Source organism: Rosenbergiella sp. YN46, assembly GCF_036620675.1.
Lineage (GTDB): Bacteria > Pseudomonadota > Gammaproteobacteria > Enterobacterales > Enterobacteriaceae > Jejubacter.
Genome location: NZ_JAZHEE010000001.1, coordinates 113781 through 229123, shown reverse-complemented (window position 1 = coordinate 229123; position 115343 = coordinate 113781). Strand labels below are relative to the sequence as shown.

Sequence of the window (115343 nt, the reverse complement as noted above, 5' to 3'; positions counted from 1 at the left end):
ATCCCTTCTGTTTATTTGATAAGCGGCGCAGACGATACACAAATCAATGGGATGAGTAAAGGAGCGGATGGATTCAGATAAAGACAAGCCCGGCGATAAGCCGGGCTTCAGGGGCGAGGTGAATTAGTCGCGTTTTTCCAGCAGGGTGCGGTAAATCAGACCGCCCAGGATACCGCCGATAATCGGCATTACCCAGAACAGCCACAGCTGCTGCAGCGCCCAGCCGCCCTGGAAGATAGCGACGGCGGTGCTACGCGCCGGGTTTACAGAAGTATTGGTGACCGGAATGCTGATCAGGTGGATCAGGGTCAGCGCCAGGCCGATAGCGATAGGCGCAAAACCCGCCGGAGCGTGTTTATCCGTTGCGCCATGAATGACGATCAGGAAACCGCAGGTCAGCACGATTTCAATAACGATTGCCGCCAGCATGGAGTAGTGATCGGGAGAATGTTCACCGAAGCCGTTAGACGCAAAGCCGCTGGCTGCCGCATCGAAGCCTGCTTTTCCGCTGGCAATAATCCAGAGAATTGCCGCAGCGGCGATACCGCCGATAACCTGAGCGACAATATAACCAATCACCTCTTTCGCCGGGAAACGGCCACCGGCCCACAGGCCCAGAGTCACCGCCGGGTTAAAATGACCACCGGAAATATGGCCGACTGCGTAAGCCATCGTTAATACCGTCAGACCAAACGCCAGCGCCACACCGACAAAACCAATCCCTAATTGCGGATAGGCTGCCGCCAGAACCGCACTACCACAGCCACCGAAAACCAACCAAAATGTTCCGAAGAACTCGGCTGCTAATTTTCTGAACATATTTACCTCTATGTAATTATTTAAAGACGATTGCCGCCGGGCTAGAAATAACGAGCGGCGCTCGCCACTGATCATCGTCATCAGGAAGGTGACGTAGAATCGAGTCGCATAATTTTAAAAACATCATCCCTCCTGAACCAGCGTAATATATCAATGTTATTTGATTTAAAACAATGTGATTCATTCCTTCAGCCAGGAATCGATAGAGTAAGTATAGAATAGGAATTAATTCCGCGACATTTCCTGGGTCAAATTCTTATATTTGCTGAAATATCTTAAAAAAATAATGTCGATCGTCGACTTAATATCAGGTTTATTCCTGGGGGATCCTTCTGCGTTATCGCTATTTCCGGGATACCTTCGCTTTCGGCTTATCGCTATACTCGATGCTAATAGCAATAAAAACAGGCACAAGGGTCATCGGGAGGAAGTATGTTTCTTGAGCGCGTGGAGATTGTTGGATTCCGTGGCATTAACCGCCTGTCGCTACTGCTGGAACAGGACAACGTTCTGATTGGTGAGAACGCATGGGGGAAGTCCAGCCTGCTGGATGCCCTGACGCTGCTGCTTTCGCCGCGCGATGAGCTCTATCATTTCGTTCCCGGCGACTTCCACTTCCCGCCGGGAGAGATGCAGGAGCGCGAACGCCATCTGCATATTATCCTGACCTTTCGTTCTGCCGTTCCGGGGCGAATTCCCGGTCGGCGCTATCGGGCGCTGGCGCCGGTGTGGGTAACCAGCGAGGATGACTACCGCCGTATTTTTTATCGTCTGGAAGGGGAACTGGCGGAAGATGGCACGGTGATGACGTTGCGCAGCTTCCTGAACGCCAGCGGAGAGCCGATGGCGTTAAGCGATATCGATCGGATGGCGCATCAGGTAATACGGCTGAATCCGGTACTGCGCCTGCGTGACGCACGCTTTAGCCGCAGGCTGCGCGAGAGCAATGTCTCACGGGAGCCGGAACTGCAGGTTTCAGCCCGTCAGTTTGCCGATCTGGCTCGGGAACTGGCGTCCCGTCCCCAGGTATTGACCGACGATCAATTGCGCCAGGGACTGTCTGCCATGGCGCAGTTGCTGGAGCATTATTTTAGTGAACAGGGGACAACCCAGGCTCGGGAGCGCCTGATGCGCCGCCACTCTCATGATGAACGCCGTAGCTGGCGCTATCTCGATCTGATTAACCGCATGCTTGATAAACCCCACAGCCGTAACCAGCGCATCATTCTGCTAGGAATGTTCTCTACGCTGTTGCAATCCCGGGGAACCGTGCGCCTCGATCGCGATGCGCGCCCGCTGGTGGTGGTTGAGGATCCGGAAACCCGACTGCACCCTATTATGCTGTCGGTCGCCTGGCATTTGTTGAATCTGCTACCGCTACAAAAGATTGCGACCACCAATTCCGGCGAACTGCTTTCTTTGACTCCGGTGCAGCAGGTCTGCCGGCTGGTGCGTGATTCCGGGCGCGTGGCGGCATGGCGTCTGGGGCCGGATGGCATGAACGCTGAAGATAGCCGCCGGATCGCTTTTCATATCCGGCTTAATCGTCCCTCTTCGCTGTTTGCCCGCTGCTGGCTGCTGGTGGAAGGGGAAACGGAAGTCTGGGTGATGAATGAACTGGCGCGCCAGTGCGGCCATCACTTCGACGCCGAAGGGGTAAAGGTTATTGAATTCGCCCAGTGCGGTCTGCGACCGCTGATTAAATTTGCCCGGCGCATGGGGATTGAGTGGCACGTACTGGCGGACGGCGATGAAGCGGGTAAGAAGTATGCCGCTACGGTGCGTAGCCTGCTGGATAACAATCGCAGCCGCGAGCGTGAACATCTGACGCAGCTACCGGCCCGCGATCTGGAACATTTTATGTATCGTGAAGGCTTCAGCGAGATCTACCACCGGGTGGCGCAGGTGCCCGATGGTGTAGCGATGAATATGCGGCGGGTTATCACCCGGGCTATCCATCGTTCCTCGAAGCCTGATTTAGCGATTGAGGTGGCGATGGAGGCCGGGAGGCGCGGCACCGATTCGGTGCCGTCTTTGCTGCGAGGTATGTTTTCGCGGGTGATGTGGCTGGCGCGCGGTCGGGCCGATTAAGTATCGGCGGCTTTATTGACGGTGAAGCTCTGATCCAGCGCCGTATGCATGGCGTCGAGCAGAGCGTAACGGCGGCGATATTCAGACCGTTTCTTACTGGCTATCTCCGTCAGCGGGCGACGCAGCGTGGTGAGCGGCAGCAGAAAGTGGCCCTCCTGCCCGGGCTCGCCCCCCATCTCGCGCCAGAAGGCGTCATAGTCGGCCAGAAAAACGCTGCGTTTGCTCAGGCGATAGCGCCAGCTGCGATAAATATGGGTGTGGTTGCTGACCGCCAGAATCTGGCGGACGCCCAGACGTAACGCCAGCAGACGAGCAGCTTCAAGCACCAGCCGTTTGGGAAATAGCCCATGGCACTGACGGGTCGCTTTTTGAATATGGCTGTGGCCGAGCCGCGCTTTCGCCCCCTGTAGCCCGCCAATAAACAGTGTGGTAATGCCATTCCAGCGACACAGGGTAAAGGTGAGCTGCGCCAGTACAATATCCTGGTCATCACAAAGTGATAGCGTGGCCTCGCCCTCTTTATCCAAATCGCTGTCGGCGCTAAGCGCCAGGCGATAAGGTATGCCGTCTTTACCTTCCAGCCAGGCCAGAGTCCATCCCAGAGGGGAAAGATAATCCTGCATCGCCTGCCGGGGAAGGCTCTGAGCCATTTGATGATAATGAAAAAAAATCGCCTCCAGCGCCTGCGAACGGCGCATACCCGATGCCATCAGCCACGGTCGGTGCAGACGACAGGGAAGACAGGGCTGGGCCTGTAACAGCGTCTCTGCCTGGGGCAGGCGGGTCAGCCCGTTCAACAGGCGCGCAGTCGCCAGCGGCATCGCCAGCGAGCGCAGAATAAATTTACGGCGCCAGCCGGCTCTTCGCCAGGTCGGCCCTGGCTGATAGCGACCCTGGCTCAGAGCCAGGAAGAGTTGCCAGCTGTGTAGCGGCGTCGCGACGCTCCGGGAAGAAACTGCAATCTGTGACATAATCGTTCGGAAGTCATAGTCAGGGAATGACGCTATTAAGGCATCGCATTCCTCAACTTTTATGCAACAGCGGCCAGGCTTTATCATGTAGTGCACTGATGTTGATAAACGGTTTATATTACCGGAATTACTGAGTGCTCAGGCTCGTTATCAGGACGTGAATATGTTTAAGGGAAAAGTGAAAAAACGCCATATAGCGCTGGTACTGCTGTTGGTATCTGGGGGGCTGTGGGCGTGGAAAACACTCAATGCGCCAGGACCCCAGTATCAAACGATGATCGTACGTAAAGGCGAACTGCAGCAGAGCGTGCTGGCGACCGGTAAGCTCGATGCGCTCAGTAAGGTGGATGTTGGCGCCCAGGTCAGTGGCCAGCTCAAGACGCTAAAGGTGGACGTGGGCTCCCGGGTTAAAAAGGATCAGCTACTGGGGATCATCGATCCTGAACAAGCGGAAAACCAGATCAAAGAGGTGGAAGCGACCCTGAAAGAGCTGCGGGCCCAGCGCGGCCAGGCCGAAGCCGAGATGCGGCTTTCCCGGGTGACGCTGGCGCGCCAGCGCGAACTGGCTCGCCGTCAGCTGGTTTCCCGCCAGGATCTGGACAGCGCGCAAACCGATCTGGCCGTGAAGCTGGCGCAGATCGGCACCATCGACGCCCAGATCCAGCGCAACCAGGCATCGCTGGATACGGCGCGCACCAACCTGGAATACACCCGCATTCTGGCACCGATGGCGGGCGAGGTCACGAAGGTGACCACTCAGCAGGGCCAAACGGTTATCGCCGCCCAGCAGGCGCCGAATATCCTTACCCTGGCGGATATGAGCACTATGCTGGTGAATGCCCAGGTTTCCGAGGCGGATGTGATTCATCTGCGTCCAGGTCTGAAAGCCTGGTTTACCGTGTTGGGCGATCCCCAGACCCGCTATGAGGGCAAACTGAAGGATATTTTGCCAACGCCGGAAAAAGTAAACGACGCGATTTTCTATAACGCCCGCTTTGAAGTGCCCAACCCGCAGGGCGTGCTGCGTCTGGAGATGACCGCCCAGGTGCATATCCAGTTGAGTGGCAAAAGGGACGTCATTGCCATTCCCCAGAGCGCCCTCGGTGAGCCTGTCGGCAATAATCGCTTTCGGGTAACTCTGCTACGCAACGGTGAGCCTCATCCACGGGAGATTACCATCGGCCAGCGTAACGACACTCAGGTGGAAGTCGTCGATGGCCTGAAAGAAGGGGATGAAGTGGTGACCGGCCGCCGCGAGGGAGGCGCCCGATGAGCGCGCTGCTTGAGCTGGAGGATATCCGCCGTAGCTATCCTTCTGGTGAGGGCCAGGTTGAAGTCCTGAAAGGCATCACGCTCAGTATTGAAGCCGGCGAAATGGTGGCGATTATTGGGGCGTCCGGCTCCGGTAAGTCGACGCTGATGAATATCCTGGGCTGTCTGGATACGCCCAGCGCCGGACGCTATCGGGTGGCGGGTGTGGATGTGGCACAGCTCGACGGCGATCAGCTGGCCCGGCTGCGTCGCGAACATTTTGGTTTTATCTTCCAGCGCTATCATCTGCTGTCGCATCTGAGCGCCAGTCAGAATGTGGAAGTACCCGCCATCTATGCCGGAACGCCGGTGGCCCGGCGTCAGAAGCGGGCGCGAGAATTGCTGGCGCGGCTGGGACTTGAGCAGCGGGTGGACTACCAGCCCACCCAGCTTTCCGGTGGCCAGCAGCAGCGCGTCAGTATCGCCCGGGCATTGATGAATGGCGGTCAGGTGATTCTGGCGGATGAACCCACCGGGGCGCTGGACAGCCACTCCAGCGCTGAGGTGATGGCGACGCTGCGTCAGCTGCGCGATCGTGGCCATACGGTGATTATCGTGACCCACGATCCGGAGGTGGCGGCCCAGGCGGAACGCATTATCGAGATCCGCGACGGCGAGATCGTCAGTAATCCGCCGCCGCTGCCGCGTCGGGAATCCTCCCGCCCCGAGCCGCAGATTCCTTCCGGCACCTGGCGGCTGCTACCCGCCTTTCAGGAGTCCCTGCGTATGGCCTGGCTTGCTATGGCGGCCAACAAGATGCGTACGCTGCTGACCATGCTGGGCATTATTATCGGCATCGCGTCAGTGGTCTCTATCGTGGTGGTGGGGGATGCGGCTCAACAGCGGGTGCTGGCCGATATTCGCTCCATCGGTACCAATACCATCGATGTCTATCCGGGTCGGGACTTCGGCGATGACGACCCCCAGTACCAGCAGTCCCTTAGCTATGACGATATGGTGGCCATCAGCCGCCAGCCGTGGGTCAGTTCCGCCACGCCGTCGGTCTCAAAAAACCTGCGGGTGCGCTATGGCAATAAAGACGCCGCTGCCAGCGTCAATGGCGTAAGCAGCCAGTATTTTGATGTTTATGGTATGGGCTTTAGCGAAGGAGGCACCTTTAACCAGCTCCAGCTGGACTCCCGTGCTCAGGTGGTGGTGGTGGACAGCAATACCCGCCGCCAGCTGTTCCCCGATCGCGTCAGCGTGCTGGGAGAAGTGATTCTGGTCGGCAATATGCCAGCCACTGTTATCGGGGTGGCCGAAGAGAAGCAGTCGATGTTCGGCAGCAGTAAGGTGCTGCGGGTCTGGCTTCCCTGGAACACCATGACCGGACGGGTGACCGGGCAGAGCTGGCTGAATAATATCACCGTGCGAGTGAAAGAGGGCTATCCCAGCGATGAAGCGGAGCGCCAGATCTCCAGCCTGCTGGAGTTGCGTCACGGTAAGCGAGATTTTTTCACTTATAATATGGACGAACTCTTGAAAACGGCGGAAAGAACCACAGCTACATTACAGCTGTTTCTCACGCTGGTGGCAGTGATTTCGCTGCTGGTAGGCGGTATCGGCGTCATGAATATTATGCTGGTTTCGGTAACCGAGCGCACCCGGGAGATTGGCATCCGGATGGCGGTAGGCGCCAGGGCTGGCGATGTGCTGCGGCAATTCCTGATTGAATCGGTGCTGGTCTGTCTGGTGGGGGGCGCTCTGGGCGTGGCGCTGTCGCTAATTATTGCGCTGCTGCTTCAGGTGGCGTTGCCGGACTGGGCGCCGGGTTTTTCGCCACTGGCGCTGATGATGGCGTTCCTGTGTTCGACGCTGACCGGCGTGTTGTTTGGCTGGTTGCCGGCGCGGCGAGCGGCGAGGCTGAATCCGGTGGATGCGCTGGCGCGAGAGTAAATCGTCGCCTTATGTAAGGATATAAAAATGCCAGCCGCCCGGGCTGGCATTTTGTTTCGGGGATGTACACAATAAAAGTCTGGAGCGTTACGCGACCGCTTCAGCTTCGACAGGCACGATGACGCTGGCATGATTGCCTTTAGGGCCCTGATGTACATCAAACCGGACGACCTGCCCGGCTTTGAGCGTCCTGTAACCATCCATCTGGATGGTGGAATAGTGAGCGAAAATATCTTCGCCGCCGCCTTCAGGGCAGATGAACCCAAACCCTTTGGCATTATTGAACCATTTAACAGTACCCGTTTCCATGCTTCGACATCCTTCATAGCTTTTATATTAAGTAAGATGGAATCAACCGGTGGGTGAGCCCGGGGTGTTCAAAACCTCGCCAACTCACGATTAGACAATGTAGATAAATTCAACACAGGGTCAAGCGTCCAGGCGAAGGGGGGATGCAAAAATGTGTCAAAATTTGAAGCAGTTAACGCTATTGGCATTAATGTGACGCGAGTCGCGGCCTGGCTGCAAAGCGCGGACAAAACCCGGTGGCGTCTGTGCGTCAGGGCACTACACTCCGGCGAAGGGGTAGCAGATTTTCTGCCTGAATTTTAACCGAATGATGATGACTGGCGATGGGTAAGACAAACGACGGGTTGGAATTTGACCATCTGGTGGATGAAAAAGCGCTTGATGCGATAAAGCCGCCATCTATGTATAAAGTTATATTAGTGAACGATGACTACACGCCAATGGAATTTGTTATTGACGTGCTACAAAAGTTCTTTTCTTATGATGTAGAACGTGCAACGCAACTGATGCTTGCAGTTCACTATCAGGGTAAGGCTATCTGCGGCGTCTTCACAGCCGAGGTGGCGGAAACCAAGGTCGCGATGGTGAACAAATATGCGAGGGATAACGAGCATCCGTTGCTGTGTACGCTGGAACAAGCCTGAAAAGGCAGACAATTTGAGGGGGGTGCCCTATGCTCAATCAAGAACTGGAACTCAGTTTAAATATGGCTTTCGCCAGAGCGCGCGAGCACCGACATGAGTTTATGACCGTCGAGCATCTGTTGCTGGCGTTACTCAGCAACCCATCGGCCCGGGAGGCGCTGGAAGCCTGTTCCGTGGATCTGGTGGCGCTACGGCAGGAACTTGAAGCCTTCATCGAACAAACAACCCCGGTACTGCCGGAAAATGTAGAAGAGCGTGACACCCAGCCGACACTCAGCTTTCAGCGAGTGCTGCAACGGGCGGTGTTCCACGTTCAGTCTTCCGGCCGCAGCGAGGTTACTGGCGCCAATGTGCTGGTCGCCATCTTTAGCGAGCAGGAGTCCCAGGCGGCCTATCTGTTGCGCAAACACGAAGTCAGCCGCCTCGACGTGGTAAATTTTATTTCGCACGGCACACGTAAAGACGAACCGAATCAAAACGGTAACTCCGCAGAGAATCCGGTCAACGATGAGCAGGCAGGCGGGGAGGAGCGCATGGAGAACTTCACCACCAATCTCAATCAGCTTGCCCGGGTCGGGGGGATCGACCCGCTGATCGGCCGTGATAAGGAGCTGGAGCGCACCATTCAGGTGCTGTGCCGCCGTCGTAAGAACAACCCGCTGCTGGTAGGGGAGTCGGGCGTGGGCAAGACCGCTATCGCCGAAGGGCTGGCATGGCGCATTGTTCAGGGCGATGTACCGGAAGTGATGGCCGACTGCACCCTCTATTCGCTGGATATCGGTTCGTTACTGGCCGGCACCAAATACCGCGGCGACTTCGAAAAACGCTTTAAGGCGCTGCTTAAGCAACTGGAGCAGGACAGCAACAGCATTCTGTTTATCGATGAGATTCACACCATCATCGGCGCAGGCGCTGCTTCCGGCGGCCAGGTGGATGCCGCTAACCTGATCAAACCGCTGCTTTCCAGTGGCAGAATTCGGGTGATTGGCTCTACCACCTATCAGGAGTTCAGCAATATCTTTGAAAAGGATCGCGCGCTGGCGCGTCGCTTCCAGAAAATTGATATTACCGAACCGTCTATTGACGAGACGGTGCAGATCCTGACTGGCCTGAAGCCGAAGTATGAAGCTCACCATGATGTGCGCTACACCGCGCGCGCGGTGCGCGCTGCTGTAGAGCTGTCGGTGAAATACATCAATGACCGCCATCTGCCGGATAAGGCCATCGATGTGATTGACGAAGCTGGCGCGCGCAGCCGCCTGCTTCCGGTCAGCAAGCGCCGTAAAACGGTGAACGTGGGGGATATCGAGTCGGTGGTGGCTCGTATCGCCAGAGTGCCGGAGAAAAGCATATCTAAAAACGATCGCGATACCCTGAAAAATTTGGGCGATCGTCTGAAGATGCTGGTGTTTGGCCAGGACAACGCTATCGAAGCGCTGACCGAGGCTATCAAAATGAGTCGCGCCGGTCTGGGCCATGAGCATAAGCCGGTGGGGTCTTTCCTGTTCGCGGGGCCGACCGGAGTCGGTAAAACCGAGGTCACGGTGCAGCTTGCCAAATCCTTAGGGATTGAGCTGCTGCGCTTCGATATGTCGGAATATATGGAGCGCCACACCGTCAGCCGTCTGATTGGCGCACCTCCGGGATATGTGGGGTACGATCAGGGCGGGTTACTGACCGATGCGGTGATTAAACATCCCCATGCGGTGCTGCTGCTTGATGAGATAGAAAAAGCGCATCCGGACGTCTTTAATCTGCTGCTGCAGGTTATGGACAACGGAACGCTGACTGACAACAACGGTCGCAAGGCGGATTTTCGTAACGTGGTGCTGGTGATGACCACCAACGCCGGGGTGCGGGAAACCGAGCGTAAGTCCATTGGCCTGATTCAGCAGGACAACAGCACCGATGCGATGGAGGAGATCAAAAAGATCTTCACGCCAGAGTTTCGCAATCGCCTGGATAACATTATCTGGTTCGCAAGTCTGACGAGCGAGGTGATCCACCAGGTGGTCGACAAGTTTATTGTCGAGCTTCAGGCTCAGCTGGATGCGAAGGGCGTTTCACTGGAAGTGGCGCAGGAGGCTCGCGACTGGCTGGCGGAGAAAGGCTATGACCGCGCCATGGGCGCGCGTCCGATGGCCCGAGTGATTCAGGACAACCTGAAGAAACCGCTGGCTAACGAGTTGCTGTTCGGCTCACTGGTGAACGGCGGCCAGGTGACGGTAACGCTGAATAAACCTGAAGACCGCCTGGAATATGATTTCCAGAGCGCGCAGAAGCATAAGGCGGAAGCGGCACACTGAGCGGGTGTCAGGGGATAAAAAAGGCCGGGCGATGCGCCCGGCCTTTTGTTTTTATTGATAACCTGTCGCGTAACCGTTGTCGCAACAGAGAAGAATTCTGTTAGCGACTACGGAAGACAATGCGGCCTTTGCTCAGATCGTACGGAGTCAGTTCCACGGTCACTTTGTCACCCGTCAGGATACGGATATAGTTCTTACGCATTTTACCGGAGATATGCGCGGTAACGACGTGACCGTTTTCCAGCTCTACGCGAAACATGGTGTTAGGCAGCGTTTCCAGAACGGTGCCCTGCATTTCAATATTGTCTTCTTTGGCCATCTAATCCTCGGGATATCACTACCATAGTTTGAACCGGCAAGATAATGCCGAAGTTCACCTGTCATGTAAAGAAATTGCATCAGGCAAAGTCTGTTCTGCCAATGACCCACGCCCAATAGCGCGTTTTTTAACGCAAACCAAAATAAAGGGGCGGAGTGATAAACGGCGGGCGTTACCAGGCCTCTCCCAAAGAGGTGCGGGCAATGGGCAGATCTTACTCTGCATTCTGCGGGCACAATTATAACATGGTGTGAGGGCAGATGGGCAGAATATTAGGTATGCTTCTTAACCACAGGGCAAAAGAGTTTGAGGCAGCCAGCAGCGTATGTCGAGCGGCTGCGAATAAAGATTTTCCAGCAGGCGGAGATAGAGACCGCGGGGAATCTCTTTGGCGCCCAGAGAAGCGGTATGGGCGTTCAGTACCTGACAGTCGATAAGGCGTCCGCCGCGCGCTAAAAAATAGCGGCAGAAATGGAGCAAGGCGGTTTTGGAGGCGTTTTCCCGACGGCTGAACATCGATTCGCCGCAAAATAACGCGCCCAGCGCCACGCCGTATAGCCCGCCGACCAACTGTTCATCCTGCCACACCTCTACGGAATGGGCATGTCCCAGCTGATGTAACTGCTGCCAGGCGACGCTGACCTCTGGCGTTATCCAGGTGCCTTCGGTTCGCTGACTGGCGCAGCCGGCGATCGTTCCGGCAAAGTCATGATTGAGAGTCACGCGGAAATTCGCCTGTTTCAGAAAGCGTCGAAAGCTGCGGCTGATATGAAACTCCTGCGGATCCAGCACGGCTCGTGGGTCAGGGGACCACCAAAGAATAGGGTCTCCTGGTGAATACCAGGGGAAAATGCCGCGTCGGTAGGCCAGCATCAGACGTTCCGGGCTGAGATCTCCCCCCAGCGCCAGCAGGCCGTTAGGCTCGCGCAGCGCCGCTTCCGGCGACGGAAAGTCGAGAATATGGCGGGAAAGCTGAACCAGACGCATGGTGAATACCCTCCGGACCCCTAAGAATAGTTAAATCATAGCCTGGAGACGACGATGAAACTGCGCATAGCGCCCGCCGTTGTTCAGTAGCGTTTCGTGAGCGCCCTGTTCGACGATACGCCCGTCGTCCATCACCACAATACGGTCGAAGGCCGCCAGGCCGTGCAGGCGATGGGTGACCATCAGCAGCGTTTTGTCGGTACAAAGATCGTGCAGCAGAGTGAGGATCTGACGCTCGGTGGCGGCATCCAGCCCTTCCGTCGGCTCGTCCATTAATACCAGCGGCGCATCGTGCAGCAGGGCGCGGGCGATGCCAAGACGCCGCAGTTCACCGCCGGAGAGCTGGCGTCCCCCTTCGCCAAGCCAGGCATTCAGGCCTTCATCCTGCAGCAGCCCCTTTAGCCCGACGCGGGTCAGCATCGCTGCCAGGGTTGCGTCATCGGCCTGAGGGCTGGCGAGCAGCAGGTTGTCGCGCAGGGTGGCGCTGAACAACCAGGGGCGCTGGGGCACGACGCTGATGGCCGCCCGCAGGCTGGATTCGTCGTAATCGCGAAGCGGACGATCCCCCAGAAAAATCTCCCCGCTGTTGGGATCGCTGGCGCGGGTAATCAGGTTCAGTAGCGTGGATTTCCCACAGCCGGTGCGGCCCAGAATGGCGATATGCTCGCCGGGAGCAACCTGCAATGAAACCGACTCCAGCGCGTTGCGATGCTGTTCTGGCCAGGCGAAGCTGACGTTCGCAAGGCTCAGGGAAGCCTGAGTTAACCGCGTTGCCGGGCTATCCGGGAAGGTGACATCCGGCGTTTGTTCTATTACCTGGGAAAGGCGCAGGGCGGAGGCGATGGTTTGCCCCAGGTGCTGGAAGGCGCCGGTAATGGGGGCCAGCGCTTCAAAGGCCGCCAGCGCGCAGAAGACAAACAGGGCGATCAGCGCGCCGGGAGGCTGCTGGCTGCCGATGCCCGCCCCGGCAAGCCACAGAATCAGCAGCATGGTCAGACCGCCGATTAGCAGCATCAGGCTCTGGGAGAGCGCCGTGAGGCCGGCCTGGCGACGCTGGGCATTGAGCCAGCGCTGTTCAGTTGTGGTCATCTCATCGCGCCAGCGCTGGCTGGCGCCGAACAGCGATAGCTCTGCCTGGCCATGCAACCAGGCGATAAGCTGCTGGCGGTATTCACCGCGCAGGCGGGTCAGGGATTCGCCAATCGGGCGACCGGCGCGCCAGAACAGCGGTGGCAACAGCAGTAGCGTTAACAGCATAATGCCCCCGAGGGTCAGCGCCAGGGTCAGGTTTATCCAGCTCAGCCCGAAGGTAACGATAATGATGACCGCCAGTGCGCCGACCAGCGGTGAAATGACGCGCAGATAGAGGTGATCCAGGGCGTCGACGTCCGCCACCAGGCGATTCAGAAGTTCCCCCTGGCGGAAGCGACGCAGGCCGCCGGGAGAGAGTGGCAGCAGACGGCTGAACAGGGTGACTCTCAGGTGTTGCAAAATGCGGAAGGTCGCATCATGACTGACCAGGCGCTCAAAGTAACGCCCGGCGGTACGGATAATGGCCGCGCCGCGTACGCCCGCCGCAGGTAGCATATAGTTAAAGGTCTGGAGTCCGGCAAGACCCGCCAGCGCCGACGCGGAAAGAAACCAGCCTGAAAGGGTCAGCAGACCGATACTGGCCAGCAGCGTCACCACGGCCAGCACAATACCCAGAGTCAGGCGCCATTTATGGCGGCGAAACAGACTAAGCCAGGGCAGTAGCGCGCGCATGTTAAATTTCCTCCTGTCGATGGGCCAGAAGCCGGGCGAAGGGGCCGCTTTCCTGAGCAAGGCGTTGCCAGCTTCCCTGTTGCACGATGTAACCCTCCTGCATCACCCAAATTTCATCCCAGGACTGCAGGATATCGAGCTGGTGAGTGACCATCAGCGTGCTCTGGTGCCGTGCGGCCCGCTCCAGCGCCGTCATGACCCGTTCTTCGCTGTGGGCGTCCAGGCTGGCGACCGGTTCGTCGAGCAGCAGCAGGCCGCAGGGGACGAGCAGCGCTCGCGCCAGCGCCACGCGCTGGGCCTGGCCTACCGACAGGCTGGCGGCGTTTTCCCCCAGTTCGCTGTCCAGCCCCCGAGGCAACTGAGTCAGAAACTCACTGACCCAGGCATCGTCAATCACCTGTTTAAGGCGCGTCTGGTTACCGGGGGCCGCCAGCAGAATATTGTCGCGCAGGGTACGGCCAGGCAAGCGCGGGTTCTGTCCCAGCCAGCTTAGCCTGGCGCGCAGGCTATCGGGATCCAGCTCGCGCAGCTCTGCGCCATTTACCGTCAGGGAGCCTTCATAGGGCAGGAAGCCCGACAGCACATTCAGCAGCGAGCTTTTTCCGGCGCCGCTTTGCCCCACCAGCGCCACTCTGGAGCCGGCGTTAAGGGTAAAGTTTAGCGGCCCGGCCAGCCGTGTACCGGTGGGGGACAGCACTACCAGATCGCGGGCTTCCAGACTTAAAGGGCCGTCGCTGTCCAGGGGACGGGTTCCACGCTCGGGGGACTGGAGCGGTGAATCCATAAATTGTTGCAGACTATCCGCCGCGCCAATCGCCTGGGCTTTTGCGTGATAGAAGGCGCCCAGATCGCGCAGCGGCTGGAAAAATTCCGGCGCCAGAATCAGCGTCAGAAAGCCGGAAAACAGTGTGACCCCAACACCATAATGGCCGAAATTGAGCTCCCCCAGGTAAGAAAAGCCGAAGTAGACCGCCACCAGGGCGATAGAGAGCGAGGCGAAAAATTCCAGCACGCCGGATGAAAGGAACGCCAGGCGCAGCACCTCCATGGTGCGGCTGCGAAAATCTTCAGAGGCGCGGCGAATACTGTCGGTTTCGGCTGCGCCGCGGTTAAACAAACGCAGGGTTTCCATGCCGCGCAGGCGATCGAGAAAGTGGCCGCTCAGGCGCGAAAGCGCCAGAAAATTACGGCGGTTGGCGTCGGCGGCACCCATGCCGACCATCGCCATAAACAGCGGAATCAGCGGCGCCGTGCCCAGCAGAATCAGGGCAGCCGCCCAGTTAGAGGGCAGAATCGCCAGTACAATCAACAATGGAATCGTGGCCGCCAGCGCCATCTGTGGCAGGTAGCGGGCGTAGTAATCATGCATATCCTCGATCTGTTCGAGGATAAGGGTGGCCCAGCTTCCGGCCGGTTTGCCCTGTATCCAGGCCGGCCCCGCCTGCTGCAACCGATCCAGCACCAGACTGCGAATCTGGTGACGAATATGCAGCCCGGCCTGGAAACCGACTTTCTCGCGCAGCCAGACCACCCAGGCGCGCAGGATCAGAACCAACAGTAAAAGTGCGAAGGGCAGAAGGAGCGCTTCCGAGGGAATGGCGCCAACGATCATATTGTCCAGCAGGCGAGCCAGCAGCCAGGCCTGCGCCACAATTAACAGGCCGCTGATAGCGCCAAGCAGGCGCGAAAGATTAAGCCAGCGCCGGGAGGTCACGCTCTGTTGCTTCAGCCAGCGGCTAAGTTCTTGTTGACGGGTTTTTTTCATTGCAAGCCAGGGGGGTCAATTAAGTTCCATTCGCCGTTCCGGCGACTGTTTCCTGCAATGTTACATCGCGGCAAAAAGAAAGGCGACCTTATGAGGTCGCCTTAAATGCCGAAGAGGAAAAATCAGGCCTTATCGGCCAGTCCGTCCAGATAGCGTTCCGCGTCCAGGGCGGCCATACAACCAGTGCCGGCAGAAGTAATAGCCTGGCGGTAGATATGATCCATAACGTCGCCTGCGGCGAATACGCCGGGGATGCTGGTCTGGGTCGCATTGCCCTGACTACCGGACTGCACCTTGATATAACCGTTTTCCAGCGCTAACTGGCCGTCGAAAATCGCGGTGTTAGGGCTATGGCCAATGGCCACGAACAGGCCCATCACTTCGAGCTCTTCGCTGTGCTGCGGATCTTTGGTATCCCGCAGACGCAGACCCGTGACGCCCATCTCATCGCCGGTGACTTCATCAAGCGTGCGATCGGTGTGAAGGATGATATTGCCGTTCTCCACTTTATCCATCAGGCGTTTAACCAGGATCTTTTCGGCGCGGAAGCTGTCGCGGCGGTGGATCAGGTGCACTTCAGAAGCGATATTAGACAGATAGAGTGCTTCTTCCACGGCGGTATTGCCGCCACCGATGACCGCGACTTTCTGATTGCGGTAGAAGAAACCGTCGCAGGTGGCGCAGGCGGAAACGCCGCGGCCCTTATAAGCCTCTTCAGAAGGCAGACCCAGATAGCGGGCCGAAGCGCCGGTAGCGATAATCAGTGCGTCGCAGGTGTATTCGCCGCTGTCGCCAGTCAGGCGGAACGGACGATTCTGCAGATCCACTTTATTGATGTGATCGAAGAGAATTTCGGTTTCGAATTTCTCTGCGTGTTCGTGCATACGCTCCATCAATAAAGGGCCGGTCAGACCGCTGGGATCGCCGGGCCAGTTTTCCACCTCGGTGGTGGTGGTAAGCTGACCGCCTTTTTCCATACCAGTGATCAGTACCGGATTCAGATTGGCTCGGGCGGCATAGACGGCGGCGGTGTAACCCGCCGGGCCAGAGCCCAGAATCAGCAGCCGGGAATGTTTCGCAGTGGCCATGAGATCCTCATTTTCGTTGGCTGACAATGGACTGGATTGTAGGGAATTTGTCGCAGCAAAAAAAGAGCATTACCGTTTTGTTAACGATATGTGTAATAGGCGGTGCCGATAGGTAGGGCTATAAACAGTAAAAAATACAGAAAAACTCGGGATAAGGGGGTGAAAAAATGAGGGATAATCGCAAGGGGTCATGAATATCTGGCATGTTTCACTAAAAAACGATGTTTTACTTTGACAATCACCTGCGCATTTGCGAAAACATTTGGGGGAGCATAGCGCGTAAGTTCAGGCCACGTCTACCGTGGCGAGGGAGGTTGTGCGCTTTTACCGGGTTATCGCCAGCACCCATGGCGTGGACAGACGCCATGGGTAATGCCGATGGCTGCCGTCGTTTTGGCAACGGTCTTCTCACGTAACCCGAAACAGTGGCTGTTTACGGGTATGGCAGGTGAAGGAAGGAATACAGAGAGACAATAATAATGGTAGATAGCAAGAAGCGCCCTGGCAAAGATCTCGACCGCATAGACCGTAACATTCTTAATGAGCTGCAGAAGGATGGGCGAATTTCCAATGTCGAGCTTTCAAAGAGAGTGGGACTGTCGCCGACGCCGTGCCTTGAGCGCGTTCGTCGCCTGGAGCGGCAGGGTTTTATTCAGGGCTATACCGCGCTGCTAAATCCGCACTATCTGGATGCATCATTACTGGTATTTGTTGAGATTACTCTGAATCGCGGGGCGCCGGACGTATTTGAGCAGTTTAATGCCGCCGTTCAGAAACTCGAGGAAATTCAGGAATGTCATCTGGTTTCCGGTGATTTCGACTATCTGTTGAAGACCCGGGTGCCGGATATGTCAGCCTATCGTAAGTTACTGGGGGAAACTCTGTTACGTCTTCCGGGCGTTAATGACACCCGCACCTACGTGGTAATGGAAGAGGTTAAGCAGAGTAATCGTCTGGTAATTAAGACCCGCTAATACGGAGCAGGTGCAAAATCGGCGCAGTTTGATTACACTCCTGTTAATCCATACAGCAGCAGTGCCGGGGCAGCCCGGCGCTGCTGTCCGTTTTAGCTACGGGCTGTTCCTGCAACTGCTCAATGCGTTGACGCGGGGCCGAAAACGCGTCCTCTACGTTGTCGGGCAGCCTAAAACCTGGAGAGCTTTTCTTGAGCCAGGAATATACAGAAGATAAAGAAGTCACACTGACAAGACTGAGCAGCGGACGCCGTCTGTATGAGGCGCTGCTGGTGCTTATCGCACTGTTTGCCGTTTACCTGATCGTGGCTTTACTCAGCTTTAACCCTTCCGATCCCAGCTGGTCCCAGACCGCCTGGCACGAGCCTATCCATAACTGGGGCGGCGCGCCTGGCGCCTGGCTCGCGGACACGCTGTTTTTCATTTTCGGCGTGATGGCCTGGGCCATCCCGATCATTATTCTCGGCGCCTGTGCCTTCGCCTGGCGTCGTCGCGACAATGATGACTACATCGATTATTTCGCCGTGTCGCTGCGCCTTATCGGGGCGCTGGCGCTGATTGTGACCTCCTGCGGCCTGGCGGCGATTAATGCCGACGATATCTGGTATTTTGCCTCAGGGGGCGTCATTGGCAGCCTGCTCAGCAGCGCGATGATGCCGCTGTTAAACAGCAGTGGCGGTACCATCGCGCTGCTTTGCGTCTGGGCCGCTGGTCTGACGCTGTTTACCGGCTGGTCCTGGGTCAACATCGCCGAGAAGCTTGGCAGCCTGGTGCTGACGCTGCTGACCTTTGCCAGCAACCGAACCCGCCGGGACAATACCTGGCAGGACGATGATTACGAGTACGACGATGAAGAGTATGACGACGAGGAGAGCCAGCAACCGGCGCCCGAGTCAAATAAATCGCGCCGTGCCAGGATTCTGCAGGGCGCTCTGGCTCGCCGCCGACGTCTGGCAGAGAAATTTTCCAACCCGATAGGGCACAAGAGCGATGCTGCGCTCTTTTCCGGTAAGCGGATGGATGAAGACGATCCGCTGTTTTCCGGCCAGGCGGCGGATGCCGCGCCTTATCGCGGGCAGGAAAGCTATAGCGACGATCCGCTACTGAACGGACAAAATATTGCCGATTTTGCGGACGATCCGCTGATGAACGGCCAGTCGATTACCCGGAATAGCGTGGATCAGCCCGCCAGTGAGTGGAACGAGACACAAATGGCAGCGCCTTCGACTCAGCAGGTCGCGATCCCCGCGCCGGAAACCGACGCCGCGCCATCCATCAACTGGGAGCCGGCGCCGACCACCGTCACGCCGGAGCCGGTTATTGCGCCGTCGCCGGAAAATATTCCGGTGGAGCAACCGTATCAGCAAACCGCGCAGCAACTGCCGAATGAAGTGACCAGCCATTGGTCGCCTCAGGCGCCTGAGCAGGCGGCGCAGCCGTGGCAAGAGCAGCAGTATCAACAGGCGGAACAGCCTCAGCCGTACCAACAGCCAGAGCCGAATCCGCAATCTCAGGCGCCGGACTCGTATCATCAGGCGCAGCAGTATGACGGGTATCAGCAGCACGAACCTGGCGCGCCGGAAAGCGCTTCGCAGACGGAGCCGCACGCAGCGCAGCCCCATGCCGGACAGGAAGAAGGAAAACCTTCACGTCCGCCGCTCTATTATTTTGAAGAGGTTGAAGCGCGCCGCGCTCGCGAGCGCGAGCAGCTTGAAGCCTGGTATCAGCCGATTCCTGAACAGGCGCGCGAACCCGGGGGGCTGAACCCAGGCGCGGGTTCGCAGACGCCGGGCGCTACCTTAATGCCAGACGACGCTTCCCTGCCGGATGGCGAGGCCGTATCGGATCCTCAGCATGCCGCACATGCGGCGAAGGGAGCCGCAGGTGCCGCGGCTGTGGCCGCGACGGCAGCGGGTGCCGCTTCCTGGACGCCGCGTCCCCAGGTGAAAGAGGGGATAGGCCCGCAACTGCCGCGCCCGAATCGGGTGCGGGTGCCGACGCGTCGCGAACTGGCCTCTTATGGGATTAAGCTGCCTTCCCAGCGCCAGGCTGAAGAGCGTGCCCGGGCCGGGCTTGCGAACAACGATCTTAGCGATGATGAGATTGAAGCCATGCAGCAGGATGAGCTGGCCCGCCAGTTTGCCGCCAGCCAGCAGCAGCGTTACGGTGAAGAGTATCATCACGACGAAGCCACGGTTGATGAGAGCGACGATGAAGACGCCGCGCTTCAGGCCGAACTGGCTCGTCAGTTCGCCGAAAGCCAGCGCCAGCGCTATAGCAGCGAGCAGGAGGAGCTCCCGTCTACGCCTGCCGCTCCGCAGCCGTCTCAGCGTCCGGCATCCATGTTTGAACCGGTTGAACCGCAGCAGCCTTCGGCCCAGCCACAGGGCTACGGTACCCAATCGCAGCAGCCGGTACCGCCCCAGCAGGTGCCGGTGCAACAGCCGGGCTATGGCGCTCAGCCTCAGCAGCCTTCGGCCCAGCCGCAGGGCTACGGTGCCCAATCGCAGCAGCCGGTACCGCCCCAGCAGGCGCCGGTGCAACAGCCGGGCTATGGCGCTCAGCCTCAGCAGCCTTCGGCCCAGCCGCAGGGCTACGGTGCTCAACCGCAGCAGCCGGTACCGCCCCAGCAGGCACCGGTGCAACAGCCGGGCTATGGCGCTCAGCCGCAGCAGTCTCCTGCCCAGCCACAGGGCTACGGTGCCCAATCGCAGCAGCCGGTACAGCCTCAGCAGCCGCCTCAGGACAGCCTGATTCACCCGTTCCTGGTGCGCAACGGCGACGATCGACCTTTGCATAAGCCAACGACGCCGCTGCCGACCCTGGATCTACTGACGGCGCCGCCGACGGAAGTTGAACCGGTGGATACCTTTGCGCTCCAGCAGATGGCGCGTCTGGTTGAAGCTCGTCTGGCCGATTTCCGTATTAAGGCTGATGTGGTGAACTATTCGCCGGGGCCGGTTATTACCCGCTTTGAATTGAATCTGGCGCCTGGGGTGAAGGCTGCGCGTATTTCTAACCTGTCGCGCGACCTGGCCCGTTCGCTCTCTACCGTGGCGGTGCGTGTCGTGGAGGTGATTCCGGGGAAACCTTATGTCGGCCTGGAACTGCCGAACAAGAAGCGTCAGACCGTCTATTTACGTGAGGTGCTGGACTGCGACAAGTTCCGTGAAAGCAAATCGCCGCTCTCGGTGGTGCTGGGTAAGGATATTGCGGGCGATCCCGTGGTGGCCGATCTGCAGAAGATGCCTCACCTGCTGGTGGCCGGTACTACTGGTTCCGGTAAGTCGGTGGGCGTCAACGCCATGATTATCAGCATGCTCTATAAGGCGACGCCGGAAGAGGTGCGCTTTATCATGATCGACCCGAAAATGCTGGAACTGTCGGTCTATGAAGGCATTCCGCATCTGCTGACCGAAGTGGTCACCGATATGAAGGACGCCGCCAACGCGCTACGCTGGAGCGTTAACGAGATGGAGCGCCGCTATAAGCTGATGTCGGCGCTGGGCGTGCGTAACCTGGCCGGGTACAACGAGCGCGTGGAAGAGGCGGAACGTATGGGCCGTCCTATCCCCGATCCGTTCTGGAAGCCGGGCGACAGCATGGATACCACCCATCCGGTGCTGAAAAAAGAGCCTTATATTGTGGTGCTGGTGGATGAGTTCGCCGACCTGATGATGACCGTGGGCAAGAAGGTGGAAGAGCTGATCGCGCGTCTGGCCCAGAAAGCCCGTGCCGCGGGTATCCATCTGGTGCTGGCAACCCAGCGTCCGTCGGTGGATGTCATCACCGGTCTTATCAAGGCTAACATTCCGACCCGTATCGCCTTTACCGTTTCCAGTAAGATTGACTCCCGCACCATTCTCGATCAGGGCGGTGCCGAATCGCTGCTGGGGATGGGGGATATGCTCTATGCAGCTCCGAACTCCACCATGCCGATGCGCGTCCATGGCGCCTTTGTTCGCGACCAGGAGGTGCATGCCGTGGTTCAGGACTGGAAAGCGCGCGGTCGTCCTCAGTACGTTGAGGGTATTACCTCCGACGGCGGCGGGGAAGGCGGCAGCGGCGGTTTTGACGGCGAAGAAGAGCTGGATGCGCTGTTCGATCAGGCGGTCGCCTTTGTGGTTGAGAAGCGTAAAGCCTCAATTTCCGGGGTACAGCGTCAGTTCCGTATCGGTTATAACCGCGCGGCGCGTATTATCGAGCAGATGGAAGCTCAGGGGATAGTCAGCCCGCAGGGCCATAACGGCAACCGCGAAGTGCTGGCGCCGCCGCCGTTCGAATAACGGCGGCGTGCCCGGTCGGTGCCATGCAAAGTTGCGTAAAGAAATGGAAAATCAGCCATTTCTGCTGGCAGGCTTCGACCTGAACGGCAACATAGATAGCCAGAACGGCCCCGCAGGGGTTGAAACGTTGAGGGAACATTATGAAAAAAGTCGCAATTGCCTGTGCCCTGGCCTCGGGGTTTGTCATGAGTCACGCCTGGGCCGATGCTGCCAGCGACCTGAAAAGCCGTCTGGATAAAGTCAGCAGCTTTGAAGCCAGTTTTACCCAGAAAGTGACGGATGCGGGCGGCGCGGCGGTGCAGGAGGGCGAAGGCCAGCTATGGGTTAAACGCCCCAATCTCTTCAACTGGCATATGACTCAGCCGGATGAAAGCGTGCTGATCTCCGACGGTAAAACGCTGTGGTTCTATAATCCGTTTGTCGAGCAGGCCAGCGCGACCTGGCTGAAAGACGCCGCCAGCAATACGCCTTTTATGCTGATAGCCCGCAACCAGTCCAGTGACTGGCAGCAGTACAATATTAAGCAGAATGGCGACAGCTTTGTGCTGACGCCGAAGCGCGGCGGCGGGAATTTGAAAGAGTTCACTATTAACGTCAGCCATAACGGAACCATCAACCAGTTCGGCGCCGTGGAGCAGGACGGGCAGCAAAGCCGCTACCAGCTCAAATCCCAGCGCAATGGTGCGGTGGATATGAGCAAGTTTAAGTTTACCCCGCCCCAGGGCGTGACGGTGGACGACCAACGCAAATAGAGGCCTGAGTGAGCAACCTGTCGCTCGATTTTTCCGATAACAGCTTCCAGCCTCTGGCCGCGCGGATGCGGCCAGAGAACCTGGCGCAGTACATCGGCCAGCAGCATCTGCTGGCTCCCGGCAAACCGCTACCGAAGGCGATCGAGGCCGGTCAACTCCATTCGATGATACTCTGGGGCCCGCCTGGCACCGGTAAAACTACCCTTGCTGAAGTGATTGCCTATTACGCCAGCGCTGACGTAGAGCGTATCTCTGCGGTCACATCCGGGGTTAAAGATATCCGTGAGGCCATTGAGCGGGCTCGCCAGAATCGTAATGCCGGCCGGCGCACTATTCTGTTCGTCGATGAGGTGCATCGCTTTAACAAAAGCCAGCAGGACGCTTTTCTGCCCCATATCGAAGACGGCACTATCACCTTTATTGGCGCCACTACCGAAAATCCCTCGTTTGAGCTCAACTCGGCGCTGCTGTCACGGGCCAGGGTTTATCTGCTGAAATCCCTGACGACAGCGGATATCGAGAAAGTGTTGAGTCAGGCTATGGAGGATAAAGCGCGTGGCTATGGCGGTCAGAATATTGTGCTGCCGGACGACACGCGGCTGGCCATTGCCGAGCTGGTTAACGGCGACGCCCGACGAGCGCTGAATACGCTTGAAATGATGGTCGATATGGCGGATAGCGACGATGCCGGAAAACGGGTGTTGACCCCGGCTTTGCTGACTGAAATCGCCGGCGAGCGCAGCGCGCGTTTCGATAATAAGGGCGATCGTTTCTACGATCTGATTTCGGCGCTGCATAAGTCGGTGCGCGGTTCGGCGCCGGATGCGGCATTGTACTGGTATGCCCGTATTATCACGGCCGGGGGGGATCCGCTCTATGTTGCGCGTCGCTGCCTGGCTATCGCATCTGAAGATGTGGGCAATGCCGATCCCCGCGCCATGCAGGTGGCTATTTCCGCCTGGGATTGCTTCACCCGGGTGGGGCCAGCGGAAGGAGAACGCGCCATCGCCCAGGCGATTGTCTATCTGGCGTGCGCGCCCAAGAGCAATGCGGTCTATACCGCTTTCAAAGCCGCGATGGCCGATGCGCGCGAGCGTCCCGACTACGATGTGCCGCCGCATCTGCGCAATGCCCCCACCAAACTGATGAAAGAGATGGGGTACGGGCAGGAGTATCGTTATGCCCACGATGAGCCAGGCGCCTATGCCGCCGGCGAAGTCTATTTTCCGGAAGATATGGCACAAACCCGTTATTACCATCCCACTTCCCGGGGGCTTGAAGGCAAGATTGGCGAAAAGCTCGCCTGGCTCGCTGAACAGGATCAAAATAGCCCGACAAAACGCTACCGCTAGTGCGGGCGTTGCGGTAAGGTTATCGTTAATTCAGGCAGGCCGCAGGCTGCGGCCTTTTTGTTCGTTCTCAATTCGATAAGCACAGGATAAGCATGCTCGATCCCAATCTGCTGCGTAACGAGCCAGACGCAGTCGCTGAAAAACTGGCACGCCGGGGCTTTAAGCTGGATGTAGATAAATTGCGCGCGCTTGAAGAGCGCCGCAAAGTGCTGCAGGTCAAAACGGAAAATCTGCAGGCTGAGCGCAATTCACGATCGAAATCCATCGGCCAGGCGAAAGCGCGCGGTGAAGATATCGAGCCGCTGCGTCAGCAGGTCAATCAGCTGGGCGAAGAGCTGGATGCGGCGAAAGCCGAACTGGATACCCTGCTGAATGAAATTCGCGATTATGCGCTGACCATCCCCAACCTGCCGGATGACAGCGTACCGCAGGGTAAAGACGAGAATGACAACGTTGAAGTCAGCCGCTGGGGCACTCCACGCGAGTTCGACTTCGACGTGCGCGATCACGTGACGCTGGGAGAAATGCACAGCGGGCTGGATTTTGCCGCGGCGGTTAAACTGACGGGGTCGCGCTTTGTGGTCATGAAAGGGCAGATTGCTCGCATGCATCGCGCGCTGGCGCAGTTCATGCTGGATCTGCATACCGAACAGCACGGTTACAGCGAAAACTATGTTCCCTATCTGGTCAACCATGAGACGCTGTACGGTACCGGCCAGTTGCCGAAATTCGCGGGCGACCTGTTCCATACTCGTCCGCTGGAAGAAGAAGCGGATAGCAGTAATTATGCGCTAATTCCTACCGCAGAGGTGCCGCTGACTAACCTGGTGCGGGGGGAAATTCTGGAAGAAGAGTCGCTGCCGATTAAGATGACCGCTCATACCCCTTGTTTCCGCTCTGAAGCCGGTTCTTACGGGCGCGATACTCGCGGTTTGATCCGTATGCACCAGTTCGACAAGGTGGAGATGGTGCAGGTAGTTAATCCGGACCATTCTATGGACGCGCTGGAAGAGATGACCGGCCACGCTGAAAAAGTGCTGCAGCTGTTGGACCTGCCGTATCGTAAGGTTGCGCTGTGCACCGGCGATATGGGCTTTTCGGCTTGTAAGACCTACGATCTTGAAGTCTGGGTACCGGCCCAGAACACTTACCGCGAAATCTCCTCCTGTTCTAACGTAGGGGATTTTCAGGCTCGCCGCATGCAGGCGCGCTGTCGCAGCAAGACCGAGAAAAAACCGCGTCTGGTGCATACGCTGAACGGCTCCGGTCTGGCGGTAGGTCGTACCCTGGTGGCGGTGCTGGAAAACTACCAGCAGGCCGATGGTCGCATTGAGATCCCAGAGGTTTTGCGTCCTTATATGAATGGCCTGACGCACATCGGTTAAGCCATATCTGTATGAAAAAACGCCCTCGCGGCGTTTTTTTTTAGGTTCATCGCGGATTGTCGTGAAGCTGAAGTGACCGGCGGCAGTCCTTATCTTCTGGGTTAGCATGTAGCGCAGGAGAAGGTTCCGTTCTACCTGCTGTGGATTAACAGAGAAGCAGTGACGCAAAGTGAACGGAACAGCCCAGCGCATCGTTATATGCTGCCGGTTTTTTGTTTCCGCTTTCGACCACTCCACGCTAATTCGCGCTGAACCTTTTTTATGCCTGCCTTTTGATGCCTGACAAAGTCTTCTACCACTAAAGCAGTACCATTCCACACACGGGGGAGCCCGTATTCAAAAAAACAGCAGTGCCTTCGGTGACTGTTAACCGCTCCCCATACCGTTTCACTGGTGCAGGTTTCTGGCCGTACCGTTTTTATGAGCAATGTGTGGGGTAACATGGAATATAAATCCTCCGGGGCAATTCTGGCGGCGGAGCTTAGCCGTCGTACGCTGGTTAAAGGGGGCGCCATTTGTGGACTGGCGGCCGCCAGCGGTGCATTGGCGCTGCCCTTTTCCCGAACGGCTATCGCAGGTGCGGCTGCGGGTGAAGCGGCTGGTGAAAAGCTGGTCTGGAGCGCCTGTACCGTTAACTGCGGCAGTCGCTGTCCGCTGCGGATGCATGTGGTGAATGATGAGATCCGCTATGTCGAAACGGATAATACCGGCGACGACAACTACGAAGGGCTGCATCAGGTGCGCGCCTGTTTGCGCGGGCGTTCAATGCGGCGCCGGGTCTATAACGCCGACCGCCTGAAATATCCCATGAAGCGATCCGGTAAGCGGGGGGAAGGCAAGTTTGAACGTATCACCTGGGAAGAGGCGTTCGATACTATCGCTGCCAATATGCAGCGCCTGATTAAAGATTACGGCAACGAATCTATCTACCTGAATTACGGCACCGGCACGCTGGGCGGCACTATGACCCGCTCATGGCCGCCGGGTAACACCCTGGTGGCCCGCCTGATGAACTGCTGCGGCGGTTATCTCAACCATTACGGCGATTACTCCACGGCGCAGATTGCTGAAGGTCTGAACTATACCTACGGCGGCTGGGCTGACGGTAACAGCCCCTCTGATATCGAAAACAGCCAGCTGGTGGTGCTGTTCGGCAATAACCCTGGTGAAACCCGCATGAGCGGTGGCGGGGTGACTTACTATGTGGAACAGGCCCGTGAGCGCTTTAACGCCCGCATGATTATCATCGATCCGCGCTATACCGACACCGGCGCCGGCCGTGAAGATGAGTGGATCCCGATCCGGCCAGGAACCGACGCGGCGCTTGTGGCGGGGCTTGCCTGGGTGATGATCAGTGAAAATCGGGTTGATCAGGCGTTCCTCGATAAGTACTGCGTGGGATACGATGAAAAAACGCTGCCCGCCGGCGCGCCGGCTAACGGTCACTATAAGGCGTATATCCTGGGGCAGGGCAGCGACGGTGTCGCTAAAACGCCCGCCTGGGCTTCGGCTATTACCGGTATTCCCGAAGCGCGCATCATTAAGCTGGCCCGGGAGATAGCCGCAGCCAGGCCGGCTTTTATCTCTCAGGGCTGGGGCCCGCAGCGCCACGCTAACGGCGAACTGGTCTCCAGAGCTATTGCTATGCTGCCGATCCTGACCGGCAATGTGGGAATTCACGGCGGTAACAGCGGGGCACGCGAAGGCTCTTACAGCCTGCCGTTCGTGCGGATGCCAACCCTGGAAAACCCGGTGAAAACCAGTATTTCGATGTTCCTGTGGACGGATGCTATCGAGCGCGGCCCGGAAATGACGGCGCTGAAAGACGGCGTACGCGGCAAAGATAAACTGGATGTGCCGATCAAAATGATCTGGAACTATGCTGGCAACTGCCTGGTGAATCAGCATTCGGAAATCAACCGCACCCACGAGATCCTGCAGGACGATAAAAAGTGCGAGCTGATCGTGGTGATTGATAACCATATGACCGCGTCGGCGAAATATGCCGATATTCTGTTGCCGGACTGCACCGCCTCTGAGCAGATGGATTTTGCGCTTGATGCCTCCTGCGGCAATATGGCCTACGTCATTTTTGCCGACCAGGCGATTAAACCGCGTTTCGAATGCAAAACCATCTATGAGATGACCAGCGAAATCGCGCGCCGGATGGGGGTAGAGCAGAAATTTACCGAAGGGCGTACCCAGGAAGAATGGTTGCGTCATCTCTATGCCCAGTCCCGGGAAGCGATTCCTGAACTGCCGGACTTTGACAGCTTCCGTCGCCAGGGCATCTTTAAAAAGCGCGATCCAGAAGGCCATCACGTGGCCTACAAGGCATTCCGCGCCGATCCCCTGGCCAATCCGCTGACCACGCAGTCGGGAAAAATCGAGATCTACTCGGAGCAGCTTGCGCAGATCGCCAGTCGCTGGCAGTTGCAAGAGGGTGATGTGATCGACCCGCTGCCGATCTACAGCCCCGGGTTTGAAAACTACGACGATCCGCTCAGTGATAAATATCCGCTACAGCTGACCGGTTTCCACTACAAGGCCCGCACCCACTCAACCTACGGCAACGTCGATGTGCTGAAGGCCGCCTGCCGTCAGGAGATGTGGATCAATCCGTTGGATGCCCGGGCGCGCGGTATCCGCAATGGCGAGAAGGTACGCATTTTTAACGGCCGCGGCGAAGTGCATATTCACGCTAAAGTCACGCCGCGTATTTTGCCGGGTGTCGTTGCGATGGGGGAAGGTGCCTGGTACAACCCGGACGCCAACCGTATCGATCGCGCAGGCTGCATTAACGTTTTAACCACCCAGCGCCCCTCTCCGCTGGCGAAAGGTAATCCATCCCATACCAACCTGGTTCAGGTGGCGAAGGTTTAAGGAGTAGAGAATGACGACCCAGTATGGCTTTTATATCGACTCCAGCCGCTGCACCGGTTGCAAAACCTGCGAGCTGGCATGTAAGGACTACAAAGATCTGACGCCGGAGGTCAGCTTTCGCCGCATCTATGAGTATGCCGGGGGCGACTGGCAAGAGGACAACGGCGTCTGGCATCAGAACGTGTTTGCCTATTACCTTTCGATCTCCTGTAACCACTGCGCGGATCCGGCCTGTACCAAAGTGTGCCCGAGCGGCGCTATGCACAAGCGGGAAGATGGCTTCGTGGTGGTGAATGAAGATGTCTGCATCGGCTGCCGCTATTGCCATATGGCCTGCCCCTACGGCGCGCCGCAGTACAACGCGGAAAAAGGGCATATGACTAAGTGTGATGGCTGCTATGAGCGGGTTGCTGAAGGTCATAAACCGATTTGCGTGGAGTCTTGCCCGCTGCGGGCGCTGGATTTCGGCCCGATAGAAGAACTGCGTCGCACTCATGGTGAGCTGGCGGAAGTGGCGCCGCTGCCTGCGGCGCGCTTTACCAGCCCCAATATTGTGATTAAACCTAACGCCAGCAGCCGTCCTTGTGGGGATACCACCGGCTACCTGGCCAACCCGAAGGAGGTGTGAGATGGGAAGTGGATGGCATGAGTGGCCGCTGATGGTCTTCACCGTTCTGGGGCAGTGTGTGGCTGGCGGGGCGATTGTGATAGCGCTGGCGCTACTGGGGGGCAACCTGCCGGCGGAACAGCGGCGCCGCGCTGAACTGGCGATGGTGGTGCTATGGGTGCTGATGGGGATCGCCTTTATCGCCTCTGTGTTGCACCTGGGATCGCCGCTGCGTGCCTTTAATTCGCTCAACCGTATCGGTCAGTCGGCGCTCAGTAATGAGATTGCCGGAGGTTCGCTGTTCTTTGCCGTGGGCGGCATCGGCTGGCTGCTGACGGCGGTAAATAAGCTGCCGCCGCTGCTGTCGCGTTTGTGGCTGGTGGCGATGATGGTGCTGGCGGTGGTATTCGTCTGGCTGACCAGCCGGGTATACAGCACCATTGATACGGTGCCGACCTGGTATGGTTTCTGGACTCCGCTGAGTTTCTTCCTGACGATGTTTATCGGTGGCCCGCTGCTGGGCTACCTGCTGCTGCGGGTTGCCGGTGTGGAAGGCTGGGCGCTTCGCCTGCTGCCCGCCATTACGCTTCTGGGGCTGCTGGCAAGCCTGGTGGTGCTTGCTTTGCTGGGGGCGCAACTTCCGGAAATTCATAGTTCTGTGCAGCAGGCGACGGCGCTGGTGCCGGATTTCGGCGCGCTGCTTTCCTGGCGTCTGGCGCTGGTGGCGCTGGCCCTGGCGCTGTGGATTGTGCCGCAATTGCGCGGCGCGCTGCCGGGAACCGGTCTGCTGGTTATCGCTTTTGTGCTGGTGCTGACCGGCGAGCTGATTGGCCGCGGCATCTTTTACGGGCTGCATATGACGGTCGGTATGGCGGTCGCCGGATAAGGAGCGGCAGGGCGTTCATAAGCCGGCCTGCGGGTCGGCTTTTTTATGGTTCATCGCGGATTAGCGAGGAGTGTTCGAAAGCGGAAACAAAAAACCGGCAGAATATAATGATGCGGTGGGCTGGGGGCCCCTTCTCCCTTCCAGGGAGAAGGCCGGGTGAGGGTGACAGGCAGCTCTGGCGCCCGGTTTCAGAACAAAAGCAGCAGAATATGATGATGCAGCGGGCTGTTCCGTTCATTGCCGGGAAACTCACTCTCCCTTCCAGGGTGTACGTTCCGGGTGAGGATTACAGGCGCTTCGGTGTCCGCTTTCAGAACAGAAGCGGCGGAATATGATGATGCGGCGGGCTGTTCCGCTCATTGCCGGGAAACTCACTCTCCCTTCCAGGGTGTACGTTCCGGGTGAGGATGACAGGCGCTTCGGCGCCCGCTTTCAGAACAGAAGCGGCGGAATATGGTGATGCGGTGGGCTGTTCCGTTCATTGTCGGGAAACTCCCTCTCCCGTTTCGGGAGAGGGCCGGGGTGAGGGTGACAGGGGGCTCAGTCGCCGCTCCCCTGGCGACCCGTGCTCCCCGGCGGTAAAAAACGCCGCTGACGCGGGCCCCTACGCTAATTCCCGACGGGTTTAACCGGGACGGGCGTGAGCCGGCGTCCCTGCCGGCCACGCCCTGGGCCGACATCCCTGTCGGCCCCCCTGACCCGTCGTGAACGCTACGGCGTTTTTTAAGCCGGGACGTAACCCCCTCATCGCTTCAGACGGGGTGCTCAAAAGCGACCAGCATCATTCTTTGCTGTCTCAGGGCAGAAGATGACAGGCGATGACACTCCGGCCTGAAAATCGCCGGAGTATTTTCGGCGGCCAGGGTCAGCCCGACAGGACGTCGGGCTGAGGGTGTGCGGTACAGGGATGCCGTTATGCCCGACCCGTTCACCGGTTCCGCAACCGGCATAAGAGAAATCACCTTAAGGTGAACGGAACCTTCGCCAACGCGACATACTCACCCGGAATCCGGGGCAGCCACCGGTCACTTCAGCTTCACGACAATCCGCGATGAACCTTTTTTATGGGTAAGCGTGATAAAAAATATTCTGCTTTTTCGATGAAATTTTTAGTGTGATCTGTTTCGCATCTCTCCTTTTTAATTTCTTACATAACAATGAGATATAAAATAATGGCGCTGTGCGATCTCGCATAAGGATTAGTATTTCAAATCGTCGCTTCGCTGCGGCGAAAATCCGGTACTGAGGGTGGATTGACAATGTTTTTGCCGGTGGCATGATGCGCTCATTCACATCCTTCCATACGGTTTAAAACTCATGTCTGTCTGGACCCGGCCAGTGCTTTTTCTGCTCTGTGGCCTGCTTTTGCTGACCCTGGCGATAGCGGTGATGAACACGCTGGTGCCGCTGTGGCTTGCCCATGACCAACTGCCGACCTGGCAGGTGGGGATGGTCAGTTCTTCCTATTTCACCGGTAATCTGCTGGGTACCCTAATTACTGGCATGCTGGTGAAAAAGCTGGGTTTTAACCGTAGTTACTGGCTGGCTTCGCTGATTTTCGCCGTAGCTTGCGCAGGCCTGGGGCTGGCGGTTGGGTTCTGGAGTTGGCTGATGTGGCGCTTTGCTGCCGGTATCGGCTGCGCCATGATCTGGGTAGTAGTGGAAAGCGCGCTGATGTGCAGCGGTACTTCCCGTAACCGTGGGCGTCTGCTGGCTGCTTATATGATGGTCTATTATCTGGGCACTGTCGCAGGTCAGTTGCTGATTAGCAAGGTGTCGACGGCGCTGATGAGCGTTCTGCCCTGGGTCACCGCGCTGGTGCTGGCAGGGATGCTGCCGCTGCTGTTTGCCCGCATCCTGAGCGGCCACGGTGAACACCAGGCCGCCACGCCGATGTGGAGCATGCTGCGTCTGAGCCAGGCGCGTCTGGGCGTTAACGGCTGCATTATTTCCGGGATCGTGCTCGGTTCATTGTATGGGCTGATGCCGCTGTGGCTGAATCATCAGGGGATCAGTGATTCCCATATCGGCTTCTGGATGGCGGTGATGGTCAGTGCCGGGATTGTCGGTCAGTGGCCTGTTGGTCGCCTTTCGGAGCGCTACGGGCGCTTGCTGGTGCTGCGGGTTCAGGTTTTTGTGGTTATCCTGGGGGCGCTGGCGATGCTGAGTAATGCGGCGATGGGGCCGTCGCTGTTTATTCTGGGCGCTGCGGGCTTTACCCTTTATCCGGTCGCTATGGCATGGGCCTGTGAGAAGGTGGAGCACCATCAACTGGTGGCGATGAATCAGGCGCTGCTGTTGAGCTATACCCTGGGCAGCCTGGCGGGGCCGTCGCTAACCTCGATGCTGATGGAGCGTTATTCCGATAACCTGCTGTTTATCACTATTGCCAGCGTGGCTTTCGTCTACCTGATGATGCTGCTGCGCAAAGCGGGCCACCACCCGACCCCGGTGGCGCACGCCTGATTTTCCCTGACCCTCAATGTACCCCAGGGGCGTTGAGGGCGATGCTGTCTTAGCCCTCCATTCTTACAATGCTGTAGTGTGGGCGTAGCGACGCAAACTTTTATGATGCTTACGGCTCTGTGACCGCCAGGCCTGGAGTCCGGCCACGCGATCTGAGGATCTACGGCGACGCTCTTCGGTTTATGGACGGTTTTTCTGCTGGTAGGTATGGCGGGCGGATAGAGAAGGGGAGAGCCGGCCTGGCCGGCTCTGGTGATTGATTAGTACATCACCTTATGACCATACTGTTCAAGGATGCCCTTAACCCGTTCCATGGTCTCTTTCGGCGGTGGTTTCACGCCGTCCAGCTTGTACTCTTCGCCCATGGCGACCCATTTATGTTTGCCCAGCTCGTGGTAGGGCAGCAGCTCTATCTTCTCGACGTTGCCCATATCTCGGGTAAATTCGCCAAGTCGATGCGCGGAATCGTCATCGTCTGACCAGCCGGGTACCACCACGTAACGAATCCAGGTGTTTACGCCTTTGTCCGCCAGGTAGCGGGCAAACTCCAGGGTACGATGATTAGAGACGCCGACCAGCAGCTGGTGCACCTCATCGTTCATCTGCTTAAGATCCAGCATCACCAGATCGGTTACTTCCAGCAGTTCGTCGATTACCGGATCGTAGCGTCGTACAAAGCCGTTGGTGTCCAGACAGGTATGAATGCCCTCTTTTTTACAGGCGCGGAACCAGTCGCGTACGAACTCCGCCTGCAAAATCGCCTCACCGCCGGAAGCGGTAACGCCACCGCCGGAGGCGTTCATAAAGTGGCGGTAAGTGACGACGTCCTTCATCAGTTCTTCGACGGTAATCTCTTTACCGCCGTGGGTGTCCCAGGTATCGCGGTTGTGGCAATAGAGGCAGCGCATCAGGCAGCCCTGGAAGAAGGTGATAAAGCGAATGCCGGGACCGTCCACGGTTCCGCAGGATTCGAAGGAGTGAATGCGACCAATAACTGACATTGCGATGTTATCTCCAGTTGGGCGTCCGCCGGAGCGGGGTGCGCGGTCTGAGTGCCGCGTCGAGTCAATTTTGCGAGAGGCCCGGAAGGGCGTCTGACAAAACAGGCTCTATGAAGAAGGCTCCACACCTGGTGGAGCCTTTTTATTTTACACCTTTTCAGTCAATCCCATTACATGGACTGAGTGAAAGTACGGGTAATAACGTCCTGCTGCTGTTCTTTAGTCAGCGAGTTAAAGCGAACAGCGTAGCCGGAAACGCGGATGGTCAGCTGCGGATATTTCTCCGGGTTTTCCATCGCGTCGAGCAGCATTTCGCGGTTCATGACGTTAACGTTCAGGTGCTGACCGCCTTCAATGCTGGCTTCATGGTGGAAGTAACCATCCATCAGGCCTGCCAGGTTGGTCTTACGCACTTCGTCGTCTTTACCCAGCGCGTTCGGTACGATAGAGAAGGTATAGGAGATACCATCTTTCGCGTAGGCGAACGGCAGTTTAGCAACAGAAGTCAGAGAGGCAACGGCGCCTTTCTGGTCACGACCGTGCATCGGGTTAGCGCCCGGGCCGAACGGTGCGCCAGCGCGACGGCCATCCGGAGTATTACCGGTTTTCTTACCATAAACCACGTTAGAGGTAATGGTCAGAACCGACTGAGTCGGGATAGCGTTGCGGTAGGTGTGCAGCTTCTGAATTTTCTTCATGAAGCGTTCAACCAGATCAACGGCCAGGTCGTCAACGCGCGGGTCGTTGTTACCGAATTGCGGATATTCGCCTTCGATTTCAAAGTCGATAGCCAGGCCATCTTCGTCGCGAATCGGTTTAACTTTGGCGTATTTGATAGCAGACAGGGAGTCAGCCGCAACAGACAGACCGGCGATACCGCAAGCCATGGTGCGGATAACATCACGGTCATGCAGTGCCATCAGAGAGGCTTCATAGCTGTACTTGTCGTGCATGTAGTGGATGATGTTCAGGGCGGTGACATACTGTTTAGCCAGCCAGTCCATGAAGTGATCCATACGATCCATAACGGTATCGAAGTTCAGCACTTCGTCTTTGATCGGTGCTTCTTTCGGGCCGACCTGCATTTTCAGCTTCTCGTCCACGCCGCCGTTGATGGCATACAGCATGGTTTTCGCCAGGTTAGCGCGAGCGCCGAAGAACTGCATCTGCTTACCAACGATCATCGGGCTTACACAGCAGGCGATAGCGTAGTCATCGTTGTTGAAGTCCGGACGCATCAGGTCGTCGTTCTCATACTGTACGGATGAGGTGTCGATAGAGACTTTAGCGGCAAACTTCTTGAAGTTCAGCGGCAGTTTTTCAGACCACAGGATGGTCATGTTCGGTTCCGGAGACGGCCCCATGGTGTACAGGGTGTTCAGGAAACGGAAGCTGTTTTTAGTGACCAGAGTACGACCGTCGAGTCCCATACCTGCGATAGATTCAGTTGCCCAGATCGGGTCGCCGGAGAACAGTTCATCATATTCCGGAGTACGCAGGAAGCGAACCATACGCAGTTTCATCACCAGGTGGTCGATCAGTTCCTGAGCGTCCTGTTCAGTGATTTTGCCTGCTTTCAGGTCACGTTCGATGTAGATATCCAGGAAGCTGGATACGCGACCGAAGGACATGGCAGCGCCGTTCTGGGACTTAACTGCGGCCAGGTAGCCGAAGTAGGTCCACTGTACCGCTTCCTGCGCGTTGGTCGCCGGAGCGGAGATATCGCAACCGTATTTAGCCGCCATCTCTTTGATCTGACCCAGCGCGCGATGCTGTTCAGCGATCTCTTCACGCAGACGGATGGTCGCTTCCAGATCTTCGCCGTTTTCCAGTTTCGCCTGCAGTGAGGTGAACTGAGCGAACTTATCTTTCATCAGGTAGTCGATACCGTACAGCGCTACGCGACGGTAATCACCAATGATACGACCACGACCGTAGGCATCCGGCAGACCGGTCAGTACGCCGGATTTACGGCAGCGCAGGATATCCGGAGTATAAACATCGAATACGCCCTGGTTGTGGGTTTTACGGTATTCGGTGAAGATCTTCAGGGTTTCCGGATCGATTTCACGATCGTACGCCTTGCAGGAGTTGACGATCATCTTGATGCCGCCAAACGGAATCAGACCGCGCTTCAGCGGTTTTTCAGTCTGCAGACCAACGATCTTTTCCAGATCCTTGATGATGTAACCGGCATCGTGAGAAGTGATGGTAGAAGGTACGGCAGTATCGAAATCAACCGGTGCGTGGGTGCGGTTTTCGATTTTAACGCCTTCCATAACGTTATCCCACAGACGGGTTGTCGCGTCGGTAGCGCCCGCCAGGAAGGATTCGTCGCCTTCGTATGGGGTGTAGTTTTTCTGGATGAAGTCGCGTACGTCAACTTCATTCTGCCAGTTGCCTTTAGCAAAACCTTCCCAGGCTGCGGTTAACTTTTCATTAAACTCGGACATGTAACACCTACCTTCTAATGTGGAATTCTTATTTACCGCCAGGCGAGACTTAGTGCTTGTCGCCGCCGCGCAGATAAATCACCCAATACGTCAATCCGACCAGTAAACCACCACCGATGATGTTGCCGATTGTCACCGGAATCAGGTTATCGGTGATGAAATGGGTTATGGTCAGATGTGAGAAACTTTCCGGCGTGGCGCCTGTCGCCTGCCAGAACTCTGGTGAGCCGAAGTAGCGAATCGTGATGCCCATTGGGATCATAAACATATTCGCGATGCTGTGCTCAAAGCCGCTGGCGACGAACATGCCGACGGGGAGCACCATAATCATAGCCTTATCCATCAGGCTGCGGCCCGAGTAGCTCATCCAGACCGCCAGGCAAACCATCAGGTTAGCCAAAATACCGAGGCATACGGCTTCGATAAACGTGTGATGCATTTTGTGGTCGGCCGTTTGCAGGACATTCAGTCCCCAGCCGCCATTTGCCGTCATATACTCACCGGAAAGCCAGATGAGCAGAACAAAAAGTAGCGCGCCTATCAGGTTGCCAAGATAGACGTTAATCCAGTTTCTTGCCAGCTGTCCCCAGCTGATTCGACCGCTGGCTTTAGCGACGACAATGAGCACCGTAGAGGTAAACAGGTCGGCGCCGCAAATTACGCAGAGAATAAGGCCGAGAGAGAAACAGATACCGCCAATCAGCTTAGCGATGCCGTACGGCATGTCGGCAGTGCCGGTTGTGGCAGTAATATAAAAGACGAAAGCGATAGAGATGAAGACGCCCGCGGTAATGGCCAGGTAAAACGTGGTCAGCGGATGTTTTGTTGCCTTATAGACGCCCGCTTCTTCGGCAACTTTTGCCATAGCAGGTGGAAGTAACAGATCAAAAGGGTTGTCAGCTTTCACACTAACTCTCTCTTAACTAAGTCGGCGAGGAGATACTAACAAAGCATTATAGATGAGAATTTGATGCAGATCATATCTCGCCTGGCTAATGGGCCTGAGAAATGTGTGTTTAATGCACATTTTCAGTATAACTTTTTGAATTAAATGATAAAAATAAAGTTTAAATTTTATTGGTTGAGTTGAATTATTTTCGGTGCCCCCCTCCTTGTAGTTAATTTATTTGAATTGTTGATGAAATTAAGTAACTAAAAAGCGGGCCAGGTAAATTATTTATTTACTCATATTTAACCGCTAATTCACATTTAAAAGGCGCCGCGTAAAATAAAAAACGGGGCGCCAAAAACGCCCCGTAATATAACAAAAGAGTGCCTACCCCAAGAGGGGTAGAATCAATTTTATTGCGCTTTTTCCTGGAATTGCGCTTTGGCGCGCTGAAGTTTTTCCCAGGCTTCCAGCAGGGCGCGGTGCGCCGGGAAGGCATGCAGGTCGTTATCCACCGTCTGCAGTCCATAGAACGGCGCTTCGCCGCTCATGGCCTGACTGGCGGCTTCCACGGTTTCGGCGCCGTACATACGCACGAAGGCGTTCAGGTACTGCAGCGGCTCGCGCTCTTCTTCCATAGAGAGCAGCAGCAGCGTTTGCAGGCAGCGATAGTAGCGGGCACGCGCCGGGCTAAAGATCGACGCATTAAACTCCATGGTCCATTCGGTCCAGATCAGCGCCTGCTCCAGATCGCCGCCGGCCAGCGCCAGCATGGCCTTAAGTTCGCCGATGCGCAGAGTATGCCAGCCGTTGTCTTTCCCGGTGGCCAGGCCCAGCAGTTCGCGAACCCGGGTAAAATCATCCAGTCCTTCGTCATCCAGACGCTCGATCAACTGCAGATATTGCTCTTTTTGCCAGCGGCTGTCCGGCAGGTTCAGGATAGTGTCGCGCAGGTGGCTGCCCATATTATTGTTGGCAAGCCACAGGTCTTCCGCCGGATAGATATCGGACATACCGGGAACCAGAATACGGCAGGCGTAAACGCCCAGATGCTCGTAATCGGCGATATACACTTCTTTATCTTCGGCCTGGAAGATGGCCATCAGGGCGGTAAATTCTTCGGCCGTAGTGCCGGAAAAACTCCAGTCCACGAACGGGTAGTCGGCATCCTGTTTGAACATATCCCAGGAGATCAGACCGCTGGAGTCGATAAAGTGGGTCTCCAGGTTCGCGTGTTCGGCAACTTCTTCATCGTCGAAGGTTGGCGGCGTAAAGACATCCAGATCCTTCAGGCTGCGTCCCTGGAGCAGTTCGGTTACGGTACGCTCCAGCGCCACGCCAAAGTCGGGGTGTGCGCCGAACGACGCAAAACAGGTGCCGTTTTCCGGGTTAAAAAGCACCACGCAGATAACCGGATATTTACCGCCCAGCGAACCGTCGAAAGTGAAAATGGGGAAGCCTTCCGCTTCCAGTTTTTCAATGGCGGCCACCACGCCGGGATAGCGAGCCAGAACTTCAGACGGAATCTCCGGCAGGCTGATGCTTTCAGCGATAATCCGGTTCTTAATATGGCGTTCGAACACTTCAGACAGCCCCTGAACCCGCGCTTCGTTGGCGGTGTTACCTGCCGACATCCCGTTGGAGACGTACAGATTGCCGACGATGTTCATCGGAATATAGACGGTCTGATTATCTGACTGACGGACGAAGGGCAGGGCGCATACGCCGCGTCGGGCGTTGCCGGTTTGCAGATCGACCAGTTGGCTGCCGGTCAGCGCCCGATCCGGATCGTAGAAAGCGCGCAGTCGTGCATCCAGGATCCCTTCAGGAAGGGCATCATCTTCGGGGATTGGGAACCACTTCTCGTTGGGGTAGTGCACAAAGGGGGCGTTAGCCTGGGTTTCTCCCAGCCAGAAGTCGGCAAAGAAGTAGTTAGTGGACAGGCGCTCAAAATATTCGCCCAGCGCTGATGCCAGCGCCGCCTTTTTGGTCGCGCCCTTGCCGTTACTGAAACACAGCGGGCAATCCTTATCGCGAATATGTACGGACCAGACGTTGGGAACCGGGTTAAGCCAGGAGGCTTCTTCAATATTAAAGCCCAGGTCGGCGAGCTTCTTCTGGAAGCCGGCGATGGAGTCTTCCAGCGCGGCGTCTTTACCGGGAATAAAGGTTTGAGTCATAGCTGTTCACTTTCGTCGTACGCAAAGCGCGCAATGATACGGGTTTTGGCGACGGCGTGCCATCTTCCCGGCGCCGGGGAAATAAAGAAAAATGGCGTGCTGAAGCGGGGGATGTATCGGAGTGGTAGACATATCTGCCAGAACGATGAATTTTTCTGGTGGAATCTGTTGTTCGCTTCGAACGGCAAACGCTTAACCTCAGGGATTATCCGTTGCAGGCGGCACCTCTGAGTGATAAAACCGATAGCCACAGAATAAACAGATTGCTTAATTCATTCGGTGAGGGAAATGACGCAGGTCTATAACTTTAGTTCCGGCCCGGCTATGTTGCCGGTAGATGTTCTTAAACAGGCCCAGGAAGAGTTACGCGACTGGCAGGGGCTGGGGACTTCCGTGATGGAGATCAGCCACCGCGGTAAGGCGTTTATCGGAGTAGCCGAACAGGCGGAAAAAGATTTACGCGATCTGCTGCGGATACCGGATAACTACCGGGTATTGTTCTGCCATGGCGGAGGCCGGGGCCAGTTTGCGGCCCTGCCGTTAAACCTGCTGGGGGATAAAACCACCGCCGATTATGTGGATGGCGGTTACTGGGCAGCCAGCGCCGTTAAGGAGGCGAAGAAGTATCTGACGCCTAACGTTATTGATGCCAAAATTACCGTTGACGGCAAGCGGGCCCTGAAGCCGATGCGCGAATGGCAGCTGACGCCGGGTGCCGCATGGCTTCACTACTGCCCGAATGAAACCATCGACGGCATCGCCATCGACGAAATGCCGGATTTCGGTGACGAGGTGGTCGTTGCGGCGGATTTCTCCTCTACCATTTTGTCCAGCGCTATCGACGTTAGCCGCTTTGGCGTGATCTATGCGGGCGCTCAGAAGAATATCGGCCCGGCGGGACTGACACTGGTTATCGTGCGCGAAGATCTGCTGGGCAAAGCCAGTAAAGCCTGTCCGTCTATCCTGGATTACACCGTACTTAACGAAAACGACTCCATGTTCAATACGCCGCCGACTTTCGCCTGGTATCTGGCGGGGCTGGTCTTTAAGTGGCTGAAAGGCAAAGGCGGCGTACCTGCCATGGAGGCTATCAACCAGCAAAAAGCGGCGCTGCTGTATGGTACTATCGATCGCAGTGGCTTCTACCGCAACGATGTGGCCGCAGCTAACCGCTCCCGGATGAATGTGCCGTTCCAGCTGGCGGACAGCAAGCTGGACGCGCTGTTCCTGGAAGAGTCCTTCGCCGCTGGGCTGCATGCGCTCAAAGGCCACCGCGTTGTGGGAGGCATGCGCGCCTCTATCTATAATGCGATGCCGCTGGAAGGCGTAAAAGCGCTGACCGACTTTATGGTCGATTTTGAACGACGCCACGGGTAATCCGTATCGCGTCTTTGCCCCGCAAGCCTTGCGGGGCGGGTTATTTTGATTGAGAGTTTTTGACTTTATGCAGGAATCCCTGACCCTGAAGCCCGTTGCTCGCGTGGACGGCGCTATTCATCTTCCCGGCTCCAAGAGCGTTTCTAATCGCGCGCTGCTGCTGGCGGCCCAGGCTCATGGCACCACGCGCCTGACTAATCTGCTGGACAGCGATGACGTGCGCCATATGCTTAATGCCCTTAAGGCGCTTGGCGTGAGCTATCGGCTTGCCGACGACCGCACCACCTGCGAAGTGACCGGTGTGGGTGGCCCGCTGCACGCATCCGGCGCGCTGGAACTGTTTCTGGGTAACGCCGGTACCGCTATGCGTCCGCTGGCGGCGGCGCTAAGCCTTGCGGACAACGATATCGTGCTGACCGGTGAACCGCGCATGAAGGAACGCCCCATCGGCCATCTGGTGGATGCGCTGCGTCAGGGGGGCGCGCAGATCGATTATCTGGAGCAGCAGGATTATCCGCCATTGCGCCTGCGCGGCGGGTTCTGCGGCGGAAATGTGTCAGTTGACGGCAGCGTTTCCAGCCAGTTTCTGACCGCGCTGCTGATGGCCGCGCCGCTGGCGCCGGAAGACACTCTGATTACCATTAAGGGCGAACTGGTTTCAAAACCCTATATCGACATCACGCTGCACCTGATGAAGAGCTTCGGCGTTGTCGTGGAAAACGATAACTATCAGCGCTTTACTATCCGAGCCGGCCAGCAGTATCAGGCTCCAGGCGACTATCTGGTCGAAGGTGACGCTTCCTCGGCCTCATACTTCCTGGCTGCTGCGGCTATCCGGGGCGGTACCGTTACCGTGAGCGGTATCGGTCGTAACAGCGTTCAGGGCGATATTCGTTTTGCTGACGTGCTGGAAAAAATGGGGGCGAAGATCGTCTGGGGCGATGACTACATCGCCTGTACTCGTGGTGAGCTGAACGGTATCGATATGGATATGAACCATATTCCCGATGCGGCCATGACTATCGCCACTACGGCGCTGTTCGCTCGCGGCACCACCTGCCTGCGCAACATCTACAACTGGCGGGTGAAAGAAACCGACAGGCTTTACGCAATGGCGACCGAACTGCGCAAAGTCGGCGCTGAAGTGGAAGAGGGTGAAGATTACATTCGCATCACGCCGCCGCAGCAGCTTAAATTTGCTGAAATCGGCACCTACAACGATCACCGTATGGCGATGTGCTTCTCGCTGGTGGCGCTGTCGGATACGCCGGTCACCATTCAGGATCCCGGTTGTACTGCCAAAACCTTCCCGGATTATTTCGACAAACTTGCTGGTATCAGCACGCTCGCCTGACAGATAAAGAGGCCTGAATCCTGGGCCTCTTCCTGACGCTTTATTACACTCCCTATCGCTGAATTCTTCTACACTCTGCCTGATAGTTCCGGATATGACGTATTTAGGATAACAGTCGGGCGAGTTGCAGCGTATAATGCGCCGCGTTTACGTATGGCCGCCTGTGCCCGACGTATCCCGCAAGCATCCGGTGGCGTATTGCCGCCATCATCGCTGGTCGGGAGTGGGGGGCAGGCTATAAAAGGAGAACAAGATGACGGCACCCGTAATTACGGTCGATGGCCCCGGCGGCGCTGGCAAAGGCACACTCTGTAAAGCGCTGGCAGGCGCTCTGGGCTGGCATCTGCTGGATTCGGGCGCGATCTATCGGGTACTGGCGCTGGCAGCGCTGCACCACCAGGTAGATCTGGAATCCGAAGAGGCGCTGGCGCCCCTGGCTGCCCACCTTGATGTGCGCTTTGTCGCGGACAAAGGCGATTTGCAGGTCATTCTGGAAGGCGAAGATGTCAGCGGCGAAATACGCACCCAGGAGGTGGCTAATGCGGCATCGAAGGCCGCGGCGTTTCCCCGGGTTCGTGAGGCGCTGCTGCGTCGTCAGCGCGCCTTCCGGGAAGCCCCCGGACTCATTGCCGACGGGCGCGATATGGGCACCGTCGTTTTCCCCGACGCGCCGGTGAAAATCTTCCTTGACGCCTCTGCTGAAGAGCGTGCGCGCCGCCGTATGCTACAGTTGCAGGAGAAGGGCTTTAGTGTTAACTTTGAGCGCCTTTTGGCCGAGATACAGGAACGTGATTCCCGCGATCGTAACCGGCCGGTAGCGCCTCTGGTGCCGGCAGAAGAGGCTCTGGTGCTGGACTCAACGCGTTTGAGCATTGAGCAAGTGATTGAAAAAGCGCTACAATACGCCCGCGAAAAGCTGGCGCTCGCATAAGCGACAGAATTTGCAGTACCCGCGGCAAGGGAGTGTTTGCGGGCATGTTAAACAACCCCATCCGGCATGAAGCCAGGTGGACGTTAAAAAAGTGATCCTGAAGATTAAACATGACTGAATCTTTTGCTCAACTCTTTGAAGAGTCCCTGAAAGAAATCGAAACCCGTCCGGGTTCCATTGTTCGCGGTGTTGTCGTTGCTATCGACAAAGACGTAGTTCTGGTTGACGCCGGTCTGAAGTCTGAGTCTGCCATTCCGGCTGAGCAGTTCAAAAACGCCCAGGGCGAACTTGAAATCCAGGTGGGTGACGAAGTTGACGTTGCTCTGGATGCAGTAGAAGACGGTTTCGGTGAAACCCTGCTGTCTCGTGAGAAAGCCAAGCGTCACGAAGCATGGCTGATGCTGGAAAAAGCCTACGAAGAAGCAGAAACCGTTACTGGTGTTATCAACGGCAAAGTCAAGGGCGGCTTCACTGTTGAGCTGAACGGTATTCGTGCGTTCCTGCCGGGTTCCCTGGTAGACGTGCGTCCGGTACGCGACACTGTGCATCTGGAAGGCAAAGAGCTGGAATTCAAAGTAATCAAGCTTGACCAGAAGCGTAACAACGTTGTTGTTTCCCGTCGTGCGGTAATCGAGTCTGAAAACAGCGCCGAGCGCGATCAGCTGCTGGAAAACCTGCAGGAAGGCATGGAAGTTAAAGGTATCGTTAAGAACCTCACTGACTACGGTGCATTCGTTGATCTGGGCGGCGTTGACGGCCTGCTGCACATCACTGACATGGCCTGGAAGCGCGTTAAGCATCCGAGCGAAATCGTCAACGTGGGCGACGAAATCACTGTTAAAGTGCTGAAGTTCGACCGCGAGCGTACTCGTGTATCCCTGGGCCTGAAGCAGCTGGGCGAGGATCCGTGGGTTGCTATCGCTAAGCGTTACCCGGAAGGCACCAGGCTGACTGGTCGCGTGACCAACCTGACTGACTACGGCTGCTTCGTTGAAATCGAAGAAGGCGTTGAAGGTCTGGTTCACGTTTCCGAGATGGACTGGACCAACAAAAACATCCACCCGTCCAAAGTTGTTAACGTTGGTGACGTTGTGGAAGTTATGGTTCTGGACATCGACGAAGAGCGTCGTCGTATCTCCCTGGGCCTGAAGCAGTGCAAAGCCAACCCGTGGCAGCAGTTCGCTGAGACCCACAACAAGGGCGATCGCGTTGAAGGTAAGATCAAGTCTATCACTGACTTCGGTATCTTCATCGGCCTGGACGGCGGCATTGACGGTCTGGTTCACCTGTCTGACATCTCCTGGAACGTGGCTGGCGAAGAAGCCGTTCGCGAATACAAGAAAGGCGATGAAATCGCAGCCGTGGTTCTGCAGGTTGACGCAGAGCGTGAGCGTATCTCCCTGGGCGTTAAGCAGCTGGCAGAAGATCCGTTCAACAACTACGTTGCGCTGAACAAGAAAGGTGCGATCGTTAACGGTAAAGTGACCGCTGTGGACGCAAAAGGTGCTACAGTAGAATTAGCTGACGGCGTAGAGGGTTACCTGCGCGCTTCTGAAGCTTCTCGCGACCGTATCGAAGACGCCACTCAGGTGCTGAGCGTGGGCGACGACGTTGAAGCTAAATTCACCGGCGTTGATCGTAAAAACCGCGTGATCAGCCTGTCTGTTCGTGCGAAAGACGAAGCTGACGAGAAAGACGCTATCGCTTCCGTTAACAGCAAGCAGGAAGAAGGCAACTTCACCAACGCTATGGCTGAAGCTTTCAAAGCGGCGAAAGGCGAGTAATCCCGTAAGGGCGCTAAATAGAAAGGCGGCTACGGCCGCCTTTATTCGATGAGAGCTGTAAAATCTATTCCTGAAGGAAACCGGAGGAAACATGACCAAGTCAGAATTGATTGAAAGACTTGCCAGCCAGCAGACCCATATCCCGGCCAGAGCCGTGGAAGATGCGGTGAAGGAGATGCTGGAACATATGGCCTCTACTCTTGCCCAGGGCGAGCGTATTGAAATCCGGGGGTTTGGCAGTTTCTCCTTGCACTATCGCGCGCCACGCGTTGGCCGTAACCCGAAAACGGGCGATAAAGTGGAGCTGGAAGGTAAATACGTTCCCCACTTTAAGCCGGGTAAAGAGTTACGCGATCGCGCTAATATCTACGGTTAAGCACAGCCTGACTGATGCGAAAAGGCGCTCTGAGTGGCGCCTTTTTCTTTTTCGACTTCCGCGCTTTGTTGTTCCTTCCTCTGCTGATTTCTGAATCCTGCTTCCGGTTCAACTGCTGCCGTTACAGCGGCGCATGTTTTTATCGGATAACGCCATGCAAATCTGATATTACCCGGATGACGCCGTCCCTTTTGGTCACCAGACTGGGCAAAAAAGGAGGTGACGGTGTCGGTTACGGGAGTATCTCTGTGCGTGTTGATCGGTCTGATGCCTCTGCTGTGGCTACCAACGCTGCCTGGAATGGGCTGGATATATGGCCTGATGGCGCTGGCGACCTGCGCCGCCGGCTGTCGGGCCAGGCGCGTAGCACGAATAAGCCGCTATCTTGCACTGCTTCTGTGTCTTGCCTGCTGGGGGCTGCTGGCGGCGCATGCCGCGCTGTGGCCCACACAGGCGCTGACAGGACGTCCGCTTGAGGCCGATGTGAGGGTAACCCGGACAGAAGATGGGCAGATACGCCAGATACAACTGCTGCGCCGCGGCCAGCGCTGGCTGATTTCGGGGCCGCGGGTACGGATTCACGGCTTTATGAGCGACGAAAAAACGTGCCCCGGGCAACGCTGGAAAATGGTATTGCGGCTATCGCCTGTCCACGGTCAGTTAAATCAGGGAGGCTTTGATGCGCAACGCTATGGCTTAGCTCGCGCTGAGGTTCTTCGGGGTCAGGTCGTCTCTGCCAGCCTGACTCATGGTGATTGTGGTCTGCGGGGAGCACTGGTGGCGCGAACGCGAATGCTGATTCAGGGGCTTGAGTGGCGGGAGACCCTGATGGCTCTGGCTTTTGGCGAGCGAGGGCAGGTTGCTGTCGGAACGAAAAGGCTGCTGCGTGATACCGGAACGGCACACCTGATGGCGATATCCGGACTGCATATCGGGCTGGCTGCGGGCACTGGCTGGCTGCTGGCGCGTCTGGCACAGCCGTTAGCGGGAATTGCGCGCCTCAGCTGGCGTTTCCCGCTACTCATCAGCCTGCTGTTTGCTGCGCTTTATACCTGGCTGTCTGGCGCAGAGCCGCCAGCGTTACGCAGTTTGTGCGCGCTGAGCATCTGGGCGCTACTGCGTCTGAACGGGCGGGACTGGCCCGGCTGGCGAGTCTGGTTGTGCTGCGTGGCAGGCATTCTGATTGCCGATCCCATGGCGCTGCTTTCCGACAGTTTCCGGCTTTCTGCGGGAGCCGTGGCCGGGTTGCTGTTCTGGTATCAGTGGGTGCCTTTTACCGGGCAACGCCTTGCGCTACTGCTGCGTTACCCTCTGGGGCTGTGTCATCTACAGCTGGGGATTGGGTTGTTGCTGTTACCGCTCCAGGCGGCCATTTTTCATGGCATCAGTCTGACCACCTGGTTCGCTAATCTGCTGGCGGTACCGCTGGTGTCATTTATAACCGTACCGCTAATTCTGGCCGCATTGCTGACGCTGGCTATGCCGACGCTGGCTTACGGATTTCTGTGGGCGGCGGATCGCTCACTGGCGGCGCTATTTTACAGCCTGAACGCTCTGCCTGTCGGGTGGCTGGAACTGGATGCCCGTATTGCCGCCTTGATGCTGCTTCCCTGGTTCGGCGTGGTACTGTATCGCCTGCGGGGGTGGCGCTATTTTCCCGGGGTAACGCTGAGCATTCTGGCCTTGCTGACTATGCCGCTGTGGCGCCAGGAACAGATAACCGGCTGGCAGGTGCATATGCTGGATATTGGCCACGGGCTGGCGCTAGTGGTGGAGCGCAACGGACGTGTGCTGCTTTATGACAGCGGAAATCGCTGGCCGGGGGGCGATGCCGGACAGCGTACTATCGCCCCCTGGCTGCGCTGGCGCCATCTTACCCCGCAGTGGTTGATTCTGAGCCATGAACATCTGGATCACGCCGGCGGGCTGGAAAGCCTGAGGGCTATCTGGCCGATGATGCGGGTGCGAAGCCCGCTGGGAGAAAAAGATCATCTTCCCTGCTGGCAGGGGATGCGCTGGCGCTGGCAGGGGCTGGATTTTTCAGTGCACTGGCCCCCTCGCGACTGGCGCGGCGTGGGTAATAATCGCTCATGCGTAGTAAAGATTAGCGACGGACGTCACAGTATCCTGTTGACTGGCGATATCGAAAAAGCTGCCGAGCAGGCGATGGTGCGCAGCCAGGGCGATGCGCTACGCGCCGATGTATTGCAGGTTCCTCATCATGGCAGCCGAACCTCCTCCACGGCGATGTTATTGCGTCAGGTCAACCCGCAGCTGGCGATCGCCTCGCTGGCGCGTTACAGCGCCTGGCGACTGCCTTCTGTCGTGGTGGTCAGGCGCTACCGGCAACGCCATATCGCGTGGTACGACACAGCGCGACACGGCCAGCTTACGCTACGCTTTGGGAAGGAAAAACCGCAGCTGATGAGCCTCAGAGCGCAAATTTTGCCCCGTTGGTATCATCAGTGGTTTGGCGTGGCCCCGGTTAACAGGTAGAATATGCGGCTATTTCATCAATGCTAACAGCTGGTTCGACTTAATGCACAACGATAAAGATCTCTCCACATGGCAGACCTTCCGCCGACTGTGGCCGGTAATTGCGCCTTTTAAAATGGGTCTGATCGTGGCAGGGATAGCCTTAATCCTCAATGCAGCCAGCGATACCTATATGCTATCGCTGCTCAAACCGTTACTGGATGACGGCTTTGGTAAAACCGACCGTTCCGTGCTGCTCTGGATGCCGCTGGTAGTCATTGGGCTGATGGTTCTGCGCGGCGTGACCAGCTATGTGTCCAGCTACTGTATCTCCTGGGTTTCCGGAAAGGTGGTTATGACCATCCGACGTCGCCTGTTTAACCACATGATGGGGATGCCGGTCGCATTTTTCGATAAGCAGTCCACCGGTACGCTGCTGTCGCGCATTACTTATGACTCTGAGCAGGTGGCCTCTTCTTCATCCAGCGCACTGATTACCGTGGTGCGCGAAGGGGCATCGATCATCGGCCTGTTTATCATGATGTTCTACTACAGCTGGCAGCTGTCGATGATTTTGATCGTGCTGGCGCCTATCGTTTCCTTCGCTATTCGCGTGGTGTCTAAGCGCTTTCGTAGCATCAGCAAGAACATGCAGAACACCATGGGGCTGGTGACCACCAGCGCAGAGCAGATGCTGAAAGGCCATAAAGAAGTTCTTATCTTCGGTGGCCAGCAGGTGGAAGCCGAGCGTTTCAACAAGGTGAGTAACAAGATGCGTCAGCAGGGGATGCGTATGGTTTCCGCTACCTCTATTTCCGATCCGCTGATCCAGCTTATTGCCTCTCTGGCTCTGGCGTTCGTGCTCTATGCCGCCAGCTTCCCCAGCGTGATGGAGAACCTGACGGCCGGGACCATTACCGTCGTCTTTTCGTCCATGATCGCGCTGATGCGTCCGCTCAAATCGCTGACTAACGTGAACGCTCAGTTCCAGCGCGGTATGGCAGCCTGCCAGACGCTGTTCAGCATCCTCGACACCGAGCAGGAAAAAGATACCGGTACGAAGGTTATCGAACGCTCTCAGGGGGATATTGAGTTCCGTGATGTGACTTTTACCTACCCGGGACGTGAAATTCCTGCGCTGCGCGATATCAGTCTGACCATTCCTGCAGGGAAGACCGTGGCGCTGGTGGGGCGCTCTGGCTCGGGTAAGTCGACGATTGCCAGCCTGATTACCCGCTTCTACGATATCGATAAGGGTGCCATTCATATCGATGACAACGATATCCGCGAATATACCCTGGCGTCGTTGCGTAACCAGGTGGCGCTGGTTTCTCAGAACGTACACCTGTTTAACGATACCATCGCTAACAATATCGCCTACGCGCGTACTGAACAGTACAGTCGCGAAGATATCGAAAAGGCAGCGCGCATGGCATATGCCATGGACTTTATCGAGAAAATGGACGATGGCCTGGATACGGTGATTGGCGAAAACGGGGTACTGCTTTCCGGCGGCCAGCGTCAGCGCATTGCTATTGCGCGCGCGCTGCTGCGTGACAGCCCGATCCTGATCCTCGACGAAGCCACCTCGGCGCTGGATACCGAATCCGAACGCGCCATTCAGGCGGCGCTGGATGAACTCCAGAAAAACCGAACTTCTCTGGTCATTGCTCACCGGCTCTCTACTATCGAACAGGCCGATCAGATAGTGGTAGTGGAAGACGGTCGTATTGTGGAGCGCGGCTCGCACACCGAGCTACTGGAGCATAAAGGCGTTTACGCGCAGCTTCACCGGATGCAGTTTGGCCAATGATAGAGAGAATCTGGTCCGGACGTTCGCCGCTCTGGTTGCTGCTGCTGCCGTTTTCCCTGCTGTATGGGCTAATCAGCGGCGTGCGTCGGCTGGGGTACCGGCTGGGCTGGAGTAAGGTCTGGAAGGCGCCGGTGCCGGTCGTGGTGGTGGGCAACCTGACCGCGGGCGGTAACGGCAAAACGCCGGTGGTAGTGTGGCTGGTGGAACAGCTACAGCGGCGCGGGGTACGCCCCGGCGTGGTTTCCCGCGGCTATGGCGGTAAAGCCGCCAGCTACCCGTTACTGCTTACACCGCAGACATCCACCGCTGAGGCGGGGGACGAGCCGGTACTGATTTACCAGCGTACCGCCACGCCGGTGGCGGTGGCGCCAGTACGCAGTCAGGCGGTTCAGGCGTTGCTGGCGCTGGAAACGCCGCCGCAGATTATTATCACGGATGATGGCCTGCAGCATTATGCGCTGGCGCGTGATAAAGAGGTGGTGGTGGTGGATGGCGTACGTCGGTTCGGCAACGGCTGGTGGCTGCCGGCAGGCCCGATGCGCGAACGTGCCGGGCGGCTGAAATCGGTAGATGCGGTGATTGCTAACGGTGGTCAGCCGCATCCTGGCGAAATCGCGATGCGCCTGGTGCCTGGCGAGGCCGTAAATTTGCTGAGCGGCGAGCGCCGTCCTGTTTGTGAGCTCAATGATGTTGTGGCAATAGCGGGTATTGGTCATCCCCCGCGCTTTTTCGCCACCCTTGAAGAGTGCGGCGTTCGGCCTGTAAAGACGCAGGCGTTGGCGGATCACCAGGCCCTGAGCGAAGCCCAGGTCAATGGATTCTGTGAGCCAGGCCAGACCCTGTTAATGACCGAAAAGGATGCGGTTAAGTGTCGTTCTTTCGCCCGTGAAAACTGGTGGTACCTACCAGTAGAGGCGCAATTAACTGGCGATCGGGCTGAATGTCTGATAACCGAACTGCTTAACCTGGTGCGTTAAGGCCGCTCTGCGGTAGAGATGCGGCCCTGGCGCCCAAAGGCGTAGAGGCATCTCGTGACCAGAACTCCCCTTTCTCAGCAAGCCGCCCGGCGGCTCCATCTTGCCGCTCAGGGACTGCTGCTGAAACCGCGGCGTGCCGCCGGCCCTCAGGCGATGCTGTCCGCCATCTCCCGGATGTCCTTGTTACAAATAGACACGATCCACGTCGTCGCCCGTAGCCCGTATCTGGTGCTGTTCAGCAGACTGGGAGCCTGGCCGATGAGTTGGCTGGACGAGGCGCTGGCACGTGGCGATCTGATTGAATACTGGGCCCATGAGGCCTGTTTTTTGCCCCGGGACGATTTTGCGCTGGTGCGCCACCGTATGCTGGAACCGGAAAAAATGGGCTGGAAGTATCGGGCTCAGTGGATGCGTGAACATCGACAAGAGATTGATGCATTATTAAGCCATATCGAAAGCCATGGACCGGTGCGCGCCGCCGATTTTGAACATCCGCGCAAGGGAGGTAGCGGTTGGTGGGACTGGAAACCGCATAAGCGTCATCTGGAGGGGCTGTTTACCGACGGTCGTCTGATGGTACGTGAGCGCCGCAACTTCCAGCGCGTTTACGATCTGACTCAGCGGGTGATGCCAGACTGGTGCGACGAGCGTGATCTGCTTCCCCGGCAGCAAGCCGAACGACGAATGCTGGAAAACAGCGCCCGCAGCCTGGGGATTTTTCGCGCCGCCTGGCTGGCCGACTATTATCGCCTGCGCCACGTGGCGCTAAAGCCTCTGCTGGCAGAGTGGCAGACGAGCCGGCAAATAATACCGGTTGAGGTCGAAGGCCTGGGAGAGATGTGGCTGCACCACTCGCTGGCGCCGCTGCTGGATCGCGCGCGCAGTGGGCGGCTGCGCGCCACCCATGGCACAGTGTTGTCGCCCTTTGATCCCGTGGTGTGGGATCGTAAACGCGCCGAACAGCTGTTCGGCTTCCGCTACCGCCTGGAATGCTATACCCCCGCGGATAAACGGCAGTATGGTTACTTTGTGCTGCCCCTGCTGTGGCGCGGCGAGCTGGTGGGGCGCATGGATGCCAGAATGGCGCGGCGCGACGGCATTCTGGAAATTATCGGCCTGTGGCTGGAACCACAGGCGCGCGTTGGGCAGGGCATGATTGACGGGATACAGGCGATGATAAGCGATTTCGCACGCTGGCAGGGGGCCGCGCGTGTCGTTTGCCGCCAGCTTCCTTCCGTGCTGGCAGCGCCATGGGGCAAAGGCTGGGAAATTCCCGGCGCGGCTGTGATATGCTGAATGCCTTATGCTACCCGATCCATTCTGGAGGATTTATGGATCATCGCCTACTTGAAATCGTGGCCTGCCCGGTCTGTAACGGCAAACTCTGGTTCAATAAAGAAACCCAGGAGCTTATCTGCAAACCGGATGGTCTGGCCTTTCCACTGCGCGACGGCATTCCCGTGTTACTGGAAACCGAAGCCCGTTCACTTAGTGCGGAAGAGACTACCTCATGAGTTTCGTTGCCATTATTCCTGCCCGCTATGCGTCGTCCCGACTGCCGGGCAAACCGCTGATGGATATTCACGGTAAACCGATGGTTGTTCACGTGCTGGAGCGCGCCCGGGAGTCGGGCGCGGCGCGTATTATCGTGGCGACCGACCACGCTGACGTGGCGAAAGCCGTAGAGGCTGCGGGAGGCGAGGTTTGCATGACCCGAGCCGACCATGAGTCCGGTACCGAGCGTCTGGCGGAAGTCGTGGAAAAATGCGGCTTTGCCGATGATACGCCGATTGTGAACCTGCAAGGTGATGAGCCGATGATCCCGCCGGAAAACCTGCGTCAGGTGGCGGAAAACCTGATTGCCAGCGGGGTGGGGATGTCCACGCTGGCGGTGCCGATTGAGGATGCGCAAGAGGCCTTTAACCCAAATGCGGTGAAGGTCGTGTGCGACAAAAACGGCTTCGCGCTCTATTTCTCCCGCGCCACCATTCCCTGGGATCGCGACCGCTTTGCCCATTCCCGCGATGCGATTGGCGATTCGCTGCTGCGTCATATTGGCATCTATGGCTATCGCGCCGGTTTTATTCGTCGCTACGTTAGTTGGGCGCCCAGCCCGCTTGAGCAGCTCGAAAAGCTGGAGCAGTTGCGGGTGCTGTGGTACGGCGAAAAAATCCACGTGGCGGTAGCACGACAGGTGCCCGGCACCGGCGTGGATACCCCGGAAGATCTTGAACGGGTTCGCGCTGCGATGGGCTAAACCAGAAAAAACCTCCGGTACGGAGGTTTTTTTATGCTCACAGGCAAGGATTTGATCTGGCGGGAAGCATTTCACTGCCATCGGTACCATTATAAAAAGTGGGTTTTTCCGGAGGTATTGAGGTCATGGAACGTTTGCGCAGGGAATTGAGTCATCTGTTGGGAGAAAAGTTAAGCCGTCTGGAGTGTGTCAGCGAAGCGCCTGATTCGGTGCTGTGGGCGCTCTATGACAGCCAGGGGCATCCGCTGCCGCTACTGGCAAAATGCTTTAGCTCGCCGGGGGTGGCCGCCCGCTGTGGTCTGAAAATGTCTCAGCTGGCGCGCCATGGCAGCGTGCGGCTGCCGGTGGTTTACGGCGTCATCACCCATGACGATCGCGTTGGTCAGGAACTGTTGCTGATGGAGCGTCTGCGGGGTGTGCCGGTAGAGGCGCCTGCCCGCACCCCGGAGCGCTGGACGCATCTGAAGGATCAGATTGTCGAAGCGCTTCTGAGCTGGCATAGGGTGGATAGCGGCGGCTATGTCGGAGATATCGACAGCATTCAGCATAACCGCTGGTCTGACTGGTACCGGCAGCGGGTCGAGGTGCTGTGGAGCACCCTGGGCCAGTTCACCAGTACCGGGCTGTCGATGCAGGATATGCGCACCCTGTGGCGCGCCAGAGCGGCGCTGGCGACGCTGCTCAGCGATGCGGATGACGTGGCGGTGATGGTACACGGCAATCTGACGCTGCGTAGTCTGCTTAAGGATGCCCGCAGCGATCAGCTGATTGCCGCCATTAACCCCGGCGTGACGCTGTGGGCGCCCAGGGAATATGAGCTGTTTCGCCTGTGGGAAGAGGGCATGCCGGAAAGCCTGCTATGGCATTACCTGAAACGGGCGCCGGTGGCGGAATCCTTCCTGTGGCGGCGCTGGCTCTACCTGCTGTGGAGCGAAGTAGCGCGTCTGGTGACCTGCGGCCATATCAATCGCCCTGCTTTTGACCGCGCCGCCAGAGAGCTACTTCCCTGGCTGAGCTAATTCGCCTTTTACCCACTGCCAGAGTCGACCCAGGGTTTCATAACCCGCCCGATCGCTGTGCATCAGCCACAAAGGGGAGGGCATAATTTTTTCCCAGGTCTGGAGCGGCGAGGTAATCGCCAGTTGATTCGCCGGCGCGGCAATGGGGTGCAGCCCCTGGCGGTGGAAGAAGATCATCGCTCTGGGCAGATGTGAGGCGGAACTGACCAGCAGGAAGGGGTGATCCCCTAACAGGCGAGCTACAGCGGCGGCCTCCTCTTCGGTGTCCCTGGGGCTGTTGAGCGTGACAATTGCACTGCGCGGCACGCCCAGGCTTTCCGCCACCCGGGCGCCGGCCTCGGCGGTGGTGACCGGATTAGTCGGTGACGAATAACCGGTGAAGATCATCCGCGATCCCGGATTCGCCAGCCACAGCCGCACGCCTTCCGCTACCCGCGGCAGACTGTTATTTATCAGATTAGAGCTCGGCGCCCATTCCGGATTCCAGGTGTAGCCGCCGCCCAGTACCACAATATCCCTGACCGGCTGCCCGCCGCGCCAGGTTGGATAGCGTGATTCAAGCGGCGCCAGTAGTCTGTCGGCCACCGGCTGCAGGCTTAGCAACAGCAGCGTCAGCCAGCTCAGGGTCAGTAGCGTACGCCCGGTTTTCTGCCAGCGGCTGAACCACAGCAGCGCGATGGCGACTCCCATCATCAGCAGCAGAAAAGGGAGCGGCAGAAGCAGGCCGCCGATATATTTTTTGAGTTCAAAAAGCAGCAAATCCGGTTCCTTTTTTGACCATATAACGGTTAAAACCCGGTGATCATACATCATAAGGGTTCATTATCCGCCCGGGTATGACAAAATAGCGCCTTTGCCCGATGGGGGCATGAGATCGGGGATCTGTTGCGATGAGCGATCGCAATTTTGATGACATTGCTGAAAAGTTTGCCCGCAATATTTATGGCACTACCAAAGGTAAGCTGCGTCAGGCGATTTTGTGGCAGGATCTGGAGCCGCTTCTGACCCGGCTGCCTGCCCGGCCGCTGCGCGTTCTTGACGCCGGCGGCGGCGAAGGGCAGATGGCCTGCCGTCTGGCGGCGCTGGGGCATCAGGTGACCCTGTGCGATCTTTCGGCGCAAATGGTGGCCCGCGCCCGACAGGCGGCGGAGCAGAAAGGTGTGAGCGGGAACATGCATTTTATACATTGTGCCGCCCAGGAAGTTGCTCATTATTTGGAAAGCCCCGTCGATCTGATATTGTTTCACGCGGTGCTGGAGTGGGTTTCCGATCCCCGGTCGATGCTGGACACTCTGTGGTCTTGTCTGAAACCTGGCGGCGCTCTGTCGCTGATGTTTTATAATGCGAACGGTCTGCTGTTGCACAATATGGTGGCCGGTAATTTCACTTACGTGCAGCAGGGTATGCCCAAACGTAAAAAGCGCACCCTGTCGCCGGACAATCCGCTACGGCCGGAACAGGTTTATGACTGGCTGGAGCAGATTGGCTGGCTTATTACCGGTAAGACCGGCGTGCGAGTATTTCATGACTATCTGCGGGAAAAGCAGCAGCAACGCGAATGTTTTGAGCAACTCCTGGCGCTGGAGACCGCATACTGCCGTCAGGAGCCCTGGATAAGTCTGGGGCGTTACATCCATGTAACAGCGCAAAAGCCGGAAAATCAGGGATAAACTATGAGTGATTTTTCCCAGACAGTACCAGAACTGGTTGCCTGGGCCAGAAAAAACGACTTCTCCATCTCGCTGCCCGGCGACAGGCTGGCTTTTTTGCTGGCGATAGCCACGCTGAACGGCGAACGGTTGGATGGAGAACTGAGCGAAGGGGAGCTGGTAGACGCCTTCCGCCATGTCAGCGATGCGTATGGACAAAGCGGCGAAACTATCGCCCAGCGCGCCAATAACGCAATCAACGATATGGTGCGCCAGCGTCTGCTTAACCGTTTTACCAGCGAGCTGACGGAAGGCAATGCCATTTACCGTCTTACGCCGCTGGGCATCGGTATTACCGATTATTATATCCGCCAGCGCGAATTTTCGACCCTGCGCCTTTCGATGCAGCTTTCCGTGGTCGCGGGCGAGCTTAAGGGAGCGGCGGACGCCTCCGTGGAAGGAGGCGACGAGTTTCACTGGCATCGCAACGTCTTCGCGCCGCTGAAGTATTCGGTGGCGGAGATTTTCGACAGTATCGATCTGACCCAGCGGGTGATGGACGAACAGCAGCAGCAGGTGAAAGACGATATCGCCCAGCTGCTGAATAAGGACTGGCGCGCGGCCATTAGCAGCTGCGAACTTCTGCTGTCGGAAACTTCTGGCACGCTGCGTGAACTGCAGGACACCCTGGAAGCGGCCGGTGACAAACTGCAGGCTAACCTGCTGCAGATTCAGGAGGCCATTATCGGTCGCGAGGATCTGCACTTTGTCAGCCGCCTGGTCTATGAACTGCAGAGCAAGCTCGATCGCATCGTCAGTTGGGGGCAGCAGGCGATGGATTTGTGGATCGGCTATGACCGCCACGTACACAAATTTATCCGTACCGCCATCGATATGGACAAGAACCGGGTGTTCGCCCAGCGTCTGCGTCAGTCGGTACAGAACTATTTCGACGCCCCCTGGGCGTTGACCTATGCTTCTGCTGACCGCTTGTTTGATATGCGCGATGAAGAGATGGCGCTGCGCGACGAAGAGGTGACCGGCGAGCTGCCGGTGGATCTGGAGTTTGAAGAGTTTAACGAGATTCGCGAACAGCTGGCCGGTATGATCGAAGAGGCCTTGAAGGTCTACAAAGAGAAAAACGTGCCGCTGGATCTTAGCGTTGTAATGCGTGAGTATCTGGCGCAATATCCGCGCGCTCGCCACTTTGACGTGGCGCGTATTGTCGTCGACCAGGCCGTGCGCCTGGGCGTGGCAGAGGCAGATTTCCTCGGTATGCCAGCTCCGTGGCAGCCGATTAACGATTACGGAGCCAGGGTACAGGCGCATGTCATCGATAAATATTGAACAATTAATGCCAGTGAAGCTGGCGCAGGCGCTGGCGAATCCACTGTTTCCGGCTCTCGACAGCCAGTTACGCTCTGGTCGTCATATTGGGCTGGATGAGCTGGATAACCATGCTTTTTTAATGGATTTTCAGGAGCAGCTGGAAGAGTTTTACGCCCGCTATAACGTGGAGCTTATCCGTGCGCCGGAGGGCTTTTTCTATCTGCGTCCGCGTTCCACCACGCTGATTCCGCGTTCGGTGCTTTCCGAGCTGGACATGCTGGTGGGCAAGATCCTTTGCTACCTCTATCTCAGCCCGGAACGCCTGGCTAACGAAGGGATCTTTACCCAGCAGGAGCTCTACGATGAGCTGCTGGCACTGGCCGACGAGAGCAAACTGCTGAAGCTGGTGAACAACCGCTCCACGGGCTCAGATCTCGACCGTCAGAAGCTGCAGGAAAAGGTGCGCGCGTCACTGAACCGACTGCGTCGTCTCGGCATGGTCTGGTTTACCGGCCATGACAGCAGCAAATTCCGCATTATGGAGTCGGTCTTCCGATTCGGCGCCGATGTCCGCACCGGGGATGACCCGCGCGAGGCGCAGCTGCGCATTATCCGGGACGGCGAGGCGATGCCCGTTGAATCCCATCTGCAGCTGAATGACGACGACAGTGATGAAACTTCCCAGGATAACGTCGAGGATGACAATGATTGAACGCGGTAAATTTCGTTCGCTGACGCTGATTAACTGGAACGGTTTCTTCGCGCGTACCTTCGATCTGGATGCGCTGGTTACCACGCTGTCCGGGGGCAACGGTGCCGGTAAATCCACGACCATGGCGGCCTTCGTGACGGCGCTGATTCCCGATCTGACGCTGCTGCACTTTCGTAACACCACCGAGGCCGGAGCGACGTCCGGTTCGCGCGATAAGGGCCTGCACGGCAAGCTGCGCGCCGGTGTCTGCTATTCGGTGCTGGATGTGGTGAACTCACGCCATCAGCGCGTGGTGGTGGGGGTGCGTCTGCAGCAGATTGCCGGTCGCGATCGCAAGGTGGATATCAAGCCTTTCGCCATTCAGGGACTGCCGATGGCGATTCAGCCGACCCAACTGCTGACCGAAACGCTCAACGATCGTCAGGCGCGCGTGCTGACGCTTCAGGAGCTGCGGGACAAGATGGAAGCGATGGAGGGGGTGCAGTTCAAGCAGTTCAACTCCATTACCGATTACCACTCGCTGATGTTCGATCTTGGGGTGGTGGCGCGTCGTTTGCGCTCCGCGTCCGATCGCAGCAAGTACTACAAGCTGATCGAAGCCTCGCTCTACGGCGGGATCTCCAGCGCCATTACCCGCTCCCTGCGCGACTACCTGCTGCCGGAAAACGGCGGAGTGCGTAAAGCGTTTCAGGATATGGAAGCGGCGCTGCGCGAAAACCGCATGACCCTGGAGGCGATTCGCGTCACCCAGTCGGATCGCGATCTGTTTAAACACCTGATCTCCGAAGCTACCAATTACGTGGCGGCGGACTACATGCGTCATGCCAATGAGCGACGCATCCATCTGGATCAGGCGCTGGATCTGCGGCGTGAGCTCTATACCGGCCGCCAGCAGCTTGCTACCGAACAGTACAAACATGTCGAGATGGCCCGTGAGCTGGCGGAGCACGCCGGCGCCGAAGGGGATCTGGAAACCGACTATCAGGCGGCCAGCGATCACCTGAACCTGGTGCAGACGGCGCTGCGCCAGCAGGAAAAAATTGAACGCTATGAGGCGGATCTGGAAGAGTTGCAGATTCGTCTGGAAGAGCAGAGCGAGATTGTCGCTGAATCTCAGGAGATGCAGGAAGAGAACGAGGCCCGCACTGAGGCGGCGGAGCTGGAGGTAGACGAGCTGAAGAGCCAGCTTGCCGACTATCAGCAGGCCCTCGACGTACAGCAGACTCGCGCTATTCAGTATCAGCAGGCGCTCCAGGCGCTGGAGCGCGCCAGGGAGCTGTGTCATCTGCCGGATCTCGATCCTGACAGCGCCGCCGAATGGCAGGAAACTTTCCAGGCTCGCGAGCAGGAAGCCACGGAAAAGCTGCTGAATCTTGAGCAGAAGATGAGCGTCTCTCAGACCGCTCACAGCCAGTTCGAGGAGGCCTTCAGGCTGGTTGAATCCATTCATGGCCCGGTGAGCCGCGGCGAGGCCTGGTCTGTGGCGCGCGATCTGCTGCGCGATGCGTCCGAACAGCGTCACCAGGCGGAGCAGGCTCAGGGGCTGCGTATGCGCCTGAGCGAACTGGAACAGCGCCTGCGTGAACAGCAGGAGGCGGAACGCCTGCTGGCGGAATTCTGTAAACGCCAGGGGCGTGAGTATCAGCCCGATGAGCTGGAAGCGCTGCAGCAGGAGCTGGAAGCGCGTATTGCCGATCTGCAGGACAGCGTCAGCGAAGCCAGCGAACAGCGCATGAATCTGCGTCAGGAGCTGGAACAGCTGCAGGGGCGGATTCGTCTGCTGACCCAGCGTGCGCCAGTCTGGCTGGCGGCCCGTAACAGCCTGAACCAGATTAGCGAACAGAGTGGGGAAGAGTTCGCCAGCGGCGCGGAAGTGACCGGGTACCTTCAGCAACTGCTGGAACGCGAGCGCGAAGCGACGGTGGAGCGCGACGAAGTCGGCGCCCGCAAGCGCGCCGTGGATGAAGAGATCGAACGGCTGAGTCAGCCTGGCGGTGCCGATGACGGTCGGCTGAGCGTGCTGGCGGAGCGTTTCGGCGGGGTTCTGCTGTCGGAAATCTACGATGACGTCAGTCTGGAAGATGCACCGTACTTTTCGGCGCTCTACGGCCCGTCGCGCCACGCTATCGTCGTTCCGGATCTTTCGCAGATTCGCGAACAGCTCGACGCGCTGGAAGACTGTCCGGAAGATCTCTACCTGATAGAAGGGGATCCGCAGTCCTTCGACGATAGCGTCTTCGGCGCCGAAGAGCTGGAAGGGGCGGTGGTCGTGAAGGTGGCGGATCGCCAGTGGCGTTATTCCCGCTTTCCGGAAGTGCCGCTGTTTGGCCGTGCCGCGCGTGAAAACCGTATTGAATCACTGCACGCAGAGCGCGAAACGCTGGCGGAGCGCTACGCCACTCTGGCGTTCGACGTTCAGAAGACCCAGCGTCTGCATCAGGCCTTCAGTCGCTTTATCGGCCAGCACCTGTCGGTGGCTTTCGAGGACGATCCCGAAGCGGAAATTCGTCAGCTCAATAGCCGTAAAACTGAGATTGAGCGTGCGTTAAGCACCCATGAAAGTGACAACCAACAGCAGCAGGCGCAGTTTTCACTGGCGAAAGAGGGGGTGGCGCAGCTTAACCGTCTGTTGCCGCGTCTGAGTTTGCTGGAAGACGAAACTCTGGCCGACCGCTGCGATGAAATTCAGGAGCGTCTGGATGAAGCGCAGGAGGCCGTACGCTTTATTCAGCAGCATGGCAACCAACTGACGCGCCTGGAGCAGGTGGCGTCGGTATTGCAAAACGACCCCGAGCAGTTCGATCAGCTCAAGCAGGATTACCAGTACGCGCAGCAGGTGCAGCGCGAAGCGCGCCAGCAGGCCTTTGCGTTGACCGAAGTGGTGCAGCGTCGCGCCCACTTTAGCTACAGCGATTCGGCAGAGATGCTGAGCGGCAACAGCGATCTCAATGAGAAGCTGCGCCGTCGGCTGGAGCAGGCGGAGTCCGAGCGTACCCGAGCCCGTGAAGCGCTGCGCAGCCATGCCGCCCAGCTCAGCCAGTATCATCAGCTGCTGGCCTCGCTGAAGAGTTCGTTCGACACCAAACGCGAACTGCTGGCCGACCTCTATCGCGAACTGAAAGACATTGGCGTGCGTGCCGATGCCGGTTCGGAAGAGCGCGCCCGGATGCGTCGCGATGAGCTGCATACCGCGCTCAGCAACAACCGTGCCCGTCGCAATCAGCTGGAAAAACAGCTGACGTACTGCGAAGCGGAAATGGAAAACCTGACCCGCCGCCTGAAGCGTCAGGAGCGGGATTACCGCGAGAAGCGTGAGCAGGTGGTGAGCGCCAAAGCGGGCTGGTGCGCGGTGATGCGCATGGTCAAAGAGAACGGCGTCGAGAAGCGTTTGCACCGTCGCGAGCTGGCTTATCAGTCTGGCGACGATCTGCGTTCGATGTCGGATAAGGCGCTCGGCGCCCTGCGTCAGGCCGTGGCGGATAATGAGCATCTGCGTGACGTACTGCGGATGTCAGAAGATCCGAAACGGCCGGAGCGCAAGATTCAGTTCTTTGTCGCGGTTTACCAGCATCTGCGCGAGCGTATCCGCCAGGATATCATACGCACTGACGATCCGGTCGAGGCCATTGAACAGATGGAGATCGAACTGGGCCGCCTGACGGAAGAGCTGACCGCCCGTGAGCAGAAGCTGGCTATCAGCTCGCGCAGCGTGGCGAATATTATTCGTAAAACCATCCAGCGCGAACAGAACCGTATTCGGATGCTGAACCAGGGGCTGCAGAGCGTCTCCTTTGGCCAGGTGAATAGCGTGCGGCTCAACGTGAACGTGCGAGAGGCCCACGCCACGCTGCTGGAGGTGCTGTCCGCCGAGCATGAACAGCATCAGGATCTGTTTAACAGCAGTCGCCTGAGTTTTTCTGAAGCCCTGGCGAAGCTGTACCAGCGCCTGAACCCGCAGATCGATATGGGCAACCGTACGGCGCAAACCATCGGTGAAGAGCTGCTGGACTACCGTAACTATCTGGAGATGGAAGTAGAAGTCAACAGAGGCTCAGACGGCTGGCTGCGCGCCGAGAGCGGCGCGCTCTCTACCGGCGAAGCCATCGGTACCGGTATGTCGATCCTGGTGATGGTGGTGCAGTCCTGGGAAGAAGAGTCCCGCCGTCTACGCGGTAAAGATATCTCGCCGTGTCGTCTGCTGTTCCTTGATGAAGCGGCGCGTCTTGACGCCCGGTCCATCAACACCCTGTTCGAACTGTGCGAGCGTCTGGAGATGCAGCTGGTTATCGCGGCGCCGGAAAACATCAGTCCGGAGAAAGGTACTACCTATAAGCTGGTGCGTAAGGTGGTTCAGAACACCGAACACGTACACGTGGTGGGGCTACGCGGATTTGCCGCTACGCTGCCGGAGACGCTACCGCGCAGCGAGCCGATGGTAGCGGAGCCGGACGAGGACGACGAACCGGACGCTGACGCTTCCTGATCGCGGCTGAACAGAGGCCCTTCTCGCGAGGGGCCTCAGGTTGATGACAAAGAGGGAAAAAACGTGGTTTTTCCCTCTTTGTGGTTATCAGCCGAAAATCAATGAATTGATTTTCCGTGTTTATTTTTCTGGTAATTCTGGCCGAACGCGTTCGGCCCAGGTTTGTCATCAGTTTCAGGCCCTTCCGGTGAGGGGCCTCTTCTTTTCTTCCATTGACTTTGTGGTTTCGGGTCTTTAAATTTCTTTACATTTGGCGCTGCAAAGCCATTTTTCTCTTTATATACTGAGAGTAAGAGCCTGTCACTTTTGACGCAGAGGCAATTAATTAGGGGGCAAGGGATGTTGCTTATGAACTTTTTGGGGCGCCGACAGCTGGCTGCGGCCGTGGCGCTGGCTCTGGGGCTGATGCCGCTAACCGGCGCTCTGGCCGATGAACCCGCTGTGGTACCGGCCGATGGTAGTGAAACGACCCTGGAACATCCCGGTCTAATGCAGACCGCGCCGGCATCGCCGGCTATGGCTGCGCTGTACGGCAGCCAGCCAGCTCAGGCCGACACCTCGGCGGCCGATAATCGCGCCCGCCTGCAGTCCGTGCTGTCGTCCGGCTATACGCCGCTCTATTCCGACGCCCTGGCACAGCTTTACGTGGCGCGTGATATGAAACCCATGTGGGATAACGCTCAGGCGGTTCGTTCCTTTGAACAACAGCTGGCGGAAGTAGCGATGGCGGGCGTTCATCCGCGATTCAGCGCCTGGGTCGAAAAACTGACCGATCCTGAGGTTCAGGGAATGGATCGTGATGTGGTGCTTTCCGACGCGCTGCTGGGATATCTGTATTTTATCGCTTCTATGCCAGATCAGGGCAATCGTTGGTTATACAGCGAGAGCGCCTGGAAGATGTCGCTGCCGCCGCTGTCGGTGATTAACCAGTGGCAGCTGGCGGTCGATAGCGATCGCGTCGCGCCATTTGTGGAATCGCTGACGCCCCAGCATCCCTGGTACAGCGAGATGCATCAATCACTGCGTCGGCTGCTGGAAGATAAGCGCCCGTGGCCACAGTTAAGCGATAGCAGAACGCTGCGCCCCGGCGAATTGAGCCGCGATGTTCCGGCGCTGCGCCAGATTCTGCGTAACTCAGGGATGCTGGACGAGGGCGGGGCGGTGAGCTCTTCCCGACCTTCTGACGCCAGTCAGTCCTACGACAGGCAACTGGTGGCGGCGGTGAAGCGATTCCAGGTATGGCAGGGGCTGGGTGCGGATGGCGTCATCGGGCCGTCGACGCGTTACTGGCTTAACGTTACGCCGCGCCAGCGCGCCAGCCTGCTGGCATTGAATATTCAGCGGCTGCGCCTGCTGCCTGCGGAAACCCGTACCGGCATTCTGGTCAATATTCCCGATTACTCGCTGGTTTATTATCTGGACGGTAATCTGGCGCTGGCATCAAAGGTGATTGTCGGGCGTCCCGACCGCAGGACGCCGATGATGAGCAGCGCGCTGAATAACGTGGTGGTAAATCCGCCGTGGAACGTGCCGATGAGCATGGCGCGCAAAGATATCCTGCCAAAGGTCTGGCGCGATCCCGGCTATCTCGATCGCCATAACTACAAGGTGCTGAGGGGCTGGAACAGTAACGCTGCGATTAACCCCTGGCAGGTGGACTGGGCGACGATTACCCCATCGAATCTGCCATTCCGCTTCCAGCAGGCGCCGGGGCCGCGTAATGCATTAGGCCGCTATAAGTTCAATATGCCAAGCTCGGATGCCATCTATTTGCATGATACGCCGAATCACTCGCTGTTTAACAAGAGCGAGCGGGCGCTGAGTTCAGGATGCGTCAGGGTCAATAAGGCTTCTGAGCTGGCTGGAATGCTATTGCAGGACGCCGGCTGGAATCAGGCGCGCGTCTCTTCTGCGCTGCAGGAAGGGAATACTCGTTACGTGAATATCCGTCAGCGCATTCCGGTAAATCTTTACTATCTGACCGCTTTTGTCGATAACGATGGACGGACCGCGTTTCGAACAGATATTTACAATTACGATCTCACTGCGCGATCGGGCGCACAAATCCTGGCAAAAGCGCAAAAGCTCATCCAGTAAATGCAGTAATTCTAATAAATTAACTGTCGTAAACTTATGTCATTCGCGGGCTCGAATCGCTACAGAGCCCGCAGGACATGGGCTGGCGCTATCTTGACGTCTTAAGTTTTGGCGGTTAAGGTGCGTCTGAATGCGCTAGAAGTGCATATTTATTGTTCCATTTTTATTTTTACCTGTAGACCCGGATATCATGGATAAATTCGACGCTAACCGCCGCAAATTGCTGGCGTTGGGGGGGGCTGCCCTGGGTGTAGCCATCTTGCCGACCTCTGCATTTGCCACACTCTCTACGCCGCGTCCGCGCATCCTGACCATGAACAATCTCCACACCGGAGAAACGATCAAAGCCGAATTTTTCGACGGCAGACACTACATTCAGGATGAGCTGAGTCGCTTAAACCATTTCTTCCGCGATTTTCGCGCCAACAAAGTCAAAATGATTGACCCCGGACTGTTTGACCAGCTCTATCGCCTTCAGGGGATGCTGGGCACCAGTAAACCGGTGCAGTTAATTTCCGGTTATCGTTCACCTGTGACCAATAACCGTTTGCGTGCCCGCAGTTCGGGCGTGGCGAAGCACAGTTACCACACCAAAGGCCAGGCGATGGATTTCCACATCGAAGGCATTTCGTTAAGCAATATCCGCAAAGCCGCGTTATCTATGCGCGCCGGTGGTGTAGGATACTACCCACGTAGCAACTTTGTGCATATTGATACCGGGCCGGTAAGGCACTGGTAATTAACGAAAGGCCCGGTAACGGGCACAATGGGAGCGGTATGAACTATCACATTATTCCGGTTACGGCGTTCTCTCAGAACTGTTCGCTGATATGGTGTCCTGAAACCCGACTGGCGGCGCTGGTGGACCCAGGCGGCGATGCCGGGCGCATCAAGGAAGAGGTGGTCGCGAAGGGCGTTTCGGTCACTCAGATCCTGCTGACACACGGTCATCTTGACCATGTGGGCGCTGCGGCGGAGCTGGCGGCGCACTATGGGGTGCCGGTCATCGGCCCTCAGAAAGAGGACGAGTTCTGGCTTCAGGGGCTGCCGCAGCAGAGTCGCATGTTCGGGCTTGATGAGTGTCAACCGCTGACGCCCGATCGCTGGCTGGAAGAAGGAGATACCGTTGCCGTGGGTAAGGTTACGCTTCAGGTTCTGCACTGCCCGGGGCATACCCCAGGCCATATCGTCTTTTTCGATGCGGCTTCGCGCAGGCTTATCTCCGGCGATGTGATCTTTAAAGGGGGCGTTGGGCGCAGTGACTTCCCGCGTGGCGACCACAGCCAGTTGATCGCTTCTATTTGTAATAAGCTGCTGCCGCTGGGGGATGATGTTACTTTTATTCCCGGCCATGGCCCGCTCTCGACGCTCGGAGAAGAGCGACTGCACAATCCGTTTTTGCAGGGGCTCTGATCCCGGGGAACGCTGCCCACGACGGCAGGTTATCTCGCTGAATAAAAAACGCCCCGGCAGCAAAGCGGCCGGGGCGTTTTTTTATGACGGGCGATTACAGCACGGCTACGATGGCCTCGCACAGCGGCGCCATATTGTCGGGAGTCATACCAGCAACGTTAACGCGCCCGGAGGCGACGGCATAGATGGCGAACTCTTCGCGCAGGCGCAGTACCTGATCTTTGGTCAGACCGCTAAACGAAAACATGCCGTTCTGACGGGTGATAAAGCTGAAGTCGCGATTGGCTCCTTTTTCCTGCAGGGTGTTAACGAACAGCTGCCGCATACGCTGGATACGCTGACGCATATCGGTTAGCTCCTGCTCCCAGATAGCGCGCAGCGCGTCGTTGCTGAGGATGGTTGCCACAACGGATGCGCCATGAGCCGGCGGGTTGGAATAGTTGGCGCGAATGCAGGACTTCATCTGGCTGAACGCGCGATCGGCCTGATCGCTGTCTGCCGCGACCAGCGTACAGGCGCCGACGCGCTCATTATAGAGACCGAAGTTTTTAGAGTAAGAACTGGCGACGATCAGCTCCTGATGAAGGGCAGCAAAGGCGCGCAGGCCTTCTGCATCCTCTTCCAGACCGCGGGCAAAGCCCTGGTAGGCGAAGTCGAACAGCGGCAGCCAGCCTTTTTCCTGTGACAGCTTCGCCAGCTCTTCCCACTGTGATAGCGTCGGATCGATACCGGTGGGGTTGTGGCAGCAGCCGTGGAACAGTACGACATCACCTTTTTCTGCGTTCTGCAGGCTGGCCAGCAGGCCGTTGAAATCAAGGGTATGGTTTTGCGCGTCGTAGTATGCGTATTCGCACACTTCAAGACCGGCGGAGCTGAAAACGCCTTTATGGTTAGGCCAACTGGGATTGCTGACCCAAATGCGCTTGACGCTGGTGTTTTTCGCCAGGAAATCGGCGGCCACGCGCAGGGCACCGGTTCCACCCGGCGTCTGGGCCGTGCGGCCGCGTTTAGCGTCGATAATCGCGCTTCCCTTACCAAACAGCAGCTCCTGGGTGCAGCGTCCAAATTCCGGGATGCCGTCAATCCCCAGGTAGTTTTTGGTGGTTTCATTCTCCAGCAGATACTGTTCTGCTTTCTTCACGCTGGTCAGAATGGGCGTTTTACCTGTTTCGTCCTTATATACCCCAATACCGAGGTTGATTTTGTTCGGGCGATCGTCGGTACGAAAAAGTTCGGCCAGTCCAAGAATGGGATCGGCTGGGGCTGCGGTTATGTTTTCAAACATGACGAGGTTCCATTGGTATCAGAAGGGAATTCGTTATCAGGTTAACGGCTGATCAACAAAATGCCAACCGTTAGCAGGAAAAAGAGCGGCGGACATCAAACTCTGTGACAAATGGTTCCAGCCCATAAAAAAACAGGGCCGAGGCCCTGTTCAAAATGAGGTGGTTACGTCTGTTGTTGGTTTTATATCCGAACTGCTTTTAGAACTGGTAAGCAACGCCCAGCATGTACTGGTTGTCGGTACCGACGAAGCTGCCGTAAGTACGGGTGAAGTCGTTTTCATCCAGCAGGTTGATACGATAGTCACCGTATACGCTGAAGTTCTTGTTGAAGTAGTAGGAGGCGCCTACGGTTACGTATTCAGCCAGATCGGCATCGGTGTAGCCGTTGGCACCAACCGGCAGATCCTTACCCTTGCTCTTCACGTAAGAAACGGACGGACGCAGACCAAAGTCGAACTGGTACTGAGCAATCAGCTCATAGTTCTGAGTCTTGTTGATGAACGTGCTGTTAGCACCTTTGGACAGGTAGTTCATATTACGGGTTTCGGAATAGACGGCCGCCAGGTAGATATTGTTGGCGTCATACTTCAGACCGGTTGCCCAGGATTCTGCGTTGTCGCCCAGACCGTCGGCAGACTGTTTGGTAGAACGATCGGACTTGCTGTAGGCACCGATAATGCCGAAACCTTCGTAGTCATAACCCAGGGAGAAGCCGAAACCGTCGCCATTCTGGTTCTTGATGTTATCGTGCTCGTTCTTGCCCTGGTACTGAATGCCGAAGTGCAGGCCGTCAACCAGACCGAAGAAGTTATTGTTACGGTAGGTCAGTACGCCTGCGGTACGGTTGGTCATATAGGTGTCGGTGCTGCCTGCCCAGGTTTCGCCGGAGTAGGACGGAGACATATCGGTCCAGGCTTCTACGTCGTAGACGATACCGTAGTTACGACCATAGTCCAGAGAGCCGTAGTCACCAACACGCAGACCGGCATAGGCCAGACGCGTTTTATTGGTCTGCTCGCCTTCCGGCTCATTGGCGTACATACGGTATTCCCACTGGCCGTAACCGGTCAGCATATCATTGATCTGCGTTTCCCCTTTGAAACCCAGCTGAGCATAGGTGCCGTCATTGCTGTCGTTGCTGGAATTATTCGTCCACTTATGCTCGGCGGCGACTTTACCGTACAGATCCAGTTTGTTGCCGTCTTTATTATAGATTTCTGCTGCGTTAGCCGCACCTGCTGCTAACAGGGCAGGGATAACCACTGCAAGGAGATTACGCTTCATCATTATTTATTACCCTCATTGGTGTTTTTTATGGACACCTGCCACTGCCGTCAACAATTCCGTACAGAATTATTGATGAGAGATTTGGTGTCTTTCTGTGTCTGGAAAGCATATTTCCATCGGGGGTACCGTTTCGCTAGTTTGAATGTGCTACCAATATCAATAAAGAGTATCTAGTAGATACTGTGTGTAACAAAATGTGTATTTTTGGGAACTTTGTGAAGCGATTCAAAATTCTGGCATAACACTGGTGTACAACAGGATTTTTGTTTTTATATTTTTGATTATATTGCTTTTTTATGGGTTTTTGGGTGATGGATTTCTGTTTTTCTCAGACGATTGTTTGTCAGTATGAGTCACTTCCTGAGCCTGTCGCGCTGTTGCATTTTAAGCTATGTGTGCTACCTGATTGTTGCCGTTGAGGGACGCTATATTAACCAAATGTGGTAAATATGTTTTCATTGATGAAATATTTAGTAACTGATGGCGATGGTAAGGGGCTTGAAAATTGTGTGATGTTGTGAGCAATTAGACCGGTTGGTTAGTGCTTAGGATTGACTCTGGTCAATAAAAAGGCCGGCATAAGCCGGCCTGAGATTATCAGTAGTGGTGACAATCAGAAGTTAGCGTTACGCGGCGTACGGGGGAAGGGGATCACGTCACGTACGTTCTGAACGCCGGTGACATAGGCGATCAGACGCTCAAAGCCCAGGCCAAAACCGGCATGTGGCACGGTACCGTAGCGACGCAGGTCGCGATACCACCAGTAGTCCTCTTTATTGAGGCCCATCTCCTCCATGCGGGCATCCAGCACATCAAGGCGCTCTTCTCGCTGGGAACCGCCGATGATTTCGCCAATACCCGGCGCCAGCACGTCCATTGCGGCAACGGTCTTACCGTCGTCGTTCATACGCATATAAAATGCTTTGATGTCTTTCGGGTAGTTTTTTACCACCACCGGCGCCCTGAAGTGTTTTTCGGCCAGATAGCGTTCGTGTTCAGAGGCCAGATCCACGCCCCAGTACACCGGATTTTCGAATTTTTCGCCGCATTTTTCCAGAATGGCGACGGCATCGGTGTAGTCAACCTGCGCAAAGTCGGCAGCGACGAAGCGTTCCAGACGCTCGATCGCTTCTTTATCCACACGCTGAGCGAAGAATTCCATATCGTCACGGCGCTCTTCCAGTACCGCCTTAAAGACGTACTTCAGCATGGCCTCTGCGAGCGATGCCGCATCGTCCAGACTGGCGAAAGCCACTTCCGGTTCCAGCATCCAGAATTCAGCAAGGTGGCGGCTGGTGTTCGAGTTTTCGGCGCGGAAAGTCGGGCCGAAGGTGTAGATTTTCGACAGCGCGCAGGCGTAGGTTTCACCGTTTAGCTGCCCGGAAACTGTCAGGAAGGCCTCTTTGCCGAAGAAGTCCTTGTCGTAGTCGATCTTGCCCCGATCGTTGCGCGGCAGGTTTTCCATATCCAGCGTGGAAACCCGGAACATCTCGCCGGCGCCTTCGGTATCAGAAGCGGTAATGAGCGGAGTCGAAACCCAAAAGAAGCCCTGCTCATCAAAAAAGCGGTGCAGCGCCTGTGCCAGAGTATGGCGAACGCGGGCCACAGCGCCAATCAGGTTGGTGCGCGGACGCAGGTGTGCCACTTCACGCAGATATTCGATGCTGTGACGCTTGGCGGCCATGGGGTAGCTGTCGGGATCCTCAACCCAGCCTACGACGTCGACGCGGCTTGCCTGTAGCTCGAAGCTCTGCCCCTGGCCCGGCGAGGCCACCACGGTGCCGGTTACGATAACGGAGCAACCGGTAGTCAGACGCAGTACTTCGCTTTCGTAATTCGGCAGAGAATGATTTATGACGGCCTGTACAGGATCAAAGCAGGAGCCGTCATAAACGGCGAGGAAGGAGATACCAGCTTTTGAATCTCGACGTGTCCGTACCCATCCGCGCACGGTGACTTCACTGTCAACGGCGACGCGGCCCTGGAGTACGTCGGCTACAGGCACAACGCTCATAGTTTTCTCTCTAATTTGGTGGTCAATAACAATAAGTTTGCCCCTGATACAGGGGGGTTATCTATGTTACCTGTTGGAGCTTGCCAGACAAGCAGAAATCACGAGGGCGGCGATAAAATCGCGTAAAAGCAGGGGCGGGGGCCCCTGCTTTTACAGAACTAACTGGCTTTGCGTACCCGGGGAAGGTCGAAAGCTTTACGCAACGCGCGAACGAAGGCTTTATCTTCGCAGATGGTTTTTCCGGGGCTGTCGGAAAGCTTGGCAACCGGTTTACCGTTGCATTCCACCAGTTTAATCACGATATTCAGCGGCTTCACGTCGGGAATATCGCAGGTCAGCCGGGTGCCGATGCCAAACCCTAACTGAACCCGGGAGGCGAAGTGGCGATACAGTCCGACGGCCTTCTCAAGATCGAGGTTGTCGGAAAAGATCAGCGTTTTGCTCATGGGATCGATACCCAGTTTTTCATAGTGGGCGATAGCCTTTTCGCCCCACTGAACCGGATCGCCGGAGTCGTGACGCAGCCCCTGGTATTGGGTGGCGAACTCATGGCCAAAATCACGCAGGAAGGCATCCATGGTGATGCAGTCAGTCAGAGCAATCCCCAGACGATCGGGATATTCGTCCAGCCAGGCCTGCAATGCCGCGCGCTGGCTGTTGGCCAGATCGGGGCTGATTTGCTGATGCGCCTGGAACCATTCGTGAGCCTGAGTGCCCATTGGCGTTAGCCGCAGACGGCGGGCCAGATCGTAGTTGCTGGTGCCGATAAACCACGGCTCCTGCTGCAGGCGTTCGACAATGGCCTGCTGCACTTCGCGGGAAAAGCGGCGCCGGGTGCCAAAATCCATCAGCCGGAACTGGCTCATGTCCAGGGATTCGGTCAGTTGCGAAAAGTCGCGCAGCTTATTTTCCAGGTGGTCGAGCGCCATAGAAACGGTGATTTCCGGTGAACGGAAGCGGTGCACCACCTCGCTTATCACCGCCAGCAGCGGCACTTCCCACATGATGACTTCGCGCCAGGGGCCCTGCAGGCGAATATCCAGTTTGCCGTTCTGATTGTGGATTTCCACCTGTTCCGGGTCGTAGCGAAAATCGCGCAGCCACGCCAGGTAGTCGCTTTTAAAAAAGGGCAGCCCGGAAAGCCAGTTAAACTCGTCATCCGTCAGGGCGAGATGCTGCATGGCGTCGACCTGCTCGCGAATGGCATCAGCGTAGATGCCCAGCAGATCGTCACCCCGGCAGCGAAACTCCGCAGCGACATCGACATCATAGTAGTGGTGAAAGACCGCCTGCTGCATATGAAGCTTGTAGGCATCAGTATCCAGCAGCGTTTGCAATATCGGGGAAGCGTATCGTGTCATGGCGCGTAGCGGCATCCTCTCACAGGAAGCGTTTCCATCTATGGCTTGGTCAGATAAAGACGCAGGAGTATACCCTGATTATCGTTTTATTGAACCAGAATCACAACACAACCACCGCATCGGGTCGAGGGCAATTTGTGCCGCGTGTTGCGTAAATGTATAAACCTGGTGCGGGCGATGCGCAACTGAGCGATTCGCCATGGCAACATCCGCGCAACAGGAATAGACTGAGGCGGGATAACTTACGGACGATGCAAAAGGTTTTTTATGACTCAACAGCTACAAGCCAAATATCGCCATGATTACCAGGCGCCGGAATTTTCGATTACAGATATCGACCTGACCTTTGAACTGGATGCCGAAAAAACCCGGGTGACCGCCGTAAGTCAGGTTCAGCGCCAGGGCAGCCATCGCTCGCCGCTGCGTCTGGATGGCGAAGATCTGACCCTGATTGAGCTGCAGGTAGATGGCAACGCCTGGCAGGATTATGCGCTGGAGTCAGGGGCGCTGGTTATCAACAATTTGCCGGATCGCTTTACGCTGACGGTGGTTAACGAAATTAGCCCGGCGGCCAATACCGCTCTGGAAGGGCTCTATCAGTCCGGCGAGGCGCTCTGTACCCAGTGCGAAGCTGAAGGCTTCCGCCATATTACCTGGTATCTGGACAGGCCGGATGTTCTGGCGCGATTTACCACTAAAATTATCGCCGATAAAGCCAGCTATCCCTTCCTGCTGTCTAATGGCAACCGCGTGGATCAGGGGGAACTGGATGGCGGGCGCCATTGGGTTCAGTGGCAGGACCCTTTCCCGAAACCCTGCTATCTGTTCGCGCTGGTCGCTGGCGACTTCGACGTGCTGCGCGATAGCTTTACCACCCGCTCTGGCCGTGAAGTGGCGCTGGAACTCTATGTCGATCGCGGCAACCTCGATCGCGCCGACTGGGCGATGACCTCGCTGAAAAACTCCATGAAGTGGGACGAAACCCGTTTCGGCCTGGAGTACGACCTCGACATCTATATGATCGTGGCGGTGGACTTCTTTAATATGGGCGCGATGGAAAATAAAGGTCTGAACGTCTTTAACTCCAAGTACGTGCTGGCCCGGGCGGAAACCGCTACCGATAAGGATTACCTGAACATCGAGCGGGTGATCGGCCATGAATACTTCCATAACTGGACCGGTAACCGCGTGACCTGCCGCGACTGGTTCCAGCTCAGCCTGAAAGAGGGACTGACGGTGTTCCGCGACCAGGAATTCAGTTCCGATCTGGGCTCGCGGGCCGTTAATCGTATCAGCAACGTGCGTACCATGCGCGGTATGCAGTTCGCTGAAGATGCCAGCCCGATGGCGCATCCGATCCGTCCGGAAAAAGTGGTGGAGATGAATAACTTCTATACCCTGACCGTCTACGAGAAAGGGGCAGAGGTGATTCGTATGCTGCACACCCTGCTGGGGGAAGCAAACTTCCAGAAAGGAATGCAGCTCTATTTCGAACGCCATGACGGCAGCGCCGCGACCTGCGACGATTTTGTGCAGGCGATGGAGGATGCTTCCAATATCGATCTCTCTCATTTCCGCCGCTGGTATAGCCAGTCCGGTACGCCGGTCGTCACCGTGCACGATGACTATAATCCGGAAACCGAAGAGTACCGGCTGACTATTAAGCAGCATACGCCGCCCACTGCGGATCAGCAGGATAAGCAGCCGCTGCATATTCCGTTCGATATCGAACTGTACGATGGCGAAGGCAAGGTGATTGCGCTGCAGCATAATGGCCATCCGGTACACCACGTACTGAATGTGACTCAGGCGGAGCAGACCTTCGTCTTCGATAATGTTTATTTCCAGCCGGTTCCGTCGCTGCTGCGTGAATTTTCCGCGCCGGTGAAGCTGGAATATAAATGGAGCGATAGCCAGCTTACCTTCCTGATGCGCCATGCCCGCAACGATTTTTCACGCTGGGATGCGGCTCAGAGCCTGCTGGCCAATGTGATTAAGCTTAACGTGGCGCGCCACCAGCAGGGGCAGCCGCTTTCGGTACCGCAGCATATCGCCGATGCCTTCCGCGCCGTGCTGCTGGATGAGAAGATCGACCCGGCGCTGGCGGCGGAGATTATGACGTTGCCGTCCCAGAACGAGATGGCGGAGCTGTTTACCACCATCGATCCGGGCGCGATTGCCGCAGTGCATGAGTCTTTGACCCGGGTACTGGCCAACGAACTGGCGGACGAGCTGCTGGCAATATATAACGCCATGGCGCTGAAGCAGTATCGCGTCGATCACGATGATATCGGCAAGCGGGCGCTGCGTAACGTCTGCCTGCACTATCTGGCTTTTGGCGAACCGGAACTGGCGGAAAAACGGGTAATTGCCCAGTACCATGCCGACAATATGACCGACTCGCTGGCGGCGTTGTCCGCGGCGGTAGCGGCACAGTTGCCGTGCCGTGAGCGTCTGCTGGCGGAGTACGACGACAAGTGGCATAACGACGGTCTGGTGATGGATAAGTGGTTTATTCTACAGGCCACCAGCCCTGCGGACGATGTGCTGAAGCAGGTACGCGCGCTGCTGAACCACCGCAGCTTCTCAATGGGCAACCCCAACCGGATCCGCTCCCTGATTGGCGCTTTCGTCAGCGGCAATCCGGCGGCGTTTCACGCGCAGGATGGCAGCGGATACCGGTTCCTGGTCGAGATGCTGACCGAGCTCAACAGCCGTAATCCACAGGTGGCGTCGCGCCTGATTGAGCCGCTGATCCGCTTTAAGCGTTATGACAGCGGCCGTCAGGGGCTGATGCGCAGCGCGCTGGAACAGCTGCAGGGGCTGGAGAATCTGTCCCGGGATCTCGGCGAGAAGATCGACAAGGCGCTGGCCTGATCGTCAGACAGAGGGAGGGAACCGATGGCTCCCTCCCTCTCTTTTACTGCCCGGCGCGGCGGCGCGTCGGTTTTTCTTCTTCCTTATGCCCCCGGGCCATCACCCGATCCAGTACCCGGGTTTCCAGCTCCGCCAGGGGCGGCGAACCGTGGCGGCGTGGGCGCGGCACGTCGATAGTCAGATCCATCCCGATCCTGCCATGCTCGATCAGCAGTACCCTGTCGGCCATAGCGACCGCTTCGCTGACGTCGTGGGTCACCAGCAGAACGGTAAAACCGTGTTCCAGCCACAGCGTTTCGATGAGTCCCTGCATTTCGATACGGGTCAGGGCGTCCAGCGCACCCAACGGCTCGTCCAGCAACAGCAGCGCCGGACGATGGATCAGCGCCCGGGCCAGCGCCACTCGCTGTTTCTGGCCGCCGGACAGGGCGGCAGGCCATTCGGTGGCGCGGCTCTCCAGCCCTACCGCCGCCAGCGCCTCCCGGGCGGCTGGCCGCCAGTCTCCCTTCAACCCCAGCCCGACGTTATCAATAACCGATTTCCAGGGCAGCAGCCTGGCATCCTGAAACATCAGGCGGGTCTCTTCCCGCGCTGCGCTAAGCGGGCCGTTGCCTGCCAGCAGCTCGCCGGCGCTGGCGGATTCCAGCCCGGCCAGCAGGCGCAGCAGGGTGCTTTTACCACCGCCGCTACGGCCCACCACGGCCACGAACTGGCCAGCGGGAATGTGAAGATCCAGATCGTTAAGTACCGGGTTATCGGCATAGCGTTTAGCGACGCCGTTCAACAGCAGCGGTAGTCCCTGATTCAGGCGAGCGGTATTCATGGTGCCTCCTGTCTGGTGATATATGCTGGATTCCAGCGCAGCCAGATGCGCTCCAGCAGTCGGGCGCTGACATCCGCCAGTTTGCCGAGCAGCGCGTACAGAATGATGGCAACCACCACCACATCCGTTTGCAGAAACTCCCGGGCGTTCATGGCCAGATAACCGATACCGGCGCTGGCGGAGATAGTTTCCGCCACAATCAACGTCAGCCACATCAGCCCCAGCGCAAAGCGCACGCCCACCATAATTGAAGGCAGGGCGCCCGGCAGAATCACCTGACTGAACAGGCTGAAACCGGAAAGGCCGTAGCTGCGCGCCATCTCCAGCAGGCCGCGGTCGATATTGCGGATGCCGTGCCAGGTATTGATATAGATGGGAAACATTGTGCCCAGCGCCACCAGGAATATCCTGGCGGTTTCGTCGATGCCGAACCACAGGATCACCAGCGGAATCAGGGCCAGATGCGGCACATTGCGTAGCATCTGAATGGAACTGTCCAGCAGGCGTTCGCCGGTGCGGGACAGGCCGCTTATCAGACCCAGCGCCAGACCCAACCCGCCGCCAATGGTAAAGCCGAGCAGCGCCCGCCAGCAGCTGATGGCCAGGCTATTCCACAATTCGCCGCTGACGCACAGTTGCCAGAAGGCGTTCACCACGCCTTCCGGTGAAGGAAAGACGCGAGTGCTTAGCCAGCCGCTGGCGGAGGCTATCTGCCAGGCGAGCAGTAACATCAGTGGCAGTATCCAGGGCAGTATCCCGTTGAGTCGGCTTTTTTTGTCCATCTATGGCCTCCTTAGCTTTCCGCGGCACGAGCCGGAACGAAATCGTTAGCGACGGTCTCGCCAAAAGCCTGGATTTTCGGCGTTTCGTCTGCGTGAGGGCGCGCGATGTCCAGGTGCGGGAACAGCAGTTCGCCAGCGCGGTATGCTTCTTCCAGATGGGGATAACCGGAGAGAATAAAACTGTCGATGCCGAGGTCGGCATACTCACGGATCCGCGCCGCTACGGTGGGGCCGTCGCCCACCAGCGCCGTACCGGCGCCGCCACGCACCAGGCCGACACCGGCCCACAGGTTAGGGGAGATCTCCAGCCGGTCGCGCTGCCCGCCGTGCAGCGCTGCCATACGCTGCTGCCCAACAGAGTCGCTGCGGGCAAAAGCGGCCTGGGCCCGGGCGATGGTGTCGTCATCCAGCCGGGAAATCAGGCGCTCCGCGGCCTGCCAGGCCTCGTCGTTGGTTTCACGCACGATCACATGCAGACGAATACCGAAGCGCACATGGCGCCCGTGAGCGGCTGCCTGCTCCCGAACCTGAGCGATTTTTTCCCGTACCTGCTCCGGCGGCTCGCCCCAGGTGAGATAGCAGTCAACCTGTTCTGCCGCCAGCGCCTGCGCCGGAGCCGAAGAGCCGCCAAACCACAGCGGCGGGCGTGGTTGCTGAAGCGGGGGAAACAGCAGTCGGGCGCCTTTGACCTGCAAATGGCGTCCGTCGTAATCGACGCTTTCGCCTTCCAGCACCCGGCGCCAGATATGGGTAAATTCATCCGCAGCCTGATAGCGGGCGCTATGATCCAGCCAGATGCCGTCCCCCGCCAGCTCTTCGGGGTCGCCGCCGGTCACCAGATTAAACAGTGCCCGGCCGCCGGAAAGCCGGTCCAGGGTAGCCGCCTGGCGCGCCGCTACCGTAGGAGAGACCACGCCAGGGCGCAACGCTACCAGAAACTTCAGATGACGGGTGACCGGAATCAGCGACGCGGCCACCAGCCAGGCGTCTTCGCAGGAGCGCCCGGTGGGGATCAGCACGCCGCTAAATCCCTGACGCTCGGCGGCCTGGGCCACCTGTTGCAGATAGCCGTGATCCACAGGCCTGGCGTTTTCATCGCTGCCGAGATAGCGGCCATCACCGTGAGTGGGCAGAAACCAGAACATATTCAGACTCATCGTTTTTCTCCTTGCGGTGCGGTGGGGTGCCAGATTCGATCGCGAATATCGACCGGTTTCGGAATCAGGCGGTTGGCATAAAACAGATCTGCGGTCTTTTGCTGACGGGCAGCGGTCGCGGCGTCAACGGGGCGGATGGTCATGACCGGGCGATTTTCCAGGTAGCGGACGATCACCGCCGGTGGTAATCCAATGGTGGCGGAGAGCAGGTCGATACTCTGCTGGCGCTGGCTACGTACCAGTTCATCCGCCTGGCTAAAGGTATCGAGCACCTGGCGCAGGAAGGGGCCGTTGGCGTTGGCCCATTCCCGGGAAGCCAGATAGAAAGATCCGGTCAGATCCAGCCCTTCACCGTCGGTCAGTACCCGGGCGCCGCCGTGCAGTACGGTTGCCGAATAGTAGGGATCCCAGATAGCCCAGGCGTCGACGCTACCCTGCTGAAAGGCCGCCCGGGCATCGGCCGGAGTCAGCCAGACGGGATGAATGTCGGAGAAACGCAGCCCGGCTCTCTGCAAGGCCCGTAGTACCAGATTATGGGCGCTGGAGCCTTTCTGTAGCGCGACCCGGCGCCCTTTGAGTTCGGCGACGCTTTTGATTGGACTGTTTTGCGCCACCAGGATGACTTCCGCGCGCGGTTTAGCGGGCTCGGCTCCGACATAGAGCAGATCGGCCCCGGCCGCCTGGGCGAAGATCGGCGGAATATCGCCGGTACCGCCCAGATCGATACTGCCGACATTCAGTGCTTCCAGTAGTTGCGGCCCGGCGGGAAACTCCACCCAGCGGATTTGGGTGCCAGGATAGCGCTGTTCCAGCAGGCGATGGCTCTTTGCCAGCACCATGCCAACGGCGCCTTTCTGATAACCAATCCGCAACTGGTCGGGCGCATTCGGCGCGGCAACGGCGCTGGCCGTTACTCCCAGCATCAGCAGCAGGGAGAGCGTCCTGCGTAACAGCTTACGCATGTGCCACCTCCCGGGACTGGCTGATTCGTAGTCGAAAGGTTTCCAGTGCATCATTCAGCCGCTGGCGCAGCGTTGGCTCGAAGACAGCCCGGTGCTGATAGTCGCTAATTTGCGTATCCAGGGCGAAAACGCCATGCAGGATCTCCTGAGCCTTCAGGGCGTTAAGCACCGGTTTCAGGGTGTAGTCCAGCGCCAGCATATGAGCCAGGGTGCCGCCGCTTGCGAGTGGAAGCACCACCTTGTGCTCCAGCGCCCGTTCGGGTAGCAGATCGAGCAGCGTTTTCAGCGCGCCGGAAAAAGAGGCTTTATAGACCGGTGTCGCCACAATTAATCCGTCCGCTTCCCGGAGTTGCTGAATAAAGGTCTGTAACGCCGGACTGTCGAAGCGGGCGTACAGGAGATCTTCCGGCGCGAAGTTATGCAGATGCCAGTGGCATACTTCGATATCCGCCGGGTTAAGCGTCTCCCGGGCGTACTCCAGCATGGCGCCGGAACGGGAAGGATAACGGGGACTGCCGGACAGGGTTATCACTCGCATGGGCTCTCCTTATAACCATTAGTTTGGTTTAGCTGTTAATTGATTACGAAATGATATTCTCAGAGCCTGGCGTCGGGATTAAATGCTTTTTTCGCAGTTGGTTTGCCGGTTTATGCATAACCAAAACGGAAGGGGATGGCTTTTTTGCCACAGGTCAATTCACATTAGAGCGCGGATGCATAATAATACGGCCCCGGTCTGCCTGACGGGAATCCTGGAGAATTCATGTACTACCCCTTCGTTCGTAAAGCGTTATTTCAGCTCGATCCTGAGCGTGCCCATGAATTGACTTTTCAACAGCTGCGTCGCGTGACGGGAACGCCGCTGGAGTGTCTGGTGCGCCAGAAGGTACCGGCAAAACCGGTCTCCTGTATGGGGCTGACCTTTAAAAACCCGCTGGGGCTGGCCGCCGGGCTGGACAAAAACGGTGAGTGCATCGATGCCCTGGGCGCGATGGGATTTGGTTCGATCGAGATCGGTACCGTAACGCCGCGCCCGCAACCGGGAAACGACAAGCCGCGTCTGTTCCGTCTGGTGGCTGCGGAGGGATTGATCAACCGTATGGGTTTTAATAACCACGGGGTCGATCATCTGGTGGAGAATGTGAAACGCGCCCATTACGATGGCGTACTCGGCATTAATATCGGCAAAAATAAAGATACGCCGGTAGAGCAGGGTAAAGATGACTATCTGATTTGTATGGAAAAAGTCTATCCTTACGCCGGTTATATCGCGATCAACATTTCTTCACCGAATACGCCAGGGCTGCGTACCCTTCAGTATGGTGAAGCGCTGGACGATCTGCTTAGCGCTATTAAAAATAAACAGCAGCAACTGGCGGAACAGCACCATAAATATGTTCCGGTGGCGGTAAAGATCGCCCCGGATCTTTCTCATGAAGAATTGATCCAGGTTGCTGATAGCCTCCTGCGCCATAATATTGATGGGGTTATTGCCACCAATACCACATTAGATCGTAGCCTGGTTTCCGGGATGAAATATTGCGAAGAAGCCGGTGGATTAAGTGGCCGTCCATTACAGTTAAAAAGTACCGAAATTATCCGCCTGCTGGCAGCCGAATTAAACGATCGTTTGCCGATCGTCGGCGTTGGCGGTATCGATAGCGTAGTGGCAGCGCGCGAGAAGATAGCCGCTGGCGCGACGCTGATTCAGATTTATTCTGGTTTTATCTTCAAAGGCCCGCCACTAATTAAAGAAATTGTTACTCATATCTAACCTTTTCACACCTCATGATAACGCCAGGGCTTTATTTTTAGCCCTGGCTGTTTTATATTTCTGTCAGTTGTTGCTTATTTAGACATTCTGGTCTTTGCTTAAATGAACAATAAATTGGAATGCGACATTAATATTAGCTATTAGCTGGTGGGATAGAACAGGGTTAAAATTATGCGGATTAAACCGGACGATAACTGGCGTTGGTATTACGACGAAGAGCACGATCGGATGATGCTCGACCTGGCCAATGGCATGGTCTTTCGTTCGCGTTATTCTCGTCGAATGTTGACGCCGGATGCTTTCGACGCACCGGATTTTTGCGTTGACGATGCCGCGCTGTGGTTCTCTTTTGAGGAGCGCTGCCGCGAACTGACGATTTCCCGGGAGCAGCGCGCGGAGCTGGTGCTGAATGCGCTGGTGGCGATTCGTTTTCTGAAGCCGCAGATGCCGAAAAGCTGGCATTTCGTCACCCACCATGAGGTGTGGCAGCCCGTGGCGGCGGATGTCGCCTGCGTCTGGATAAGCGAGGATAATCGACAGGTCAATCTGCTGGTGGCGGAAGCCGGCAGCAGCGCGTCGCTGTGCCTGCTGGCTCAGCCAGGGCTGCATCTGGCGGGGCGCACCATGCAACTGGGCGACGCCATCAAGATTATGAACGATCGCCTGCGCCCCCTGCAGCAACAGGAGACGCCGCTATCCCGGGCGGCGGTTTAACCGTCGCTCAGTTTGAGTGAGCTTTGCGGTATACAACTGCAGCACAGAATAGTGCCGTCATCGGCTACCGCCTTTCCGTTTAGCGGCCTGACATCGCCATCCAACAGGCGAATACGGCAGCTGCCGCATACCCCGGCCCGACACGACCAGGGCACCCGAATTCCCTGATTTTCCAGCTGATCGAGTAGCGGTTGCTGATTGTTTCCACGCAGCTGGCGGCCATTCCATTCCAGGGCGATTTCGACAGGCGCGGTTGAGGGAGCGGCGACGGCTGTCGGCTCATCGCCTGCGCCGTAGCGTCGGGCCGGGCCGCTTTCCAGCACTTCCACTTCATCGCCGACCCGGATAATACCGCTATCAAGCGCTATCAGGTTTAGCCCAAAATCGACGTCGCCATTGTCGGCAGTGCGAAAGCCTTTAAGCGTGGCCAGCGGCTCGCCGTTGGGATGGCGTACGCCCTGAGAGGGACTGACGGTGGTGAAGATGCAGCGGCTACAGGGTTTGGCGACCTGAAAACGTATACCGCCAATGCGCAGCAGGCGCCAGCTATCTTCCTGCCAGGGGGCGGCGCCGCGCACCACCAGGTTCGGGCGGAACTGACTCATTTCCACGCCTGCCGGGCAGCGGCGGCGCAGATCGTCGAGTGAGCTTTCACTGGTTAACAGACAGGGATAACCGTCGGCAAAGGCCAGCGGCACTTCCGGATGGCGCGCCACCCGGCGATCCGGCTGAGGGCCAATCCAGCGTAGCTGAACTTCCCGCTGGAGAAGGGCGCTCAGCCAGCGGTTGACCGGCTCCGGGGCTATCAGGGCGCTAAAATGATTCCCCCAGACTTCGGTGGGAGAAGGCTGGGGCAGAAAATCCTCGAAGCGTACCTGGCACTGGCTGCCATCCGGCCCGTTCAGCCATAGCCCTTCCGGCAGCAGCGTTGGGGTAAACAGCACCAGATGCGGCAACTGGCGGGCGGTAATAAAGGTACCATCCGGCTCCGTCAGCATAAAAATACGGTCAAATGCCGGCCCGCCTGGCCCGACATGGGTGTGCGACAGTTGCAACCCGCGCATCGATTTTACCGGATGAATAGCCAGACGGGAGAGAGTGAGCACGACGCCTCCGGGGAAAGAGAATCAGGGAATAACTTAGCAGGCAACTTTATGACATGTGTCTCAGATTAGCTATAATGCGCGGCAATTTTCTATAAAGATAAGTGACGATATGAATTCTCTGTTTGCCAGCACGGCGCGTGGGCTCGAAGAGCTGTTAAAAAGCGAACTGGAAGCTCTGGGCGCCCGGGAGTGCCGGGTGGTCCAGGGCGGGGTACATTATCAGGGCGACAGCCGCCTGATGTACCAGAGCCTGCTGTGGAGCCGCCTGGCATCGCGCATTCTGCTGCCGTTGGGCGAATGCGGCGTATACAGCGATCTCGATCTCTATCTGGGCGCGCAGTCTGTCGATTGGACAGCGCTGCTGGCGCCGGGCAGCACTTTTGCGGTGCACTTCAGTGGCCTGAATGACAGCATCCGCAACAGCCAGTATGGCGCGATGAAGGTAAAAGACGCCATCGTCGACGCCTTTACCCGCAAAAATCTGCCGCGCCCGACGGTGGATCGCGAATCGCCGGACTTTCGGGTTCAGGTGCGGCTTTCTCGCGATACGGCCAGCATTTCCCTGGATCTCAGCGGTGAAGGCCTGCACCAGCGCGGCTATCGCGATCGTACCGGCCAGGCGCCGATTAAAGAGAACCTGGCAGCGGCCATCGTACTGCGTTCCGGCTGGCAGCCGGGTACGCCGCTGCTCGATCCGATGTGCGGCACCGGTACGTTGCTGATCGAAGCGGCGATGATCGCTACCGATCGGGCGCCGGGGCTGCGTCGTCAGCACTGGGGATTCCAGGGCTGGCGCGGTCACGACGAGGAGCTGTGGAAATCGGTGGTGGCCGAGGCTCAGGTTCGGGCCCAGCGTGGCCTGAACGGCTATGAGGCCCGTTTATTGGGTTCCGACCGCGATAGTCGGGTGGTGGAGATGGCGCGCTCTGCAGTACGGCGCGCCGGGTTCGCTTCGCTTATTCAGATTGATGTGCGTGACGTGGCGCAGTTGACCAACCCGCTACCGGAAGGGCCGTGCGGTACGATTATCAGCAACCCACCATATGGAGAGCGTCTGGAAAGCGAGCCTGCGCTGATTGCGCTGCACAGCCAGTTAGGGCGCCTGGTGAAGGCCCGCTTCGGCGGCTGGCAGCTGTCGCTGTTTAGCGCCTCGCCGGATCTGCTGAACTGCCTGCAACTGCGGGCCGATCGCCAGTTTCACGCGAAGAATGGCCCGCTGGAGTGCGTACAGAAAAACTATCGGCTGGCCGAAATGCCGGCCGGAACCGAGCCGCAAACTATTGCGGCGGATTACGCTAATCGCCTGCGCAAAAACCTGAAGAAGCTGGAAAAGTGGGCGAAGCAACAGGGCATTGAGTGCTATCGCATCTATGACGCCGATCTGCCGGAATATAACCTGGCTGTCGATCGCTATGCCGATCGCGTGGTGATCCAGGAGTATGCGCCGCCGAAGAATATCGATCCGGCCAGGGCCCGTCAGCGCCTGTTCGATGCCATCAGCGCCACCATGGAAGTGCTGCAACTGGCGCCGGGCCAACTGGTGCTGAAGACCCGCGAGCGTCAGAAGGGGAAGCGCCAGTATCAGAAACTGGCCGAGAAGGGCGATTTTATGGAGATTCAGGAGTACAATGCCCGGCTGTGGGTGAACCTGACCGACTATCTGGACACCGGTCTGTTCCTCGATCATCGTATTGCCCGTCGCATGCTTGGCGAGATGAGCCGGGGCAAAGATTTCCTGAACCTTTTTTGCTACACCGGCAGCGCCAGCGTTCATGCCGGGCTGGGTGGCGCTCGTTCCACCACCAGCGTGGATATGTCGCGCACCTATCTGGAATGGGCGGAGCGCAATTTGCGACTCAACGGTCTGACCGGACGCGCCCACAGGCTGATGCAGGCGGATTGCCTGGACTGGCTGCGCCATGCGGATGAGCAGTTCGATCTTATCTTTATCGATCCGCCGACCTTTTCTAACTCCAAACGTATGGCGGGCGCCTTTGACGTTCAGCGCGACCATATTTCACTGATGCGGGATCTGAAGCGCCTGCTGAGGCCGGACGGCACTATTATGTTTTCGAACAACAAACGCGGTTTCAGTATGGATATTGACGGGCTGGCGGCGCTGGGACTCAGCGCCCGGGAGATCACCCGCGATACGCTGTCGCAGGATTTCGCCCGCAATCGTCAGATACATAACTGCTGGCTGATCCGCCATGCGGTAAAGGATTGAGTCTATGTCATTAATTAGTATGCACGGTGCCTGGCTGTCGTTTAGCGATGCGCCGCTTCTGGATAACGCAGAGCTCCATATCGAAGATAACGAGCGGGTCTGTCTGGTAGGGCGTAACGGGGCCGGTAAATCGACCCTGCTGAAGGTGCTGAATCAGGAAATCCCGCTGGATGACGGACGGATCGTGTACGAGCAGGATCTGGTGGTGGCACGTCTGCAGCAGGATCCGCCGCGGGATATCGTTGGCAGCGTTTATGATTTTGTCGCTGAAGGGGTGGAGGAGCAGGCCGAACATCTGAAGGCCTATCATGATATCTCCCAGAAGGTGATGCAGGATCCCAGCGATAAGAATCTGAACCAGATGGCGCGTATTCAGGAGATCCTGGAGCACCACGGGCTGTGGCAGCTGGAAAACCGCATTAGTGAAGTGCTGGCCCAACTGGGGCTGGAAGCCGATGCGCCGCTCTCTTCGCTTTCCGGCGGCTGGCTGCGCAAAGCGGCGCTGGGACGGGCGCTGGTCAGTTCCCCCCGCGTGCTGCTGCTTGATGAGCCGACTAACCACCTGGACATTGAAGCTATCGACTGGCTGGAGGGATTCCTGAAGTCCTTCCCTGGCACTATCGTTTTTATTTCCCACGATCGTTCGTTTATTCGCAATATGGCGACCCGCATCGTCGATCTCGATCGCGGTCAGCCGGTCTCCTACCCCGGCGATTACGATAAATATCTGCTGGCCAAAGAAGAGGCGCTGCGGGTTGAAGAGCAGCAGAATGCTGAATTCGATCGCCGGCTTGCCCAGGAAGAGGTCTGGATCCGTCAGGGCATTAAGGCGCGCCGAACCCGTAACGAGGGACGGGTACGGGCACTGAAAGCCATGCGTCGCGAACGTTCAGATCGCCGGGAAGTGCTGGGCAGTGCGAAAATGCAGGTCGAGGAGGCGGTACGCTCCGGCAAGATTGTCTTTGAACTGGAAGACGTAAATTACGCCATTGACGGACGGCCGCTGGTGACAGGCTTTACCGCTCAGGTTCAGCGCGGCGATAAGATTGCGCTGGTGGGGCCCAACGGCTGCGGCAAAACTACGCTGCTCAAACTGATGCTGGGCGATCTCAAGGCGGACAGTGGGCGGGTGCATGTCGGCACTAAGCTGGAAGTCGCCTATTTCGATCAGCACCGGGCGGCGCTCGATCCGGATCGCACGGTGATGGATAACCTGGCGGATGGCAAGCAGGAGGTGATGGTTAACGGTAAACCGCGCCACGTGTTGGGCTATTTGCAGGAGTTCCTGTTCCCGCCCAGGCGAGCCATGACGCCGGTGCGAGCGCTTTCCGGCGGCGAACGCAATCGTCTGCTGCTGGCGCGCCTGTTTCTGAAACCCAGCAATCTACTGATTCTTGATGAACCGACCAACGATCTCGACGTAGAAACGCTGGAACTGCTGGAAGAGCTGATCGACAGCTATACCGGCACCGTGCTGCTGGTCAGCCACGACCGTCAGTTCGTCGATAATACCGTAACTGAATGCTGGATCTTCGAAGGAGAAGGGCGCATTGGGCAGTATGTCGGCGGCTATCATGACGCTCGCGAGCAGCAGGCCCAGGCCCAACCGCTGCGCCAGTCGGTAGCCCAGAAAGCGAGCCCGAAAGCGCCGGAGCAGGAAAAAACGCAGCCGGAACGACGCGCCGGCACCAGCGGCGGCAAGCTTAGCTATAATTTGCAGCGTGAGCTGGAACAGCTGCCGCACAAGCTCGAACAGCTTGAGGCGGAGCTGGAAGCGCTGCAGAGTCAGGTCAGCGACCCTGAATTCTTTAATCAGCCCCATGAAAATACGCAAAAGGTGCTGTCGGCAATGGCGGAAGCAGAGCAGGCGCTTGAAACCGCGTTTGAACGCTGGGAACATCTTGAATCGTTAAAAAACGGCGGATAAGGGAGAGAGGGCCATGTGCCAGCAACACCAGGACGGGCAGCATATTTTGTGTCCGCAGTGCGATCTACTGGTGGCCTTACCCCGGCTGGCGACCGGAGAGAAGGCCTGCTGCCCGCGCTGTCATACCACATTAACGACCCGCTGGAGCTCGCCGCGTCAGCGTCCGACTGCCTACGCGCTGGCGGCACTGTTTATGCTGGTGCTGGCCAACCTGTTCCCCTTTATCAGCATGAATGTGAAAGGGGTCAGCAGCGAGATCGCGCTACTGGAGATCCCGGAAGTGATGTTTTCCCAGGATTACGCCAGCCTGGGATTCTTCTTTATTCTGTTCGTCCAACTGGTGCCTGCATTTTGCCTGGTCAGCATCCTGTTGTTGATTAACCAGGTGCGGATGGATCTTCGCCTGGCCCGGATTCTGGCCCGGGTGCTGTTTCTGCTTAAAGGCTGGGGGATGGCGGAAATATTTCTCGCCGGGGTTTTGGTCAGCTTCGTTAAGCTTATCGCATATGGTGATATCGGCGTGGGGGCGAGCTTCATACCCTGGTGCCTGTTCTGCGTGCTGCAACTGAGGGCTTTCCAGTGCGTGGATCGACGCTGGCTGTGGGATGATATCGAACCGATGCCGGAGGTGCGCCAGCCGCTAAAGATTGGCGCCACCGGACTGCGCCAGGGGCTGCGATCCTGCGCCTGCTGTACCGCCATTTTGCCGGCGGAACAACTGGTGTGCCCCCGCTGTCATTCAAAAGGGTACGCGCGGCGGCGTAACAGCCTGCAGTGGACGCTGGCGCTGCTGTTCACCTCTATCATTCTCTATCTGCCCGCCAATATTCTGCCCATTATGATTACCGACCTGCTGGGCGATAAGATGCCGTCAACCATTATCGCCGGCGTGATCCTGCTGTGGAATGAGGGATCGTATCCGGTGGCGATGGTGATTTTTATCGCCAGTATTATGGTGCCGACCTTAAAGATGCTGGCTATCGGCTGGCTGTGCTGGGACGCCAACGGCCACGGCCGGGCGGACTGCGAACGGATGCATAAAATTTACGAGGTGGTGGAGTTTGTCGGCCGCTGGTCGATGATCGACGTTTTTGTTATCGCCGTTTTGTCGGCGTTGGTGCGCATGGGGGCCCTGATGAGCATTTACCCTGCGATGGGGGCCTTAATGTTTGCGTTAGTGGTTATCATAACCATGGTGGCGGCGATGAGTTTTGACCCGCGATTGTCGTGGGATCGTACGCCGGAGCCGGCTCATGAGGAGTTAACTGAGCATGGAAAATAATAACGGAGAAGCCCAGGTGCGCAAGGTGAGACGCTGGTCGCCGGTGTGGATCTTCCCCATTGTGACGGCGCTGATCGGCGCCTGGATTCTGTTTTATCATTACAGCCATCTGGGGCCGGAAGTGACGCTAATCACCACCTCTGCCGAAGGGATCGAAGGAGGAAAGACAGCGATTAAGAGTCGTAGCGTTGATGTCGGCGTGGTGGAAAGTGCGGTATTGAGCGACGATCTGCACCACGTGGAGATTAAGGCGCGGCTGAATGCCGGCATGGAAAAGCTGCTGCATAAAGATTCGGTCTTCTGGGTGGTTAAGCCCCAGATTGGCCGTGAAGGAGTTACCGGACTGGGAACGCTGCTGTCCGGCGCTTATATCGAATTACAGCCGGGTAGCAAAGGTGAAGCTCCGGAACAGTATGAGCTGCTGGATTCGCCGCCGCTGGCGCCGCCGGATGCCAAAGGGATCCGGGTGGTGCTGGAAAGCAGTCGCGCCGGACAGTTGAATCCTGGCGACCCGGTACTGTTCCGCGGTTATCCGGTGGGGAATGTGGAAACCAGCCAGTTTGACCCGAAAACCCGCAGCATCCATTACCAGCTGTTTGTGAAGGCGCCCTACGATCGCCTGGTTACCACTAACGTCCGTTTCTGGAAAGACAGCGGCATTGCGGTGGATATGTCCTCTTCGGGAATGCGGGTCGAGATGGGATCGCTCACTACGCTGTTTAGCGGCGGCGTCAGCTTCGACGTGCCGGAAGGCTGGCCTCAGGGCGAGCCGGTAGCCAACCAGACTGAGTTTTCACTGTTTGACGATCGCAAGAGCATTCAGGATTCACTCTATACCCAGCATGTGGATTTCCTGATGTTCTTCCAGGATTCGATTCGCGGCCTGCAGCCTGGCGCGCCGGTGGAATTCCGCGGTATTCGCCTTGGCACGGTTTCTGAAGTCCCCTTCTCGGTGCCCGGGCTTCAGCAGAAGCTGAATACGGATTACCGTATCCCGGTACTGATTCGTATTGAACCGGAACGGGTGGAAAATCAGCTGGGCGAAAATCCGGACGTACAGGCGCATCTGGAGGAACTGCTGAAGCGCGGTCTGCGTGCCTCGCTGAAAACCGGCAACCTGGTGACCGGACAGCTGTATATCGATCTGGACTTCTATCCGAAAGAGGAGCCGGTGAAAAGGATGCGCAGCTTCTCGGGATACCCGATCATTCCAACGGTGAGCGGCGGTCTGGCGCAGATTCAGCAGCGCCTGATGGACGTGCTGGATAAGATCAACAATCTGCCGCTGAATCCAATGATCGCGCAGGCGACCAATACGCTGTCTGAAAGCCAGCGCACCATGCAGCATCTGCAAAAAACGGTCGACAGCCTGAATCAGATTATGAACAGCCAGTCGATGCAGCAGTTGCCGCAGGATATGCAGAAGACGCTACAGGAGCTGAATCGCAGTATGAAAGGCTTCCAGCCTGGTTCCGCCGCTTATAACAAGATGGTGGGTGATATGCAGCGCCTGGATCAGGTTCTGCGTGAACTGCAGCCGGTACTGCGCACGCTCAATGATAAGAGCAACGCGCTGGTGTTTGAGGCGAAACAGAAAAAAGATCCCCAGCCGAAGAGGGCTAAAGAATGAAAAAGTGGCTTGCGCTGATAATGGCGGCGGCGCTGAGCGCCTGTAGCAGCAGTGGCGATGATAAGACCTATTACCAGCTTCCGGTTGCGGTGCAGCCGGTAACCCAGAGCATGACGCAAAGCAGTCAGCGCCAGCTGTGGGTGGAGCAGGTCACTATTCCGGACTACCTGGCCGGTAACGGGCTGGCCTATCAAACCACTGATGTGCAGTACACCATCGCCAACAGCAATCTGTGGGCCAGTCCTCTTGACCAGCAGTTGCGTAACACGCTGGTGGCCAACCTGAGCGCCCGGCTTCCGGGGTGGGTGGTTTCCTCCCAGCCGCTGGGCAGCGATCAGGATGTTCTGAGCGTTAACGTTACCGGCTTCCACGGCCGCTATGACGGGCATGTGATTGTCAGCGGTGAATGGCTGCTTAATCACCAGGGGCGGATGATTAAGCGTCCGTTCTTTGTGGAGCTAAAGCAGCAGGAAGACGGTTATGACGCCATGGTAAAAAGCCTGGCCCAGGGGTGGCAGCAGGCTACCCAGGGGATTGTCGGCGAGCTAACGCGTCTGCCGTAATTTAAAAATTTTTACGTAAGGCGATGCCGCGCGCTTTGTGGAAAGCGCGCGGCATTTTTTTTGATGCGAGTCAGCAAGATGCGCCATCCCGTGACCAGAAGCAGGGAATAATAGCGTATCAATATGACACTGGCGTGAATTTTGCGCATTGACGCCGACGCTGAATAGGGGTATTCGTTATCTGTGGTTGCACGTTTTGTAATCACTGTTTTCTTTTCCACAGCTAAGACAATGAGGGAAATGAGGCATGAAGAGACAAAAACGAGATCGCATGACACGGGCTCAGAAGCGTGGTTACCAGGCGGGTATCGCCGGTCGTTCAAAGGAGATGTGCCCCTATCAGGCCCTGGATCAGAGGTCGCACTGGCTGGGAGGTTGGCGAGAAGCCATGGCTGACAAAGCGGTACTGGCCTGAGGCATGCCACTGTCTCTTTAGAAAACAGAAACCTCCGCAGTGCGGAGGTTTCGCCGTTTACAGGACGCTGTTTACGGAATCAGAAAGTAGAAGTATCTTTGAACAGGCCGACTTTCAGGTCTTTGGCGTCATAAATCTTGTGATCGTCGACAAAGACTTCGCCATCGGCAACGCCCATGATCAGCTTGCGGTTGATGATGCGCTTGAAGTGGATTCGGTAGGTTACTTTCTTCGCACTCGGCAGTACCTGGCCGGTAAACTTCACCTCGCCAACGCCCAGCGCGCGGCCTTTGCCTTCGCCGCCCAGCCAGCCCAGATAGAAACCAACCAGCTGCCACATGGCATCCAGGCCCAGACAACCGGGCATAACCGGATCGCCGATGAAGTGGCAACCGAAGAACCAGAGATCCGGATTAATATCCAGCTCGGCTTCCACGTAGCCTTTATCATAGTTTCCGCCGGCTTCGGTCATTTTGACCACGCGGTCCATCATCAGCATATTGGGGGCGGGGAGCTGCGGGCCTTCAGCGCCAAATAGCTCTCCGCGTCCGGAGGCAAGAAGATCTTCTTTCGTATAGGATTCGCGTTTATCAACCATGTCTGAATTAAGCCTTATTTTAATGAAGGTCGCAGGTTAGCTAACAGCTGTACGCTCAACAACTCCGATCAGTTGTGGTTAAACCAGTTTAGCCAACGCAGCGGCCAGGGATAACGGTGTCGGGCTTCCTGTTGCGTCGCCTGAGCGATACGGCCCTGAATTATCTGTAACAGCCCCGGGCGTTGCTCGTCGTCCCAGGGAAGACCACTGAGCAGCGTCAGCGCCTCGCGGGCATCATCTACCGCCCACAGGGAAAACTGCCCCGCCTCAACGGCGTCCAGCAGATCCTGGTGCAGCGCCAGATGGCGTACGTTGGCGTTGGGAATAATCACGCCCTGGTGCCCGGTCAGTTCGCGCTGCTGGCAAATACGGAAGAAGCCTTCGATCTTCTCGTTAAGACCGCCCACCGGCTGAGAGCGGCCAAACTGATCCACCGAACCGGTTATCGCGATGCCCTGGCGCAGGGGAACGCCTGACAGGGCACTGACCAGCGCGCACAGTTCCGCCATGGAGGCGCTGTCGCCATCTACCTCGCTGTATGACTGTTCAAAGGTCAGCGAAGCAGAGAAGGGGAGCTGCTGCTCCAGTTCGAGTTCGGCCATTAAAAACGCCTGCATGATCATCATGCCCTTGGCGTGAATATTACCACCCAATTCGGCCTTGCGTTCGATATCGGTAAATTCGCCGTCGCCGATATGCGCCACGCAGGTGATACGCGAAGGTTCGCCAAAGGGGCGCGGATGCCCCGGAAACTCAATGACCGACAGGGCATTGACCTGGCCTGTGCGGACGCCTTCGGTTTCAATCAGAATTTGCTCCAGCAGGATCTCATCCTGCATACGTTCGCTCAGGAAGCCTTCCCGCCATTCGCGCTGGGCCAGCATCTGGCTGAACAGCTCGCCGCTGAAACTCTCCTGGCAGAACGGGGCCACTTCCCTCAGTTGGCGAAGAACCCATTCCGGCTCCAGTGGTAGCGTTAGCTGATCGCCGGTATAGCGAACACCTTCCCGTACCAGCGGAACCCAGGCATCCTCCTGCGGCCGTGGTAACCGGTACTGGCCAGCGAGATGATGAACCCAGGCGCGCCACAGCGCGAACGATTGAGGTTCGACGATCTGCAGGTTATCTTCAAATTCACTATAGATGGCCAGTTCGGCGATTTCCGGCTCCATCTCCTGGAATTCGGCCAGCGCATCGCGCTCGCCGCACAGAATAAGCTTCACCCGCAGCGGCAGGGGGGGAATCTCTATCGGGAACGGGCGCCGCTCGTCTGGCGAGAGCCACTCGAACTGGCCGTTAGTCATCATCTGCTTCAGACGCAGCCACAGTAGCGGCTGCGCCAGCAGGCTGCGTAAAGAGAGCACTAGTACGCCGCCGTTGGCCTGATGCAGCAGGCCGGGTTGCAGCTGCGGTGTGGCGCCGCGCCAGCGTACGCAACCAAACAGCTGCTCGCTTTCAACCCAGTCGCCGGCGACCACCGCACCCGCAGCGGAGAAGTCATCGTCAGGCGAGTGGGGGGGATGCAGCGTGATGGACTCTGCATCTATCTGATAACGGCCGCCGCACAGGGGAAGATCGCCGGATATCATTTCGCGCGCCGCCGCACCGATCCGCGCCGGGTACCCGGGAGCCTCGGGACTTTTAACCAGCATGATATCTGCGGGAGCGCTGGGGTGAAGCAACTGCGTCAGGCCGTAACAGAGCCGGGCCTGAAGCTGGCTAAAAATATGAGCGTCGGGAGAGGTTGGCTGTGTCGGCTGCTGTAGATACGCCTGGGTATCCGGAACAAGCTCGCGCCATGATAGTTGGTTTATTGTCAAAATTATGTGCGTTTGTTGAGATATCAAAGGCGCGATTATACAGTAAGCGGACGTGCTTCACACGGGTAGCGTGTGCGGGGGAGTAGTGAAAAGCGTTATGGCTTCACATCAATGATTTTCCGCTAAGCTAAAGCCCGGAAAAGCTGATATCCTGAACATAGTTACGCGGTCACCCTGAGATCAGAATGAAATACCAACAACTGGAAAATCTCGAAAGCGGCTGGAAGTGGAAATACCTGGTGAAGAAGCACCGGGAGGGAGAGTTGATCACCCGTTATATTGAAACCAGCGCGGCCCGGGAGGCAGTGGAGCTTCTGCTCAATATGGAAAATGAACCGGTGCTGGTGCAGTCCTGGATTGAACAACATATGAATCCGGCGCTGATGAACCGGATGAAGCAGACCATTCGCGCTCGCCGCAAACGTCACTTCAATGCTGAACATCAGCACACCCGTAAGAAGTCTATCGATCTTGAGTTTCTGGTCTGGCAGCGTCTGGCGGGGCTGGCCCAGCGTAGGGGCTGTACGCTTTCAGAAACTATTGTGCAGTTAATCGAGGATGCGGAGCGTAAAGAGAAATACGCGAATCAGATGTCGAGCCTTAAGCAGGACCTCCAGGCGCTACTGGGAAAAGAGTCGTAATTCTCGCCGTTATCAACCCAGGCCTGGCGTTTTTTGGTTTATCAAACGGCGGGCAATAAAAAACCCCGCCAGAGCGGGGTTTTTTCGAAGCAATGTAACTTAAGCCTGCGGCTGAGTTACAACGTCTTTAACGCCTTTCACTTCGATTTCTACGCGACGATCCGGAGCCAGGCAGTCGATCAGAGCTGCGCGACGCTTAACGTTGTCGCAGGTATTGCCGGTAACCGGGTTAGACTCGCCCATGCCCTGTGCAGAGATCTTGTTGGACGGGATACCTTTAGAGATCAGGTAGTCAACAACAGACTGTGCACGACGCTCGGACAGCTTCTGGTTGTAAGCGTCAGAACCGATGCGGTCGGTGAAGCCCAGAACCACGACGTTGCCGTCTTTCGGATCCAGGTTAGCCAGCTGGGTGTACAGCTGATCCAGCGCCTGCTGACCTTCCGGCTTCAGAGAAGCCTTGTTGAAGTTGAACAGAACGTCAGACTTCAGGGTGAAGCGCTTGGTCTGAACCTGCGGAGCCGGAGCCGGAGCTACAACCGGAGCAGCTTCTTCCTGCTGACCGAAGCGATAGGAAACGCCCAGGCTCAGCATACCGTTGTCCGGACGAGTACCCACGGTGTGTGCGTCGCCGATGTTGTTGATCCACTGGTATTCCAGACGGGTAGCGATATCGCGGGTAACCGCCCACTCGAAACCAGCTGCGTATACCGGAGAAACGCCGGTGTCGTGGTCTTTCAGACGCTCACCAGCGGCGTTTTTCGCAGTAGAGTCTGCACGCCATACCATACCACCCAGACGGGTATAGATATCCAGATCGTCCAGAATCGGGTAGCTCAGTTTAGCGGTCAGCTGGATACCCTGGGCCTTGAAGGCGCCGCTTTCCGGCTTGCCAGTGTATTCCATACGACCCAGCCAGTCATAACCCATTTCGAAACCAACGTACGGGTTAACCTGGTAGCCGCCGAACGCGCCTGCGCCCAGCTGGCTGTCGTGGGTAGAACCACTACCGATGCCAGAGTCATAACCATTACCGTAGAAACCGGTATCGTGGTACTGAGACCAGCCCAGTTTCGCACCAGCATACCAGGTGTTATCTTTCGGTGCGGCCTGCGCTACGGTAGCGAAGCCAGCCAGTGCCACTGCAATCGCGATAGCTGTCTTTTTCATTTTTTGCGCCTCGTTATCATCCAAAAAGGCCATAGGCTTCAATATTTTTACAGAGCCTACGGTTAAATCCTTCGCCCGGGTCGCTACTCAAATTGTTGCTCTACCGCTCAAGACGGTTATTGCTGAGTAACCCCGGCGTTGTAAAGTCTACAACGTAGTTAAAAAGTTACAAGTACGCAGCAGGTTTCGGGAATAAAAAAAAACGTTTCTTTGACACTGTTTGTTACATTTGCGATTAAAGTTTGTGCCTGAGATTTTTCGTTAAACCCCTGTCAAGGCCTTGCCACAAGCGGTTTTCTTTATAATCACAATGACCTGAGAGGCATCTCAAAAAAATTTCTAAGAGTCATCCTAAATTTACTTAATGATACAAACTGGAGTGAATCTTTAGCCCTGCCCGTGGTCTGGCGCTGGGGTAAAGGGAGGGGACAGGGCGTAAAATCAGGCCGGTGGTCTGTCCTTCACAGGCCGCGAGATTGAGCAAGTTGTGTTGATCGTCGCTCAATTCGTGCGGCAACCAACCGATCACTGCACTGTAGTTTCCCGTGCGCATCGCTTTCGCCATGGTTTCGACAGTCGTCTGCGGTGTGACCTGATTAACCTGCATCATTTTACTTAGCGGTAAGCCTGCAGACTGCAGCCACTGGCGACTCAGTTTCTGACATGGCGTTAGCCAAAGCTGCCAGCGTGACTGTTGCCCAAGCTGCTGTAATAGTGGCAAAAGCATTAGTTCCGTCAAACCGGCACGATCTTCACTATAGACTACTTCACTGATAACGCCCGCAAAATGTCCATCGTTGTGATGAAAAGCCGCGTGGGGGCGAACGGTGCGCGCTAAGTTTTGCGTACGATCGTGAGATGCAGGTAAAGACATATTGTATCCAGCCTTATCGGTTACTGTATGAATATACAGTAATACCTGTACGCGCAAAGATCAACCTCAATTTATGAAAGCGTCTCGCAATTTTGAGCTTCGATGGCCGGTCTGGAGAAAATCATATTGCCCGGGGCGTGGAAGTTGCCTATGGTCGATTGTTGTAAATGGAATCGCTAATGTGATGGATGTACATTAGTCTTTGATTTTAAGGAAAATAAAATGAAAGATTCGTGCTATTTACAGATCGACAGAACACGGAGGTATCTGTCGCCTCTGGGGGATATTCAGTGTCGCGCGCTCTTTGGCGGCTACAGCCTCTATATTGATGATACCGTATTTGCGATGGTTGCGAATGGACAGCTTTACCTTCGGGCCTGTGAGCAAAACGAAGGCTATTTCCTGCAAAAACAGCTTCCCACGCTCTCGTTTTCCCGCCGCGGTCGCCAAATCGCGCTCAAATACTATCTGGTAGGCGAAGCGCTGTGGCGCGAACCTGTCCAGCTTCTGGCGCTGTCCTGGCAGGCGTTGAACGGCGCCAGGCAAGAAAAAATAGCGCGTAGCGTTATTACTCGTCTCAAGGATCTACCCAATCTCACTTCCGGGCTGGAGAGCATGCTATGGGTGGTGGGTATCCGAAACGTCGAGGCGTTACAGGTTATGGGGGCGAAAGCGAGCTGGCTGAAACTACGGAGTATTAATAAAGAGATTGGCGTTAAGGTTTTGCTGGCGCTGGCGGGAGCGATTTATGGTCTGCATGAAGCAGCGCTCCCGTTGCAGATGCGACAGGAGCTTATGGAGTGGGCTTCGGAGCAGATCGTTAATGATACGCTCTATTCAGGTAGCTGATGTAACTGCTGCTGTAGGGCCGACAGCTCCGGCAGTAAGGCGACCAGCAATCCTATCTGCTGGATGACCAACGGCTCTTTGGTTCCGGCGGTAGGATGGCTTTTTTCCAGGCGAATGCTCAATTGCTCCAGAGCCTGCCGAATCCGCTCCGCGTCTGCGCCATTTGTGTACAAGGGGAGCAATGCCGCATCGACATAGCAGACCGCATCATCCAGCAGGGCCAGAATCTCTGGATTTTCGAGCCGTTCTCTGTGCGCCCCCAGCGTTGAAACGTAGCTGGTCAACGTATGGTTGAGGCACAGCAGGCGAAAAGCCATTTCACGAATCTCCGGAGTGGCACGCGGTTCGACCGACAGGTTAGAGACAACCGAAGCCAGCTCGGCATCGCGGTTATGGGCGTCGCGTCGGGCGATGCGATAATCCAGGTGATTATCACGCCCCTGATGGTACTGGGCCATAATCGCATCGAGATAGCGGCAGTTGGCACTGAATGCGCGCTCCACCACCAGCGGCAGGCGTCGGAAGCGCCAGTCCGGCCAGATAAAGCTCACCGCCGCCCAGGCGATTGCGCAGCCTATAAGGGTATCGACAATGCGCGGCAGCGCCACCACAAAACCTTCGCCCAGCAGGTTAAAACACAGCAACACCAGCATGGTGATGAAGACCGTTGCGTGAGCATACTGGACGTTGCGAAAGGCGAAGAACAGCACGCCGGTAATCACGATAAGCGCGAGCTGTCCTTCCTGCGAAGGCACCAGCCATAGTACCGGCAGGCCGATCGCGACCCCTAACAGCGTTCCGATAATACGCAGCGCCAGACGCCTGCGGGTGGCGTTGTAGTTGGGCTGGCACACAAACAGACTGGTCAGCAGTATCCAGTAGCCGCGTTGCAGGCCAGTTATCTGAATAAAGGCATAACCTACGCACAGGACGATCGACATCCGAACCGCGTGGCGGAACAGGGCCGATTCCGGCGTCAGGTGGCGGCTCAGGCGGAGCCAGATATCGCTAAATCCGCTAAGTCCGTCATCGGACAGGCGGTTTTCGGCAGAGTCGGCCGGCATGGCCAGCGCCTGCTCCGATTCAATCGTCGCCAGTTGGGCGTCGATGGCGCGCAGATTGGCTATCAGAAAACCAATCGCTTCGCGCTCGCTAGCGGTAATGGCATTGGCCGGTAGCTGTCCAATCGCCGACTCCAGATGGGTAAACGCGCGTTCGAAACGCGGATCGTGTTGATAAGGCGTGCGTAGCAGTATTGAATGGGAGAGTTGTTGGCAGGCCAGTGCCTGCATGGAGAGCAGACGCTGAAAGCGGAACATCAGATCGCTGTGGCGAAACTTCACGCGCAGCGCCTGATATTGCACGTGCGAAGAGCTGGCGCGTTCGTGAATGTCCTGCGCCACAAAATAGTAGTGCAGGGTGCGCCGGGTTCCGCGCTGGCCTCGATCGCCGCGCAGGCGGGTCAGTAGCGAAGCCTTGGTCTGATTCAGCGTCTGAACCAGCTGGCCGTTGGCCATAGCCAGGTTGACCAGAGGCTCCTGGCTTTCATCTTCGATGTCGGGATCGAACTGGCGCGACTTCAGTTCCAGATAGTGAGCCAACTGCTCGTAGCAGCGAGCCAGGTTATCCTGAAGCGGGCGCACCGGAAAGATCAGATGTCCCACCAGGGTCAGAACGTTATACCAGATGGCCCCCGCCAGCAGCAGTACAGGCTGCTGGTACCAGTTATCGAACAGCGTGATACCCAGCATGGTATAGATGGCGATCAGCAGCGCTCCGAAGGCGATGGTGGCGTAGCGCTGGCCCAGACCGCCCAGTAGAATAAAGCCGATGGTTGAGGTGGTGAGCCCGGCGGCGAACAGCCATGGCCAGGGAAACAGCAGCTCTACGGAGACCGAGGCAATAAAGAAGCAGATCAGGGTGATGAGCAGGTTACGCAACCTGCCCGTCAGGCGGTCATCCAGATCCGCCAGCGCGGCAGCCACAACGCCCAGGGTGACAGGGATCGTGAGTTTAACTTCGTTAAGCCACCAGGGCACAAGAGTGGTGCCGCTCAGGGCGATAAAAATACGCAGGTTATAGAGCCAGGCGCTGTTCCAGGCGTAGCGGCGCAGCAGGGGACTGAGTTTGGGCACGATAACCTCGGCTTAGCGGAACTGGCTGCGGGCATTCGCCTCGCGCGCTGCGCGCGCGGTTTCGACAGAGACTACGCGGCGTCCCACGGGCCACAGCGCAATGGCGGCGATCTTGAAATTCGCGATGCCCACCGGAATGCCGATAATCGTCAGACACTGGGTAATACCCGCCGCAATGTGCGCCAGGCACAGCCACCAGCCAAAGATCACAACCCAGAAGATATTCAGTAGGGTTCCACCTGCATTCATCAGCGAACTCTTGCTACCGGGAGAGAGGACATCCACGTGCACCGCCTCGTTGCCGTAGGGCAGCAGTGACAGTTTGGTGATTTCCCAGCAGGAACGGGTAAGCGGCAGGGTAAAAATCAGCAGAATGCTTACCAGAGTCGCCAGCAGCCAGGAGAGAGTGGTGAAAAATCCACCCAGGACAAAATTGAGAATATTAAGAACGGTGCGCATAATCACTCTTACGTTAGCCGAATAACGGCACAATCAATAACCACGCCAATTGTAACGCGTTTTTGCCTGGAGCGGGATTTCTGTGACGGGTAAACTGAGCGTCTCCATGAGTCACAGGGCAGGTTCGAGTATCAGCATGGAATTAAAAGCAACTTCTCTTGGCAAGCGCCTGGCGCAGCATCCCTACGACCGCGTCCGGCTATTGAGCGCCGGCGTTGAAGTCTCCGGCGAACGCCATCAGTATCTAATCCCCTTTAATCAACTGCTGGGGATCAACTGCAAACGCGGTCTGGTCTGGGGAGAGCTGGAGTTTGTGCTGCCGCAAAATAAGGTGGTACGCCTGCATGGTACCGAGTGGGTGGAAACCCGCAGCTTTTTCCAGCATCTGCAGCACCAATGGCAGAGCTGGAGCGAAGAGATGAGCATCATCGCGGCGGGAGTGCTACGCCAGACGCTGGATGAACTGGCAGAGTGTGATGCGGAACGCTGGCTGAAGCGCAGCGAAATGCAGAGGCTGCGGGAGAAGATCCGCGATGCCTTTACGGCGTTGCCCCTGCCACATGAACGCATGGAGGAGTTCGATAACTGCCGGGAATTATGGCACCAGTGTCAGGCCTGGCTGGAGGAGGGGGAAGAGCGTCGACTGGCCATTAACCAGGCCTGGACGGAAAGGATGCTCGAACAGTATTCTGAGTTTTTCGCGCAGGTGGAAAGTTCGCCCCTCAACCCTTCACAGGCCCGTGCGGTGGTGAATGGCGAATCCTCGCTGCTGGTGCTGGCGGGGGCTGGCAGCGGTAAAACCTCGGTGCTGGTGGCCCGTGCAGGCTGGCTGCTGACGCGCGGCGAAGCCAGCGCCGATCAGATTTTACTGCTGGCTTTCGGGCGCGACGCGGCCCGCGAAATGGACGAGCGTATCGAACAGCGGCTTCAGGCCGGCGCGGAAGGCATTACCGCCCGCACCTTTCATGCGCTGGCGTTACACATCATCCAGCAGGGAGGGCGCAAGGCGCCCCAGATAAGTACGCTTGAAAGCGACAGCGCCGCGCGTCATGCCCTGTTGCTCGACTGCTGGCGTCAGCAGTGCCAGGAGAAAAAGGCCCAGGCTAAAGGATGGCGCCAGTGGTTGACGGAAGAGCTGCAGTGGGAAGTACCGGAAGAGGCATTCTGGCAGGACGAAAAGCTGGCCCGTCGCCTGGCCGGGCGGCTCGATCGCTGGCTGGGTCTGATGCGGATGCACGGCGGTAGTCAGGCGCAGATGGTGGCCGACTGTCCGGAGCCGCAGCGTGAACTGTTTCAAAAGCGAATTAAGCTGATGGCGCCGTTGCTAAAAGCGTGGAAGGCCGCGCTGAAGGATGAAGGCGCCGTGGATTTTTCTGGCCTGATCCACCAGGCGATTAACGTGCTTGATAAGGGGCGTTTTATCAGCCCCTGGAAACATATTCTGGTGGACGAGTTCCAGGATATCTCCCCCCAGCGTGCGGCGCTGCTGGCGGCACTGCGCCGTCAGAATTCCCATACCACGCTATTCGCCGTGGGGGATGACTGGCAGGCTATCTATCGCTTTAGCGGTGCGGAAATGGCGCTGACCACCGCTTTTACCCACCATTTTGGCGAAGGCGATAGCTGCGCGCTCGACATAACCTATCGCTTCAACAGTCGCATCGGCGATATCGCCAACGGCTTTATTCAGCAGAATCCGCATCAGTTGGCCAAGCCGCTGAACAGTCTGGCCAAAGGGGATAAAAAAGCCGTAATGCTGCTGCCGGACGATAAGCTGGAGGCGCTGCTGGATAAGCTCAGTGGGTACGTTAAGCCGGAACAGCGGATCCTGATTCTGGCCCGTTATCACCACCTGCGCCCGGCGCTGCTGGAAAAAGCCCAGACCCGCTGGCCGAAGCTGCACATAGATTTTATGACCATCCACGCCAGCAAGGGGCAACAGGCGGATTATGTGATTATTCTGGGATTGCAGGAAGGGAAGGACGGTTTTCCGGCGCCGGCACGTGAGTCGATTATGGAACAGGCGCTGCTGCCGCAACCGGAGGATTTTCCTGATGCCGAAGAGCGACGCCTGCTCTATGTAGCGCTGACCCGCGCCCGCCATCGGGAATGGCTGCTGTATAACCGGGAGCAACCTTCCCCGTTTGTAGAGGCGCTGAAAGCGCTTGGCGTCCCGGTAGCACGTAAGCCCTGAGTTACTTCAGGCGTGAAGCGAGGTAGCGCTGATAATCCGGGATCAGGATATCGACGCTGTCGTTAAAGTGCGGCGACTGGATAATAAAGTCGGCGGTGGACAGGTTGGTGGCCACCGGAATATTCCAGACTGTGGCCAGGCGCAGCAGCGCTTTAACGTCGGGGTCGTGAGGCACGGCGTTAAGCGGATCCCAGAAGAAAATCAGCACATCGATTTTACCTTCAGAGATCAGTGCGCCAACCTGCTGGTCGCCCCCCATCGGGCCACTCAACATGGCGTTAACCTCAAGCCCGGTAGCGCGCTGAATCAGGTTCCCGGTGGTGCCGGTTCCATACAGCGTATGGTTAGCCAGCAGCGCCTTATGACGCTCCACCCACTTCATCAGCATATCTTTGCAGTGATCGTGAGCGACCAGGGCGATATGTTTGTGCGGCGCCAGGGTGCGGGTTGTCAGTTCCATATTGTTTTCCTGCTGTGATCGTTGAACTGGCTACAGCTTACTGGAAGCCACTGGTGCTGCAAACGTGTGAAATCAAAAAAGCGCGCGGGCGTGGAGAGCCGGGGCGCGGTGCTTTACACTGATATTTAGTCTAATCGCTTTTAGGAGAGTACGATGACAGACAGCGAAATCAGCCGGATTCTGACACAAACCCGCACTATCGCACTGGTGGGCGCCAGCGATAAACCGGAACGCCCCAGCTATCGGGTGATGAAATACCTGCTAGATCAGGGTTACCACGTTATTCCCGTATCGCCAAAGGTCGCCGGTAAGACGCTGCTGGGCCAGCAAGGCTATGCCAGTCTGGAAGAGATACCGGAAAAGATCGATATGGTGGATGTTTTCCGTAATGCAGAAGCGGCCTGGGGCGTGGCTCAGGAGGCCATCGCCATCGGCGCGAAAACGCTGTGGCTGCAGCTTGGCGTGATTAATGAACAGGCGGCGGTACTGGCCCGGGAGTCGGGGCTGAACGTGGTTATGGATCGCTGTCCGGCGATTGAAATTCCCCGGCTGGGGCTGGCGAAGTAACCTGGCCCCCGGCTGCCAGTACGGCGAGCGGGGGACAGGGGAGGTGGCTAATGCGGTTAGTTACGCAGGCGCGGAGCCTGAAGCTGCTGGCGAATCGAGGCCGCCAGCTCGTCCAGCGTTGGCTGTTCCGGGTGTTCCCGCTGAATTTCGCCGCTAAGCTGCGCTTCGGCCAGGTAGGTGTGTACCGGATGGCCGTCGTCATCTTCCATCACTACGTGATACCAGGGGGCCGCCCGCAGATCGTCGCTAACGGCCAGTTCATCTGCCGATGGCTCATCCAGCGAGTAGACAGGGTCAATGTCGACGATCACGCCAAGATAGCCCAGCAGCGTGTGGCGTACCTGCTGACCAATACCGAATTTGCTGGCAATCATAGTCACCTCCCGGGAAACACATATCTTCCTCGGATATGAGGGCGGCGCTTCCCTTTATCAAGTCACATAAGACGGCAGGCAAATCCTTTCAGATACAGCCCCTCCGGGTAGGAGGCGATCACCGGATGATCGGCCGCCTGACGGAACTGCTCTATAAATTGTACATCACGACCGGCATCGACGGCGGCATCCGCCACAATTTTCTGAAATAAATCGCTGGCCATCAGTCCGGAGCAGGAGAAAGTCAGCAGTATCCCGCCAGGGTTCAGAAGTTGCAGCGCCAGCAGGTTGATATCCTTATAGCCGCGACAGGCGCCGGCGAGCTGGTTTTTGTTTTCGACGAATTTCGGCGGATCCATCACGATAACATCAAAGGTTTCGCCCTGTTCGCGATAGCGGCGCAGCAGCTTAAAGACATCGTCGCGGACAAACTGAGCACGGCTGGGATCCTGCTGGTTTAGCGTGACGTTCTGACGAGCGATGGCCAGGGCTTCTTCCGATGTATCGACGCTGATCACTTCGCGGCAGCCGCCGAGCAGCGCCGAGACGGCAAAGCCGCCGGTATATGAAAAGCAGTTCAGCACCCGTTTGTCCTTCACGTAACGACGGGTGGCGAAACGGCTGTCGCGCTGGTCCAGATAATAACCCGTTTTGTGTCCGGCTTTAATGTCTACCAGCAGCTTCATTCCGTGCTCTTCGATGGTCAGCAGATCCGGGGGCAGTTCGCCGCAGACCGGCCCCTGAGTCAGCGCCATTCCCTCTTTTTTACGCACCGCGACATCGGAACGATCGTAAATGCTGCAGTCGGGATACAGGCTCTGTAGCGCGCTCACCAGCGCCGGGCGCTGGTATTCCGCACCTGCGCAGAGCAGCTGCAGCACCAGAAAATTACCAAAGCGATCGATAGTCACGCCTGGCAGGCCGTCGGATTCACCGGCTATCAGACGGTAGCTATCAAGACCGTCGCGGGCGGCCAGCCAGTCGCGCCACTGTTGGGCTTTTTGCAGACGCCGAATGAAGAAGTCGATATCCACCGCTTCGTTGCGATCGAAGGTCCAGACCCGGGCGCGGATCTGTGAGGCAGGAGACCAGGCGGCCCGGGCCAGCCAGGTGCCTTTATGGTCGACGACATCGACGGTTTCGCCAGGTGAGGCCTTGCCTTCCATCCGGGCGATGGCGCCGGAAAAGACCCATGGATGACGGCGCAGCAGCGATTTCTCGCGCCCTTTGGCTAATACTAAACGTATGCTCATAATAGTATGTCTGGCAGAAAGAAAATGGGCGCCATTCTCCCGAGTTCATCGGGGAATTGCAACGCGTTACATCAGACAACAGGGAGAAATTGCATGTCGATATGTATGATAGCCTGGGTATACGGACGGGTTCAGGGCGTAGGTTTTCGCTATAACACTCAGCGGGAGGCTCGTCGCCTGGGGCTGAGTGGCTATGCGCGTAATCTGGATGACGGCAGTGTGGAAGTGCTGGTCTGCGGCGATAAGGCGCAGGTGGAGCAGCTGATGGCCTGGCTGGAACAGGGCGGGCCGCGCGGCGCCCGGGTGGAGCGGGTGCTGAAAGAGCCCCATACCCCGTCACGGGCATGGGACAGCTTCGATATTCGCTATTAATCCTGAATCAGATGCACTTAACGGGCTTTGGCAGGCCGGCAATTTTTGTGGCCTGCTTTGCCGGCCCTTTAGGGAAAAGGCGATACAGATAACGGCTGTTGCCTTTCTCTTCGCCAAATTTTTTCGCCATGGCTTTGACCAGCATGCGGATGGCGGGGGAGGTATTAAACTCCAGATAAAAGTCGCGCACGAAACGCACCACTTCCCAGTGCTCCGGCGTCAGAGTAATACCTTCGCCCTGAGCGATAACCGGCGCCAGCGCTTCACACCATTCATGACTGTTTTTCAGATAGCCTTCGCTATCGGTTTCAAACTCTTTACCTTCAAATATCAACACGGGATGCTGTCCGTTACTGTCAAACGGCAGCCAGTCTAGCAAATTTCCGGCGTCCCAAAAAACAAAACCCCGCCGGAGCGGGGTCGGAGTGGACAGGGCCAGATACTGCGTTAGTCGCGGCTGGCGAAGCCCAGAATGCTGAGCAGGCTGACAAAGATGTTGTACAGCGAAACATACAGGCTGACGGTGGCGCGAATATAGTTGGTCTCGCCGCCGTGAATGATGTTGCTGGTCTCAAACAGAATCGCGCCGGAAGAGATCAGGATAAACAGCGCGCTGATTGCCAGGTGCAGGGCCGGAATCTGCAGAAACAGGTTCGCGACCATGCCCACCAGAACCACCACGATACCCGCCATCAGCATACCGCCCAGGAAAGACATATCCTTGCGGGTGGTCAGCACGTAGGCTGAACAGCAGAAGAAAACCAGTGCGGTGCCGCCCAGCGCCATGCCGATAATATCGCCCATGCCGGCAGAGAGGTAGCTATTCAGGATTGGCCCAAGGATATAACCCAGGAAGCCGGTAAAAGCGAAAGCTGCCAGAATACCAGAGGGCCTATTCGCCAGGCGATAGGTCAGGAACATCAGGCCGTACATCCCGACCAGCGTCAGGATAAGCCCCGGGGACGGCAGCGCCAGCATGGTGCTGGCTGTTGCGGTCAGCGCCGAGAAGGCCAGGGTTAGCCCCAGAAGAAAATAGGTATTACGCAGCACTTTGTTGGTGCTGAGCAGCGACGCTCTGTCGCGCGAAGAGGTAATGATGCGATCCATTAGTCACTCTCTTTTTATATACAGGTGTAGTAGTGTCTGAGAATAGAGGCGCGGCTGTAAGGGGGGAAGGGGGTTTACCCATCTTTACTCAAAATGTGCGCTTTGTGGCGTCAGGCCGCAGAACGCGCTTTATTACTGATAAATCACTCTTTATTCGCCTGCTATCTGTTTGCATAACGGGAAGCTGACCCGCAGAGTGGTATCACCCTATCTCAGGGGGATACGACCGATATGCTGCTGCATTGCTGAGCTATTTGGTGATATTAGCGGCAAATAAAGCCAGGTTGCTGTTTTTTCGCCCGATCGAACGCATTGAGGCTTTACAGACGACGGGGGGATGTTTATAGTGCGCCTCATTACGGAAGTGTGGCCGAGCGGTTGAAGGCACCGGTCTTGAAAACCGGCGAGGGGAAACCCTCCCAGAGTTCGAATCTCTGCGCTTCCGCCATATAAAACAAGGGGTTGCCGAATGGCAGCCCCTTTTTCGTATGCGCTCTTAGAACGGACTTAGAATTAACGCTTAGAATTACTCCCGGTGAGAGAAGGGCGATCCAGTGTTGGGGAGCGCTTAATTTTTCGGTCATAGACCAGCACCTGGCTTTCAGTTTTGTGGCCGCTGAAAAGCTGCTTATCTCTGCTGCTGCCTTCATAATCTGATATCCCCTTCGCTTTGAGGTCATGGAAGGTACAGTCGAGCGCATACCCCAGAGAAAGGGAAGCTTTCTGTCTCGCCGTCTCCCAGCGGTTGCTAAATCCACGCTTCGTAAAGCCGCTACCGTGGTTTCCCAGAAGTACACATGATTCCGGGTTGTTGGGTGTTGAGAAGCTGTGGGCCAGCTCTACCGCCTGGCGTAGTCGGGGCGTCCATAGCTTAATCTGCTTTGTGCCAGTCTTTCCCTGCTGGATGAAGATCCCCTCATCAGCTACCTGTTTCCATTTCAGGCCCAGAACGTCAGAGAGCCGGGCCGCGCACAGGTAGGCTATTTCCATTGCCACTCTTACGACGTTATCAGCGACCAGATAAATCGCCTCATATTCTTTATCGGTGATATACCTGTCGCGTGCCTCCGATTTAAATTTGCTTACCCCCTGGCATGGGTTACCTTTCACATATCCCCTTTCATATCCCCACCGATAAACGCGGGACATACTGCTCATTTCATGGTTGGCCTGGGTTTTACTTTGGAGTCCACGGCGATCCATAAATTTTCTGACATCTTCCGGTTTTATTTTATCTGCCTGAACCTTCCCAAAAACCACCAGTAGTTTTTTCTGGTGCTGTAGGTAGTCCTTTTGAGTTCGGGGCTTTAATTCCAGGTAGTACGCACTTTTAAGGAACATATCCCATAACCGGGAGAAGGACATAACGTTAGCCTGTTCCGATAATAGAGCCTCATATTTAGCCCACAGTTGAGAAATAGGCATAGTTACCGGGCCAATGGTGATGCATTCTTTCGATGTTGGTTTGTAGTAATAGCTGTATTTGTTTTTATAAACGCGGGGAGGGAGTTTATTATCCTCCGGGTTTTTTCTACGTCTGGTCATAATCAGATAGCGTCAAAGTTTGGGCGGTCTTCTTCCTCAGCGACCGACTGACGAACACCAGTCAGGGCTGCGTTAACATGCGTCCAGGTGACGCGGGGGCGGCCATCCCGACGTCGAATAAACGAGATGCCGGCCCGGGTCAGAGCCGCACATTGTTTCGACGGGAATACATAGCCGGTCAGTTCAGTCAGTTCCTCGTCGGTCAGCAGGTCGTTCATAGTCTTTCCCCATCATTCGGGCTATAGCGTCGTCGGTCTCACGACATGCCCGCTCTATATCCGAGCTGGTCAGGCTCGCTTTTCTAACGCTGGCCGAAAGTCGGCCAATTTTGATATCGAAATCGGAGAGCAGAAGCTCCCCTGGTTGCCATCGCTGCATTGCTGTACCTCGCTGGTGGGTGAGGGAACAATGTAGCGATGGCGGCGGTTTATTTCTGATTACGCGTAATCAGGTTTTCGGGCGGAGAAAAGGCGGCTTTCTCACGCGTCAGCTTAACGGCCGGTGGCATATGCATACCCAGTTCGCAGCGACTGCGGGCCTCAATGATGCCGTTCGTACCGTCCGGCAAAATGACGTGTACCGCATCACCGCGGCGGAGTGACAATTTGAGCATAATCACCTCACCGCCAGGCTACGTTCGCCGATCTCAATGTGAGCGCCCGGGACGTCCACGCCGTTTTCAAGAGCTTCTTTGATAGCCTTCTTATCCGGTGCTACCTGCGTCTGAACAGTAACCAGTTCATCAGGAAGAGCATCGACATCATCGATCACGACGCTGGCGGATCCTTTGCGCGCCGTGAACGTGTTTTTAGCGGTCTTAAGCTTGTCCTGACCGGATGCAAGCAGACACTGCAGAACGTAGCCACGCAGTGATTTAGCTTTGCCGTCGAATGACTTCTTACGCGCCGCCAGACGTTTGGCTTCTTCGTCGCAGGTCTTCGCCAGCCCCTCAATATTGCGGACGTGGGAATATACAGCGTCGAGCTTGTCGGCCAGCTCGCCGCCCAGACCTTCCAGAGTATCGGCTACCATTTCCGGCGTCAGGTCGTCTGAGGTCTCCAGCAGCTCCTGCAGCGCTGCAAAGTCGTTAGCTAATGCGATAGCGGTAGTCATGCGGTTTTCTCCTCTGCGGCTTTCAGGGCGGCTGTGCGCTCATCTTTGATGGTGGTCAGGCGGCGAAGACGGCCAGCCAGGTAACGGGCATGTTCGGTATCGCCTTTAGCCTCTGCAGCTTTGCGGTGAGTCTCCACTTCACGGGCGATCTGGCTGTATACCTTTGTTGCTTCATTAACGGTGATCGCGCCTTCGAGGGTTTTAGCAACCCGGGCCAGCTTATCGTCCAGTTCCTGGCGTAACCGGGTGACATCTTCGGCTTTATCGCTTGCGTTGCGGATCTCGAATTCCGTTTTGTTCTCTGCCTTGTATTCCTCGCTGTCATACCAGCCAAGGTAAATATCAGCGGAGAAGCCAAGGAGTGATAGCGCTTTCTTAATCGCGTCAGTGAGGCTCTTTTTCATGGCTTCACTATCGGCAATGATGCGGCCGTTACCGCTTTTATAAAGGTATTTAGTGGCGCCATACGCTTCTACCGTGCCGCGTGTCTCGCCATTCCGGTACCAGAACTCGATCTTCATCGAATGGTTTTGTTCAAAAATCAACGTACCGTCACCGTCGCGCAACAAAACGTTACGGGAAAATTTCCCTTTATCGTCGTATACGGCTTCTGACATGGGAGCACCCGGGAGCAACTTCTCTTCTAGCACTTCATAACCCCACCCTGCACCAACAGGGCCGAAAAGCTCGGTTGCGCGCATAAACATGTATTCAGCGTTGATAGACGTGCCAGAAAATCCCCCGGCATCCAGTGGCTTGGTGTATTGCGGATCTGTGCGCATGACCCGGCGCCAGATATTTAGGTTCTCCTGTTCAGGCTCAGGCTTCTCAGACAGTGCTTTTTCTACGCTGCTGGCGCGTTGCTGGAAGTCGTCACCGCCGACCTGGCGCGCCAGCGCTTCGGCATTATCCGCGAGCGCCTTAGCTTTTTCGCTGAGCGGCTCTTCTGCATAGACGCCATACCCCATGTTGTTAAGGGTTTCGCGTGCCTGTTTCGCCTGGTCGTCGGTTACAGTCTCCTGCTCCTGCTCCTGCTCCTGCGTTGGTGCTGGTGCCGACGCTGGCGCGGCCACTTCCGTTTTTTCGCCCTGATTTGAGGGGGATTCTTCGGTTTCTTCCCTGATACCGTTCTCTGCCAGCCATGAATCGATATACCGACGCAGGGAATCAGGGAAACGATACGTATCGGATGCCGGCGCATTCTGGATAACCCCGAAAATGCTGGCGCGGTCATATTTCAGGATCGCTTCAGTAGTGCGCAGTGCCATAGACCAGCGTTTAAAATCCTCGCGATCAGCGCTGATGATGTCCTTTGCTGCGGCCAGGACTCTGGCCGTTACTGGTTCTGATTCGTTGACAGGGATCAGCGCCAGCGCAACTTCCTGATCCAGGGTTGCATAGGTGTGGGAGTAGCTGCGCGGCGCCGACGGTTTACGCTGTGCCTGGGCCGCTGCCGGCGTAACGAGGGAGTCACGGTCGCTGGGGTTGTCTACCCACTTTTTAGCAAACTGGTATATCTCGGCCTGGCCCGGCAGCTGGTTATCGAAGTTGCTATAGATACCTTGAATCAGGTTATTCAGCCCGTCGATATGCATGTGAGCAACGGACGGAATCTCAGTCATCACATTGAGAATGTTGCGGTTAAAGAGATCCTCGTCGTCTTTATTGCACTCGTCGCCATTGTCGAGGTTATCGAGATAATCCCGGGTCTGAGAGAGCAGGGCGCTATCCAGTTCAGCATTACTGAACAGGAGAACGAAGGCGAAACGCTCGCGCGCCGGGAGCTTCATAATGTTGAGATCACCAGATTCCGGGCTGGTTTCCTGCTGCTGATCCGCATTATCGATCCACTGCTCACCGTTGAAGCTATGAGACTCGGCGAACTGTTCATCGAACGCGCCGACAGTGGGGTGCTGCTGGCCGTCGGCAACTTCCCAGACTTTGGGCTTAAAATAGTCGTCGCCGTGGGCGGGGTAGTGCTGCCACAACATCCCGGTAGCGATCCCCTCCGCCGCTTTCTTGTTAGGTGCTTCGACCGCTGCTGCCAGTGGCTTCGCCCCCTTTTTGATTGAGCCCTTCTTGGGCTCCAGGAAAACGTTGAAAATGGTCATTGTTGGTCTTTCCTCTGTGGTTAAAAGGCGCCGTTCTGGCGCCAGTGGTCAAAACTTGTTGCGCGCTACGGTACGCACCTGGTCGCAGTACCAGCAGTAAAGCTCGATCTGACGCCGGGCCAGGGTATCGGGCGTTGCCATCATGACGGCCATCAGTAGGCGATCCCGAACCTCCGGCGCCTCGCCATCGATCCAGGTGAATACCTCCACGGCTTCGTCGGTATAACCGAGTGTGGCGGCCGCTTCGAATTCGTCGCGCCGTTCGGCGGCATGGGCCTCATCGCTGATCAGGTCTTCGCGCATGATGTCGGTATCCATACGGGCACCTCAGTAGGGAATTTCGTCTTCGTCCACGGGGGTATGATCGATGCACAACAGCTGCTGTATCTGGTCGTCGATAGCGGCCACCGCTGCGTCGGTCGTTTGTTGAATTGCCGCCTTTTTGTCGCGCAGAGAGGTTACCTGGCGTTCAATGAGATCGAATGGTTCAGGCTCAGTAAAGGGGATGGTGATCTGCCTGGTTTCCAGCAATATAAAGTCCTTAAAACCTTGTGACATGTCACAGGCTGCGACTAAATATTTTTCGGTAGAATATGATCTGTTATCAAGGTGGATATACAGCGTAACGGGGATCTGTAGCGCTTCCATAGCGACTCCTGATTTCGTATACTCAGGGCTGATCGATAGCCCTTCGGGTTGTTGGTCTTTCCTCGCCGCAGGGTTGGTCCCCTGTGGCACTCTCCGGGAAGGTTTGGTCGCCTACCCGGGTAAAGAAACCCACTTCGGTGGGTTTTTTTACGTCTAATGGTTGCCGGTTACGTTATCCGGCGTCGCCCAGGTTGGTCAGACTGGGCGACCGTTCCAGCGACTTCTGGCTGTTGGTATGGTCTTTCCTCACCACTCTTTCCCGCTGTGGCCGCGTAATTTTTCCGGGATTTTTTGGCACGCCCGGCCGTGCTATCTTTGCTATCTCCACAACAGCAAAGAGGTTTTTACTCATGGAAAATGAATACACTCCAAATCCACGTGATATAGCAACTCAACTCATCATTTCCGGTATCCTGGCCGCGATGTCACCTGAGCAAAGAGCGTCAGCGTTATCAATGACGGAAAAACTGCTAAATGCTTTTGTCAGTCCAGCAGGTGACGAAAGCGATGAAATTAAAGAGTTTGCTCGTTATGTTGAGATTGAAACTTACAAAATGCTTCGTGGATTGCGTCTTCAACACGAAAATGAATCTCATTAATCCGTAACTTGCTACGGGTAAGCTGCGTTTCTATCTCGCCTCTCAGGCTCTTCACGTCATTGATGAGCCTTTTTTCTTGTGTACCTGTCATGGGTCACCTCACTGTTCGTCTTCCCGAACTGCCAGAACGTTTCTGAACAATCGCCGCGTGGTTAGTGCGTCGTTGATGGGATGAATTTAGACAAATCTAACTTTTCAGTCAATTAAAAAGTTAGACAAAACGAACAAAAAAGACAAAAAAACACATAACACATTGATAGTAAGAGTTATTTATTTTTCTTTCTGGCTTTCAACAGCTCTTCGAAAAGACGATTGAATCCATCGACTTTTTCTCTTAGCTCGTCAAGATGGCGCTCTTTTTCAGATTCGGGAAGGGATGAAAAGAGCTCTACAAGCTCTTTTTCCTGTGGGTCTAACTCTCGTGGAAGTGCTTCTGGTGTACCGGGCTCACTACCTTCGTCACCATAGAGAATCCAGGTGGGGGAACATTGTAAAGAATTGCTAAGTGAAAACAGATTCTTTCCTCCTGGCTCACTATCCCCTGTTTCCCACTGGGAAATGGTGACGTGTGAAACCTTAACCAGCTTTGCAAGAGCACGCTGGGTGAGTTTAAGTTCTTTTCTTCGCGCTCTAATGCGCTCACCTGGAATTGTCATAGTTAGGGAATTCTAAATTTTCTTGACTTCGCTATCCTGAACAAATAAATTGTTAGGAAAATCTAACAATGGAGGTGTTCATGTTAACGTCAGAAGCAATAAAACATTTTGGCAGTAAGCGTAAATTAGCAGAGGCTGCCGGCGTAAAAACTCCAACTGTGTATGCATGGGGAGAGCTTGTACCAGAAGGGCGTGCCGCTCGTTTGTCCATAATCACAGACGGGGAATTAAAGTATGACCCGGATGTTTATAAGTGCCGAAATCATGCATTCCATGGCGTAGGTTAATGCAAGGTTAGATAAAAATCTGATTACGCATAATCAGGTTTTCAGGTTTAGCGACAGGAGACGCGACCATGGATAAAAACATCAACGATCTGAAGCGAGAAGTCATGAACTGGGCAGTCGAAGCAGGGCAGGAGCATGTCGCAATCGAGATTACGAGAATGTGGTTTCGCATGGGTGGCAATCGCGGTTCTGTGAAGCTTCACGCTATGGAAGACGCAGCCGGGAACGCAGACTGGCGCGCCATCAACAATAACCGGCAGCAGATTTTCCGCTGGCTCCGAAGCGAGACCAAAGCGGCCCGCTCTAAAGTGCAGGCGCTTGCCAGCGCGATGGAAGCAGCTTTGCCAGCAGAGCGATACGCGCGCCTGGGGATGACGACCCAGTACCTGATTTGCGTGGCGATACGTGAGTTTGCGGCGGCGATAATTGCTTTGCTGCTCGATGCCAGAGATCGCCCCCAGAGGGTGGCCCAAGCCTTGCAGGCCATAGCCGAAACTCAGCGCCTGACCAGCGTATGTGAGTAAGACCGAACCACCAGAGGAAAGACCAACATGCAAACCGAAACCCGCATTACGTGGCGGAACGGCTTCCGCCTGAACAATCGGCCAGTGATGGCAGCAGATATTCGCCCAATTTTCGAAGAGCGCCGGACAGCGGCGATCTGGGAGCACTACGAACAGCTTAAAGCTGAGCTGCGTACCGAGAACCTAGACGCGGACGCATACCAGGCTGCTTGCTTGCGCATCGCTGACGCGCTGGGGATCTGATTATGAGATCATCACCAACAGATGCGGTAACAGCTATTGGCCGACTGAATATAACCGGGAATGTGATCCCGTCCAACTGGTGGCGCCATGTGGCGCTGCCAAGTGGTAAGCCCGATTGTACGGCGATTGTGTTGCTGTCGGAAATCGTTTACTGGTACCGACCAGCAGAGGTTCGCGACGAGCAAACCGGTGCCGTAATCGAGTATCGCAAGCGTTTTCATGGTGACAAGCTACAGCGCAGCTATCAGGCATTCGCTGACCAGTTCGGATTCTCCAAGCGGGAAGCCACCGACGCACTGAAACGCCTTCGTGATGCTGGTCTGGTGACGCTTGAGCTTCGTACCGTTCAGACTGATGCAGGTCTTACACTGAGCAATGTGCTGTATGTGGAGCCAGTAGTGAGCCGCATCACTGAGATTACCACCACCGTTTTAATGGAACAGGAGGTACGTGAAAATGTAACCCCTCCTACGTTTAAACGTAACACCCTCCTACGTTCTGACGTAACCACTGATACGCCGAAAAGTGAGACGTATACAGAGACTACTACAGAGAATACACATACAGAGATTAAAACCAATACGCAGGCTGACGCCAGCGTTAGTGGAAAGCGTAAAAAACACACTTTTGACCCAATGGAACTCAGACCTGAAAACGTCAGTGTTGATGTCTGGGGCGAATGGATAAAACACCGTCGGGATAAAAAACAGCCACTGACAGAAACGTCTTGTCGCCGTCAGGCTAAATCTCTGGAAAGCCATCCGGTGCCGGACGAGGTAATCATCAAATCCATAACCTGTGGCTGGACAGGTCTTTTCCCAGAAAAAGTTTCCGCTGCCAGTAATCACCGGCGGCAGCAAACAGACACGTCAGAGGATCTGAACAGGCGCAAATTCGAAGCGCGGGTAAGCTGGAAAATTAATGATCGGAAGGCAGAAAATGAATAAAGAAATTGAGAAAGACATTGCAGAAATATTATTGACCAAATGCGGCGTCAAGAAGCGTTTTCAGAAGGTGTCACTTTCCAGCTTTACAGCGATAAATCCAAAGGCTCAGGAATGTCAGGATTTATGTCACCAGTTTGTTGAAGGCTGGGAGTCAGTAAATAAAACCGGTACTAATCTTGTACTTTGTGGGAAACCCGGAACTGGTAAAACGCACCTGGCTATTGCTGTTATGCGTGAATTGGTTGAGCGATATGAGGCGGAAGTTTATCACACCACCGTACAGCGAATGATCCGGGCTATCCGTGATACCTGGCGAGATGGCGCTCAACGAACAGAATATGATGTTCTGGGTTTTTATTGTGGGCTTGATTTGCTCGTTATTGATGAAATTGGGCTTCAGAACGGAACCGAATCAGAACGCCTTATTCTTTCTGAAATTATTAATGAACGATATGAGAATATGCGGCCGACTATTTTCATAAGCAATTTCACCGCTGAAGAGATTGAAAATTTTCTTGGATATCGCTGCATGGATAGAATTATGGAAAGTGCTGCGACATTGGGATTTGACTGGGAAAGCTATCGGGGTAAAGCATGACACCGCAGGAACTGGAAACCTTTGTACTGAGCGGATTGCTCAACGGCGGCGCCACACCGGACGCCTTCGACGTTATCGCTACCACCCCGGAAGAAGCGTTCTCTGTCGGCTTCTACCGTCGCACCTTTGCCGAGATAAAAAAACAGGCGCTGGCCGACGGCCTGATCGACATGATGATGATTAGCGAGGCCCTGGGCGGTAACAGCCTGGCGGATATCGCGGAGTTGATGCGCGCCCCAGGTACGGTACCAAACCTGAAGGGCTACGCGGGAAAGATGGTCAAAGCGTGGTTTAGTCGGAAAGTGGCTAAATTGCTACAGGATAGCGCTGATGAAATTCGTGATGCGATAAATCAGGAGCAGCGGGATAATGTTGTCGAAAAGGCGGTAGCACAACTGATTGATGTTACCGCTGATGCCGGATCAGTCCAGCCGATTATTGCCAGAGAATTACTGGATCGGTACATCGATATTTTTGGTAAGCGCCTAGAAGGAGATGAACAGGTGAAAAATTTAAAAACTGATATTGAGGAACTGGATGCAGCGTTGGGAGGAATTAACCAGCAGGATCTTGTCGTCATCGCTGGTCGCCCTGGTTCAGGGAAAACGGAATTTGCTCTAAAGGTGGTTGATGGTGTTACTCGAACCGGCGGTGGTGCGCTGATATTCAGTATGGAAATGGCAGCATCACAGATTATTGAGAGAACTATCGCTGGCGTGGCAAATATGTCGGTATCTCGCCTGCGAAACCCAGTTGATTTTGATGATGAGGCGTGGGCCAGATTTAGCACTGCCACAGAAGATTTAATGGGGCGTGATATTTGGGTTGTTGATGCAACGGATCTTACGGTTGAACAAATACGCGCTATTGCTGAAACCCATAAACGAAGATACCCACATTTATCAATGATCATGGTTGATTATCTGGGATTGGTGAAAAAACCAAAATCGGAACGTAACGATTTGGCCGTCGCGCATATTTCCCGCAGCCTGAAAACTATGGCTATGAGGTTACATACTCCAGTATTTGCGTTAAGCCAGCTATCTCGATCTGTGGATTCTCGCCCGGCTGGTAGCCGTCGCCCGGTGATGTCAGATCTGCGCGATTCCGGCTCCATCGAACAGGACGCTGATAGCATTCTGTTTCTGTACCGCGATGAAGTTTATAACCCTGATAGCCCAGCGGCTGGTATTGCCGAAGTGATTCTGGGGAAAAGTCGGTTTAGCGCTGCGGGGAAAGTGATTTACCAGCAGTTCAAAAACGGCCACTTCATGCCGATCGACCAAGCCGTGGCCCAGGAAAAAGCCCGAATGCAGAGCGCTGCACAGCAGCCGCCGAAGCGAGAACGGCGTTACAGCACCGAGAAATTTTAATCAGCGCCTGACCAGCGCGTTAACTACAGAGGAAAGACCAACAATGACCAATGATGTGACTTACCCGAACCGTGCAAACCTGAACGATGATGGCCGTGATTACACCTCTCTGATTATCTGGCGGATGAACGCTGGCGCTCGGGCGCGTAGCCGGGCCTGCTTCTTGCCACCTCCCGTTCCTCCTGTTGTGGCTAAACCACAGCAATATAAAAAAACAGCGACCCGGTCATCAAAAAGAAAAGGACGGTGAAGAATGGCCGGGCAATCGGACTACCTCCCGCCCGGCCTGCCGTTCAATCGTGCCAAATGGCCGCAGGAATGCCAGTTGAAAGAGCATTACGACATGCGCGCATGCGCCTTAGTCCGCAGACTCTTCGAGAAGCAGATAACCCGCGGCGCCATCCTGGCGCAGATTGACCGCACGCCGGAGACATACCGGGAGTTTTTTAGAGATCGACTGAATTACTGGAGAGGGGAGAAGGAAAAATGCAGGAAAGAGGGAGGTGCCGCGTAATGGCAATGACGGCCGCAGAGCGCAAGGCAGCACAGCGGGCGCGGCTGGCCAGGGAGGGCCAGCGCAAAATAGAACTGCATCTGGATGCCCAGGAACTGGAAATGCTGGAGCGGAACCGTGCCGCCCGGCGCCCTGGCCGTGAACCGTATGATGTCGCGGAGTATATCGCAATGCTGATACGTCAGGACGATGCACGGGCGCGAATGCATATTCGATCGATCAGCCGTAGGCGCTGCGGTCGGTGTGGCGACCCATTACCCGTAAGCGAATGCCCGTTGGACAGTGAAAGCCAGTGCTGGGTAAATCGTGGCTGGCATGAGATAAAACTCAAGCTGTGACATGTCACATGGAGCGAAAGCCGCCTAATGGCGGTTTTCTTTTATAAACAGAGGGTTAAAAATTAATCACGCAGTGCCTTTCGCATAAAATGCTCTTAAAAGTTTGCATCATTGGTTGGCTGGGAGTATATATACTGTATGAATGTACAGTTACCCGAAAGGAGGGACTATGCGTATTGAAGTGATGATCGACAGGTCTAAGAAGCTCCCGAATGGTGCTATACCTGCCCTGGAACAAGAGCTAAAACGCCGACTGGATTCCCGCTACGATGAAACCTGCTCTTTGACAATACGCCGCGCCGGATCTGATGGGCTATTCGTATTTGGTGCAAACGACGACACCAAAAAAGATATCGA

At 56.7% G+C, this 115343-nt stretch carries 100 protein-coding genes and 1 tRNA gene (1 of these 101 only partly in view); 59 read left to right on the top strand and 42 right to left on the bottom strand.

Annotated elements, in window-relative coordinates; all coding sequences use genetic code 11:
• Positions 1 to 123 precede the first annotated feature (123 nt).
• Positions 124 to 819 (bottom strand): aquaporin Z, encoded by a 696-nt coding sequence (gene aqpZ / locus V3W49_RS01045; protein WP_500143086.1) that lies wholly within the window; start codon positions 817 to 819, stop codon positions 124 to 126.
• A gap of 432 nt (positions 820 to 1251) precedes the next feature.
• On the opposite strand from aqpZ, the gene V3W49_RS01040 reads away from it, so the two are divergent.
• Positions 1252 to 2910: a DUF2813 domain-containing protein gene (locus tag V3W49_RS01040; protein ID WP_500143085.1), complete on the top strand. Its 1659-nt coding sequence runs from the start codon at positions 1252 to 1254 to the stop codon at positions 2908 to 2910.
• On the opposite strand, the gene V3W49_RS01035 is transcribed toward V3W49_RS01040, so the two are convergent.
• Positions 2907 to 3881, bottom strand: a complete 975-nt coding sequence (locus V3W49_RS01035; protein ID WP_500143083.1) for a VirK/YbjX family protein — start codon at positions 3879 to 3881, stop codon at positions 2907 to 2909. The genes V3W49_RS01040 and V3W49_RS01035 overlap by 4 nt on opposite strands.
• 163 nt (positions 3882 to 4044) lie before the next feature.
• Here V3W49_RS01035 and macA point away from each other — a divergent pair, with 163 nt between their 5' ends.
• Positions 4045 to 5154, top strand: coding sequence for a macrolide transporter subunit MacA (gene macA / locus V3W49_RS01030; protein WP_500143082.1), 1110 nt, complete (start codon positions 4045 to 4047; stop codon positions 5152 to 5154).
• Positions 5151 to 7088: a macrolide ABC transporter ATP-binding protein/permease MacB gene (gene macB / locus V3W49_RS01025; RefSeq protein WP_500143080.1), complete on the top strand. Its 1938-nt coding sequence runs from the start codon at positions 5151 to 5153 to the stop codon at positions 7086 to 7088. The genes macA and macB overlap by 4 nt, the downstream gene beginning before the upstream one ends.
• A gap of 87 nt (positions 7089 to 7175) precedes the next feature.
• Here the strand turns inward: macB and cspD are convergent, their stop codons facing one another.
• On the bottom strand, positions 7176 to 7397 hold the full coding sequence (cspD, locus tag V3W49_RS01020) for a cold shock-like protein CspD (protein ID WP_500143078.1): 222 nt from the start codon (positions 7395 to 7397) through the stop codon (positions 7176 to 7178).
• 153 nt (positions 7398 to 7550) lie between these two features.
• Here cspD and V3W49_RS01015 point away from each other — a divergent pair, with 153 nt between their 5' ends.
• From V3W49_RS01015 to clpA, 3 genes are read left to right on the top strand one after another with little or no spacing between them, the layout of a single operon-like run.
• The gene (locus V3W49_RS01015; protein ID WP_500143076.1) at positions 7551 to 7700 is read left to right on the top strand and encodes a hypothetical protein; all 150 of its coding nucleotides are present in this window, start codon (positions 7551 to 7553) and stop codon (positions 7698 to 7700) included.
• A 20-nt stretch (positions 7701 to 7720) separates the two neighbouring features.
• On the top strand, positions 7721 to 8041 hold the full coding sequence (gene clpS, locus V3W49_RS01010; RefSeq protein WP_500143075.1) for an ATP-dependent Clp protease adapter ClpS: 321 nt from the start codon (positions 7721 to 7723) through the stop codon (positions 8039 to 8041).
• Positions 8042 to 8070: 29 nt separating this feature from the next.
• A complete protein-coding gene (gene clpA / locus V3W49_RS01005) occupies positions 8071 to 10347 on the top strand; it encodes an ATP-dependent Clp protease ATP-binding subunit ClpA (protein ID WP_500143074.1) in 2277 nt (758 codons plus the stop codon).
• A gap of 100 nt (positions 10348 to 10447) precedes the next feature.
• On the opposite strand, the gene infA is transcribed toward clpA, so the two are convergent.
• The 5 genes from infA to trxB all read right to left on the bottom strand — a co-directional run bounded on the left by infA (position 10448) and on the right by trxB (position 16270).
• Positions 10448 to 10666 (bottom strand): translation initiation factor IF-1, encoded by a 219-nt coding sequence (infA, locus tag V3W49_RS01000; RefSeq protein WP_001040187.1) that lies wholly within the window; start codon positions 10664 to 10666, stop codon positions 10448 to 10450.
• Positions 10667 to 10951: 285 nt separating this feature from the next.
• A complete protein-coding gene (gene aat / locus V3W49_RS00995; RefSeq protein ID WP_500143072.1) occupies positions 10952 to 11653 on the bottom strand; it encodes a leucyl/phenylalanyl-tRNA--protein transferase in 702 nt (233 codons plus the stop codon).
• A 30-nt stretch (positions 11654 to 11683) separates the two neighbouring features.
• On the bottom strand, positions 11684 to 13417 hold the full coding sequence (gene cydC / locus V3W49_RS00990; protein ID WP_500143070.1) for a heme ABC transporter ATP-binding protein/permease CydC: 1734 nt from the start codon (positions 13415 to 13417) through the stop codon (positions 11684 to 11686).
• A gap of 1 nt (position 13418) precedes the next feature.
• Positions 13419 to 15182 carry a heme ABC transporter permease/ATP-binding protein CydD gene (gene cydD, locus V3W49_RS00985; protein WP_500143069.1) on the bottom strand — a complete coding sequence of 588 codons (1764 nt, stop codon included), beginning with the start codon at positions 15180 to 15182 and terminating at the stop codon, positions 13419 to 13421.
• A gap of 122 nt (positions 15183 to 15304) precedes the next feature.
• The gene (gene trxB / locus V3W49_RS00980) at positions 15305 to 16270 is read right to left on the bottom strand and encodes a thioredoxin-disulfide reductase (protein ID WP_500143068.1); all 966 of its coding nucleotides are present in this window, start codon (positions 16268 to 16270) and stop codon (positions 15305 to 15307) included.
• A 479-nt stretch (positions 16271 to 16749) separates the two neighbouring features.
• Here trxB and lrp point away from each other — a divergent pair, with 479 nt between their 5' ends.
• From lrp to V3W49_RS00935, 9 genes are all read left to right on the top strand, one after another.
• On the top strand, positions 16750 to 17244 hold the full coding sequence (gene lrp, locus V3W49_RS00975) for a leucine-responsive transcriptional regulator Lrp (protein ID WP_000228469.1): 495 nt from the start codon (positions 16750 to 16752) through the stop codon (positions 17242 to 17244).
• A gap of 191 nt (positions 17245 to 17435) precedes the next feature.
• Positions 17436 to 21530 (top strand): DNA translocase FtsK, encoded by a 4095-nt coding sequence (ftsK, locus tag V3W49_RS00970; RefSeq protein ID WP_500143065.1) that lies wholly within the window; start codon positions 17436 to 17438, stop codon positions 21528 to 21530.
• 140 nt (positions 21531 to 21670) lie between these two features.
• On the top strand, positions 21671 to 22282 hold the full coding sequence (lolA, locus tag V3W49_RS00965) for an outer membrane lipoprotein periplasmic chaperone LolA (RefSeq protein ID WP_500143064.1): 612 nt from the start codon (positions 21671 to 21673) through the stop codon (positions 22280 to 22282).
• Between the two features lie 8 nt (positions 22283 to 22290).
• Entirely contained in the window at positions 22291 to 23634 is a 1344-nt protein-coding gene (locus tag V3W49_RS00960) for a replication-associated recombination protein A (protein WP_500143063.1), read from the top strand.
• Positions 23635 to 23726: 92 nt separating this feature from the next.
• Entirely contained in the window at positions 23727 to 25019 is a 1293-nt protein-coding gene (gene serS, locus V3W49_RS00955; RefSeq protein WP_500143062.1) for a serine--tRNA ligase, read from the top strand.
• A 441-nt stretch (positions 25020 to 25460) separates the two neighbouring features.
• Positions 25461 to 27902 carry a dimethylsulfoxide reductase subunit A gene (gene dmsA / locus V3W49_RS00950; RefSeq protein WP_500143060.1) on the top strand — a complete coding sequence of 814 codons (2442 nt, stop codon included), beginning with the start codon at positions 25461 to 25463 and terminating at the stop codon, positions 27900 to 27902.
• Between the two features lie 10 nt (positions 27903 to 27912).
• A complete protein-coding gene (locus tag V3W49_RS00945) occupies positions 27913 to 28530 on the top strand; it encodes a DMSO/selenate family reductase complex B subunit (protein ID WP_500143059.1) in 618 nt (205 codons plus the stop codon).
• Between the two features lies 1 nt (position 28531).
• The gene (locus V3W49_RS00940) at positions 28532 to 29395 is read left to right on the top strand and encodes a DmsC/YnfH family molybdoenzyme membrane anchor subunit (RefSeq protein WP_500143058.1); all 864 of its coding nucleotides are present in this window, start codon (positions 28532 to 28534) and stop codon (positions 29393 to 29395) included.
• Between the two features lie 1317 nt (positions 29396 to 30712).
• The gene (locus V3W49_RS00935) at positions 30713 to 31861 is read left to right on the top strand and encodes an MFS transporter (protein WP_500143057.1); all 1149 of its coding nucleotides are present in this window, start codon (positions 30713 to 30715) and stop codon (positions 31859 to 31861) included.
• 260 nt (positions 31862 to 32121) lie between these two features.
• Here V3W49_RS00935 and pflA read toward each other — a convergent pair whose 3' ends face one another.
• The 4 genes from pflA to ycaO form a co-directional block, all read right to left on the bottom strand.
• Complete coding sequence (gene pflA / locus V3W49_RS00930; RefSeq protein WP_500143056.1) at positions 32122 to 32862, bottom strand: pyruvate formate lyase 1-activating protein; 741 nt, start codon at positions 32860 to 32862, stop codon at positions 32122 to 32124.
• Positions 32863 to 33032: 170 nt separating this feature from the next.
• Entirely contained in the window at positions 33033 to 35315 is a 2283-nt protein-coding gene (gene pflB / locus V3W49_RS00925; protein WP_500143055.1) for a formate C-acetyltransferase, read from the bottom strand.
• Between the two features lie 49 nt (positions 35316 to 35364).
• The gene (gene focA / locus V3W49_RS00920) at positions 35365 to 36222 is read right to left on the bottom strand and encodes a formate transporter FocA (protein WP_500143054.1); all 858 of its coding nucleotides are present in this window, start codon (positions 36220 to 36222) and stop codon (positions 35365 to 35367) included.
• A 395-nt stretch (positions 36223 to 36617) separates the two neighbouring features.
• Positions 36618 to 38384, bottom strand: coding sequence for a 30S ribosomal protein S12 methylthiotransferase accessory factor YcaO (gene ycaO, locus V3W49_RS00915; RefSeq protein WP_500143053.1), 1767 nt, complete (start codon positions 38382 to 38384; stop codon positions 36618 to 36620).
• Between the two features lie 288 nt (positions 38385 to 38672).
• On the opposite strand from ycaO, the gene serC reads away from it, so the two are divergent.
• The 12 genes from serC (at position 38673) to V3W49_RS00855 (ending at position 52747) form a co-directional block, all read left to right on the top strand.
• Positions 38673 to 39761, top strand: coding sequence for a 3-phosphoserine/phosphohydroxythreonine transaminase (gene serC / locus V3W49_RS00910; protein WP_500143052.1), 1089 nt, complete (start codon positions 38673 to 38675; stop codon positions 39759 to 39761).
• A gap of 67 nt (positions 39762 to 39828) precedes the next feature.
• Entirely contained in the window at positions 39829 to 41115 is a 1287-nt protein-coding gene (gene aroA / locus V3W49_RS00905) for a 3-phosphoshikimate 1-carboxyvinyltransferase (RefSeq protein WP_500143258.1), read from the top strand.
• 253 nt (positions 41116 to 41368) lie between these two features.
• Positions 41369 to 42046: a (d)CMP kinase gene (gene cmk, locus V3W49_RS00900; RefSeq protein WP_500143051.1), complete on the top strand. Its 678-nt coding sequence runs from the start codon at positions 41369 to 41371 to the stop codon at positions 42044 to 42046.
• A gap of 110 nt (positions 42047 to 42156) precedes the next feature.
• Positions 42157 to 43830, top strand: coding sequence for a 30S ribosomal protein S1 (gene rpsA / locus V3W49_RS00895; RefSeq protein ID WP_500143049.1), 1674 nt, complete (start codon positions 42157 to 42159; stop codon positions 43828 to 43830).
• Positions 43831 to 43921: 91 nt separating this feature from the next.
• The gene (gene ihfB / locus V3W49_RS00890) at positions 43922 to 44206 is read left to right on the top strand and encodes an integration host factor subunit beta (RefSeq protein WP_500143048.1); all 285 of its coding nucleotides are present in this window, start codon (positions 43922 to 43924) and stop codon (positions 44204 to 44206) included.
• Positions 44207 to 44431: 225 nt separating this feature from the next.
• Positions 44432 to 46702 (top strand): DNA internalization-related competence protein ComEC/Rec2, encoded by a 2271-nt coding sequence (locus tag V3W49_RS00885; RefSeq protein WP_500143047.1) that lies wholly within the window; start codon positions 44432 to 44434, stop codon positions 46700 to 46702.
• A gap of 43 nt (positions 46703 to 46745) precedes the next feature.
• Complete coding sequence (msbA, locus tag V3W49_RS00880; protein WP_500143046.1) at positions 46746 to 48494, top strand: lipid A ABC transporter ATP-binding protein/permease MsbA; 1749 nt, start codon at positions 46746 to 46748, stop codon at positions 48492 to 48494.
• Positions 48491 to 49471: a tetraacyldisaccharide 4'-kinase gene (gene lpxK, locus V3W49_RS00875; RefSeq protein ID WP_500143044.1), complete on the top strand. Its 981-nt coding sequence runs from the start codon at positions 48491 to 48493 to the stop codon at positions 49469 to 49471. The genes msbA and lpxK overlap by 4 nt, the downstream gene beginning before the upstream one ends.
• A gap of 54 nt (positions 49472 to 49525) precedes the next feature.
• On the top strand, positions 49526 to 50767 hold the full coding sequence (locus V3W49_RS00870) for a winged helix-turn-helix domain-containing protein (RefSeq protein ID WP_500143042.1): 1242 nt from the start codon (positions 49526 to 49528) through the stop codon (positions 50765 to 50767).
• A gap of 35 nt (positions 50768 to 50802) precedes the next feature.
• Positions 50803 to 50985, top strand: a complete 183-nt coding sequence (gene ycaR, locus V3W49_RS00865) for a protein YcaR (RefSeq protein WP_500143041.1) — start codon at positions 50803 to 50805, stop codon at positions 50983 to 50985.
• Entirely contained in the window at positions 50982 to 51728 is a 747-nt protein-coding gene (gene kdsB / locus V3W49_RS00860) for a 3-deoxy-manno-octulosonate cytidylyltransferase (protein WP_500143039.1), read from the top strand. Before ycaR ends, kdsB begins: the two co-directional genes overlap by 4 nt.
• A gap of 125 nt (positions 51729 to 51853) precedes the next feature.
• Positions 51854 to 52747 carry a YcbJ family phosphotransferase gene (locus tag V3W49_RS00855; RefSeq protein ID WP_500143038.1) on the top strand — a complete coding sequence of 298 codons (894 nt, stop codon included), beginning with the start codon at positions 51854 to 51856 and terminating at the stop codon, positions 52745 to 52747.
• On the opposite strand, the gene elyC is transcribed toward V3W49_RS00855, so the two are convergent.
• Entirely contained in the window at positions 52727 to 53503 is a 777-nt protein-coding gene (elyC, locus tag V3W49_RS00850) for an envelope biogenesis factor ElyC (RefSeq protein WP_500143256.1), read from the bottom strand. The two genes, V3W49_RS00855 and elyC, sit on opposite strands and share 21 nt — an antisense overlap.
• Before the next feature lie 134 nt (positions 53504 to 53637).
• Between elyC and cmoM the strand changes: the two genes are divergently transcribed.
• From cmoM to V3W49_RS00815, 7 genes are all read left to right on the top strand, one after another.
• Positions 53638 to 54417, top strand: coding sequence for a tRNA uridine 5-oxyacetic acid(34) methyltransferase CmoM (cmoM, locus tag V3W49_RS00845; protein WP_500143037.1), 780 nt, complete (start codon positions 53638 to 53640; stop codon positions 54415 to 54417).
• A 3-nt stretch (positions 54418 to 54420) separates the two neighbouring features.
• On the top strand, positions 54421 to 55743 hold the full coding sequence (gene mukF, locus V3W49_RS00840) for a chromosome partition protein MukF (protein ID WP_500143035.1): 1323 nt from the start codon (positions 54421 to 54423) through the stop codon (positions 55741 to 55743).
• Positions 55724 to 56437: a chromosome partition protein MukE gene (gene mukE, locus V3W49_RS00835; RefSeq protein ID WP_500143034.1), complete on the top strand. Its 714-nt coding sequence runs from the start codon at positions 55724 to 55726 to the stop codon at positions 56435 to 56437. Before mukF ends, mukE begins: the two co-directional genes overlap by 20 nt.
• On the top strand, positions 56430 to 60920 hold the full coding sequence (gene mukB, locus V3W49_RS00830) for a chromosome partition protein MukB (RefSeq protein ID WP_500143254.1): 4491 nt from the start codon (positions 56430 to 56432) through the stop codon (positions 60918 to 60920). Before mukE ends, mukB begins: the two co-directional genes overlap by 8 nt.
• A 339-nt stretch (positions 60921 to 61259) precedes the next feature.
• Positions 61260 to 63017: a L,D-transpeptidase gene (gene ldtD / locus V3W49_RS00825; protein ID WP_500143033.1), complete on the top strand. Its 1758-nt coding sequence runs from the start codon at positions 61260 to 61262 to the stop codon at positions 63015 to 63017.
• A gap of 190 nt (positions 63018 to 63207) precedes the next feature.
• The gene (mepK, locus tag V3W49_RS00820; RefSeq protein ID WP_500143032.1) at positions 63208 to 63756 is read left to right on the top strand and encodes a peptidoglycan L,D-endopeptidase MepK; all 549 of its coding nucleotides are present in this window, start codon (positions 63208 to 63210) and stop codon (positions 63754 to 63756) included.
• A 38-nt stretch (positions 63757 to 63794) separates the two neighbouring features.
• Positions 63795 to 64430, top strand: a complete 636-nt coding sequence (locus V3W49_RS00815; RefSeq protein WP_500143030.1) for an MBL fold metallo-hydrolase — start codon at positions 63795 to 63797, stop codon at positions 64428 to 64430.
• A 94-nt stretch (positions 64431 to 64524) separates the two neighbouring features.
• Here the strand turns inward: V3W49_RS00815 and V3W49_RS00810 are convergent, their stop codons facing one another.
• The 4 genes from V3W49_RS00810 to pncB form a co-directional block, all read right to left on the bottom strand.
• Entirely contained in the window at positions 64525 to 65715 is a 1191-nt protein-coding gene (locus V3W49_RS00810; RefSeq protein ID WP_500143029.1) for an amino acid aminotransferase, read from the bottom strand.
• Positions 65716 to 65914: 199 nt separating this feature from the next.
• A complete protein-coding gene (locus tag V3W49_RS00805) occupies positions 65915 to 67003 on the bottom strand; it encodes a porin (protein ID WP_500143028.1) in 1089 nt (362 codons plus the stop codon).
• Positions 67004 to 67616: 613 nt separating this feature from the next.
• The gene (gene asnS / locus V3W49_RS00800) at positions 67617 to 69017 is read right to left on the bottom strand and encodes an asparagine--tRNA ligase (RefSeq protein WP_500143027.1); all 1401 of its coding nucleotides are present in this window, start codon (positions 69015 to 69017) and stop codon (positions 67617 to 67619) included.
• A 158-nt stretch (positions 69018 to 69175) separates the two neighbouring features.
• Positions 69176 to 70378 (bottom strand): nicotinate phosphoribosyltransferase, encoded by a 1203-nt coding sequence (gene pncB / locus V3W49_RS00795; protein WP_500143025.1) that lies wholly within the window; start codon positions 70376 to 70378, stop codon positions 69176 to 69178.
• 267 nt (positions 70379 to 70645) lie between these two features.
• On the opposite strand from pncB, the gene pepN reads away from it, so the two are divergent.
• Positions 70646 to 73255, top strand: coding sequence for an aminopeptidase N (gene pepN / locus V3W49_RS00790; RefSeq protein ID WP_500143024.1), 2610 nt, complete (start codon positions 70646 to 70648; stop codon positions 73253 to 73255).
• A 43-nt stretch (positions 73256 to 73298) separates the two neighbouring features.
• Here the strand turns inward: pepN and ssuB are convergent, their stop codons facing one another.
• The 5 genes from ssuB to ssuE are packed head-to-tail and all read right to left on the bottom strand — an operon-like array spanning position 73299 to position 77517.
• The gene (ssuB, locus tag V3W49_RS00785) at positions 73299 to 74078 is read right to left on the bottom strand and encodes an aliphatic sulfonates ABC transporter ATP-binding protein (protein ID WP_500143023.1); all 780 of its coding nucleotides are present in this window, start codon (positions 74076 to 74078) and stop codon (positions 73299 to 73301) included.
• On the bottom strand, positions 74075 to 74860 hold the full coding sequence (ssuC, locus tag V3W49_RS00780) for an aliphatic sulfonate ABC transporter permease SsuC (RefSeq protein ID WP_500143021.1): 786 nt from the start codon (positions 74858 to 74860) through the stop codon (positions 74075 to 74077). Before ssuC ends, ssuB begins: the two co-directional genes overlap by 4 nt.
• An 11-nt stretch (positions 74861 to 74871) precedes the next feature.
• On the bottom strand, positions 74872 to 76017 hold the full coding sequence (ssuD, locus tag V3W49_RS00775; protein WP_500143020.1) for an FMNH2-dependent alkanesulfonate monooxygenase: 1146 nt from the start codon (positions 76015 to 76017) through the stop codon (positions 74872 to 74874).
• On the bottom strand, positions 76014 to 76979 hold the full coding sequence (locus V3W49_RS00770; RefSeq protein WP_500143019.1) for a sulfonate ABC transporter substrate-binding protein: 966 nt from the start codon (positions 76977 to 76979) through the stop codon (positions 76014 to 76016). Before V3W49_RS00770 ends, ssuD begins: the two co-directional genes overlap by 4 nt.
• The gene (gene ssuE, locus V3W49_RS00765) at positions 76972 to 77517 is read right to left on the bottom strand and encodes an NADPH-dependent FMN reductase (protein ID WP_500143018.1); all 546 of its coding nucleotides are present in this window, start codon (positions 77515 to 77517) and stop codon (positions 76972 to 76974) included. Before ssuE ends, V3W49_RS00770 begins: the two co-directional genes overlap by 8 nt.
• A 225-nt stretch (positions 77518 to 77742) precedes the next feature.
• Here ssuE and pyrD point away from each other — a divergent pair, with 225 nt between their 5' ends.
• Positions 77743 to 78753: a quinone-dependent dihydroorotate dehydrogenase gene (gene pyrD / locus V3W49_RS00760; RefSeq protein WP_500143017.1), complete on the top strand. Its 1011-nt coding sequence runs from the start codon at positions 77743 to 77745 to the stop codon at positions 78751 to 78753.
• Positions 78754 to 78924: 171 nt separating this feature from the next.
• Complete coding sequence (locus tag V3W49_RS00755; protein ID WP_500143016.1) at positions 78925 to 79467, top strand: cell division protein ZapC; 543 nt, start codon at positions 78925 to 78927, stop codon at positions 79465 to 79467.
• Here V3W49_RS00755 and V3W49_RS00750 read toward each other — a convergent pair.
• A complete protein-coding gene (locus V3W49_RS00750) occupies positions 79464 to 80573 on the bottom strand; it encodes a YcbX family protein (RefSeq protein WP_500143014.1) in 1110 nt (369 codons plus the stop codon). The two genes, V3W49_RS00755 and V3W49_RS00750, sit on opposite strands and share 4 nt — an antisense overlap.
• A gap of 109 nt (positions 80574 to 80682) precedes the next feature.
• Here V3W49_RS00750 and rlmKL point away from each other — a divergent pair, with 109 nt between their 5' ends.
• The 6 genes from rlmKL (at position 80683) to rmf (ending at position 88617) form a co-directional block, all read left to right on the top strand.
• Positions 80683 to 82800, top strand: coding sequence for a bifunctional 23S rRNA (guanine(2069)-N(7))-methyltransferase RlmK/23S rRNA (guanine(2445)-N(2))-methyltransferase RlmL (rlmKL, locus tag V3W49_RS00745; protein WP_500143013.1), 2118 nt, complete (start codon positions 80683 to 80685; stop codon positions 82798 to 82800).
• 4 nt (positions 82801 to 82804) lie between these two features.
• Positions 82805 to 84727, top strand: a complete 1923-nt coding sequence (locus V3W49_RS00740) for an ABC transporter ATP-binding protein (protein WP_500143011.1) — start codon at positions 82805 to 82807, stop codon at positions 84725 to 84727.
• A 13-nt stretch (positions 84728 to 84740) separates the two neighbouring features.
• The gene (gene pqiA / locus V3W49_RS00735; RefSeq protein ID WP_500143010.1) at positions 84741 to 86009 is read left to right on the top strand and encodes a membrane integrity-associated transporter subunit PqiA; all 1269 of its coding nucleotides are present in this window, start codon (positions 84741 to 84743) and stop codon (positions 86007 to 86009) included.
• Entirely contained in the window at positions 85999 to 87639 is a 1641-nt protein-coding gene (gene pqiB, locus V3W49_RS00730; protein WP_500143009.1) for an intermembrane transport protein PqiB, read from the top strand. Before pqiA ends, pqiB begins: the two co-directional genes overlap by 11 nt.
• Positions 87636 to 88202, top strand: coding sequence for a membrane integrity-associated transporter subunit PqiC (gene pqiC / locus V3W49_RS00725; RefSeq protein WP_500143008.1), 567 nt, complete (start codon positions 87636 to 87638; stop codon positions 88200 to 88202). The genes pqiB and pqiC overlap by 4 nt, the downstream gene beginning before the upstream one ends.
• 247 nt (positions 88203 to 88449) lie before the next feature.
• The gene (gene rmf / locus V3W49_RS00720) at positions 88450 to 88617 is read left to right on the top strand and encodes a ribosome modulation factor (protein ID WP_500143006.1); all 168 of its coding nucleotides are present in this window, start codon (positions 88450 to 88452) and stop codon (positions 88615 to 88617) included.
• A gap of 79 nt (positions 88618 to 88696) precedes the next feature.
• Here rmf and fabA read toward each other — a convergent pair whose 3' ends face one another.
• Positions 88697 to 89215, bottom strand: coding sequence for a bifunctional 3-hydroxydecanoyl-ACP dehydratase/trans-2-decenoyl-ACP isomerase (gene fabA / locus V3W49_RS00715; protein WP_500143004.1), 519 nt, complete (start codon positions 89213 to 89215; stop codon positions 88697 to 88699).
• 68 nt (positions 89216 to 89283) lie between these two features.
• Entirely contained in the window at positions 89284 to 91035 is a 1752-nt protein-coding gene (locus V3W49_RS00710; protein WP_500143003.1) for an AAA family ATPase, read from the bottom strand.
• Between the two features lie 185 nt (positions 91036 to 91220).
• Between V3W49_RS00710 and matP the strand changes: the two genes are divergently transcribed.
• Positions 91221 to 91676: a macrodomain Ter protein MatP gene (gene matP, locus V3W49_RS00705; RefSeq protein WP_500143002.1), complete on the top strand. Its 456-nt coding sequence runs from the start codon at positions 91221 to 91223 to the stop codon at positions 91674 to 91676.
• Between the two features lie 99 nt (positions 91677 to 91775).
• On the opposite strand, the gene ompA is transcribed toward matP, so the two are convergent.
• Both ompA and sulA read right to left on the bottom strand, forming a co-directional pair.
• Positions 91776 to 92846, bottom strand: a complete 1071-nt coding sequence (gene ompA, locus V3W49_RS00700) for a porin OmpA (protein WP_500143001.1) — start codon at positions 92844 to 92846, stop codon at positions 91776 to 91778.
• 361 nt (positions 92847 to 93207) lie between these two features.
• On the bottom strand, positions 93208 to 93720 hold the full coding sequence (gene sulA / locus V3W49_RS00695) for an SOS-induced cell division inhibitor SulA (protein ID WP_500142999.1): 513 nt from the start codon (positions 93718 to 93720) through the stop codon (positions 93208 to 93210).
• Between the two features lie 222 nt (positions 93721 to 93942).
• Here sulA and V3W49_RS00690 point away from each other — a divergent pair, with 222 nt between their 5' ends.
• Entirely contained in the window at positions 93943 to 94569 is a 627-nt protein-coding gene (locus V3W49_RS00690; protein ID WP_500142998.1) for a TfoX/Sxy family DNA transformation protein, read from the top strand.
• Here the strand turns inward: V3W49_RS00690 and yccS are convergent.
• Together yccS and V3W49_RS00680 are read right to left on the bottom strand one after the other, a co-directional pair.
• Entirely contained in the window at positions 94554 to 96704 is a 2151-nt protein-coding gene (gene yccS, locus V3W49_RS00685) for a YccS family putative transporter (RefSeq protein WP_500142997.1), read from the bottom strand. The two genes, V3W49_RS00690 and yccS, sit on opposite strands and share 16 nt — an antisense overlap.
• Positions 96705 to 96716: 12 nt before the next feature.
• Positions 96717 to 97163, bottom strand: a complete 447-nt coding sequence (locus V3W49_RS00680; protein ID WP_500142995.1) for a YccF domain-containing protein — start codon at positions 97161 to 97163, stop codon at positions 96717 to 96719.
• A gap of 136 nt (positions 97164 to 97299) precedes the next feature.
• On the opposite strand from V3W49_RS00680, the gene helD reads away from it, so the two are divergent.
• On the top strand, positions 97300 to 99357 hold the full coding sequence (gene helD, locus V3W49_RS00675; RefSeq protein ID WP_500142994.1) for a DNA helicase IV: 2058 nt from the start codon (positions 97300 to 97302) through the stop codon (positions 99355 to 99357).
• Position 99358: 1 nt separating this feature from the next.
• On the opposite strand, the gene mgsA is transcribed toward helD, so the two are convergent.
• The gene (gene mgsA, locus V3W49_RS00670) at positions 99359 to 99817 is read right to left on the bottom strand and encodes a methylglyoxal synthase (protein WP_500142993.1); all 459 of its coding nucleotides are present in this window, start codon (positions 99815 to 99817) and stop codon (positions 99359 to 99361) included.
• Between the two features lie 153 nt (positions 99818 to 99970).
• Between mgsA and V3W49_RS00665 the strand changes: the two genes are divergently transcribed.
• Positions 99971 to 100384 carry a CoA-binding protein gene (locus tag V3W49_RS00665; protein WP_500142992.1) on the top strand — a complete coding sequence of 138 codons (414 nt, stop codon included), beginning with the start codon at positions 99971 to 99973 and terminating at the stop codon, positions 100382 to 100384.
• Between the two features lie 56 nt (positions 100385 to 100440).
• Here V3W49_RS00665 and hspQ read toward each other — a convergent pair whose 3' ends face one another.
• Positions 100441 to 100758 (bottom strand): heat shock protein HspQ, encoded by a 318-nt coding sequence (gene hspQ, locus V3W49_RS00660; protein ID WP_500142991.1) that lies wholly within the window; start codon positions 100756 to 100758, stop codon positions 100441 to 100443.
• 62 nt (positions 100759 to 100820) lie between these two features.
• A complete protein-coding gene (gene rlmI / locus V3W49_RS00655; RefSeq protein WP_500142990.1) occupies positions 100821 to 102011 on the bottom strand; it encodes a 23S rRNA (cytosine(1962)-C(5))-methyltransferase RlmI in 1191 nt (396 codons plus the stop codon).
• 93 nt (positions 102012 to 102104) lie between these two features.
• Between rlmI and yccX the strand changes: the two genes are divergently transcribed.
• Positions 102105 to 102383 (top strand): acylphosphatase, encoded by a 279-nt coding sequence (gene yccX / locus V3W49_RS00650; RefSeq protein ID WP_500142989.1) that lies wholly within the window; start codon positions 102105 to 102107, stop codon positions 102381 to 102383.
• A gap of 7 nt (positions 102384 to 102390) precedes the next feature.
• On the opposite strand, the gene tusE is transcribed toward yccX, so the two are convergent.
• Together tusE and yccA are read right to left on the bottom strand one after the other, a co-directional pair.
• Positions 102391 to 102720, bottom strand: coding sequence for a sulfurtransferase TusE (tusE, locus tag V3W49_RS00645; protein ID WP_500142987.1), 330 nt, complete (start codon positions 102718 to 102720; stop codon positions 102391 to 102393).
• 110 nt (positions 102721 to 102830) lie between these two features.
• Positions 102831 to 103490 carry an FtsH protease modulator YccA gene (yccA, locus tag V3W49_RS00640; RefSeq protein ID WP_500142986.1) on the bottom strand — a complete coding sequence of 220 codons (660 nt, stop codon included), beginning with the start codon at positions 103488 to 103490 and terminating at the stop codon, positions 102831 to 102833.
• A gap of 360 nt (positions 103491 to 103850) precedes the next feature.
• Here yccA and V3W49_RS00635 point away from each other — a divergent pair.
• Positions 103851 to 103938 (top strand) — tRNA-Ser (locus tag V3W49_RS00635).
• A 65-nt stretch (positions 103939 to 104003) separates the two neighbouring features.
• Here V3W49_RS00635 and V3W49_RS00630 read toward each other — a convergent pair.
• The 7 genes from V3W49_RS00630 to V3W49_RS00600 form a co-directional block, all read right to left on the bottom strand.
• Positions 104004 to 105035 carry a tyrosine-type recombinase/integrase gene (locus tag V3W49_RS00630; protein ID WP_500142984.1) on the bottom strand — a complete coding sequence of 344 codons (1032 nt, stop codon included), beginning with the start codon at positions 105033 to 105035 and terminating at the stop codon, positions 104004 to 104006.
• 2 nt (positions 105036 to 105037) lie between these two features.
• Positions 105038 to 105253 (bottom strand): DUF4224 domain-containing protein, encoded by a 216-nt coding sequence (locus V3W49_RS00625; protein WP_500142983.1) that lies wholly within the window; start codon positions 105251 to 105253, stop codon positions 105038 to 105040.
• Between the two features lie 209 nt (positions 105254 to 105462).
• Positions 105463 to 105648, bottom strand: coding sequence for a hypothetical protein (locus V3W49_RS00620; RefSeq protein ID WP_500142982.1), 186 nt, complete (start codon positions 105646 to 105648; stop codon positions 105463 to 105465).
• Between the two features lie 2 nt (positions 105649 to 105650).
• Entirely contained in the window at positions 105651 to 106148 is a 498-nt protein-coding gene (locus V3W49_RS00615; protein WP_138096746.1) for a siphovirus Gp157 family protein, read from the bottom strand.
• Positions 106145 to 108259, bottom strand: a complete 2115-nt coding sequence (locus tag V3W49_RS00610) for a RecE-related exodeoxyribonuclease (RefSeq protein WP_500142981.1) — start codon at positions 108257 to 108259, stop codon at positions 106145 to 106147. The genes V3W49_RS00615 and V3W49_RS00610 overlap by 4 nt, the downstream gene beginning before the upstream one ends.
• A gap of 48 nt (positions 108260 to 108307) precedes the next feature.
• Positions 108308 to 108577: a hypothetical protein gene (locus V3W49_RS00605; RefSeq protein WP_500142980.1), complete on the bottom strand. Its 270-nt coding sequence runs from the start codon at positions 108575 to 108577 to the stop codon at positions 108308 to 108310.
• A gap of 9 nt (positions 108578 to 108586) precedes the next feature.
• Positions 108587 to 108907, bottom strand: coding sequence for a hypothetical protein (locus V3W49_RS00600; protein ID WP_500142979.1), 321 nt, complete (start codon positions 108905 to 108907; stop codon positions 108587 to 108589).
• Positions 108908 to 109098: 191 nt separating this feature from the next.
• Between V3W49_RS00600 and V3W49_RS00595 the strand changes: the two genes are divergently transcribed.
• A complete protein-coding gene (locus V3W49_RS00595) occupies positions 109099 to 109506 on the top strand; it encodes a hypothetical protein (protein WP_500142977.1) in 408 nt (135 codons plus the stop codon).
• A gap of 266 nt (positions 109507 to 109772) precedes the next feature.
• Here the strand turns inward: V3W49_RS00595 and V3W49_RS00590 are convergent, their stop codons facing one another.
• Positions 109773 to 110162: a helix-turn-helix domain-containing protein gene (locus V3W49_RS00590; protein ID WP_500142975.1), complete on the bottom strand. Its 390-nt coding sequence runs from the start codon at positions 110160 to 110162 to the stop codon at positions 109773 to 109775.
• Positions 110163 to 110242: 80 nt separating this feature from the next.
• On the opposite strand from V3W49_RS00590, the gene V3W49_RS00585 reads away from it, so the two are divergent.
• From V3W49_RS00585 to V3W49_RS00545, 9 genes are all read left to right on the top strand, one after another.
• Complete coding sequence (locus tag V3W49_RS00585) at positions 110243 to 110449, top strand: Cro/CI family transcriptional regulator (protein WP_500142973.1); 207 nt, start codon at positions 110243 to 110245, stop codon at positions 110447 to 110449.
• A 68-nt stretch (positions 110450 to 110517) separates the two neighbouring features.
• The gene (locus tag V3W49_RS00580) at positions 110518 to 110973 is read left to right on the top strand and encodes a toxin YdaT family protein (RefSeq protein ID WP_500142972.1); all 456 of its coding nucleotides are present in this window, start codon (positions 110518 to 110520) and stop codon (positions 110971 to 110973) included.
• 27 nt (positions 110974 to 111000) lie between these two features.
• The gene (locus V3W49_RS00575; protein WP_500142970.1) at positions 111001 to 111216 is read left to right on the top strand and encodes a hypothetical protein; all 216 of its coding nucleotides are present in this window, start codon (positions 111001 to 111003) and stop codon (positions 111214 to 111216) included.
• Between the two features lie 2 nt (positions 111217 to 111218).
• On the top strand, positions 111219 to 112163 hold the full coding sequence (locus V3W49_RS00570) for a phage replication initiator YdaU family protein (protein WP_500142969.1): 945 nt from the start codon (positions 111219 to 111221) through the stop codon (positions 112161 to 112163).
• The gene (locus tag V3W49_RS00565) at positions 112156 to 112761 is read left to right on the top strand and encodes an ATP-binding protein (protein WP_500142967.1); all 606 of its coding nucleotides are present in this window, start codon (positions 112156 to 112158) and stop codon (positions 112759 to 112761) included. Before V3W49_RS00570 ends, V3W49_RS00565 begins: the two co-directional genes overlap by 8 nt.
• Positions 112758 to 114134 (top strand): replicative DNA helicase, encoded by a 1377-nt coding sequence (locus V3W49_RS00560; protein ID WP_500142966.1) that lies wholly within the window; start codon positions 112758 to 112760, stop codon positions 114132 to 114134. Before V3W49_RS00565 ends, V3W49_RS00560 begins: the two co-directional genes overlap by 4 nt.
• A 253-nt stretch (positions 114135 to 114387) precedes the next feature.
• Positions 114388 to 114648: a hypothetical protein gene (locus V3W49_RS00555; protein WP_500142964.1), complete on the top strand. Its 261-nt coding sequence runs from the start codon at positions 114388 to 114390 to the stop codon at positions 114646 to 114648.
• Complete coding sequence (locus V3W49_RS00550; protein WP_500142963.1) at positions 114648 to 114986, top strand: hypothetical protein; 339 nt, start codon at positions 114648 to 114650, stop codon at positions 114984 to 114986. Before V3W49_RS00555 ends, V3W49_RS00550 begins: the two co-directional genes overlap by 1 nt.
• Positions 114987 to 115155: 169 nt before the next feature.
• On the top strand, positions 115156 to 115343 hold the 5' portion of the coding sequence (locus tag V3W49_RS00545) for a DinI-like family protein (RefSeq protein WP_500142961.1). Its footprint extends 49 nt past the window's final position; 188 of the gene's 237 nt are visible here — the first part of the coding sequence; it begins with the start codon at positions 115156 to 115158; the stop codon falls past the right edge of the window.

Coding starts and splice junctions, on each gene's coding strand:
- aqpZ (WP_500143086.1), bottom strand. CDS start 819: ATGTTCAGAAAATTAGCAGCCGAGTTCTTCGGAACATTTTGGTTGGTT.
- V3W49_RS01040 (WP_500143085.1), top strand. CDS start 1,252: ATGTTTCTTGAGCGCGTGGAGATTGTTGGATTCCGTGGCATTAACCGC.
- V3W49_RS01035 (WP_500143083.1), bottom strand. CDS start 3,881: ATGTCACAGATTGCAGTTTCTTCCCGGAGCGTCGCGACGCCGCTACAC.
- macA (WP_500143082.1), top strand. CDS start 4,045: ATGTTTAAGGGAAAAGTGAAAAAACGCCATATAGCGCTGGTACTGCTG.
- macB (WP_500143080.1), top strand. CDS start 5,151: ATGAGCGCGCTGCTTGAGCTGGAGGATATCCGCCGTAGCTATCCTTCT.
- cspD (WP_500143078.1), bottom strand. CDS start 7,397: ATGGAAACGGGTACTGTTAAATGGTTCAATAATGCCAAAGGGTTTGGG.
- clpS (WP_500143075.1), top strand. CDS start 7,721: ATGGGTAAGACAAACGACGGGTTGGAATTTGACCATCTGGTGGATGAA.
- clpA (WP_500143074.1), top strand. CDS start 8,071: ATGCTCAATCAAGAACTGGAACTCAGTTTAAATATGGCTTTCGCCAGA.
- infA (WP_001040187.1), bottom strand. CDS start 10,666: ATGGCCAAAGAAGACAATATTGAAATGCAGGGCACCGTTCTGGAAACG.
- aat (WP_500143072.1), bottom strand. CDS start 11,653: ATGCGTCTGGTTCAGCTTTCCCGCCATATTCTCGACTTTCCGTCGCCG.
- cydC (WP_500143070.1), bottom strand. CDS start 13,417: ATGCGCGCGCTACTGCCCTGGCTTAGTCTGTTTCGCCGCCATAAATGG.
- cydD (WP_500143069.1), bottom strand. CDS start 15,182: ATGAAAAAAACCCGTCAACAAGAACTTAGCCGCTGGCTGAAGCAACAG.
- trxB (WP_500143068.1), bottom strand. CDS start 16,270: ATGGCCACTGCGAAACATTCCCGGCTGCTGATTCTGGGCTCTGGCCCG.
- lrp (WP_000228469.1), top strand. CDS start 16,750: ATGGTAGATAGCAAGAAGCGCCCTGGCAAAGATCTCGACCGCATAGAC.
- lolA (WP_500143064.1), top strand. CDS start 21,671: ATGAAAAAAGTCGCAATTGCCTGTGCCCTGGCCTCGGGGTTTGTCATG.
- serS (WP_500143062.1), top strand. CDS start 23,727: ATGCTCGATCCCAATCTGCTGCGTAACGAGCCAGACGCAGTCGCTGAA.
- dmsA (WP_500143060.1), top strand. CDS start 25,461: ATGGAATATAAATCCTCCGGGGCAATTCTGGCGGCGGAGCTTAGCCGT.
- V3W49_RS00945 (WP_500143059.1), top strand. CDS start 27,913: ATGACGACCCAGTATGGCTTTTATATCGACTCCAGCCGCTGCACCGGT.
- V3W49_RS00940 (WP_500143058.1), top strand. CDS start 28,532: ATGGGAAGTGGATGGCATGAGTGGCCGCTGATGGTCTTCACCGTTCTG.
- V3W49_RS00935 (WP_500143057.1), top strand. CDS start 30,713: ATGTCTGTCTGGACCCGGCCAGTGCTTTTTCTGCTCTGTGGCCTGCTT.
- pflA (WP_500143056.1), bottom strand. CDS start 32,862: ATGTCAGTTATTGGTCGCATTCACTCCTTCGAATCCTGCGGAACCGTG.
- pflB (WP_500143055.1), bottom strand. CDS start 35,315: ATGTCCGAGTTTAATGAAAAGTTAACCGCAGCCTGGGAAGGTTTTGCT.
- ycaO (WP_500143053.1), bottom strand. CDS start 38,384: ATGACTCAAACCTTTATTCCCGGTAAAGACGCCGCGCTGGAAGACTCC.
- serC (WP_500143052.1), top strand. CDS start 38,673: ATGACGCAGGTCTATAACTTTAGTTCCGGCCCGGCTATGTTGCCGGTA.
- aroA (WP_500143258.1), top strand. CDS start 39,829: ATGCAGGAATCCCTGACCCTGAAGCCCGTTGCTCGCGTGGACGGCGCT.
- cmk (WP_500143051.1), top strand. CDS start 41,369: ATGACGGCACCCGTAATTACGGTCGATGGCCCCGGCGGCGCTGGCAAA.
- rpsA (WP_500143049.1), top strand. CDS start 42,157: ATGACTGAATCTTTTGCTCAACTCTTTGAAGAGTCCCTGAAAGAAATC.
- ihfB (WP_500143048.1), top strand. CDS start 43,922: ATGACCAAGTCAGAATTGATTGAAAGACTTGCCAGCCAGCAGACCCAT.
- msbA (WP_500143046.1), top strand. CDS start 46,746: ATGCACAACGATAAAGATCTCTCCACATGGCAGACCTTCCGCCGACTG.
- lpxK (WP_500143044.1), top strand. CDS start 48,491: ATGATAGAGAGAATCTGGTCCGGACGTTCGCCGCTCTGGTTGCTGCTG.
- ycaR (WP_500143041.1), top strand. CDS start 50,803: ATGGATCATCGCCTACTTGAAATCGTGGCCTGCCCGGTCTGTAACGGC.
- kdsB (WP_500143039.1), top strand. CDS start 50,982: ATGAGTTTCGTTGCCATTATTCCTGCCCGCTATGCGTCGTCCCGACTG.
- V3W49_RS00855 (WP_500143038.1), top strand. CDS start 51,854: ATGGAACGTTTGCGCAGGGAATTGAGTCATCTGTTGGGAGAAAAGTTA.
- cmoM (WP_500143037.1), top strand. CDS start 53,638: ATGAGCGATCGCAATTTTGATGACATTGCTGAAAAGTTTGCCCGCAAT.
- mukF (WP_500143035.1), top strand. CDS start 54,421: ATGAGTGATTTTTCCCAGACAGTACCAGAACTGGTTGCCTGGGCCAGA.
- mukE (WP_500143034.1), top strand. CDS start 55,724: ATGTCATCGATAAATATTGAACAATTAATGCCAGTGAAGCTGGCGCAG.
- mukB (WP_500143254.1), top strand. CDS start 56,430: ATGATTGAACGCGGTAAATTTCGTTCGCTGACGCTGATTAACTGGAAC.
- ldtD (WP_500143033.1), top strand. CDS start 61,260: ATGTTGCTTATGAACTTTTTGGGGCGCCGACAGCTGGCTGCGGCCGTG.
- mepK (WP_500143032.1), top strand. CDS start 63,208: ATGGATAAATTCGACGCTAACCGCCGCAAATTGCTGGCGTTGGGGGGG.
- V3W49_RS00815 (WP_500143030.1), top strand. CDS start 63,795: ATGAACTATCACATTATTCCGGTTACGGCGTTCTCTCAGAACTGTTCG.
- V3W49_RS00810 (WP_500143029.1), bottom strand. CDS start 65,715: ATGTTTGAAAACATAACCGCAGCCCCAGCCGATCCCATTCTTGGACTG.
- V3W49_RS00805 (WP_500143028.1), bottom strand. CDS start 67,003: ATGATGAAGCGTAATCTCCTTGCAGTGGTTATCCCTGCCCTGTTAGCA.
- asnS (WP_500143027.1), bottom strand. CDS start 69,017: ATGAGCGTTGTGCCTGTAGCCGACGTACTCCAGGGCCGCGTCGCCGTT.
- pncB (WP_500143025.1), bottom strand. CDS start 70,378: ATGACACGATACGCTTCCCCGATATTGCAAACGCTGCTGGATACTGAT.
- pepN (WP_500143024.1), top strand. CDS start 70,646: ATGACTCAACAGCTACAAGCCAAATATCGCCATGATTACCAGGCGCCG.
- ssuB (WP_500143023.1), bottom strand. CDS start 74,078: ATGAATACCGCTCGCCTGAATCAGGGACTACCGCTGCTGTTGAACGGC.
- ssuC (WP_500143021.1), bottom strand. CDS start 74,860: ATGGACAAAAAAAGCCGACTCAACGGGATACTGCCCTGGATACTGCCA.
- ssuD (WP_500143020.1), bottom strand. CDS start 76,017: ATGAGTCTGAATATGTTCTGGTTTCTGCCCACTCACGGTGATGGCCGC.
- V3W49_RS00770 (WP_500143019.1), bottom strand. CDS start 76,979: ATGCGTAAGCTGTTACGCAGGACGCTCTCCCTGCTGCTGATGCTGGGA.
- ssuE (WP_500143018.1), bottom strand. CDS start 77,517: ATGCGAGTGATAACCCTGTCCGGCAGTCCCCGTTATCCTTCCCGTTCC.
- pyrD (WP_500143017.1), top strand. CDS start 77,743: ATGTACTACCCCTTCGTTCGTAAAGCGTTATTTCAGCTCGATCCTGAG.
- V3W49_RS00755 (WP_500143016.1), top strand. CDS start 78,925: ATGCGGATTAAACCGGACGATAACTGGCGTTGGTATTACGACGAAGAG.
- rlmKL (WP_500143013.1), top strand. CDS start 80,683: ATGAATTCTCTGTTTGCCAGCACGGCGCGTGGGCTCGAAGAGCTGTTA.
- V3W49_RS00740 (WP_500143011.1), top strand. CDS start 82,805: ATGTCATTAATTAGTATGCACGGTGCCTGGCTGTCGTTTAGCGATGCG.
- pqiA (WP_500143010.1), top strand. CDS start 84,741: ATGTGCCAGCAACACCAGGACGGGCAGCATATTTTGTGTCCGCAGTGC.
- pqiB (WP_500143009.1), top strand. CDS start 85,999: ATGGAAAATAATAACGGAGAAGCCCAGGTGCGCAAGGTGAGACGCTGG.
- pqiC (WP_500143008.1), top strand. CDS start 87,636: ATGAAAAAGTGGCTTGCGCTGATAATGGCGGCGGCGCTGAGCGCCTGT.
- rmf (WP_500143006.1), top strand. CDS start 88,450: ATGAAGAGACAAAAACGAGATCGCATGACACGGGCTCAGAAGCGTGGT.
- fabA (WP_500143004.1), bottom strand. CDS start 89,215: ATGGTTGATAAACGCGAATCCTATACGAAAGAAGATCTTCTTGCCTCC.
- matP (WP_500143002.1), top strand. CDS start 91,221: ATGAAATACCAACAACTGGAAAATCTCGAAAGCGGCTGGAAGTGGAAA.
- ompA (WP_500143001.1), bottom strand. CDS start 92,846: ATGAAAAAGACAGCTATCGCGATTGCAGTGGCACTGGCTGGCTTCGCT.
- sulA (WP_500142999.1), bottom strand. CDS start 93,720: ATGTCTTTACCTGCATCTCACGATCGTACGCAAAACTTAGCGCGCACC.
- V3W49_RS00690 (WP_500142998.1), top strand. CDS start 93,943: ATGAAAGATTCGTGCTATTTACAGATCGACAGAACACGGAGGTATCTG.
- V3W49_RS00680 (WP_500142995.1), bottom strand. CDS start 97,163: ATGCGCACCGTTCTTAATATTCTCAATTTTGTCCTGGGTGGATTTTTC.
- helD (WP_500142994.1), top strand. CDS start 97,300: ATGGAATTAAAAGCAACTTCTCTTGGCAAGCGCCTGGCGCAGCATCCC.
- mgsA (WP_500142993.1), bottom strand. CDS start 99,817: ATGGAACTGACAACCCGCACCCTGGCGCCGCACAAACATATCGCCCTG.
- V3W49_RS00665 (WP_500142992.1), top strand. CDS start 99,971: ATGACAGACAGCGAAATCAGCCGGATTCTGACACAAACCCGCACTATC.
- hspQ (WP_500142991.1), bottom strand. CDS start 100,758: ATGATTGCCAGCAAATTCGGTATTGGTCAGCAGGTACGCCACACGCTG.
- rlmI (WP_500142990.1), bottom strand. CDS start 102,011: ATGAGCATACGTTTAGTATTAGCCAAAGGGCGCGAGAAATCGCTGCTG.
- yccX (WP_500142989.1), top strand. CDS start 102,105: ATGTCGATATGTATGATAGCCTGGGTATACGGACGGGTTCAGGGCGTA.
- yccA (WP_500142986.1), bottom strand. CDS start 103,490: ATGGATCGCATCATTACCTCTTCGCGCGACAGAGCGTCGCTGCTCAGC.
- V3W49_RS00630 (WP_500142984.1), bottom strand. CDS start 105,035: ATGACCAGACGTAGAAAAAACCCGGAGGATAATAAACTCCCTCCCCGC.
- V3W49_RS00625 (WP_500142983.1), bottom strand. CDS start 105,253: ATGAACGACCTGCTGACCGACGAGGAACTGACTGAACTGACCGGCTAT.
- V3W49_RS00620 (WP_500142982.1), bottom strand. CDS start 105,648: ATGCTCAAATTGTCACTCCGCCGCGGTGATGCGGTACACGTCATTTTG.
- V3W49_RS00615 (WP_138096746.1), bottom strand. CDS start 106,148: ATGACTACCGCTATCGCATTAGCTAACGACTTTGCAGCGCTGCAGGAG.
- V3W49_RS00610 (WP_500142981.1), bottom strand. CDS start 108,259: ATGACCATTTTCAACGTTTTCCTGGAGCCCAAGAAGGGCTCAATCAAA.
- V3W49_RS00605 (WP_500142980.1), bottom strand. CDS start 108,577: ATGGATACCGACATCATGCGCGAAGACCTGATCAGCGATGAGGCCCAT.
- V3W49_RS00600 (WP_500142979.1), bottom strand. CDS start 108,907: ATGGAAGCGCTACAGATCCCCGTTACGCTGTATATCCACCTTGATAAC.
- V3W49_RS00590 (WP_500142975.1), bottom strand. CDS start 110,162: ATGACAATTCCAGGTGAGCGCATTAGAGCGCGAAGAAAAGAACTTAAA.
- V3W49_RS00585 (WP_500142973.1), top strand. CDS start 110,243: ATGTTAACGTCAGAAGCAATAAAACATTTTGGCAGTAAGCGTAAATTA.
- V3W49_RS00580 (WP_500142972.1), top strand. CDS start 110,518: ATGGATAAAAACATCAACGATCTGAAGCGAGAAGTCATGAACTGGGCA.
- V3W49_RS00575 (WP_500142970.1), top strand. CDS start 111,001: ATGCAAACCGAAACCCGCATTACGTGGCGGAACGGCTTCCGCCTGAAC.
- V3W49_RS00570 (WP_500142969.1), top strand. CDS start 111,219: ATGAGATCATCACCAACAGATGCGGTAACAGCTATTGGCCGACTGAAT.
- V3W49_RS00565 (WP_500142967.1), top strand. CDS start 112,156: ATGAATAAAGAAATTGAGAAAGACATTGCAGAAATATTATTGACCAAA.
- V3W49_RS00560 (WP_500142966.1), top strand. CDS start 112,758: ATGACACCGCAGGAACTGGAAACCTTTGTACTGAGCGGATTGCTCAAC.
- V3W49_RS00555 (WP_500142964.1), top strand. CDS start 114,388: ATGGCCGGGCAATCGGACTACCTCCCGCCCGGCCTGCCGTTCAATCGT.
- V3W49_RS00550 (WP_500142963.1), top strand. CDS start 114,648: ATGGCAATGACGGCCGCAGAGCGCAAGGCAGCACAGCGGGCGCGGCTG.